Annotated in this window: 92 protein-coding genes and 2 pseudogenes; 63 read left to right on the forward strand and 31 right to left on the reverse strand. The window is 62.1% G+C overall.

The window, feature by feature from the left end; all coding sequences use genetic code 11:
- Positions 1 to 148: 148 nt before the first annotated feature.
- The 5 genes and pseudogenes from E8E95_RS14940 to E8E95_RS14960 form a co-directional block, all read left to right on the forward strand.
- On the forward strand, positions 149 to 1,633 hold the full coding sequence (locus E8E95_RS14940; protein WP_280351381.1) for an aldehyde dehydrogenase family protein: 1,485 nt from the start codon (positions 149 to 151) through the stop codon (positions 1,631 to 1,633).
- Positions 1,634 to 1,725: 92 nt separating this feature from the next.
- Positions 1,726 to 2,760, forward strand: coding sequence for a proline racemase family protein (locus E8E95_RS14945; RefSeq protein ID WP_280351383.1), 1,035 nt, complete (start codon positions 1,726 to 1,728; stop codon positions 2,758 to 2,760).
- 582 nt (positions 2,761 to 3,342) lie between these two features.
- Entirely contained in the window at positions 3,343 to 4,485 is a 1,143-nt protein-coding gene (locus E8E95_RS14950; RefSeq protein ID WP_280351385.1) for an SIR2 family protein, read from the forward strand.
- On the forward strand, positions 4,482 to 6,257 hold the full coding sequence (locus tag E8E95_RS14955) for an ATP-binding protein (RefSeq protein ID WP_280351387.1): 1,776 nt from the start codon (positions 4,482 to 4,484) through the stop codon (positions 6,255 to 6,257). Before E8E95_RS14950 ends, E8E95_RS14955 begins: the two co-directional genes overlap by 4 nt.
- 256 nt (positions 6,258 to 6,513) lie before the next feature.
- Positions 6,514 to 6,745, forward strand: a pseudogene (locus E8E95_RS14960) (LysE family transporter); the annotation flags it as partial.
- Between the two features lie 75 nt (positions 6,746 to 6,820).
- On the opposite strand, the gene glcC reads toward E8E95_RS14960, so the two are convergent.
- A complete protein-coding gene (glcC, locus tag E8E95_RS14965) occupies positions 6,821 to 7,594 on the reverse strand; it encodes a transcriptional regulator GlcC (RefSeq protein WP_280351389.1) in 774 nt (257 codons plus the stop codon).
- A gap of 232 nt (positions 7,595 to 7,826) precedes the next feature.
- On the opposite strand from glcC, the gene glcD reads away from it, so the two are divergent.
- From glcD to E8E95_RS14990, 5 genes are read left to right on the forward strand one after another with little or no spacing between them, the layout of a single operon-like run.
- Complete coding sequence (gene glcD / locus E8E95_RS14970) at positions 7,827 to 9,326, forward strand: glycolate oxidase subunit GlcD (protein ID WP_280351391.1); 1,500 nt, start codon at positions 7,827 to 7,829, stop codon at positions 9,324 to 9,326.
- Entirely contained in the window at positions 9,326 to 10,378 is a 1,053-nt protein-coding gene (glcE, locus tag E8E95_RS14975; protein ID WP_280351393.1) for a glycolate oxidase subunit GlcE, read from the forward strand. Before glcD ends, glcE begins: the two co-directional genes overlap by 1 nt.
- Before the next feature lie 8 nt (positions 10,379 to 10,386).
- Complete coding sequence (gene glcF / locus E8E95_RS14980) at positions 10,387 to 11,604, forward strand: glycolate oxidase subunit GlcF (RefSeq protein ID WP_280351395.1); 1,218 nt, start codon at positions 10,387 to 10,389, stop codon at positions 11,602 to 11,604.
- A 40-nt stretch (positions 11,605 to 11,644) separates the two neighbouring features.
- The gene (locus E8E95_RS14985; protein WP_280351397.1) at positions 11,645 to 12,046 is read left to right on the forward strand and encodes a heme-binding protein; all 402 of its coding nucleotides are present in this window, start codon (positions 11,645 to 11,647) and stop codon (positions 12,044 to 12,046) included.
- Between the two features lie 18 nt (positions 12,047 to 12,064).
- Positions 12,065 to 14,239, forward strand: coding sequence for a malate synthase G (locus tag E8E95_RS14990; protein WP_280351399.1), 2,175 nt, complete (start codon positions 12,065 to 12,067; stop codon positions 14,237 to 14,239).
- 734 nt (positions 14,240 to 14,973) lie between these two features.
- Here E8E95_RS14990 and E8E95_RS14995 read toward each other — a convergent pair.
- The 5 genes from E8E95_RS14995 to E8E95_RS15015 form a co-directional block, all read right to left on the reverse strand.
- Entirely contained in the window at positions 14,974 to 15,624 is a 651-nt protein-coding gene (locus tag E8E95_RS14995; RefSeq protein ID WP_280351401.1) for a hypothetical protein, read from the reverse strand.
- Complete coding sequence (locus E8E95_RS15000) at positions 15,611 to 18,916, reverse strand: hypothetical protein (protein ID WP_280351403.1); 3,306 nt, start codon at positions 18,914 to 18,916, stop codon at positions 15,611 to 15,613. Before E8E95_RS15000 ends, E8E95_RS14995 begins: the two co-directional genes overlap by 14 nt.
- A gap of 207 nt (positions 18,917 to 19,123) precedes the next feature.
- Positions 19,124 to 20,587 carry a hypothetical protein gene (locus E8E95_RS15005; RefSeq protein ID WP_280351405.1) on the reverse strand — a complete coding sequence of 488 codons (1,464 nt, stop codon included), beginning with the start codon at positions 20,585 to 20,587 and terminating at the stop codon, positions 19,124 to 19,126.
- A gap of 1,139 nt (positions 20,588 to 21,726) precedes the next feature.
- Positions 21,727 to 25,521 carry a hypothetical protein gene (locus E8E95_RS15010; protein ID WP_280351407.1) on the reverse strand — a complete coding sequence of 1,265 codons (3,795 nt, stop codon included), beginning with the start codon at positions 25,519 to 25,521 and terminating at the stop codon, positions 21,727 to 21,729.
- 177 nt (positions 25,522 to 25,698) lie between these two features.
- Entirely contained in the window at positions 25,699 to 26,475 is a 777-nt protein-coding gene (locus tag E8E95_RS15015) for a hypothetical protein (protein ID WP_280351409.1), read from the reverse strand.
- A gap of 702 nt (positions 26,476 to 27,177) precedes the next feature.
- On the opposite strand from E8E95_RS15015, the gene E8E95_RS15020 reads away from it, so the two are divergent.
- A complete protein-coding gene (locus tag E8E95_RS15020) occupies positions 27,178 to 27,312 on the forward strand; it encodes a hypothetical protein (protein ID WP_256873260.1) in 135 nt (44 codons plus the stop codon).
- A gap of 46 nt (positions 27,313 to 27,358) precedes the next feature.
- Here the strand turns inward: E8E95_RS15020 and E8E95_RS15025 are convergent, their stop codons facing one another.
- Positions 27,359 to 27,970, reverse strand: coding sequence for a LysE family transporter (locus E8E95_RS15025; RefSeq protein WP_280351412.1), 612 nt, complete (start codon positions 27,968 to 27,970; stop codon positions 27,359 to 27,361).
- 99 nt (positions 27,971 to 28,069) lie between these two features.
- On the opposite strand from E8E95_RS15025, the gene E8E95_RS15030 reads away from it, so the two are divergent.
- The 6 genes from E8E95_RS15030 (at position 28,070) to E8E95_RS15055 (ending at position 35,414) form a co-directional block, all read left to right on the forward strand.
- On the forward strand, positions 28,070 to 29,068 hold the full coding sequence (locus tag E8E95_RS15030; protein WP_280351414.1) for a helix-turn-helix domain-containing protein: 999 nt from the start codon (positions 28,070 to 28,072) through the stop codon (positions 29,066 to 29,068).
- Positions 29,069 to 29,190: 122 nt separating this feature from the next.
- Complete coding sequence (locus tag E8E95_RS15035) at positions 29,191 to 30,066, forward strand: LysR family transcriptional regulator (protein ID WP_280351416.1); 876 nt, start codon at positions 29,191 to 29,193, stop codon at positions 30,064 to 30,066.
- Positions 30,067 to 30,336: 270 nt separating this feature from the next.
- Positions 30,337 to 31,398 (forward strand): putative 2-aminoethylphosphonate ABC transporter ATP-binding protein, encoded by a 1,062-nt coding sequence (locus tag E8E95_RS15040; protein ID WP_280351418.1) that lies wholly within the window; start codon positions 30,337 to 30,339, stop codon positions 31,396 to 31,398.
- Between the two features lies 1 nt (position 31,399).
- Positions 31,400 to 33,121, forward strand: coding sequence for a putative 2-aminoethylphosphonate ABC transporter permease subunit (locus tag E8E95_RS15045; protein ID WP_280351420.1), 1,722 nt, complete (start codon positions 31,400 to 31,402; stop codon positions 33,119 to 33,121).
- 41 nt (positions 33,122 to 33,162) lie between these two features.
- Positions 33,163 to 34,182 (forward strand): putative 2-aminoethylphosphonate ABC transporter substrate-binding protein, encoded by a 1,020-nt coding sequence (locus E8E95_RS15050; RefSeq protein ID WP_280351422.1) that lies wholly within the window; start codon positions 33,163 to 33,165, stop codon positions 34,180 to 34,182.
- A 101-nt stretch (positions 34,183 to 34,283) separates the two neighbouring features.
- On the forward strand, positions 34,284 to 35,414 hold the full coding sequence (locus E8E95_RS15055) for a TIGR03364 family FAD-dependent oxidoreductase (protein ID WP_280351424.1): 1,131 nt from the start codon (positions 34,284 to 34,286) through the stop codon (positions 35,412 to 35,414).
- Positions 35,415 to 35,687: 273 nt separating this feature from the next.
- Here the strand turns inward: E8E95_RS15055 and E8E95_RS15060 are convergent, their stop codons facing one another.
- The 4 genes from E8E95_RS15060 to E8E95_RS15075 are packed head-to-tail and all read right to left on the reverse strand — an operon-like array spanning position 35,688 to position 39,295.
- Positions 35,688 to 36,767: an ABC transporter permease gene (locus tag E8E95_RS15060; protein ID WP_280351426.1), complete on the reverse strand. Its 1,080-nt coding sequence runs from the start codon at positions 36,765 to 36,767 to the stop codon at positions 35,688 to 35,690.
- Complete coding sequence (locus tag E8E95_RS15065; RefSeq protein ID WP_280351429.1) at positions 36,764 to 37,711, reverse strand: ABC transporter ATP-binding protein; 948 nt, start codon at positions 37,709 to 37,711, stop codon at positions 36,764 to 36,766. The genes E8E95_RS15060 and E8E95_RS15065 overlap by 4 nt, the downstream gene beginning before the upstream one ends.
- Positions 37,701 to 38,660 (reverse strand): biotin/lipoyl-binding protein, encoded by a 960-nt coding sequence (locus E8E95_RS15070; protein ID WP_280351431.1) that lies wholly within the window; start codon positions 38,658 to 38,660, stop codon positions 37,701 to 37,703. Before E8E95_RS15070 ends, E8E95_RS15065 begins: the two co-directional genes overlap by 11 nt.
- Positions 38,657 to 39,295: a TetR/AcrR family transcriptional regulator gene (locus E8E95_RS15075; RefSeq protein ID WP_280351433.1), complete on the reverse strand. Its 639-nt coding sequence runs from the start codon at positions 39,293 to 39,295 to the stop codon at positions 38,657 to 38,659. Before E8E95_RS15075 ends, E8E95_RS15070 begins: the two co-directional genes overlap by 4 nt.
- Before the next feature lie 128 nt (positions 39,296 to 39,423).
- Here E8E95_RS15075 and E8E95_RS15080 point away from each other — a divergent pair, with 128 nt between their 5' ends.
- Genes E8E95_RS15080 through E8E95_RS15090 form a run of 3 tightly spaced genes read left to right on the forward strand, consistent with a single transcriptional unit; the run spans position 39,424 to position 42,471 of the window.
- Positions 39,424 to 41,412 carry an FUSC family protein gene (locus E8E95_RS15080; protein ID WP_280351435.1) on the forward strand — a complete coding sequence of 663 codons (1,989 nt, stop codon included), beginning with the start codon at positions 39,424 to 39,426 and terminating at the stop codon, positions 41,410 to 41,412.
- A complete protein-coding gene (locus tag E8E95_RS15085; protein WP_280351437.1) occupies positions 41,399 to 41,605 on the forward strand; it encodes a DUF1656 domain-containing protein in 207 nt (68 codons plus the stop codon). The genes E8E95_RS15080 and E8E95_RS15085 overlap by 14 nt, the downstream gene beginning before the upstream one ends.
- Before the next feature lie 11 nt (positions 41,606 to 41,616).
- A complete protein-coding gene (locus E8E95_RS15090) occupies positions 41,617 to 42,471 on the forward strand; it encodes an HlyD family secretion protein (RefSeq protein ID WP_280351439.1) in 855 nt (284 codons plus the stop codon).
- 213 nt (positions 42,472 to 42,684) lie between these two features.
- Here E8E95_RS15090 and E8E95_RS15095 read toward each other — a convergent pair whose 3' ends face one another.
- The 3 genes from E8E95_RS15095 to E8E95_RS15105 form a co-directional block, all read right to left on the reverse strand.
- A complete protein-coding gene (locus E8E95_RS15095) occupies positions 42,685 to 43,155 on the reverse strand; it encodes a MaoC family dehydratase (RefSeq protein WP_179057645.1) in 471 nt (156 codons plus the stop codon).
- Positions 43,152 to 44,111: an alpha/beta hydrolase gene (locus tag E8E95_RS15100; protein WP_280351443.1), complete on the reverse strand. Its 960-nt coding sequence runs from the start codon at positions 44,109 to 44,111 to the stop codon at positions 43,152 to 43,154. The genes E8E95_RS15095 and E8E95_RS15100 overlap by 4 nt, the downstream gene beginning before the upstream one ends.
- A 64-nt stretch (positions 44,112 to 44,175) precedes the next feature.
- The gene (locus E8E95_RS15105) at positions 44,176 to 44,913 is read right to left on the reverse strand and encodes a transporter substrate-binding domain-containing protein (protein WP_280351445.1); all 738 of its coding nucleotides are present in this window, start codon (positions 44,911 to 44,913) and stop codon (positions 44,176 to 44,178) included.
- 184 nt (positions 44,914 to 45,097) lie between these two features.
- Here E8E95_RS15105 and fadD2 point away from each other — a divergent pair, with 184 nt between their 5' ends.
- From fadD2 to E8E95_RS15140, 7 genes are all read left to right on the forward strand, one after another.
- Positions 45,098 to 46,786 (forward strand): long-chain-fatty-acid--CoA ligase FadD2, encoded by a 1,689-nt coding sequence (gene fadD2 / locus E8E95_RS15110; protein ID WP_280351447.1) that lies wholly within the window; start codon positions 45,098 to 45,100, stop codon positions 46,784 to 46,786.
- A gap of 354 nt (positions 46,787 to 47,140) precedes the next feature.
- Positions 47,141 to 48,847 (forward strand): long-chain-fatty-acid--CoA ligase FadD1, encoded by a 1,707-nt coding sequence (gene fadD1, locus E8E95_RS15115; protein ID WP_280351449.1) that lies wholly within the window; start codon positions 47,141 to 47,143, stop codon positions 48,845 to 48,847.
- Positions 48,848 to 48,967: 120 nt separating this feature from the next.
- Positions 48,968 to 49,873, forward strand: coding sequence for a LysR family transcriptional regulator (locus E8E95_RS15120; RefSeq protein ID WP_280351451.1), 906 nt, complete (start codon positions 48,968 to 48,970; stop codon positions 49,871 to 49,873).
- 151 nt (positions 49,874 to 50,024) lie between these two features.
- Complete coding sequence (locus tag E8E95_RS15125; protein WP_280351453.1) at positions 50,025 to 51,557, forward strand: MFS transporter; 1,533 nt, start codon at positions 50,025 to 50,027, stop codon at positions 51,555 to 51,557.
- Between the two features lie 12 nt (positions 51,558 to 51,569).
- Positions 51,570 to 52,631, forward strand: a complete 1,062-nt coding sequence (locus E8E95_RS15130; RefSeq protein WP_280351455.1) for an HlyD family secretion protein — start codon at positions 51,570 to 51,572, stop codon at positions 52,629 to 52,631.
- 146 nt (positions 52,632 to 52,777) lie between these two features.
- The gene (gene hrpA / locus E8E95_RS15135; protein ID WP_280351457.1) at positions 52,778 to 56,782 is read left to right on the forward strand and encodes an ATP-dependent RNA helicase HrpA; all 4,005 of its coding nucleotides are present in this window, start codon (positions 52,778 to 52,780) and stop codon (positions 56,780 to 56,782) included.
- On the forward strand, positions 56,782 to 57,318 hold the full coding sequence (locus E8E95_RS15140; protein ID WP_280351459.1) for a DUF3087 domain-containing protein: 537 nt from the start codon (positions 56,782 to 56,784) through the stop codon (positions 57,316 to 57,318). The genes hrpA and E8E95_RS15140 overlap by 1 nt, the downstream gene beginning before the upstream one ends.
- Before the next feature lie 353 nt (positions 57,319 to 57,671).
- Here E8E95_RS15140 and E8E95_RS15145 read toward each other — a convergent pair whose 3' ends face one another.
- The gene (locus E8E95_RS15145) at positions 57,672 to 58,622 is read right to left on the reverse strand and encodes a LysR family transcriptional regulator (protein WP_280351461.1); all 951 of its coding nucleotides are present in this window, start codon (positions 58,620 to 58,622) and stop codon (positions 57,672 to 57,674) included.
- A gap of 178 nt (positions 58,623 to 58,800) precedes the next feature.
- Here E8E95_RS15145 and E8E95_RS15150 point away from each other — a divergent pair, with 178 nt between their 5' ends.
- The 5 genes from E8E95_RS15150 to E8E95_RS15170 all read left to right on the forward strand — a co-directional run bounded on the left by E8E95_RS15150 (position 58,801) and on the right by E8E95_RS15170 (position 64,090).
- Positions 58,801 to 60,309, forward strand: a complete 1,509-nt coding sequence (locus E8E95_RS15150; protein WP_280351463.1) for an efflux transporter outer membrane subunit — start codon at positions 58,801 to 58,803, stop codon at positions 60,307 to 60,309.
- Between the two features lie 9 nt (positions 60,310 to 60,318).
- The gene (locus tag E8E95_RS15155; protein WP_280351466.1) at positions 60,319 to 62,538 is read left to right on the forward strand and encodes an FUSC family protein; all 2,220 of its coding nucleotides are present in this window, start codon (positions 60,319 to 60,321) and stop codon (positions 62,536 to 62,538) included.
- Positions 62,528 to 62,728 carry a DUF1656 domain-containing protein gene (locus E8E95_RS15160; protein WP_077527090.1) on the forward strand — a complete coding sequence of 67 codons (201 nt, stop codon included), beginning with the start codon at positions 62,528 to 62,530 and terminating at the stop codon, positions 62,726 to 62,728. The genes E8E95_RS15155 and E8E95_RS15160 overlap by 11 nt, the downstream gene beginning before the upstream one ends.
- 7 nt (positions 62,729 to 62,735) lie before the next feature.
- Positions 62,736 to 63,647 carry an HlyD family secretion protein gene (locus E8E95_RS15165; RefSeq protein ID WP_280351469.1) on the forward strand — a complete coding sequence of 304 codons (912 nt, stop codon included), beginning with the start codon at positions 62,736 to 62,738 and terminating at the stop codon, positions 63,645 to 63,647.
- 179 nt (positions 63,648 to 63,826) lie between these two features.
- Positions 63,827 to 64,090 (forward strand): DUF2790 domain-containing protein, encoded by a 264-nt coding sequence (locus E8E95_RS15170; protein ID WP_280351471.1) that lies wholly within the window; start codon positions 63,827 to 63,829, stop codon positions 64,088 to 64,090.
- A 387-nt stretch (positions 64,091 to 64,477) separates the two neighbouring features.
- On the opposite strand, the gene E8E95_RS15175 is transcribed toward E8E95_RS15170, so the two are convergent.
- Positions 64,478 to 65,266: a helix-turn-helix transcriptional regulator gene (locus E8E95_RS15175; protein ID WP_280351473.1), complete on the reverse strand. Its 789-nt coding sequence runs from the start codon at positions 65,264 to 65,266 to the stop codon at positions 64,478 to 64,480.
- Between the two features lie 132 nt (positions 65,267 to 65,398).
- Here E8E95_RS15175 and E8E95_RS15180 point away from each other — a divergent pair, with 132 nt between their 5' ends.
- The 5 genes from E8E95_RS15180 to E8E95_RS15200 all read left to right on the forward strand — a co-directional run bounded on the left by E8E95_RS15180 (position 65,399) and on the right by E8E95_RS15200 (position 70,377).
- Entirely contained in the window at positions 65,399 to 66,214 is an 816-nt protein-coding gene (locus E8E95_RS15180; protein ID WP_280351475.1) for a carbon-nitrogen hydrolase family protein, read from the forward strand.
- Positions 66,215 to 66,286: 72 nt separating this feature from the next.
- The gene (locus E8E95_RS15185; protein WP_280351477.1) at positions 66,287 to 67,393 is read left to right on the forward strand and encodes a polyamine ABC transporter substrate-binding protein; all 1,107 of its coding nucleotides are present in this window, start codon (positions 66,287 to 66,289) and stop codon (positions 67,391 to 67,393) included.
- Between the two features lie 116 nt (positions 67,394 to 67,509).
- Positions 67,510 to 67,932, forward strand: coding sequence for a homoprotocatechuate degradation operon regulator HpaR (gene hpaR, locus E8E95_RS15190; protein ID WP_280351479.1), 423 nt, complete (start codon positions 67,510 to 67,512; stop codon positions 67,930 to 67,932).
- A 233-nt stretch (positions 67,933 to 68,165) separates the two neighbouring features.
- Positions 68,166 to 69,335 carry a p-hydroxyphenylacetate 3-hydroxylase oxygenase component gene (locus tag E8E95_RS15195; RefSeq protein ID WP_280351481.1) on the forward strand — a complete coding sequence of 390 codons (1,170 nt, stop codon included), beginning with the start codon at positions 68,166 to 68,168 and terminating at the stop codon, positions 69,333 to 69,335.
- Positions 69,336 to 69,438: 103 nt separating this feature from the next.
- Positions 69,439 to 70,377: a p-hydroxyphenylacetate 3-hydroxylase reductase component gene (locus E8E95_RS15200; RefSeq protein ID WP_280351483.1), complete on the forward strand. Its 939-nt coding sequence runs from the start codon at positions 69,439 to 69,441 to the stop codon at positions 70,375 to 70,377.
- A 255-nt stretch (positions 70,378 to 70,632) separates the two neighbouring features.
- Here E8E95_RS15200 and hpaI read toward each other — a convergent pair whose 3' ends face one another.
- From hpaI to E8E95_RS15240, 8 genes are all read right to left on the reverse strand, one after another.
- Positions 70,633 to 71,436: a 4-hydroxy-2-oxoheptanedioate aldolase gene (gene hpaI, locus E8E95_RS15205; RefSeq protein WP_280351486.1), complete on the reverse strand. Its 804-nt coding sequence runs from the start codon at positions 71,434 to 71,436 to the stop codon at positions 70,633 to 70,635.
- Positions 71,437 to 71,522: 86 nt separating this feature from the next.
- Complete coding sequence (hpaH, locus tag E8E95_RS15210; RefSeq protein WP_280351489.1) at positions 71,523 to 72,326, reverse strand: 2-oxo-hept-4-ene-1,7-dioate hydratase; 804 nt, start codon at positions 72,324 to 72,326, stop codon at positions 71,523 to 71,525.
- An 11-nt stretch (positions 72,327 to 72,337) separates the two neighbouring features.
- The gene (locus tag E8E95_RS15215; RefSeq protein ID WP_280351491.1) at positions 72,338 to 73,648 is read right to left on the reverse strand and encodes an MFS transporter; all 1,311 of its coding nucleotides are present in this window, start codon (positions 73,646 to 73,648) and stop codon (positions 72,338 to 72,340) included.
- A gap of 45 nt (positions 73,649 to 73,693) precedes the next feature.
- Entirely contained in the window at positions 73,694 to 74,086 is a 393-nt protein-coding gene (locus E8E95_RS15220; protein ID WP_280351493.1) for a 5-carboxymethyl-2-hydroxymuconate Delta-isomerase, read from the reverse strand.
- An 11-nt stretch (positions 74,087 to 74,097) separates the two neighbouring features.
- Positions 74,098 to 75,021 (reverse strand): 3,4-dihydroxyphenylacetate 2,3-dioxygenase, encoded by a 924-nt coding sequence (gene hpaD / locus E8E95_RS15225; RefSeq protein ID WP_280351495.1) that lies wholly within the window; start codon positions 75,019 to 75,021, stop codon positions 74,098 to 74,100.
- Between the two features lie 111 nt (positions 75,022 to 75,132).
- Positions 75,133 to 76,593, reverse strand: coding sequence for a 5-carboxymethyl-2-hydroxymuconate semialdehyde dehydrogenase (gene hpaE, locus E8E95_RS15230; RefSeq protein WP_280351744.1), 1,461 nt, complete (start codon positions 76,591 to 76,593; stop codon positions 75,133 to 75,135).
- 5 nt (positions 76,594 to 76,598) lie between these two features.
- The gene (locus tag E8E95_RS15235; RefSeq protein WP_280351497.1) at positions 76,599 to 77,387 is read right to left on the reverse strand and encodes a fumarylacetoacetate hydrolase family protein; all 789 of its coding nucleotides are present in this window, start codon (positions 77,385 to 77,387) and stop codon (positions 76,599 to 76,601) included.
- 10 nt (positions 77,388 to 77,397) lie between these two features.
- Positions 77,398 to 78,057, reverse strand: coding sequence for a fumarylacetoacetate hydrolase family protein (locus E8E95_RS15240; protein ID WP_280351499.1), 660 nt, complete (start codon positions 78,055 to 78,057; stop codon positions 77,398 to 77,400).
- 168 nt (positions 78,058 to 78,225) lie between these two features.
- On the opposite strand from E8E95_RS15240, the gene hpaA reads away from it, so the two are divergent.
- Positions 78,226 to 79,143 (forward strand): 4-hydroxyphenylacetate catabolism regulatory protein HpaA, encoded by a 918-nt coding sequence (gene hpaA / locus E8E95_RS15245; RefSeq protein WP_280351501.1) that lies wholly within the window; start codon positions 78,226 to 78,228, stop codon positions 79,141 to 79,143.
- Between the two features lie 69 nt (positions 79,144 to 79,212).
- On the opposite strand, the gene E8E95_RS15250 is transcribed toward hpaA, so the two are convergent.
- Positions 79,213 to 80,457, reverse strand: coding sequence for an MFS transporter (locus E8E95_RS15250; protein ID WP_280351503.1), 1,245 nt, complete (start codon positions 80,455 to 80,457; stop codon positions 79,213 to 79,215).
- A gap of 149 nt (positions 80,458 to 80,606) precedes the next feature.
- On the opposite strand from E8E95_RS15250, the gene E8E95_RS15255 reads away from it, so the two are divergent.
- Complete coding sequence (locus tag E8E95_RS15255) at positions 80,607 to 81,383, forward strand: SDR family oxidoreductase (RefSeq protein ID WP_280351746.1); 777 nt, start codon at positions 80,607 to 80,609, stop codon at positions 81,381 to 81,383.
- A gap of 71 nt (positions 81,384 to 81,454) precedes the next feature.
- Here E8E95_RS15255 and E8E95_RS15260 read toward each other — a convergent pair whose 3' ends face one another.
- Positions 81,455 to 82,792: an aspartate aminotransferase family protein gene (locus E8E95_RS15260; RefSeq protein WP_280351505.1), complete on the reverse strand. Its 1,338-nt coding sequence runs from the start codon at positions 82,790 to 82,792 to the stop codon at positions 81,455 to 81,457.
- Positions 82,793 to 83,032: 240 nt separating this feature from the next.
- Between E8E95_RS15260 and E8E95_RS15265 the strand changes: the two genes are divergently transcribed.
- The 4 genes from E8E95_RS15265 to feaR all read left to right on the forward strand — a co-directional run bounded on the left by E8E95_RS15265 (position 83,033) and on the right by feaR (position 87,811).
- A complete protein-coding gene (locus E8E95_RS15265) occupies positions 83,033 to 84,520 on the forward strand; it encodes an aldehyde dehydrogenase family protein (RefSeq protein ID WP_280351507.1) in 1,488 nt (495 codons plus the stop codon).
- 142 nt (positions 84,521 to 84,662) lie between these two features.
- Positions 84,663 to 86,162, forward strand: a complete 1,500-nt coding sequence (locus E8E95_RS15270; RefSeq protein ID WP_280351509.1) for an APC family permease — start codon at positions 84,663 to 84,665, stop codon at positions 86,160 to 86,162.
- Positions 86,143 to 86,721 carry a DUF3156 family protein gene (locus tag E8E95_RS15275; protein WP_280351511.1) on the forward strand — a complete coding sequence of 193 codons (579 nt, stop codon included), beginning with the start codon at positions 86,143 to 86,145 and terminating at the stop codon, positions 86,719 to 86,721. The genes E8E95_RS15270 and E8E95_RS15275 overlap by 20 nt, the downstream gene beginning before the upstream one ends.
- 139 nt (positions 86,722 to 86,860) lie before the next feature.
- Complete coding sequence (gene feaR / locus E8E95_RS15280) at positions 86,861 to 87,811, forward strand: transcriptional regulator FeaR (protein WP_280351513.1); 951 nt, start codon at positions 86,861 to 86,863, stop codon at positions 87,809 to 87,811.
- A 178-nt stretch (positions 87,812 to 87,989) separates the two neighbouring features.
- Here feaR and cra read toward each other — a convergent pair whose 3' ends face one another.
- Positions 87,990 to 88,979 (reverse strand): catabolite repressor/activator, encoded by a 990-nt coding sequence (cra, locus tag E8E95_RS15285; protein ID WP_280351515.1) that lies wholly within the window; start codon positions 88,977 to 88,979, stop codon positions 87,990 to 87,992.
- A gap of 200 nt (positions 88,980 to 89,179) precedes the next feature.
- On the opposite strand from cra, the gene ptsP reads away from it, so the two are divergent.
- Genes ptsP through E8E95_RS15300 form a run of 3 tightly spaced genes read left to right on the forward strand, consistent with a single transcriptional unit; the run spans position 89,180 to position 94,733 of the window.
- Complete coding sequence (gene ptsP, locus E8E95_RS15290) at positions 89,180 to 92,041, forward strand: phosphoenolpyruvate--protein phosphotransferase (protein WP_280351517.1); 2,862 nt, start codon at positions 89,180 to 89,182, stop codon at positions 92,039 to 92,041.
- Positions 92,041 to 92,997 carry a 1-phosphofructokinase gene (pfkB, locus tag E8E95_RS15295; protein WP_280351519.1) on the forward strand — a complete coding sequence of 319 codons (957 nt, stop codon included), beginning with the start codon at positions 92,041 to 92,043 and terminating at the stop codon, positions 92,995 to 92,997. The genes ptsP and pfkB overlap by 1 nt, the downstream gene beginning before the upstream one ends.
- Positions 92,994 to 94,733, forward strand: coding sequence for a PTS fructose-like transporter subunit IIB (locus E8E95_RS15300; RefSeq protein ID WP_280351521.1), 1,740 nt, complete (start codon positions 92,994 to 92,996; stop codon positions 94,731 to 94,733). Before pfkB ends, E8E95_RS15300 begins: the two co-directional genes overlap by 4 nt.
- A gap of 19 nt (positions 94,734 to 94,752) precedes the next feature.
- Here E8E95_RS15300 and E8E95_RS15305 read toward each other — a convergent pair whose 3' ends face one another.
- Both E8E95_RS15305 and E8E95_RS15310 read right to left on the reverse strand, forming a co-directional pair.
- Positions 94,753 to 95,073, reverse strand: a complete 321-nt coding sequence (locus E8E95_RS15305; RefSeq protein WP_280351523.1) for an antibiotic biosynthesis monooxygenase — start codon at positions 95,071 to 95,073, stop codon at positions 94,753 to 94,755.
- Positions 95,070 to 95,768, reverse strand: a complete 699-nt coding sequence (locus tag E8E95_RS15310; protein ID WP_280351526.1) for a hypothetical protein — start codon at positions 95,766 to 95,768, stop codon at positions 95,070 to 95,072. Before E8E95_RS15310 ends, E8E95_RS15305 begins: the two co-directional genes overlap by 4 nt.
- A 100-nt stretch (positions 95,769 to 95,868) precedes the next feature.
- Here E8E95_RS15310 and E8E95_RS15315 point away from each other — a divergent pair, with 100 nt between their 5' ends.
- From E8E95_RS15315 to E8E95_RS15340, 6 genes are all read left to right on the forward strand, one after another.
- Positions 95,869 to 96,762: a LysR family transcriptional regulator gene (locus E8E95_RS15315; RefSeq protein ID WP_280351527.1), complete on the forward strand. Its 894-nt coding sequence runs from the start codon at positions 95,869 to 95,871 to the stop codon at positions 96,760 to 96,762.
- Between the two features lie 62 nt (positions 96,763 to 96,824).
- Positions 96,825 to 97,355 (forward strand): SRPBCC family protein, encoded by a 531-nt coding sequence (locus tag E8E95_RS15320; protein WP_280351529.1) that lies wholly within the window; start codon positions 96,825 to 96,827, stop codon positions 97,353 to 97,355.
- 219 nt (positions 97,356 to 97,574) lie between these two features.
- Positions 97,575 to 97,952, forward strand: coding sequence for a YciI family protein (locus E8E95_RS15325; protein WP_077525726.1), 378 nt, complete (start codon positions 97,575 to 97,577; stop codon positions 97,950 to 97,952).
- A gap of 31 nt (positions 97,953 to 97,983) precedes the next feature.
- Positions 97,984 to 99,207, forward strand: a complete 1,224-nt coding sequence (locus tag E8E95_RS15330; RefSeq protein WP_280351748.1) for an RNA polymerase sigma factor — start codon at positions 97,984 to 97,986, stop codon at positions 99,205 to 99,207.
- Positions 99,208 to 99,324: 117 nt separating this feature from the next.
- Complete coding sequence (locus E8E95_RS15335) at positions 99,325 to 99,768, forward strand: nuclear transport factor 2 family protein (RefSeq protein WP_280351532.1); 444 nt, start codon at positions 99,325 to 99,327, stop codon at positions 99,766 to 99,768.
- A gap of 237 nt (positions 99,769 to 100,005) precedes the next feature.
- Positions 100,006 to 100,866 carry a LysR family transcriptional regulator gene (locus tag E8E95_RS15340; protein WP_280351534.1) on the forward strand — a complete coding sequence of 287 codons (861 nt, stop codon included), beginning with the start codon at positions 100,006 to 100,008 and terminating at the stop codon, positions 100,864 to 100,866.
- A gap of 97 nt (positions 100,867 to 100,963) precedes the next feature.
- Here the strand turns inward: E8E95_RS15340 and E8E95_RS15345 are convergent, their stop codons facing one another.
- Positions 100,964 to 102,130: a CBS domain-containing protein gene (locus E8E95_RS15345; protein ID WP_280351536.1), complete on the reverse strand. Its 1,167-nt coding sequence runs from the start codon at positions 102,128 to 102,130 to the stop codon at positions 100,964 to 100,966.
- A gap of 497 nt (positions 102,131 to 102,627) precedes the next feature.
- On the opposite strand from E8E95_RS15345, the gene E8E95_RS15350 reads away from it, so the two are divergent.
- The 10 genes and pseudogenes from E8E95_RS15350 to E8E95_RS15395 all read left to right on the forward strand — a co-directional run bounded on the left by E8E95_RS15350 (position 102,628) and on the right by E8E95_RS15395 (position 113,481).
- Positions 102,628 to 103,851, forward strand: a complete 1,224-nt coding sequence (locus tag E8E95_RS15350) for an SfnB family sulfur acquisition oxidoreductase (RefSeq protein ID WP_280351538.1) — start codon at positions 102,628 to 102,630, stop codon at positions 103,849 to 103,851.
- 10 nt (positions 103,852 to 103,861) lie between these two features.
- A complete protein-coding gene (locus E8E95_RS15355) occupies positions 103,862 to 105,235 on the forward strand; it encodes an LLM class flavin-dependent oxidoreductase (protein ID WP_280351540.1) in 1,374 nt (457 codons plus the stop codon).
- Entirely contained in the window at positions 105,232 to 105,897 is a 666-nt protein-coding gene (locus E8E95_RS15360; RefSeq protein ID WP_280351542.1) for a methionine ABC transporter permease, read from the forward strand. Before E8E95_RS15355 ends, E8E95_RS15360 begins: the two co-directional genes overlap by 4 nt.
- Before the next feature lie 94 nt (positions 105,898 to 105,991).
- Positions 105,992 to 106,762, forward strand: coding sequence for a MetQ/NlpA family ABC transporter substrate-binding protein (locus E8E95_RS15365; protein ID WP_280351544.1), 771 nt, complete (start codon positions 105,992 to 105,994; stop codon positions 106,760 to 106,762).
- 96 nt (positions 106,763 to 106,858) lie between these two features.
- On the forward strand, positions 106,859 to 108,094 hold the full coding sequence (locus E8E95_RS15370; RefSeq protein WP_280351546.1) for an SfnB family sulfur acquisition oxidoreductase: 1,236 nt from the start codon (positions 106,859 to 106,861) through the stop codon (positions 108,092 to 108,094).
- 10 nt (positions 108,095 to 108,104) lie between these two features.
- Positions 108,105 to 109,297: pseudogene (locus tag E8E95_RS15375) on the forward strand (SfnB family sulfur acquisition oxidoreductase).
- Positions 109,297 to 110,766, forward strand: coding sequence for an LLM class flavin-dependent oxidoreductase (locus E8E95_RS15380; RefSeq protein ID WP_280351548.1), 1,470 nt, complete (start codon positions 109,297 to 109,299; stop codon positions 110,764 to 110,766). Before E8E95_RS15375 ends, E8E95_RS15380 begins: the two are co-directional and overlap by 1 nt.
- A gap of 38 nt (positions 110,767 to 110,804) precedes the next feature.
- The gene (locus tag E8E95_RS15385; protein WP_280351551.1) at positions 110,805 to 111,602 is read left to right on the forward strand and encodes a MetQ/NlpA family ABC transporter substrate-binding protein; all 798 of its coding nucleotides are present in this window, start codon (positions 110,805 to 110,807) and stop codon (positions 111,600 to 111,602) included.
- A 162-nt stretch (positions 111,603 to 111,764) separates the two neighbouring features.
- Positions 111,765 to 112,844 carry an ATP-binding cassette domain-containing protein gene (locus E8E95_RS15390; RefSeq protein ID WP_280351553.1) on the forward strand — a complete coding sequence of 360 codons (1,080 nt, stop codon included), beginning with the start codon at positions 111,765 to 111,767 and terminating at the stop codon, positions 112,842 to 112,844.
- Complete coding sequence (locus E8E95_RS15395) at positions 112,828 to 113,481, forward strand: methionine ABC transporter permease (RefSeq protein ID WP_280351555.1); 654 nt, start codon at positions 112,828 to 112,830, stop codon at positions 113,479 to 113,481. Before E8E95_RS15390 ends, E8E95_RS15395 begins: the two co-directional genes overlap by 17 nt.
- A 144-nt stretch (positions 113,482 to 113,625) precedes the next feature.
- Here E8E95_RS15395 and E8E95_RS15400 read toward each other — a convergent pair whose 3' ends face one another.
- Positions 113,626 to 114,042, reverse strand: coding sequence for an anti-virulence regulator CigR family protein (locus E8E95_RS15400; RefSeq protein WP_280351557.1), 417 nt, complete (start codon positions 114,040 to 114,042; stop codon positions 113,626 to 113,628).
- 234 nt (positions 114,043 to 114,276) lie between these two features.
- On the opposite strand from E8E95_RS15400, the gene E8E95_RS15405 reads away from it, so the two are divergent.
- Positions 114,277 to 114,768, forward strand: a complete 492-nt coding sequence (locus E8E95_RS15405; RefSeq protein WP_280351559.1) for a hypothetical protein — start codon at positions 114,277 to 114,279, stop codon at positions 114,766 to 114,768.
- The last annotated feature ends 36 nt before the right edge of the window (positions 114,769 to 114,804 follow it).

The raw sequence follows: 114,804 nt of genomic DNA on the forward strand, positions 1-114,804 counted from the left end.
CAATGAGTGCTAGGTGCCTCCTCTTGACCGTCGAGCTTCCCGGATCTTCCGGCAGCCCGTCAGCCTGGCTTATTGGCGCTTGACAGCTCGTTTTTCGATCCTCAAATTGTAAACGTATACATTGCAGATCAACTGCGGGACCAACCTCATGACTAGAAGCTATCAGCATTGGATCAATGGCGCGGAACAGGCACCTTCCTCGGGCGCCTATATCGAGCGCACCTCTCCGGCTCACGGCGACCTGCTCGCCAAGTTTGCAGCGGGTACCGAGAAGGACGTCGATGGGGCCGTTGAGCACGCCCATCGCGTGCACACCTCCGGTGCCTGGTCCAACGTGCCGGCCTCCGAGCGCGCTCGCCTGCTAAACAAGTGGGCCGATCTGATCGAGCGTGATGCGGACCGTCTGGCGGTCATCGAAGCGGAAGAGGTGGGCAAGCCCATCGTCTATGCGAAGGGCGAAGTCCTCTGGTCGGCGGAGCTGACCCGTTTTGCTGCGTCCCTGGCCTGGCAGATTCCTGGCGAGGCTCACACCCACCTGGGTGAGAACAAGCTCGGCCTGGTCACTCGCGAGCCGCGTGGCGTCGTTGGCCTGATCGTGCCGTGGAACTTCCCCATGGTGTGCCTGTTCCAGAAGCTGCCCTATGCGCTGGCTGCCGGTTGCCCGGTGGTGATCAAACCCTCCGAGCTGACCTCCGGTACTGCTCTTGAAGTGGCCAAGCTGGCTGCCGAGGCCGGCCTGCCGGCGGGCATCATCAACATCGTCACCGGCAAGGGCTCGGTGGTTGGTGAGCGTCTGACTCGCCATCCGAACGTGTCGATGATTTCCTTCACTGGCTCCACCCGTGTGGGCAAGCAGATCGCTGCCACCGCTGCCCAGGACCTTACCCGCGTAGCCCTCGAACTGGGTGGCAAGGCCGCCAACGTGGTCTTTGCCGATGCGGATCTGGATGCTGCGCTCGACGGCGTGCTGTTCGGTGTAATCCTCAACCAGGGCGAAGAGTGTGTGGCTGGTACTCGACTGCTGATCGAGGAATCGGTGGCTGACGAGTTCGTCTCGCGACTGGTGGAGCGTGCGAAGAAGGTCGTGATCGGCCTGCCGCTGGACGAGAAAGTCCAGATCGGTGCCCTGATTCACGAGGGCCATTTGGAGAGCGTGCTGGAATACATCCGCATCGGCCAGGAAGAGGGCGCCACGCTGGCATACGGCGGCCAGCGTTTGACCGATGGCGAACTGGCCAAGGGCCTGTTCGTCGGTCCGACTATCTTCACCAATGTGAAGCCCAGCCATCGCATCTTCCGTGAGGAAATCTTTGCTCCGGTACTGGCGGTTACTACCTTCAAGACCGTGGAAGAAGCCATCGAGCTGGCCAACGATACCGAATATGGCCTGGGCAACGGTCTGTGGACCAAGGACGTGGACAAGGCGCTCAATGTGTCCCGCAAGCTCCAGAGCGGCACTGTGTTCGTCAACACCTACCTGGAGAGCGCGGCGCAGATGCCGTTCGGTGGTTACAAGCAGAGCGGTTACGGCCGCGAGAATGGCGTGGACGGGCTGCTCGAATTCATGGAGGTGAAGTCGACCTTCATCAAGCTCGGCGCGCGCACTCCGGTACTGCCCAACACCCTGGACTGAATGCCGAGCACCGGCGTCACGGATCATCGTGGCGCCGGTGTTGGCGCTGATCTGGTAGATACCCGTATTCACTTCAACCGACGAGTTGAGCCATGAATTTCAAGCGAATGATCAACGTTGTAGGCGTCCACGCAGCCGGTGAGCGGAATGACGTCATCACTGGTGGCGTTCTCGACGTCCCCGGCAACACCATCTTCGACAAGATGAAGTACCTCGAAACCCAGGCGGACGACATTCGCAAGCTGCTCCTCCAGGAGCCTCGTGGAAGTGTTACCCAGTGCGTCAACCTGGTGTTGCCTTCCTCCAACCCGGAAGCAGACGCCGGCTTCGTGATCATGGAGTCCGAGTTCTACCCGCCCATGTCCGGCACCAATACCATCTGCACCGTTACGGCGTTGCTGGAAACCGGCATGATCCCGATGCAGGAGCCCGTCACTCGTCTGACGCTGGAGGCCCCCGGCGGCCTGGTTCGTGTCGAAGCTCAGTGCAAGGACGGCAAGTGCGTCAGCGTCAAGTTTTCCAACGTGCCTTGTTTCGTCTTCGCACTGGACAAGTTCATCGAGGTTCCTGGCCTTGGTACCCTCAAGGTCGATGTCTCCTACGGCGGCATGATTTACGTGCTGGCCGATGCCCAAGCTCTGGGCTTCTCCATCACCCCGGATGAAGCCGCAGATCTGGTGAGCGTCGGTGAGACCATCAAGGCCGCAGCGGCCGAACAGGTGCCGGCTGTCCATCCGGAGAATCCGGAGATCCATACCATCAATCAGACCCTGTTCGCTGGCCCTGTGCGGGATGACCCCGAGGGCAAGCGTTCGCGCAATGGTGTGATTGTTTCCCCTGGCCGCCTTGATCGTTCGCCGTGCGGTACTGGCACCAGCGCCCGTCTCGCGGTGATGCATGCGCGCGGTCAGATCAAGCCGGGCGAGCGTTTGATCCATGAATCGATCATTGGCACCGAGTTCATCGGTGAGATTGCCGAGACGCTGACTATCGGTGATCGCCAGGGTATTCGCCCCAACATCACCGGCAGTGCCTGGATCACTGGTTTCCACCAGTACGTACTTGATCGCACTGATCCGTTCCCGACTGGATTCACCCTGAGTGATACCTGGCGTAAGAACAAATGAATCCTTGAATATCTGCGGCTCCCCATCGCCGCTGATGTGCCCCCAAAAAGGTGCTACTACCGTATTTGCCCATGCTTGCATGGGCTTTTTTTTTAGCTCCAACCCTCCAAGCGAAGGGTAGCCCGCACCAGTCGTTGTTCTTCTTGCTCAATCTTCTCGGCTGGGGCCCCCTGTGAAATTCCGTTGTGGATCGGTGGCGACCCTTCCTGATGGTTGCTATCGGCCATTAGCTACCCTTCATGACCGGCTGTGCCCGCCCCAAATCTACTGGTGAGAGCTAACAGAAAACGGCCATAAACAGCGTTTGTACGAAAGCCGGATCCTGCAACTCGCTGCTACCTATTGGAGCATCCCGAATCTCGTCCCGACCATTTGCCGCCATACGAACCTGGTGTCGACTATGAAAGGCGATAGTGTCATATGGCCTTGTTTTGTGTTCTTCCGCCCCTTAGGCTGCTTCTCATAGTGCGTTTTGCGATGCTGATGAAGACAAGGGAGTTGGTGACGAGAAAGCCTTGGCATGAACGAACAGCCATGCTGGATGCCACCTTCTATTATTAGGGAAAATAAAAAGGAGCAAGAATGCTTGAATCAATTGAGCCGATGGATGCATACAACAAGAACATTAATATATTGATTGGATCAGGCGCTTCAGCAGACTTGTTTCCAACCCTTGCGCTGGAAATAAAAAATGCCAAGGGCGAGAAAGAGACGATTGAAACGCTCGCTACCAAGTTTGAATATTGGCCTGAGAAGCGAACCGCCTTGTTCATGCACTATTATAATACGTGCATATTTCCAGTTCAGACTTTCACGCCCGGTGCTATCACTTCGAATGAAGGTAAGATAAATCTTGAAAATTATGAGATATTTCTGACTACGCTTTTGGGGCTGCTGGATAGGCGCAAGGATCTAAACCGAAAGATCAATGTTTTCACGACCAATTACGACGGATGCCTAGCCTACACTGCTGACAACATTCTCATGAAGGGGGCACATGATTTTGTGGTCAATGATGGTACATCTGGTTTCCACAGAAAACACTTGCACCCCAAGAACTTTAGTACCTTCCAGTGTCAGACCGGGATCTTCGAGAGAACCAACTACGGAATACCTCAGCTCAATATCATTCATCTCCATGGATCAGTCTACTGGTCAAAGAGTGGCGACAAGATTGAAGTTAAGTACGCCAACGACTTCAGTAGCCTACTGTCTAAGCAAGCTATTAGCAAGATCAACAAATTCTCTACCTTTCTTGGCACAAAAGGTGGCCTGAGCGCCCATATTCCATCTGTGCCGTTCAGTCGCAAGCAGATGGACAATTTCTGGCGCGAGTACAACAAGCTCCCCATCGTGAACCCCACTAAGTGGAAGTTCCACGAGACAGTATTTGAAGAGCACTACTATCAGATGCTCAGACTTTTGAGCTACGAACTTGAGAAGCCAAACTCCATACTCATCACCTTTGGCTTTTCGTTTGCCGATGAACACATTTTGAAGCTTGTCCAACGCTCCTTGTCAAACCCGCAGCTTCAAACGTTCATTTGTTGCTACAGTCACGGCAGCGCCGAGAGAACGAGGGAGGAATTCAAGCTCTGGAGAAATGTCAAGGTAATTGGGCCGCCTGATGGCGTGAAATTAGACTTCACCAACTTTAATAAGTACATCTTTTCGCTCAAACCCGAAAAGTATGAGCATCCGGTTGAAGTCGAGGATGAGCTATGAGCGTCGTCGTAGGTGAAGTAATTGCAGTCACCGGCATCCGAATCTCCCTTCGTATCTTTGAAGACTCCAGCCAGGAAACCATTTTCTATGATGGCGTGAAGTACAGAGGTGTTTCACTCAGAGAGCATCTATCCATCCAGCGCGGATTCATAGACATCGTCTGCCTTGTAGAAGGTGAGTACTTGGACGAGAAGAAGCTTGAGGCTGATGCAGAGAAAACACTGTACATCAGAAAAGTTGATGTTCGCCCCATTGGCTACATCGTGGATGACAAATTCTTTGAGGGCGTGAAGTACATGCCGATGATCAGGGACAAGGCATCCCTGCTCAGTGAGCCCATGGTGGGTAAAATCTATGGTGCCGAGGGTAAGACCAATTTTTCCATCGGTTCCATGCTCAAGGAAAATGTGCCCATCAACTTGCCGTGGGCACGCATCTTCAACAGCCATCTTGGGATTTTTGGGAATACGGGTAGCGGAAAGTCCAACACGCTGGCAAAACTATACACAAGCCTTTTTAATGAGAAACTCCAAGCCCTCAAGAATAAGAGTCAGTTTGTAATAATTGACTTCAATGGTGAATATACTGAAGGCCAGATCCTGCCTGCCAAAGACAAGAAAATAACTGTTCTAGATTCAAAGAAGGGTAAGCACAAGTTTAAGATAGAAGCTGTTCACTTCTGGGATGTTGAAACGCTCAGTCTGCTCTTTCAGGCCACAACCAATACCCAGCAACCATTCCTTCGTCGCGTGCTGTCTGGGAAAGAAAAATTCAAAGATGTGCCACTCAGTGAGTATGTTGCGAAAGTCTTTGAGAAGGCCTTCAGCACAGGTGAGGCCAAGTCAGATGCATTGGACCTGAGCCGGGAAATTGCCAAAATTATTGAATGCGGGCCCTTGCAGGGTCATTTAAAGGGCATCGTCTACTTCAACAAAGACAAGTTCTTCAGGCACAACAACGGCACCTATTACAACTCAAATGGTGCGGGGTTTGAGAATAACATCAAACCCATCATTGATGAGCATGTGAAGCTTGATGGAATCGACCAGTTCAACGAACTCATCTTGAGGTGTTATCTTCAGCTCTGTTCAGATGTCGTCTTTGGCTATGCCCAGTACGAGCACATCCAACCGGTACTTGCAAGAGCAAAATCATCCATCACGGCTCTTCGCAATGTTCTTGAAGTCGTGAATGTTCCACCGCCCCCACATCTCTTGCATGTCATTTCACTCAAAAGGTGCAAAAACGAAATCAAGAAAATCTTGCCGTTGCTCATCGCTAAGAATTTCTACACGAATCATAAAGACTCAGAGAGCCTGAAGAGTCCACCAAGCAGGACTCTTCACATCATCATCGACGAAGCTCACAACATCCTATCAGAGCAGTCCACGCGTGAGCATGAGATCTGGAAAGACTATCGGCTCGAACTGTTTGAAGAAATCATCAAAGAGGGGCGCAAGTACGGAGTCTATCTGACTCTCTCCAGTCAGCGACCAGCCGACATCTCGCCCACCATCGTTTCGCAGATTCACAATTTCTTCATCCACCGGTTGGTGAACGAACGCGACCTCATGCTCCTGGACAACACCATCAGCACATTGGATTCCAGTTCCAAGGCGCTGATTCCGACTCTTGCTAAAGGCTGCTGCGTGGTCACGGGGACGGCATTCGACCTACCCATGATCTTGAAGATCGATCCGCTGCTGAAGGAGCATCGGCCCAGCAGTGATGATGTGGACCTTGAAGAGCTTTGGGAATTGCCGTCCGCGTAGGAAGCCCATGAACACCGACCAAAAGGGGAACAGATTTATTTTCTCTGCTCTAGATGTCCGCTTCGGGTCGGTACCTGCCCGTCGTAACAAGCTAGAGTCGAACCAAAGCGGACAGGTTGCGATGGCCCGACCTAGCCATGGATGGAACCCATTCCTGAGGCATTGAGCCTGTGCCACCGTTCGCGCACATCGCGCTGAGTCCCCGAGTGCCAAGCCTGTTGCCGGCAATCCGAGTGCTTTTACCTTCTGTTCTAAGTTGTTGACTCTGACCACGTGACTCTATGCCGCGCTAGTGCTCAGAACAGCCACGGAGGAGGGAAAGCAGCAAGGTCCATGCGCCGCGCTTGGTATCAACGTCGGTTGTCTGTTCTGGGGCGCCGCCGTCGCTTTCGGCTTTGGGGCGTTGATCGCGGTGTTGGACAGGGCCTTCAACCTACTGAAGCACTACTGCGGCTGCCTACCTGGCCTGGCTAGGGGTGCACATGCTGTAGCGGCTTTACGCAGCGGAGATCACCCCAGTATTTGAGCCAACCACTTTCCCCGTTAGTCTGTGACGAGGCCTTTTAGCTCCAGCCCTCCAGGCGAAGGGTGGCTCGTACCAGTCGTTGTTCTTCCTGCTCAATCTCTTTGAGACTGTCACGAATGCCATGGATATGGTCACGGGCGGCGCGCTGGGCCTGCTCCGGAAGCCGCTCGATGACAGCGTGGTAGAGCCGCGAATGCTGGCGGTCCAGCTGCTTCAGGCTGAGCGGCCGGTGGTAGAGGTTGTTCACCGAGGCGAAAACCGAACTCAGCATCAAGTCGGTGAGCGATTGCAGCGTATGGACCAGGACCGGGTTGTGGGAAGCCTCGCAGATCGCCAGGTGGAATGCGTGGTCCAGCCTTGCGTGCTCCTGGGAGTCCAGTCCCTCCGGGCTCTGGTGGGCCGCGAGCATTTCCTCGTAACGTCGTGTGATCAGTATGAAGTCTGCGTCTGTTCCGCGTAGGGCGGCCAGCCGCGCCGATTCACCTTCAAGCAGAGCCCGTACTTCCAGCAGGTCGTAGAGCGTGCGGGGCTGCGAGCTGAACAGGTGCATCAAGGGGCTCGCATCCCGAGGTCCGGTCAGTTCGGCGACGAATGAGCCGCGTCCCTGGCTGGTCTCAATGATTCCGCGTCCGCGAAGCACCCGCAGGCCCTCGCGGAGGGCCGAGCGGGAGATACCCAGCTTGTCGCACAGGCGGCGCTCCGAGGGCAGTGCCTGCCCGGTCCTGAGCACGCCATCGACGATCAGTTGCTCAATGCGCTCAGCCACCACATCGGCTACCTGGCGGCGTTCACCGTCTTTCGTACTGGGCATTTCTTTCGTTCCAAACTGGTAGGACCAGTCAAAAAGTGAAAAACGAATACATCGTGGAATGCTCTACAGCATAGAAAAATGCTGGACTTTCCATAAGTCCAAAACCGTACTGCTCATCAAAAACTGGTCGGACCAGTGTGAGCCGCAATGGACGCTAGGGCAGGGCAGTTTGATGATGGCTCTTACCGACGGTCACCGCCGGCATCAAAACAACAAGACCAAAGAGCCTGCCATGAACATCCTCTACGACGAGCGCGTCGACGGCGTGCTGCCGAGAGTCGACAAAGCCGCGCTGCTGACCGAATTGCGTGAGTGTTTGCCGGATCTCGAAATCCTCCATCGCGAGGAGGACCTCTGCCCCTACGAATGCGACGGCCTTTCCGCTTACCGCACTACGCCCATGCTGGTTGTCTTGCCGGAGCGGGTCGAGCAGGTAGAGACCCTGCTCAAGCTCTGCCATGAACGTCGCGTACCTGTTGTGGCTCGTGGCGCTGGTACGGGCCTGTCCGGTGGGGCGCTTCCCTTGGAGCAAGGCATCCTGCTGGTGATGGCACGCTTCAACCGCATCCTCGAAATCAGTCCAGTCGGACGCTTCGCCCGGGTCCAGCCCGGTGTGCGCAACCTGGCTATCTCCCAGGCGGCGGCGCCCTTCGATCTCTATTACGCCCCGGACCCGTCTTCGCAGATTGCCTGTTCCATCGGCGGTAATGTCGCGGAGAACGCCGGTGGCGTGCATTGCCTGAAGTACGGCCTGACCGTGCACAACCTGCTCAAGGTGGACATCCTTACCGTCGAAGGCGAGCGCCTGACCCTGGGCTCCGATGCCCTAGACAGCCCCGGCTTCGACCTGCTGGCCCTGTTTACCGGCTCGGAAGGCATGCTCGGTGTGGTCACCGAAGTCACCGTCAAACTACTGCCCAAGCCCCAGGTGGCCAAGGTGCTGCTGGCGGCCTTCGACTCGGTGGAGAAGGCCGGCCGTGCGGTGGGCGACATCATCGCCGCCGGCATCATTCCAGGTGGTTTGGAGATGATGGACAACCTGGCCATTCGTGCCGCCGAGGACTTCATCCACGCCGGCTACCCGGTGGACGCCGAAGCTATCCTACTTTGCGAACTGGACGGGGTGGAGGCGGACGTCCACGACGACTGCGAACGGGTGCGCCAGGTGCTGGAATGTGCCGGTGCCACCGAGGTACGACAGGCCCGCGACGAGGCCGAGCGGGTGCGATTCTGGGCCGGACGCAAGAATGCCTTCCCGGCGGTGGGCCGAATCTCCCCGGACTACTACTGCATGGACGGCACCATTCCCCGTCGCGAATTGCCTGGCGTGCTGCGCGGTATCGCCGACCTCTCTGCCGAATACGGCCTGCGGGTAGCCAACGTGTTCCATGCCGGCGACGGCAACATGCACCCACTGATCCTCTTCGATGCCAACCAGCCAGGTGAGCTGGAGCGCGCCGAAGCCCTGGGCGGAAAGATCCTCGAACTCTGCGTGGCGGTGGGCGGCAGCATCACCGGCGAACACGGCGTAGGGCGCGAGAAGATCAACCAGATGTGCGCACAGTTCAACGCGGACGAGATCACGCTGTTTCACGCCGTGAAGGCGGCCTTCGACCCCACCGGATTGCTCAACCCCGGCAAGAACATCCCAACCCTGCATCGTTGCGCTGAGTTTGGCGCGATGCATGTGCACTTGGGGCAGCTGCCTTTCCCGGAACTGGAGCGCTTCTGATGAACCGCACATTTGACGCTAGCAGCCACCTAATCGAGCAGGTCCGCGCGGCACTTGCTGAAGGCAACGCCCTGCGCATCCGCGGTGGTGACAGCAAATCCCGCATCGGCAGGCAGGTGTCGGGCCTGGAACTGGATACCCGCGAGCACCGTGGAATCGTCAGTTACGACCCCACCGAGCTGGTGGTTACCGTGCGCACCGGTACGCCTCTGGCAGAGCTGGAACAGGTTCTGAATGAAAAGAATCAATGGTTGGCCTGTGAGCCGCCACACCTGGGTGCTAGCGCCACGGTGGGTGGCATGGTCGCTGCGGGATTGTCCGGTCCACGTCGGCCCTGGGCCGGATCAGTGCGCGACTTCGTTCTCGGCACCCGTGTCATCACCGGCCTGGGTAAGCACCTGCGCTTCGGCGGCGAAGTGATGAAAAACGTCGCCGGCTACGACCTTTCTCGGCTGATGGCTGGCAGCTTCGGCTGCCTGGGTGTACTGACCGAGGTCTCTCTCAAAGTGCTGCCGAAGCCCCGTGCTGTGGCCAGTCTGCGCCTTACGGTTGATCTGCCTGAAGCCCTGCGCAAATTGGCCGAGTGGGGCCAGCAACCGCTGCCCCTCAGCGCCGCCTGCCATGACGGCGAGGCCCTGCACCTGCGCCTGGAAGGCGGTGAAGGTTCGGTGGCCGCAGCCCGCGAGCGGCTGGGTTGCGAAACCGTCGAGCCCGACTTCTGGGAGGAACTCAAGGAGCAGTGCTTGCCGTTCTTCGATGACCCGCGTCTGCTCTGGCGGCTATCGCTGCCCAACGCCTGTCCGGCCCTGGATCTGCCCGGTACTCAGCTGGCGGATTGGGGCGGTGCCCAGCGTTGGTTGAAATCCGATGCGTCCGCCGAGGAGATCCGCGCCATCGCTCAAAAGGCCGGAGGACACGCCATCTGTTTCGACGGTGGTGAAAGTCCCTTCCATCCGTTACCGGAGCCGCTGCTGCGCTACCACCGCCAGCTCAAGGCACAACTGGACCCGCAGGGGATATTCAACCCCGGGCGTATGTACGCGGAAGTCTGAGGCGACCCATGCAAACCCATTTGAGCGAACAAGCGCGCGCCCTGCCGCGCGGTGAAGAAGCCGAAGCCATCCTGCGGAGCTGTGTGCACTGTGGCTTCTGCAATGCGACTTGTCCCACCTACCAGTTGTTGGGTGACGAGCTGGACGGGCCACGTGGGCGTATCTACCTGATGAAGCAGGTACTGGAGGGCCATGAACCCAGTGCCAGTACCTTGCAGCATCTGGACCGCTGCCTGACCTGCCGCAACTGCGAAACCACCTGTCCCTCCGGCGTGCAGTATCACAACCTCCTGGATATCGGCCGCGCTGTGGTCGAAGAGCAGGTGCCGCGTTCTCTCGGTGAACGCGTGCTTCGCGGCGGGCTGCGCACCGTCGTACCCCACGCAGGGCTGTTCAAGGCATTGGTGAAGGCCGGCAATGCCTTCCGCCCGCTGCTGCCGGAGACTCTCAAGGCCAAGCTGCCGCGCGAGATTCGTCCTGCACGACCACGCCCCAGCCTACGGCATGACTGTCGTGTACTGATGCTTGAAGGGTGCGTGCAGCCAGGGCTGTCGCCCAATACCAATGCCGCCGCCGCGCGGGTGCTGGACCGTCTGGGGATCAGTGTGGTTCCGGCCCGTGAGGCCGGCTGCTGCGGTGCAGTGGATTACCACCTCAATGCCCAGGAGGCCGGTCTGGACCGGGCCCGGCGCAATATCGACGCCTGGTGGCCAGCCATCGAAGCTGGCGCCAAGGCCATAGTCCAAACCGCCAGTGGTTGCGGAGCCTTCGTCAAGGATTATGGCCACCTGCTGATGCACGACCCGGATTACGCAGCGCGCGCGCAGCGGGTCAGTTCGCTGGCCAAGGATTTGGTGGAAGTACTTCGTGATGCGCCGTTGGAAAGTCTTGGCATCCGAACTGATCTACGCCTGGCCTTCCACTGCCCATGCACTCTGCAACACGCCCAGAAGCTTGGTGGAGCTGTGGAAGGTGTGCTGACCCGCCTCGGGTTCCATCTCACCTCAGTACCTGACTCACACCTGTGCTGTGGCTCTGCCGGCAGCTATTCGATCACCCAGCCAGAGCTGTCGCGGCAGCTGCGCGACAACAAGCTCAATGCTCTGGAAAGCGGTCAGCCTCAAGTGATCGCCACCGCCAACATCGGTTGTCAGACCCATCTCGACGGCGCCGGCCGGACGCCAGTGAGGCACTGGATCGAACTGGTGGATGAGGCTCTTGGCTAGGTCGCCAAATTCAAACTCAATGAGTAATCGAGGACATCCCATGCACACCAAAACCGTGCTCAGCCAGAGCGACGTTACCCGCATCCTTGCCGCCGCTCGTGCCGAGGCCCAAAACCATCAATGGAATGTGGCTATCGCCGTGGTGGATGACGGTGGCCATCCGCTGGCTCTGGAGCGCCTCGATGGCTGCGCTCCCATCGGCGCCTACATCGCCACTGAGAAGGCGCGGACCGCGGCGCTTGGCCGACGTGAGTCCAAGGGCTACGAGGACATGGTCAACGGTGGGCGCAATGCGTTCCTTTCCGCACCACTGCTCACGTCCCTGGAAGGAGGTGTGCCGGTGCTGGTGGATGGGCAGGTGGTAGGAGCTGTCGGCGTATCCGGTGTGAAGTCCGATCAGGATGCCCAAATCGCCCGCGCTGGCGCCGAATGCCTGGCCTGAATTGGAACGGAGAATGTCATGACTAACTTCATTGCTCGTCATCGCCTGTACGTTGCCGCTGAACTGGTCGCCTTCATCGATCAGGAGGCGTTGCCCGGTACTGGGGTCGACTCAACTGCCTTTTGGCTGGGGTTCGATGCGCTGGTCCATGATCTTGCTCCCAAGAATCGGGCCCTCCTGGCTGAGCGAGATCGATTGCAGACTGAGCTGGATACTTGGCATCGCGCGAACCCAGGTCCAATTCGTGACATGGCCGCGTACCGCGCTTTCCTGGGAGATATCGGCTACGTGGTACCGCAGCCGGAACGCGTACAGGTAAGCACGGCCAATGTTGACTCTGAACTGGCCGAGCAGGCGGGCCCGCAATTGGTGGTGCCGGTGTCCAACTCGCGCTATGCGCTCAACGCTGCCAATGCGCGTTGGGGGTCGCTGTACGACGCGCTCTACGGTACCGATGTTATTCCCGAGACTGACGGCGCCGAGAAGGGTAGTGGCTATAACCCAGTGCGCGGTTCCCGGGTAATCGCATTCGCCCGCGCTTTCCTCGACCAAGCGGCACCGTTAGCTGAGGGTTCCCATGCAGAAGCAACCGGCTATCGAGTCCAGGGCGGACGCTTGCTTGTCAGTCAGGGAGAGCGCCAGACCGGACTACGTGAGCCTGATCAGTTCCTCGGCTACCAGGGCACTGCCGAATCTCCGAGCACCATCCTGCTGAAGAATCATGGCCTGCATTTCGAAATTCAGATCGATCACAGCCATCCTATCGGTCAGACCGACGCTGCTGGCGTGAAGGATGTGGTTTTGGAAGCGGCCCTCAGCACCATCATGGACTGCGAGGACTCGGTAGCGGCAGTGGATGCAGCCGACAAGGTACAGGTCTACCGCAATTGGTTGGGCCTGATGAAGGGCGACCTGGTCGAGGAGGTCAGCAAGGGTGGGAAGACCTTCACGCGAAGCCTCAGTCCCGACCGCCGTTACATAGCTGCCAATGGCTCCGAACTGCTGCTGCCGGGGCGCTCCTTGATGTTCGTACGCAACGTCGGTCACCTGATGACGAACCCAGCCATTCGCGATAGTGACGGCCACGAGATTCCCGAAGGCATCCTGGACGCGGTACTGACAACTCTGGCTTCACTGCACGATCAGAAGACTCGCCGGAACTCGCGGCGTGGCTCCATCTACATCGTCAAACCGAAGATGCATGGTCCCCTCGAAGTCGCTTTTGCTGACGAACTCTTCGGTCGCGTGGAAGACTTGCTGGGCCTTCAGCGTCACACCCTGAAGATGGGGATCATGGACGAGGAACGGCGCACCAGCGTCAACCTCCAGGCCTGTATTGGTGCCGCTTCCGCCCGGGTTGCCTTCATCAACACTGGCTTCCTCGACCGTACTGGTGATGAGATGCACAGCGCCATGGAAGCGGGGCCGATGCTGCGCAAGGGCGATATGAAGTCCACAACCTGGATCCAGGCTTATGAACGCAACAACGTGTTGGTCGGCCTGGCGAGCGGACTGCGTGGGCGGGCGCAGATCGGCAAGGGGATGTGGGCGATGCCGGATCTCATGGCAGCCATGTTGGAGCAAAAGATCGCCCATCCCAAGGCAGGGGCAAACACCGCCTGGGTGCCGTCCCCGACCGCTGCAACCTTGCATGCTTTGCATTACCACCAGGTAGATGTGCAAACGGTACAGCGTGAGTTGGAGCAGGTCGATCTCGCCGCTGAGCGAGAGAGATTGTTGAATGGCCTGCTCACCGTCCCGGTCACGGAAAAGCCTGATTGGAATGCGGAGGCGATACGAGAGGAGTTGGAAAACAACGCCCAGGGACTGCTCGGCTATGTGGTGCGGTGGGTGGAGCAGGGCATTGGTTGCTCCAAGGTGCCGGACATCCATGATGTGGGCCTGATGGAAGACCGTGCCACGCTGCGTATCTCCAGTCAGCACATGGCTAACTGGCTGCGTCATGGCGTGGTCAGTCGAGAGCAGGTGTTGGAGGTGCTGCAACGCATGGCCAAGGTGGTGGACCAGCAGAATGCCAGTGATCCCGAATACCGACCCATGGCCCCCGACTTCGAGCGGTCAACCGCCTTCCAGGCGGCCTGTGCACTGGTCTTTGAAGGTTGCACGCAGCCCAGCGGCTATACCGAACCACTGCTGCATCGATTCCGTCTGGAGTTCAAAAGGTCCAACTAAATTAGAGCAGTTTGCAGACCGTGCTGGCTGGTCAGCTTGCTGAGCAGCCAGCACGAGCATTCGTCACAGCATGCAGCCGAAGTCAGCTTCTCCAGGCTATGCAAAAACGAGTGAACTTGTTTTTCCTCTACTGATAGCTGGATCCAGTGCCCGACCCGATAGACGGCTGGCCAATTGATAATCGACGTACTGGCGAGAAGCAAAGTAAACGATTACATTGAATGGTGACCGTTCCGTGCAACCACGGTCTGCCAGACATGCCTGCCCATGAGGAATCACTCGATGAAAGCCTTTACCAGAATGGCACGCACAAATGCACCGCTCCGTTGGCTCGGCCGTGCAGTAAGCTTGTTTTTGCATCTGACCCATACGCCATCCTCTGCCCGCCTGACAAACACCTATCCAAAGGACAGTTCACGCTCCAGCATCGGGCGCCGTCTAAGCCAGTGCCGCATTCCCGCGCACCCCGCAATCAGCTGAATCGTTCTGGCGAGGCCAACCTCTGCAACGGAGTTGATCCACTCAGAAAAACTGCATGAGCGCCTGAGTCGTCACTCGTGGCTCGACTCAGCAGGTAGTAGCCGATGGCAGCAATTGAGGGTGGTCTGTCCTGGAACTGGTGGACAGATAGTAAAGAGCTACTGCTCTCATAGCGCTGCTCAGACTGGTCTGGCTGCGACCGCTACTGGCGATGAGCAGGTAATGACAGAATTGCTTAAACATTCAGTTTCTACTTAGTTGTCGACTGCCTTGTAACGCTCTTCGCACCAATTCAAATAGTTCCTGAACTGAGCATGATTGATCACGATGCTTTCGGTAACCGTGTCCTCAACAAGGTTGCCTTCCTCGTCAATTTGCAAAAAAGCGTGATCCCGGCTAATCAGTGCTTTCATCATAAGATACGCGACATCAAGTTCTGATCGGTAACTATCCAGTCGCGTGTCGGATGGATTGGTGAATCTATCAAGCTCTATTCTTAGCTTGTTGTTGGTGTGTTCGAGTTCATTGATTCGGTTACGCATTGTAAGTAAGTCACATCTCGCCTTGTGTAACGCTTTTCTTGCGTCATCAAGTGGCTTGGCTACTCGTCTGGGATCCATTAACTCATCGAGCTTTACCCGGTACTCTGCGCGCCTGAGTAGCGCCGTATAGGTGCAGGGGCGTGAGGGCTTCGGTTTACCCATTAGTCCGGCCGAAGCGCACTTCTCCTCCTTAATCTTTTGCTCCAAAATTGTAATTTGTTTGGCTAAATATTTTGCGAGATCGGAAATGCATTTGTGCTGGGTGTTGCCTGCCTTGTATTCAAGTATGCAGTGTTCTAATACCTCTTGCCTATTGGATATTCGTGAAGCCTGCCAATTTGATAAATTGTCAGGGCCGCTCATCTGGATTCACCAGCATTTGGAGTGAGTTTGGCGATCTGAGATCAAGTAGAGTTTCACGCCACTCATCATTGTCGAGGTTGCACAGCCTAACAAGTTCGCCAAAGTCGAATGTCTTATCGTCGTCTAACTCTCGAATTCTTTCAGCAAGCTGTAACGAGAGGGATACGGAACTAGGGGGAACCAATGTCTCAAGATATTTGTTGTCGCGGGCAAGAAAGAAACGCCACATTTTCTCCATTTTTCTCTGGAAAAGTGGAGTTGTGTAATATGGAAGTGTGATAACCTGGTCTAATCTGAGTCTAAAGTCAGAGGAGGAGCCACTGTCAACTTCAGCTCTATCAATTTGTTCGAAGACAGTCTTGATATCCTTCGTAAGAAACTCTTTATCGTTGTGGTTGCCCGGATCTGAAATCATCATCCATAGAGTTTCTGAAACTATTGCCCAGCCAGAAAGGTCTACAGCAAGATCTTTAAGCTCTTCGTTAATGTCTAACTTTTCGGTTTCATTGAGTAAGTTTGCATGCTCAATCACTTGTCTTTTTCTCAGTTCTATGCTGTCTCTGAGTTCATCCTTAATCGCTTCAATTCGGAGGATATGATGAACGGAGAAAATCGCGTAAGGGCATAGAGAACATTTCCTTAGCCCCTTGAACATTGCCGATATTTCTTTCGGGCACTGAAATCCAAATGGGCAAAGGTGTGTTGAGCAAGCCTTTAGGCCTTTTCCTGAATCGCGCGCAATTATCTGAAGTCCATCAACTTCAATTCTGGAGTTTAGCGATTGATCTCCAACAGTTGATAAGCCTAGCTTCGAGACTGCGACATTTATTTTTCGCTTGTCGGAGAAGTCTTTTAGCGTCTTTAGAATTTGGTTCGAGTCCAGTAGGTTTCGAGAAACTTCCATCATAGGCTGGAAAGCTGGTTCAAGGTTATTCAGTGCGCCTTGAAGTTTGCTTCGTATCGCTGGTCCTCCCTTGTTGTAGAGTCTAATTACAGACCCTGATTGCCCCGTCAGGAGTCCCAAGTACTCTTCGCCAAGAATATGAGAGAACTCTGTTACAAAGGTGGCCCTAGCCCCGTGTGGGGTTACAAATGCTCTAAAATTAACTGGGCTATACTTAACCCCCTTACTAATCTCTATTTCCTTTATGCCATAAGTAAAGTCTTTTTCCTCCCATGCCTCCCACGAGTAGCTTTGCTCTGAATCGGCGGGTGTGGGAACGTAGGCAGTTAGTCGAAGGTTGGCATTGAAAGCCCCATTAAACCAATATTGAAAGCTAAATATCAGCCACGCCCAATGTTGCGCATAGGCGGTATCGCAGTATGGCGCGCCAGTTTTCGTATCGGAAGCAAACAAACAGAGGATGTCTGGATATCTAGGCCGCTTTTGATTGGCGAATTTCAATCTTTTAGCGTATGCAGTGAAATTGAACTCTTTAATCATTCGAATTCGCCAGTTGTTCTGACGGTCTAGGAGTAGAATGACTTTATTTAGAACCCAAATTGCTAGGCCTTCGGGGTGTACTTTGTCTGTGTTTATATAGAGTCGATTAAGATGGCTTGGCTTCATCCAGTTTCGATTTACTTTTTTGGAGTAAAGCGAGGCATCCAACCATTGAAGTCCCTGTGTTCTTATTCCTGTTTCAAGTTGGCAAAGAGCCATCCTGATTGAAGCGGGATTAAATAAAAACATTTCGTTGTGTTCAATGATGCTAAGGCATTGAAGACTTATAAAATTGATCGGGTAGTAATGGCTGTCAATGCGTACACATGGTACGTAGCCATACTCAGCAAGACTAAGCATTTTGGACTTCTTGTTATTCCTGGCTTCACTAATACCTTCGGCAAACAAAGGATCCAGTTCGGCGTATTGACAAAACACCTCTAGGCTTTGAACGAACTCTAAGAGAATTGGAAAAATTTCGCTATTAAAAACATTTTTGGTTACTTCAGAGTATTTTCTTGTGCTAGGTAGACTTTGAATCGGGTTGTGGAAGGGGGGAAGATCTTTAGGTTGAAATTGCTCTACATGATCAAAAAAAATTCGAATATTTGAGAGGTTGTGATAATTTTCTTTGATTTCTATAAGATTTATATATTCAACAAAAGAAAGTGGCCTTCCTTCCGTGTTTAGTTCCCTTGAGTCATAGTGCGCTATTTCGAAGTCTGCGGGGGATTCAGGGAACTTGAAAACTGCACCAGGGTTGTCAAATATCCAACGTGGTAAGTATAGAAATAAATAGGAATTTAGAAGGCAAACTGGTCTTTGTAATCTGGTCTCATCGCCGTACTTCTTACGCTCATAGAACTCTCTTTGAACTTTTCCCCAGGAGTAAAGGGAATCCATGTATGAAAACTTTATATGGGTTAGATATTCCCTGATCTCGGCTCGCTGAAGGAATTCGAAATTAATCTTTGTGAGCGTTATGTTCTGATCCGAACGAATGGCTTTGATAAATTTCTCCGCATTCTTAGTCGTTTCATGTCTTTGTATGAGATATTGTCGGACGTCGTTTGGTAGTAGCTTAAATGCCTCATTAAGGTTCTCGTGGATCTCATGGGTTGTAAATGAGAGTTCGCCAGGAAAATTGGAAAGAAGATACTCAATTAGTTGTAGTACTGGTAGTGGAGAGATGATTTCTCCATTTAATTCTGTTATCTTCCCGGAAACATAGCGCCAATATTTCAGGTCGGCTTGAGTGATATCAGAGATATTGAACCAACTGGAAGCTAGACTCATTTTGAAGCTTAATGTAAATAATCTTCTTGCCCTCTCCGCATGATAATTACGCTCTTTCCCATCTCTCCCAGTTGTGCCTACTTTATCCATTGCTCGAAGGGCATGCTCAAGTCTGGTATAGCAAGAAATCTCGTCTGGGAGGTCGTCTAACCATTTAACAACCGGGCGATTGAATTTATAGGGTAGTACTGCTGCGCCGAATCTATGTAAGTAGAGTAAGGTTATTCTTGAGCCTCTTTTCAGGGCTTCATAGTTTGGCTCGTACAGGTTACAGCCCACGCATTCCGAGAGTAATTTAACGCCTCTTTCCGAGTCCGGAAATGCCTTGCTCATGGATATTATTTCTATTGCATCAGCTATCTTTTCATAGTTTCTTTCTGTGACTTCTAGTCGGCTAAATATAAAGTTAATCTCTTGGCAACACTTAATGTCTCTTCTTATAAAGGATTCCTGTTGGTGGATTAGGCTGACGAGCTGGATTGATTTATGAAGGGCGATCCTGAGTTGGTCTCCTTTCTTAATATATATGACTTTGTTTGATGTGTTTATCATCTTGGAAAGTCTGCTGGAGTTTATTGCTGTAATTTGCTAGCTCGGTTTCTTGTTAACAGTTTCTCCTTGGGGGTAATCGTTTATGTGTTGGTGATGCCATTTTTGTTGTGTTTTGTGTGTCTTAATATAAATTTTCTTGCGGGCATGATTGCTGCTCTACATGTCATGCAGGGTAAGAGTTTATTTAACTTGTGGTGTATTGAGAAATTAAACTCGCATCTGCTCAGGTTGTTCATCTTGTTTCTCCAAATATTCTGCGATCTCTCTTCTGAGTTCTGCTATCCTGTCCTCGTGAAAACCAATGCGGAATTCTTGAAGAGATTTTATGGAGTCAAAATCATAAAAATTCATTCCGATTGTTAATTTCTCCTCTAGTCGTTCTCGATCAATCGCTCCGTACTTTCGGACACTACGTTCACTTGTGTGGCCTGTAAGCATCATTAGCTCATGATCTGTTAGGCCGTATCCATGCGTGTGCTTAAAGAAATTTTTGAAGTAGTAGCAATAGCTATGACGTAGGCTATGTAGTCCGAGTTTGCGTATCTGTTGAAAGTAAACTGGTGGGAGTATGCGTTCAGCTACTTTCTGGAAAGGTTGAAGTACCGCTGAACCATAGTTCTGCAAGTACAGCGGGGAGCCGTCTGATGCCTGGAATAAAAAATTGTGATCGATGCAGGGGTTGTATTCTGCTTTCCAGTATTTATCTAGGTTGTACCAGAACATTGTGCCATATGGCTCTAGCATTAATGTGTGAGGGATCGCCCTACCTTTGTATTCAAGTTTGTTGAACTGCTGCTGTGTTATTCCGCTGTACGCCGAAGAGAAATTTTTCCGGGAAGTTGGTTCGATTATAAAAACCTTTCCAGTCTCTGGTTTCGCATCTTCAACAAGTAGTTCATCGCCTTCACTCTCGCGAATTCCCGTAGCAGCACAGAGAGACCACAGGGTAGCCTCTCGATAAGTCGGGGCATTCTGGATTAATTCGCAGATGTACTGGAATGGAAAGAATTTGTGCTTGTCTAACGGCTCGTCTTCATCTCCGAAATTGGTAGGGACATGAGTGAGCAGGTTCGCCTGTCTCCTTTTCGGTCCTCCAGATAGTACTGCTGATATTCCCGAGTTTCTCTCTAGTGCTGCTTTTTCTTTAGATTTTAAGTCAATTTGCAGTGTTTTATATATTGCAAGGTCTTGTATGCTCTCTTGAATATTTCTCGATGCTCCATAGACTCTCTGTTGGCTTTCTAGTGTCTGAATGTGCTTGCTGCTGCACAGAATGAGTTTTTTTACCGGTGCGTGGTACTGAGAGGCAGATTTTGGGGTGACAATGTTGCGTGGCTTGATTCTGAAGATTTCTCTAGTGTCATAGCTGTATGCCTTTTCGCCCCAAGTTAAATAGTCGTAGTAATCATCGCATAGCAAAGCGATGGCTTCTGCACTTCTGCTACCTTTGACTTGGCAGCCGACTTCCACATAGTCAAGAAATTGCGCCCCTTGAAGTTCGTAAAATTTTCTCGTGTTGTTCGGGTACATTTCCTTGATTAAGTTATTTGAGAAAACGGTGAATACAGGGTATTCCTCCCCTTTATAGGCGCCAGACTTCCATATCAGGGAATGGCAGTCGTGTCCCCGATGGATCCTGGGCTCAAGGCGAAAGTTGATTAATTCGTTCATGTCGTTCTTATAGGCGCATATTTTCGCTCAAGCAAGCGAGCGTCTTAGGGGATCTCGAAGATAAGATCGGCGCAGGAAGTCTGGTCGTGTGTGGTGCACTTATTGCATCGTGCGATATATTTTTTCTTATTATAGTTTTTGCTATTTTTTGTCCGGCGAGAAAGTTCTTTAGGATCTATATGTTGTAGAACTTTTGTTTGGTTCAATTTTTTTGTTTTGTTCTATTGTGGCTTCATATAAACAAAATGTTTCTATTCCTATTTGTGGCGATAGGTTCTAAGGCTTAGTGCTAACACGTATGTAAGTTTCGTCCATAGCTGCCCCAGATGACTTCTGATCCTGGGAGCTTTTCCGGGGCACCCAAGAATCCTGCCTTCGCCTTTGGAGCGCTGTAAGTCCGTCTGGCTCGGCTTACCCGAACCGATGGAAAGGGGATTGGTGAGCTACAGAGGAGGAGAGGCCATAGCCTGACCAGGAATCTGGCCACGGGGGCAGAGACGCAGATTGGTTTCTGTCCCCGCTGTAGCAGAAAAGCCACCGCGTTCCATCCGCCCGATGGGGAAGGGCGTGCGATAGCCTTTTGTCCTTTTGCGGAACACTTTCAGGGTAAGCGCGGTGTGCTTGGGCAAGTACGAGGGTGATAGACGGCAGGGAGAGGAAGCCGTCAGGACGGTGAGCACTCGCGTCGTGACGGCACGGTGTTTCCGCAAAGGATGTGGCGGTCGAGTTGCCGTAGCTTCCGACGTTATCTGGCAGCTCGAGCGGGCGGCGAGTTCGCGTTCAGTAAGGCTGAAGTGTTTTTGCTCGATCTTCATCAGCCTGTTGAATCACGGAAGACCTTTTCGTTTTCCCCTGCCGAGTCGGAGCGTCCGGACAGGGCCATGGTGATGATGGACGCAATTAACGCGCGAAGGAGGGAACCGTACGTCCAGTCGTGAGCCGGTGTCGCCGCATTGGGGAATCCGAGTAGAGATGATGAGCCTCGCCGCCGCAACTCGCATTGACGAGTTGTGAACGACAACCTGAACCACGTTGCTTAACGGATAAGCGCCTAAAAGAAGGAAGGGCGTGACCGCGCCCCCTCCTTTGAGGTATCCATCATAATGGATTGCACTAAACCGAATTAATACGCAATGCAACTACAATGCTTTCAAATTGCTAGTCTTCACAAAGGCTTTGAGAGCGCCTTTTTGCTCTGTTATTGAACTGACATAGCTCGCGTCTTGAAGGGCATAAACTAAGTCTCTATTGACGTCTGTTGAGGCTACTGTGAAATGACGCTTAGCCGACGCTAAATCCAAATAGCCTGGTTCGCTTAAACATTCGATTAATGATTTTACAATCGGCCAGATGTAGAGCTTCTTCTTGACGAGGACAGTCAATAGTTTTTTTCTGGTTTCATCATGGGGGAGCGTTGTAAGAATTGCGCGGATCGTATTGGCGTCGACTACGGGAATGTTAATTCCGCTATCAGTGAGAATCTTTGCGGCTTCAACTGAGAGCAATGCGTTGTCTATATAGGAACTTTCCGGTTGCTTTGACCACATTATGGCCTTGGCGGCGAGGGGGACTTTGGGGGATTTGGATATGGTAATTAATGATTTCGTATTTAGCTGATGGTAGTCGATGTGCTCTTCAGCTCCGCTCCAGGTAGAGCAAAGATAGTCACCCAAAAGATTAGGTACCTTACTTAGAATGTGCGCGTGTGTAGCCTGGCTGTAGACTAAATGGTCTGTAGCAAGGATTGTCTCCCATCTTCTTTCGGAGACATTAAGTCGATGCAGAATATCATCATCAAGCGGGAGGTCGTTTGCTAGTATTTTAAATGTACTTTCATCTATATCTTCATCGGAGCTGAGCGAGAAAGCTAAATCGCTAGGGAAGTCGTCTATATTAAATATTGCATTCACAATACCCGATGCAATGTTCGGACTCGATAAGTACGCCCTCAATTCATTCCCGATAGGGTCTTCCTGATATTCACCCGTGTGTTCTTCTTTTCTGTAAGTGTAGTACGTGAGCAGCGTTGCCCATGACGGTTGTACACGGGCCGATTCAATAACTGCTGACCAGACCTCTTCGGGGATTTTTCCCAAGCTCGGCACGATGGCGCTGGTGTGCGACAGAAGATCCTCTATCGTTTCTGGGCTTTCCGATCCAAAGGTCAATAGCTTGCAAAAGCTCTCTTCTGTTTCATTCAAGTTAGTTATCTGCTTAAGCAATTCGTCAACGAAATCTGTAGGCGAAAAAAGTATTAACTCGTCCAATCCATCAATCGAGAGTGAAGAAAGATAGCTGTATGAAACAGGCGATACTGTTGAATTCGGGTTGTCTTGAAAAGTTCTAGCTATCAGTCGGATTGTGTGCAGATTAAGTTCAATATGCTTTTCTCGGATTAGTTTTGATAGGGTGTCCTTGGACGCTTCTTTTAGATTTCTAAACTTAACTGGAGGTTTCTTGAGCCAGATTACGCCTGGGAAATGGCTGTCAAGAGTTTCTACAAATAACGAGACATTTTCAAGTTCTTCTATGATGGAACGTATGGTGGTTTTGTTATTGCCGGAAAGCTGCTTAAGGTTGTCGGCTGACAGTGTCCTGATAATTTCTATCAACAGTTTCTGCTTTAGCTCCGTGCTGGAAAATTTTCCCTCCGCTAGGAGTTTCAGGAAACACGCTGGGCTGTAGTTAAATATCTCCTTTATGGTTAAGCCTGTATGACTAGAACCGAATGAGTGTTCCAAGAGGTTTTGTAATCTTTCGATGTGCTGCTCTGCATTTGAGAAGATCGATTCTAGGTATTCACTAGGCTGATAGGGCAGCGCTGGCTTATGAAGTGTTAGTACCACGATCAGTTCGTGCAACAGGCCCTGTCCGTTTTTGAGATCGTTGGGTGAAAGTTTCTCTAGCACCTTCTTGGGATTGTGAATGAGGACACCAACCGCCGGTGATAAGCCTTCTCTGAGTGCGATAATTAAGTTCTTGTCATCGTATGTGAGGGAACCTGGGTAAAAGTACCCGATGTAGTCATTGTAGTCTGTGTCAAGGAATCCAGACTTCAATAGATAATTGATTATCCCCATTTTCTTGTCAGCGAAGTGAGCGGTGATTTGATCGTTTAGCTCAATTGTCTTAATGGCTTCTCGAAATGGTAGTGTTCTACATTGTGTTTGCATTGACAGAATTTCAGAAAGCCTTTCTTCTAGAGGGGTAGTCCAACTCTGGATTAACCTCTCTTGTTCTTCGTAGGGCGGGTCAATAGATGCAAGTAATGCTTTAGATTTTATGCTTTGACTGACTTGTGGGTGGTTGTAGTGACCATTATAGGTGACCGCTCTGATGTCGGCGTTAGGGTTGTGAATGGGTTGAAATGTGCCGTCGGCTGAGAATTGGGTTGCTGTCAGATCGCCGCTGTTGTTAATGCGCAGGAATAATGGGGGTTGCCCTTGCGTATTGCAGAGTTCGAAAGCTTTGTGCCATAGCAGTACGCGTAGCTCTTGTATGGATCCAGCGATTAATTCCTTCCGTTGCTGGAGGTCTTTTACGATGGCGTCGGATTGCTGCTGCAAATTGCTTTCGATATCTCTCTTCCAGCCTTCATAAAGCTCAAAAGCCTTATAGATATATCCCTCTTTCTTTATGAGGGCGGTGTATTCGGCTGGGTATAGATTCTTAATGACTATGGCCGAAAAAAGCTTGGACATAGACAGGTCAACTGTGCCCATCAAGGATGCGGCGTACATGTCGAACTCGTTCACGATGTTTATGACAAGCCGCATGTCGTCGACGTAATAGGAAACGGCCTCAAGTAGGCCAAGATCGACGCAGTCTGCGAGGTTGCTTTCACCAGCCCTTCGTTCGTGCAGCAACTGGATAAATTTTTCGCGAGAGTTTTCGGAGTTTATGATCGGGATGATAGGAATTATTAGGTCAAAGAATTTGGTTCGTTGCTTTGATGAAAATAATTCGTCCCTAATGGCGTAGACGAAAAAGATTGGCCGAATGACTTGCGGAGATCGATTTATAATGAAGTTTATTTCTCTAAGCCTGAAGAATATGTTCTGATCTTCGAAACGGTCGAGGTCTTCGATGAAGACGATGTCGATGTTGCTCCTCTCAAAGCAGTACATCAGTTCGTCAATGTGCTTATGAAGGACAGAAGAGTGGTGGACGGACTCAGGCAATCCCCCCTTTATCGTCCAGCCGTCGGCATTAAGATTGCTGATCGCTTTTATTAAGTGATAGAGGAAATATAAACAGGAAAGTATGAGGGCTGGAAATGCTACCCAGTTGGGTATGTGTACTAGTTGTTCGTTGAGCCACGTAGAGTCAGTAGCGCTCAGTGGAAGGTTCTTAGCGTTATAGAGCCTCAATATTGCGATGGTCGCAATGGCAAGGATAAAGAAATTTCTAATAGCCTTAAGCGGAGATAGGTCGTAGATTCTTTTAAGACGTGATTTTGGCAGTTTTCGAGCCGAAACAGAATATAGCAATTGCTGGACTATGGTCTCTTCAATGCGGTCTGCTGTCTTATCGTCTAAGGCTTCATTGTCATCAGTGCAATTTGACAGGTCGAATGTAGCCAGAGAAACGTAGGCATAACTGTGCTGAGGGTTTCGATGTTCGAAGGTTTTTATGAAGCTACTTTTTCCTGCACCGTAATCGCCAGTGATCGCAATATTGCGTACTTGAGGGTCTTTTAACGCTGCCAGCAGTTCGTGTTCGTACCGTAGCGTCCGGGAGTCAGCAGAAATCGCAGGAGTGAGGGGGATGAAAGTATTTTGGCTTGAACTTGTAGTCCAGTATTCAGCAACAGCGGCGACGCCACTCTTTATCGCGCAGATTCCTCTTTTTAGAGGCTTTAGAACCGGATCTATGTATTTGAGCTTGATAGTTTGAGAGAGCTTTTGGTGGAGCGATAATTGAGATCCCTTCATTTAATCCTACCAGCACCAGGGGGATGTCGGCTGTAGGCGCCTGGGTGCCCACAGCAAAAACGTTCCGCCTCATGGTAGTGGCCATTTGGTGTCGCTTCAACCCCGGGTGTTTTCAAGTCATTGAAGGAGTAGGTAGATCGAGCGTGTGTGGTATTTCTGAAGGCAGAAAAACCCAGGTTAAAAGTCAGTTGTTGAGGCCAAGATCTCCAAGATCAGATCAGGGATTGTATCTTTTCGATGCTGTGAGGCGGCTCCGATTAATGCCCATATCAATCCCTCCTCTCTGGACGTATTTAAGATTCTTTCGACGATGTATCCGGGGGGGTAAAATTCGTGATTTAGTGCTTTGTATTTAGCTAATCCTTCATTGCGCAAGTTGTAGTCAGGCTCTAGTTGTGAGTTTGATTTTCTGGGCTTTAAGTAGAAGTCGAAGTTTTCGGTATAGCAATATGAAAGACGCTCTAGGAGGCTCAATCCTGCATATATATCCCACTCGTTTTCAAGTGGTAAATTGTTTCTCAGGGGTTCAATTAGGGCGTGGCTTGATCTAACTAGGTGATTTGCAGGTGAAATGAAGCGCAATGCTAGGAATTTTTCAAATCCCTTGTGTTTGTTGGCTTTGGAAATTGATTGTACAAGGAGGTCTTCGCTTCCGGTTCCTTCTGTGAGGTACTCATAGTAGTGTCTGTGAAGTGTGGCCATTGATGAGGGGTCATGCAATTTCAAGATCTCATTTCCAGTCTCAAGATAGTCTAAGAAAAACGCTAGTCGCTCAGTGTATTGGCCAATATTCTTTGGGCGAACTATTGAGTTTAGGATCACTAATTTTGTGAATAATTCAAAAACCAGATTTGACACTTGGCAATCTTCGTGGTTTTTCCAGTGTAGGGAGAGGCAGGCTCGTCCATGGAAAGTTGAATTTTTCAAGATGAAATTTCTTAGTCGCATAGTCATTTGATGGCCTCCTGTATGCTCATCGAATGACATTTAGTCGGGATGTGGTGGTTCGTCAATATGCCGATGTAAGGTTTGAGTTTTACATAATTATTGCATTATTATGTGGTTGAGTAGTTGTGTTGCTCTGCGTTTTGTATTGATGTGGTGATTAGGAGTTTTGTCGTGGTGGCAATTAAATTTGAGACCTCTAAATACGCCGCGCCTGGGGGGAAATTGTGATATTTGCTCGATTGAATAGAATGGGGATATCTCAGTTCAACGCATTTTTTCCATTTTGTGCGAATGACCTATTGGCGATATCAGAATTTTTGCCGCTTCAACGTTAGCCCAAAGCGCCTCACGCTCGCTGTCAACGATTCAGGTCCAATTCGCGACGACCTCGTGTCCAGCCAATATTACTCGGCGACTGGGTGTCGGTTTTGTCGGGGCTGTGGGGAGGTTGGATGGCTGAAGCGTGGGATTGGCGTTTTTCCTTCTCATAGGAGTCCAATACTCCTACTAGAATCTTTCATATAATCAGCAATATACGACGCACCAAAGCATTAATCTGGAGATAATGGTTCGAACCCACTCTGGGACGCCATATTTCCCGTCTGATCCTCCCCTCACGACCGTTCGACCGCTGGCCACCTGCGCTTGCGACCTCCTGTGCACCACGCTTGACTGAATGATGGGGGCTCACCTTACGGGAGAACTCAGATGCTCAGACGCTTGCTCCCCTTGGTCATGGTGGCGCTGTTCATTGCGATCAGTGGCTCGTCCTGCAACGGTGGTGGTGATGGTGGCGGAGGTTCGCAGCAAAGCGAGCCCATGGGCGGTAGTGGAGGTTACTGATGCGAACGAGCCCCGCCTGGTGCGGGGCTTTTTCGTCGTTGCGCCATCAGCGCGTCAGCGGCAGGGCTGCGCCGACCAATGCGAACAGCGTGCCGCAGCCGCGATTGAAACCCTTGCCGCCACGCTCCAGCCAGGGGCGGACCCTGAACGCAAGGCGTGCCAACAGATACTCCACCAGGAATTCCGTTGCGGCGAAGGTCGCCGCCATCACCACGAATTGGGCAACCAGCGAACGCTGCAGGTCGATGAACTGCGGCAGGAAGGCCCCGTAGAAGAGCAGCACCTTGGGGTTGGCAATGGCGGACAGGAAGCCCTGGCGGAACAGGCTGGAGGCCGGGGGCGTAGCCGCGCCGGTCAGGGGATTCAGGCGAAGCGGCGGCGATCTCCAGAGCTGGATGCCCAGCCAAACCAGATAGGCACCGCCCACCCACTTGAGCACCGTAAGCGCGGCTGACGAGGCTTCCAGCAGGGCGCCCAGCCCGAACATCGCCAGGGCGATCAGCAGGCTGAAGCCGGTAACCCCGCCCACGATGGTGAACAGCGTCCGCTTCGCCCCATGCCGCGCCCCGTGGGTCAGGGCGAGCAGGCTGTTCGGCCCGGGGGTGAGCGAAAGGCCGATGGTGGCGATGAAGTAGATCAGCCAGGTATCCGGAGCCATCTGTCAGTCCTCGTGAAAACCTGTAGCCAGTCTAGGGGCGGCGAGTGGTTGCATGAGGTATTTTCTGGACATCCTTTGTTAGTTTCTGGACATGCCGTCATGCACGCAGATGCCAGCCCACCCGATGTTCGATTTCTGCTGTTGCCGCTTCCCGAGTTCAGCCTGCTGCCATTCGGTGGCTTCCTGGACAAGCTGCGTTTCACCGGTGACGACGAAGACTACAGTCGGCAACGCTACTGCAGCTGGACGATTCTCGGCCTCGAACACGGGCACGTAGTGTCCAGCAGTGGGGCGGCCGTCCAGGTGGATGCCAGCCCGGAGCAGGTCGCGCTGGCCGACTACGACTACCTGGTCGTGTTCGGTGGGCGCCGTGCCGGCGCCACTGAGGCCCTCGCCCCCCTTTACCGTCCGCTCCTGCGCAAGGCCGCCGCGCAGGGCGTGAAGCTGGTGTGCATCGATAACGCGTGTTTCCTCTTCGCTGCCTGCGGCCTGCTGACCGGCCACAAGGTGGTGGTGCACTGGCGGCATGAAGCCGAGTTCCGCGCCTCCTATCCAAGCATTCCGCTACAGCGCGAGAGGCTCTACTGCCTCGACGGCAATCGCATTTCCTGTGCAGGCGGTGCTGCGGCTATCGACCTGGCGGTGGAGCTACTGTCTCGAGCCTGTGGCCGAACCAAGGCGCTCAAGGGCCTGGCCGACATGCTGGTGGATGAAAGCCGAAGCAGCGAACACCTGCTGCGCTCACGAGAGGCCGCGACGGTTCACGGGCGGCACGTCGATCGCGCCATCGCGCTGATGCGGCAATGGATGGCTTCCTCAACCGGTGCAGAAGTGCTGTCGGAAGTGGTGGGCGTCAGTCGCCGTCAGTTGGATCGATTGTTCCAGGCCAGCCACGGCGTGACGGTAAAGGCCTACTGGACCGAGATGCGCCTGAACCATGCGAAATGGCGGCTGCTGAATTCCGATCACAGCCTGGCGCTGATCGCCGACGAGATCGGCGCAGCGGATACCAGCCATCTGGCCAGGTTGTTTCGCACGCGCTTCGGCATCTCACCTGCCGCTTTCCGCCTGCAGGAAAGGGCACGGGGGGACGCGTAGGCGAGTAGGAGCGCGTCCAGCATCGCGAATGAATTCGCTCCCACAGGTTTCCTCCGCCACTGTGCAGCTCACCCGGCCACGGGCAGAATGCCCGCACTTCCCCGTTCCGAGGTTCCTTCGCCATGCTCAGTGCTGAGCTCAAGGCCTTCTACATGGTTGCCCGCCTGGGCAGCATCACCCAGGCAGCGAAGAAGCTCGGCCTCAGCCAGCCGACAGTCACCACCCAGATCCGCAACCTGGAAGGCCAATACGGCGTCGAGCTGTTCCATCGGGGCGGTCGTCGCCTGACGGTGAGCGAGGAAGGGGCGAAGCTGCTGCCCATGGTCAAGGTGCTGCTGCAGCAGGAAGCCGACATCGAATTCTTCCTGCGCAACTGTGGACAGATGCAAGGCACCCTGCGCATCGGCGCCACCGCGCCGTACTACATCCTCGATCTGGTGCGCACCTTCCGCGAACGCTTTCCGCAGATCGATGTTTCCCTGGATATCGGCAATTCCCAGCAGGTGATCGAGGCACTGGAGGAATACCGCGTTGATCTGGCCGCGTCCTCGCAGAAACTGGACGACGCCCGCCTGGTGCGCATGGTGCTGGGCAGCGACCCGCTGGTGTTGGCCGTGCATCGTGAGCACCCCCTGGCGCGCCGCAAGTCGGTGAGCCTGCCGGACCTCAAGGGCCATTGCCTGTTGATGCGCGAGCCCGGCTCCACCACCCGCCAGCTCACCGAGGACATGCTCAAGGACGCCGGTATCGCCATCGGCCCGCTGCTGGAAATCGGCAGCCGCGAATCCATCCGCGAGGCGGTGATCCGCAACCTCGGCATCAGCATCATCGCCCGCCATGAAGTGCCGGATAACCCGGAGCTGCGGGTTATCGAACTCAAGGGCGCGCCGCAGATAGACGAGTACCTCTATTGCCTCAAGGAGCGGCGCCAGGCACGGCTGCCGGCGGCGTTCCTGGCGGTGGCGCGGGATACCCTCTCCCCCAGCCCCTCTCCCTGAAGGGCGAGGGGGGACTCGCGCCTGACGACCCGGAAGTCAGCCGGCCGCTCCGGTGTTCATCTGGGCGACCAGGGCAATAGCGGCACGGATCAACTCCCCTCTCCTCTTCAGGGAGAGGGGGCGGGGGAGAGGGCTGCCCTATCCCAAATCCGCCAATGACACTATCGGCGTAATTTGCCCAAACGCCATCTGGCGTTCGTAATGCCTCCCTAGCATCAACCTCGTCGAGTCGTGTCCCTGTGCACGCCAACTGCTTAACGAGGTACCGCCATGAACCCAGCCGATCACCACGCCACCCATATGCGGGTGCGAGATATCCACAAGCGCTTCGGCCATTTCACCGCCCTGGGCGGTGTGTCCCTGGATATCGCCGAAGGCGAACTGGTGTGCCTGCTGGGCCCGTCCGGTTGTGGCAAGACCACGCTGCTGCGCTGCATCGCCGGCCTGGAACAGCAGGACAGCGGCACGCTCCACATCGGCTCGCGGGATATTTCGCGCCTGCCGCCCCAGGCCCGTGACTACGGCATCCTGTTCCAGTCCTATGCGCTGTTCCCCAACCTGACAGTGGAACAGAACATCGCCTACGGCCTGTCCGGCAGCAGCCGTGATCAAGTGCGTGCCCGGGTTGCCGAGATGCTGGAGCTGGTGGGTCTCGCCGGCAGCGAGAAGAAGTTCCCCGGCCAGCTCTCCGGCGGCCAGCAGCAGCGCGTGGCCCTGGCCCGTGCCCTGGCTCCCGCACCGTCGCTGCTGCTGCTGGACGAGCCGATGTCGGCGCTGGACGCCCGCGTCCGCGAGCATCTGTGCACCGAGCTGCGCCAGCTGCAGAAGCGCCTCGGTATCACCACGCTGATGGTGACCCACAACCAGGACGAGGCCATGCTGATGGCCGACCGCATCGCGGTGATGAACCAGGGCCGCGTCGAGCAATACGGCTCGCCCCAGGACATCTACCGCCAGCCGGCGACGCCCTTCGTTGCCGAGTTCGTCGGCCAGGGCAATTGGCTTCCCTTCGACTCGCGCTTCAATGGTCATGCCCGAGTCGGCGCCCTCGACCTGCGCCTCCCTGAGACCGCTGGAAGTGCCGCCAGCGGCCGCCTGTTCTGCCGCCCTGAAGCCATCGCCATCAACCCCTCCGAGCAGCAGGACAATCGCTTCCGTGCCCAGGTGCGGGAGATCACCTTCCTTGGTAACCGTTGCCGCATGAGCTTCGAGCTGGAGCAACTGCCGGGCCATTCGCTGCTGGCCGAGCTGGACCCTGAAAGCCTTCCGCGCCTCGGTACTCCGGATATCTGGGTGGCCCTGCCGTCCCGCAGCCTGCAGGTGTTCGCCTGAGATGGAAGCCGTGATCAAGCTGGATAACGTTCCGGCCAAGGGCGCTGCGCGGGGTGACCTCGGCGACCGTCTCTTCGTGACCGGGGGCAAGTACCTGTTCCTCGGCCTGCTGATCCTCGCGGTATTGCTGCCGCTGCTGGCGATCTTCTGGCGCGGTTTCAGTGGTGAAGCGGGGCAGGGTGGCGGCTTCGTCGCAGCCCGCGAGCTGTTCGCCAGCGCCAACTTCCACTGGCTGCTGGGCAACAGCCTGAAGGTATCCCTGAGCGTCGCCGCCATCGTGGTGCCCACCGCCTACCTGTTCGCCTATGCGCTGCAACGCACCCTGATTCCGGCCAAGGGCCTGTGGCGGGGGATCTCCCTGCTGCCGCTGCTGGCGCCGTCGATGTTGCCGGGCATTGCGCTGATCTACCTGTTCGGCAACCAGGGCCTGCTGCGCGACTGGCTGCCGGACAACATCTACGGCTTCTGGGGCATCGTCCTGGGCGAAGCCATCTACACCTTCCCCCATGCGCTGATGGTGCTGCTCTCGGCGCTGTCGATGGCCGATGCGCGCCTGTTCGACGCCGCCGCCAGCATGGGCGCCGGCCCCTGGAAGGCCTTCCGCAGCATCACCTGGCCGGCCACCCGCCAGGCTGTGTTCGCGGCCTTCTGCCTGGTGTTCACCCTGACCATCACCGACTTCGGCGTGCCTGTGGTCGTCGGTGGCGACTACCAGGTGCTGGCGCTGGAAGCCTACAAGGCGGTGGTCGGCCAGCAGCAGTTCGGCCGGGGCGCCCTGATCGGCATGGTGCTGCTGTTGCCCGCGCTGCTCAGCTTCGGCGTCGATGCCTGGCTGCGCCGCCGCCAGGGCGACGCCATGAGCGGTCGCGCCCAGGTCTTCCACCCGGCACCGTCGAAGGTCCGCGATGCCTGCTTCCTGGCGCTGGTGTTGGTGGTCTGCGCGATTCTCCTGCTGGTGCTGGGCATGGCGGTGTATTCGTCGCTGGTGAAGTTCTGGCCCTACAACCTGTCGCTGTCGCTGCGTCACTACGCCTTCGAGGAAACCGCGGGCGGCGGCTGGCTGGCCTACCGCAACAGCCTGACCCTGGCCACCTGCACGGCCATCTTCGGCAGCGCGCTGATCTTCACCGGCGCCTACCTGATGGAGAAGACCCGTGGCCAGCGGTGGCTGAACCAGGCACTGCGCCTGCTCAGCTTCGTGCCCATGGCGGTGCCCGGCCTCGTGCTCGGCCTTGGCTACGTGTTCTTCTTCAACCTGCCAGGCAACCCGCTGCATGCGCTCTACGGCAGCATGACCCTGCTGGTGATCTGCTCCGTCGCCCATTTCCTGACCACCGCGCAGATGACCGCCACCACCGCGTTGCGCCAACTCGATGGCGAGTTCGAGGCCGCCGCGCTGTCGCTCAAGGCGCCGCTCTGGCGCCACTACCTGCGGGTGACGGTGCCGATCTGCCTGCCGGCGCTGCTGGACATCATTCGCTACCTGTTCGTGTCGGCCATGACCACCGTGTCCGCCGCCATCTTCCTCTACAGCCCCGACAGCATCCTCGCCGCCGTGGCCGTACTGAACATGGATGACGCCGGCAACGTCGGCGGCGCGGCTGCCATGTCCACCTTGATCCTGCTCACCTCGGCTGGCGTGTCCCTGCTGCTGGCCTGGGCCTCGCGCGGTCTGCTGCGCCGGTCCCAGGCCTGGCGCCAAGGTGCGCCGGCTACCCCCTGAACAACCACAAACCGCAAGCCAACCCCGACAAGGAGCTTTCCATGTTCAAACGCCTCGCCCTCGCCGCCGCCGTTGTGGCCGGCTTCAGCCTCCAGGCCCAGGCCGCCACCGAGCTGACCGTGTACACAGCCCTGGAAGCCGAACAGCTGTCGGCCTACAAGAAGGCCTTCGAAGCGCAGAACCCGGACATCGAGATCAAGTGGGTGCGTGATTCCACCGGCATCATCACCGCCAAGCTGCTGGCCGAGAAAGATCGCCCGCAAGCCGACGCCGTGTGGGGTCTGGCCGCTTCCAGCCTGGCCATCCTTGATGCGCAGGGCATGCTGGAGAAGTACGCTCCCAAGCACCTGGACACCATCGGCGCCAACTACCGCGACGCCGCCAACCCGCCGGCCTGGGTGGGCATGGACGTGTGGGCCGCGACCATCTGCTTCAACACCGTGGAAGCCGAGAAGCAGGGCTTGGCCAAGCCCAACAGCTGGGAAGACCTGACCAAGCCTGAGTACAAGGGCAAGATCGTGATGCCGAACCCGGCGTCCTCCGGTACCGGCTTCCTTGACGTGAGCGCCTGGCTGCAGACCTTCGGCGAGAAGCAGGGCTGGACCTACATGGACGGCCTGCACCAGAACATTGGCCAGTACGTCCATTCCGGCTCCAAGCCGTGCAAGCTGGCCGCCGCCGGCGAGTTCCCCATCGGCATCTCCTTCGAATACCCGGCCGTGCAGCTGAAGCGCCAGGGCGCACCGCTGGACATCGTCCTGCCGAAAGAAGGCCTGGGCTGGGAAATCGAAGCCACCGGCATCGTGAAAGGCACCGATCAGCTTGAAGCGGCGAAGAAGCTCGCCGACTTCTCCGCCAGCCCGGCGGCCATGGAGCTGTACAAGGAAAACTTCGCCGTGCTCGCCGCCCCCGGCGTCGCCAAGCCGCAGACCGAACTGCCGGCCGACTACGAGCAGCGCCTGATCAAGAACGACTTCGCCTGGGCCTCGCAGAACCGCGACCAGATCCTGGCCGAGTGGCGCAAGCGCTACGACGGCAAGTCCGAGAAGCTGCCGCAGTAACCCGAAGTATCAGCCCGCTCCCTTGCTCTTTTCCCCCTCTCCCTCTGGGAGAGGGCCGGGGTGAGGGAGAAGGGGCGGCACTGTTTTCCAAGGAGTCACTCATGCCCCTGCAAGACACCGATATCGCCATCGTCGGCGCCGGCATCCTCGGCCTTTCCCACGCTTACGCCGCTGCCCGTCGCGGCCTGCGCGTCAGCGTTTTCGAGCGCAGCGCCACGCCGCTGGGTGCGTCGGTGCGCAACTTCGGCCAAGCGCTGGTCACCGGCCAACCGCCGGGCCCCATGCATGCGCTGGCCCGCGCCAGCCGCGAAATCTGGGCGGGCTGGGCCGAGGCCGCCGGTTTCGACATCCGCCGCAACGGCTCCCTGCTGTTCGCCCGCACCCGCGCCGAAGAGGAGCTGCTGGAAGCCTTCTGCGAAGTGCGTGCCCCCGAGCACGGCTACCATGGCGAACTGCTGCGCGGCGAACGCCTGCACGACCTCTACCAGGGCCAGTTCAGCCACCACCGCGCCGCGCTTTTGGGGCTGGATGACCAGCAGATCTATTCCCGCGAGGCCATTCCCGCGCTGGTGGAATACCTGCGCCGCGAGCATGGCGTCCAGTTCCATTTCTCCACCCTGGTGCGCGATGTCGAACCGGGGCTTATCCACAGCACCAAAGGCAGCTGCCGCGCAGAGCAGATCGTCATCTGCTCGGGGCATGACTACCAGACTCTCCTGGCCGAACACATCGCTCCGCTGCAACCCCAGGTGTGCCGTCTGCAGATGCTGCGCGTACGCCCGGAGCGCGACTTCGGTCTGAAACAGGCGGTGCTCACGGGACTCTCCTGCGTGCACTACGGCGCCTTCGCCGACCTGCCGGAGGCCGAGGCCATCCGCGAACAGATCCAGAGCGAGCAGCCGGAGCTGGAGGAAAACGGCATCCACCTGCTGGTCAGCCCGACGCCTTATGGCGAGCTGATCGTCGGCGATTCCCATCACTACGGCAGCGATGCCTCGCCCTTCAACGCCGAGGCGGTGGACGACATCATGCTGGCGCTGGCCGAGCACACCCTGGGCACCCGCCTGACGGTGGTGGAGCGCTGGCAGGGCGTCTACGGCGCCCGTGGCCCCGGCCCCTTCTCGGTGCTCAAGGCCGCTCCCGGCGTGACGGCGGTGCTGATGCACAGCGGTGTGGGCATGAGCATCGGCCCGGCGCTGGGCGAGCGGACCATGGCGGCGCTGTTGGCCTGAGCACCCTGCGGGGTCGAAAGAATCCCTGTGGGGGCGATTTCAATCGCAAAGCAGGCCGAAGGCCTGCCCTGCGGGTTCCTAGGGGGCAGCTTCGCTGCCCTTAGCGAATGAATTCGCCCCCACATTGGATTCGCAGCCCCAGTTGCAATTGAATTTTGTAGGAGCGATTTCAATCGCGATGCAGACCGCAGGGCTGCCCGGCGGGGCCGCGTTGCGGCCATTCGCGAATGAAATCGCTCCCACAAAAAAGAGTGCGGGCTCCGGCGCTTCACCTCAATCCAACCGCTTGTGAACCCGCATCACCGCGACGGTGAGCATCACCAGCGTGAACACCATCAGCACCACCAGTTCCAGCCAGAGGTCGGTTAGGCCTGCGCCGCGCAGCATGATGCCGCGGGTCAGGCGCAGGAAGTGGGTCAGCGGCAGGATTTCCGCTATCCACTGCGCGGCCACGGGCATGCCGGCGAAGGGGAACATGAAGCCAGAGAGCAGGATCTGCGGCAGGAAGGTGAAGAAGGCCATCTGCATTGCCTGGAACTGGCTGCGCGCCAGGGTGGAGATGAACACGCCCAGGGTCAGGCTGGCGAAGATGAACACCAGGGACGCCCCGTAGAGCTCCAGCAGCGAACCGCGCACCGGCACCTCGAACAGCCACAACCCCACCAGCAGGATCACCGTCACCTGCACCAGGCCGATGCCGACGAAGGGCAGCACCTTGCCCAGGGTCAGCTCCCAGGGAGATAGCGGTGTGGTGATCAGCAGCTCCATGTTGCCGCGCTCCCGCTCGCGCACCAGGGCGATGGCGGTGAACAGCACCATGGTCATGGTCAGGATCACGCCGATCAGTCCCGGCACCGTGTTCAGTGGCGCCAGGCGTTCCGGGTTGTAGAAGTTCACCACCTGCACGCCGGTCAGGCTCGGCCAGCCGGGCAGCGGGTATGCGGCCAGCTGCCGCGCCGAGGCCTGCACGACCTGGTCGGAGCCGTCCACCACCAGCTGCAGGGGCGGGCGGTCCTTGCGTTGCAGGCGTGCCTCGAAGTCCGGCGGCACCACCAGGGCGGCGCTGATGCTGCCTTCGCGCAACAGCTCGTCCAGTTCCTGCGGCGTGGCGAGCTGGTAGCGGAAGTCCAGCACCTGGCTGGCCCCGAGCTCGGCGACCACTTCGCGGGAGCGAGCGGTGTCAGCCTGGTCCAGCACGGCGGCGTGCAGGCCGCGCACATCCATGTTGATGGCGTAGCCGAAGAGCACCAGTTGCATGACCGGGATGCCGACAATCATGGCGAAGGTCAGGCGGTCGCGGCGCAGCTGGCGGAGTTCCTTGAGGACAATGGCCCCCAGGCGGCGCAGATTCATGACGAGGCTCCGGCCCGCTGCAGCGGGCGGTGTGTGACGGCGACGAAGACGTCTTCGAGGTTGGCGTCGGTGGACTTCACCTCGGCCTCGACACCTTGTTCGGCCAGGCGCCGGGCGATGCGATCGTGGGCATCATCGACAGCGCTGAGCACGCGCAGCGTGGCGCCGATCTGGGCCATGGCGATGACTTCCTCCGCGCCTTGCAGGGCGCGCTGGGCCTGACGCGGCTGGGCGCATTCCACCAGCAGCGGACGGCCGGGCAGGGCCGCCATCAGCTCGGCGGGGCTGCCGTCGGCCACCAGACGGCCGGCATCGAGGATACCCAGGCGGGTGCAGCGCTCGGCTTCGTCCATGTAGTGGGTGGAGACCAGCAGGGTGGTGCCGGCTTCGGCCAGTTCGAACAGCGAATCCCAGAATTCCCGGCGCGACTGCGGGTCCACGGCGCTGGTGGGTTCGTCGAGCAGCAGCAGGTCGGGCTTGTGCAGCACCGCGCCTGCCAGTGCCAGGCGCTGTTTCTGGCCGCCGCTCATGGTGCCGGCGAGCTGCTTGCGGCGATCCGCAAGCCAATAGCGCTCCAGCAATTCGTCGATGCGCTGGCGGGCTTCGCGGCGGTCCAGGCCCTGGACGGTGGCGAGGAACTCCAGGTTCTCGCCCACCGTCAGGTCTTCGTACAGGGAGAACTTCTGGGTCATGTAGCCGATGCGGCGTTTCAGTTCCTCGGCGTCCTGGGGAATGCGGCAGCCCAGCACTTCGATCTCGCCCGCGCTGGGTAGCAGCAGGCCGCAGAGCATGCGGATGGTGGTGGACTTGCCGCAGCCGTTGGGGCCGAGGAATCCGAATACCTCGGCGCGGTTGACGTGCAGGTTCAGCCCATCGACGGCGGTGAGTAGGCCGAAGCGCTTGGTCAGGCCGCTTGCGCGAATGACCGCGTCATCACTGCTCATGGCTCACTCGTTCCGCTTGCACCGGCAGGCCGGCGGGCAGCTTGCGCGCAGCCTCGCCTTGCAGCACCAGTTCGGCGCGGTACACCAGGCGACTGGCATCGTCGCCGGTCAGGGCGAAGTAAGGGGTGAAGCTGGATTCGCTGGCGATGCTGCGCACGGTGGCATCGAAGGGTTCGACCACGCCTTCAACCTTCACCTTCAGGGAATCGCCGATGGCGATGTTCGGCCGCACGGAGGCCGGCACGTAAACCCGCGCGTAAGGCGCATCGCCCACCAGCAGGCTGACCAGCTCGGCGTTCAGCGGCGGTTGGTCGCCCGGTTTGAAGGGCAGCGCATCGACCCGGCCGTCGCGGGGGGCGCGAAGGCTGAGGTGCTCGCGGGTCACCTGCAACTGCGCATGCCGACCCTGGGCGGCGTGGAGCAGGGCGGTGGCCTGTTCGATCTGTTCCGGGCGCGTGCCGTTGGTGAGTTCGCGCAACTGGGCGTCGGCATTTTTCACTGCGGCGTTGGCCTGGTCGCGGGCGGCGCGGGCGCGGTCCAGCTCGGCAATGGCGACCTGGCGACGCTGATAGAGGGCGGCGATACGCTGGAAGTTGCGCTCGGCATCGGTCGCTTCAGCGCGATTGCGAGTGAGGGTGGCGCGAGCGGCGTCCATGGTCTCGCTGCGGGCACCGTTGCTGAGTTCGTCGAGCCGCGCCTGCGCCTGGGCGACGTCGCCTTGCACTTCTTTAAGGCGCGCATCGAGGCGGCGCGGGTCCAGTTCCAGCAGCAGTTGGCCCTGCTGCACCTGATCGCCTTCGGCCACACGCCAGGCAAGGATGGTTTCCGAGGCTTCGGCGGGCAGCCCGATACGGTCCCATTCAAGGGTGCCGAGTAGCGGCTGTTGCGCGGGGTCTTCGCAGCCACTGAGCAGGGCGAATGCCAGCAGGCAGGGAAGCAGGCGTTTCATGGCTTCACCTCCAGGCCGCGTTCGAGCAGGGCCATGATGTGTTTCACCATGGCTTCGTCGCCCAGCTCCGGCGTGGCGAAGATGCCGCGCCAGATCTGCCCGGCGGCATAGGGCAGCATCACCAGGCCGACCAGGGAAACCACCAGCAGGCGTGGGTCGATCTCGGGGTTGAGGCGTCCTCCGGCCTGCGCTGCGGCGAAGCGCTGGGCCAACAGCAAGGGAACCATCGGGGCGAAGCGGGATGTGAGCATTTCGCGCAGCGCGCCGCCTTCGCAGAGCACTTCACGGACCCAGAGCGGCGGCAGCCAGGGGTTCCGGCTGAGGTTGGCGCTCATGCCGCGAACGAAGGCGCCGACCAGCTCCAGCGGATCGTCACCGACTTGTTGCAGGCGTTCGCCCATGCCCTGGAACAGGGGCAGCAGACGTTCCTCGACCATGGCCTCCACCAGGCGCTCCTTGTTGCCGAAGTAGTAATTCACCAGTGCGGGCGTCACACCGGCTTGCTGGGCAATGCTGCGCAGGCTGGCGGCGTGCACGCCGATATGGGCGAAGGCTTCGGTAGCGGCGTCCAGCAGGCGTTCGCGCTGGAGCTGGGAATCGCCTGTGGGGCGGCCGGGGGAACGGGGGCGGGTCACGGTAAGCATCTCCGGACGGGTAAGGATGGTTTATTTAAATATGCATTTAATTAATTAACAACGAGCAGCCGACGAACGCGAAATGCGGGCTATCTTCAATTTCTACGGATCAGCTTTGGACCCAGCCCGTGCGCGACGCCCTGCGTGCTTTCCTGGCGCCTGACATTCCGGCGCTGCAATTCGCGATCAAGACCTTGCTGGGAGGCGGCATCGCCCTCTGGTGCGCCTTTCGCTTCGACCTCCAGCAACCGCAATGGGCGTTGATGACGGCATTCATCGTGGCCCAGCCGCTGTCCGGGATGGTGGTGCAGAAGGGCCTGGCGCGGCTGCTCGGCACACTCGTGGGCACGGTGATGTCGGTGACCATCGTCGGTCTCTTCGCGCAGACGCCCTGGCTGTTCCTGCTGGCCCTGGCGACCTGGCTGGGTATTTGTACCGCCGCCTCTACCATGCTGCGCAGTGCCTGGTCCTATTCCTTCGTGCTGGCTGGTTACACGGTCGCCATCATTGGCCTGCCTGCCATCGCTCACCCGCTGGCGGTGTTCGACCAGGCCGTGGCGCGCTCCACGGAGATCTGCCTCGGTATCCTCTGCGCCACGCTCACCAGCGCACTGCTCTGGCCGCAGCGGGTGGAGCGCCAGTTGGCCCGCCAGGCGCGGGATGCCTGGCAATGCGGCATTCAGGCGTCGATCTCCGCCTTGAAGGGCGAGCAGCAGGAGCGCCAGGGGCTGCTTGGTGTGCTGGGGCGCATCGTGGCGGTGGATGCGCAGCGCGAGCACGCCTGGTTCGAAGGCAATCTGGGGCGCCAACGTGCGCTGGCGCTGCAGGTGCTCAGTCGCGACCTGCTCAGTCTGTTGCGCCTGGCGCGCGGCGTGGCGCGCCAGTGGCGCCAGCTGGGGGAGGACGAAGCCGAAGGGCTGCGGCCCTGGAGGGAGGAAGTGGAGCAGACCCTGGCTGAACCCGATGTGGCGCGCCTGGATGCGTTGCGCGATCGGCTGCTGCTGGCGTCCGAAGACGAGGCCCTGTCCACCGTCCAGCAATACTGCCTAGGGCGCATGGCGGTGGTGATGCGCCAGGCCTCGGAGGCGGTCGATGCCATGCATGCGGTGGAGCGGGGCGAAGCGCCGGAAGATGCACCGCAGCCCTTGTCCGCGCACCGCGACGCGCCAACAGCCGCCATCTACGGCCTGCGCAGCGCCCTGGCTTTCCTCGGTCTGTCGGCCTTCTGGCTGGCCACCGCCTGGACTGCGGCAGTGGGCGCGCTGACCCTGACCTGCGTGATCTGCGGCCTGTTCGCCAGCCGTGAGAATGCCGAGCAGATCGGCATGATGTTCCTGCGTGGAATCCTCTATGCGCTGCCCGTGGCCTTTGTGGTCGGCCAACTGTTCCTGCCTCAGCTCAGCGGTTTCGCGATGCTCTGCATGGCCCTCGGCGTGCCGCTGTTCTTCGGTGCGCTGGGCATGGCCAAACCTGCGCTGGGCGCCACGGCCACCTCGTTCTGCCTGCATTTCATCGTGCTCTGCGCGCCGCAGAACCTCATGCGCTTCGATGTCGGGCTGTTCTTCAACGAGGCGATTTCCATGCTCCTCGGCGTGGGCTTCGCGGTGTGCGCGTTCCGCCTCATTCCCCTGCGCAATCCCGTATGGCACGGCCGCCGTCTGCTCAAGGCGAGCCTGAACGATCTGGCGCGACTGACCAGCGTGCGCCTGGCTGGCGCGGAGAACTGGTTCGGCGGGCGCATGGCGGATCGCCTGCTGCAATTGGCGCGGCTCTACCCGGTGCTGCCGGAACAGAGTCGCAGTCGCTGGGACGATGGCATCGCCAGTCTGGATGTGGGCGACGAGTTGCTGCACCTGAGGCGTTGCCTGGCCGCAGCCGACAGGCCGCTGGGCGCATCGGAGGACCGCTTCCTGCGGCAGCTGGAGCGTGTGGTGCTGCAGGGACCGGCGCCCGGCCGCGCCCAGGCCCTCGACGAGCCGGTCGAGGATTTGCTGAAGGCCCTGCGGGGTGCCGGACGGACCATCGACCGTCGCCTCGCCCAGGCGGCACTGTTGCAACTGCAGCAGAGTTGGCGGCAATGGTGTGAACAACAGGAGGCGAGCCATGGGCTTGCGTGAATGGTCCTTTGGCGGTGTTCTGCTCAGCCCCTTTCTGCTTTATGCGCTGCTGGCACTGCTGGTGACTGGCGCGCTGCGGGTGGGCCTGGCACGAGCCGGGCTGGCGCGCTGGATCTGGCACGAAGCGCTGTTCGACTGTGCCCTGTATGTGTGTGTGCTGGCGGCGCTGGTCGCGCTGACCGGGCACTGGTGAAGGAGATGACGATGCGTTCCACGCTGCGTGTACTGGTAACCCTTGCCCTGGTCGTGGTGGCCATCGTGGCCGGCTACGGCCTCTGGCAGCACTACATGCTCGCTCCCTGGACTCGCGACGCGCGGGTGCGCGCAGACGTGGTGGTGATATCGCCCGACGTGTCCGGCTGGGTGATGGAGCTGAAGGTGCAGGACAACCAGCAGGTCAAGGCCGGCGACCTGCTCCTGAGTATCGACCGTGAGCGTTACCAGGCCGCCCTGGAAAAGGCCCGCGCGGTGGCCGAGACCCGCCAGCATCAACTGCGCTTGCATGAACATGAGGCGTCCCGCCGTGTGCATCTCGGGCCGCAGGCCATCAGCGCGGAGCTGCGCGAGAACGCATTGATCACCGCAGAAGTGGCGCGCGCCGAATTCCGCGAAGCCCAGGCGGAGGTGAAGGTGGCCGAAATCAACCTCGCGCGCAGCGAATTGCGGGCACCGCGCAATGGCCAGGTGACCAACCTGCGCCTGGCCCAGGGCAACTATGTCGGAGCAGGGCAGCCGGTGATGGCGCTGGTGGACGACGGCTCCTTCTACGTCCAGGCCTATTTCGAGGAGACCAAGCTGCCGCGCATCAAGGTCGGTGCACCGGTGGAGGTCTGGCTGATGAGCGCGGGCGAGCCGCTGACCGGCAAGGTGGAAAGCATCAGCCGCGGCATCACCGACCGCAATGCCATTCCCGATACCCAGTTGCTGGCCAATGTCGAACCCACTTTCAACTGGGTTCGCCTGGCGCAGCGGATTCCGGTGCGGATCAAGCTGGACAAGGTCCCGGACGACGTGACCCTGAGTGCTGGGATGACGGCGAGTGTGACGGTGGCGGAGTAGGGCGGGGTCGATTCGTTGGGCCTCGTTCCTCGGACCAACCTACGGCAGGACTGCGTCCTGCTTGGCGAATGAATTCGCCCCCACAGGAAAAGCGGACGACTACGCGGCTGGCACAAACTGCCCCCTCTCCCTTTGGGAGAGGGTTGGGGAGAGGGCAGAAGAGTGCCCACAAAAAAGCCCGGACTCATCCGGGCTTTTTTGTGTCCAGCGCAATCAGCCGATGGTGATCGGCGGCAGTTCCGGCAGTTCCACCGAGAGCTGCTGCTTGGGTGCCAGCACTTCGGCTTCGCCGTCCACGACCTGGTCGGTGTTCTGGTTGAACACGCGGGTGGCGATGCGTACGCGGTTCTTCGGCAGTTTCTCGAGGATTTCCAGCTCCACGGTCAGGGTGTCGCCCAGTTTCACCGGGCGGGTGAACTTGAGTTGCTGGCCGAGGTAGATGCTGCCCGGGCCAGGCATTTCGCAGGCGATGGCGGCGCTGATCAGGGCGCCGGTGAACATGCCGTGGGCGATGCGCTCCTTGAACATGGTGCCGGCGGCGTACTCAGCGTCCAGGTGCACCGGGTTGCGGTCGCCGGAGACGGCGGCGAACAGCTGGACATGACGCTCTTCCACGGTGGTGGAGAAGGTGGCTTTCTGGCCGACTTCCAGGGCGTCGTAGGTGAAGTTGGTTACCTGGCTCATGCGGTCTCCTTGGCTTGCGTTGGGTGGTGCCGACTGTGGGCAAGGGCGCGCTCCAGCCAGTCGATCAAGTCTTTGGTCACCTCGTCGCGATTGCTCTCGTTAAGCAGCTCATGACGGGCGTCGGGGTAGATGTTCAGCTGCACGTCCCTGATGCCGGCCCGGCGCAATGCCGCGGCAAGTTCCTGCAGGCGCCGGCCTTCGCTGACCGGGTCGCGTTCGCCACCGATCACCAGCAGCGGCAGGTCGGGGTCGATCTGTGCCAGGTGTTTCGGTGGGGTGATGCTCTGAAGCCCGCCGAGCAGGTCGAGCCACAACTGGTTGGTGCAACGGAAACCGCAGAGCGGGTCCGTGACGTACTTGTCCACTTCCGCCGGGTCGCGGCTGAGCCAGTCGAAGGCTGTACGGTTGGGCTTGAAGGCCTTGTTGAAGGAGCCGAAGGAGAGGAACTCGATCAGCGCGCTACGGCCTTCCTTGCCCCGGCGCCAGCGCTCGAAGCGGGCGATCAGGGCTGCCACCCTGTACAGCGCGACGGGCTGGTAGTTGGAACCGGAGAGGATGGCGCCCTGCAGGCTGCAGCTGTGCTGCATCAGGTAGGACTGGCCGATGTAGCTGCCCATGCTGTGGCCGAGGAAGAAGATCGGCGCGTGCGGGTGCTGCTGGCGAATGTGGTGATTGAGGCTGGCCAGGTCGCCGATGACCTTGTGCCAGCCGTCTTCCGCTGCGTACTGGCCGAGGACGCCATGCTCGGCGCTGCGGCCATGGCCGCGTTGGTCGAGGGCATAGAGCTCGAAGCCGACGGCTGTCAGGGCCGCACCCAGGCGGGCATAGCGGCCACCGTGTTCGGCCATGCCGTGAGACAGCATAACCACGGCCCTGGGCGGGCTTTCGCCGGACCAGTGGTTGACGTACAGGGGCGTGCTATCGCTCGCGTCGAGCCAAAAGGCGTCGTGGCGCATGGCCGATCCTTATGCCGGGGATTCGGCGCATTGTGCACGGGCGCGAAGGTGGCGCAAAGCCTGCTCAGTTGGGCGCGACGTTATGGCGTTCGAGAATTCGCGTGTACTCGCCGCTGGCCAACAGGTCCCTGAGGCCGCGCTCGTAGACTTGCGCCCAGTCCGGCTGACCGGGGTGCGGCGCGGTGAAGCCCGCCAGCAGGGGAATGCGCTCCAGCGCTGGCGGCTGCCATTGCAGCTTGCCGCGCAGGTGGTCGTCCGTGGCGACCAGGTACTGGCCCACGACGCGCTCCAGCAGTACCAGGTCGAAACGCCGGGCATCCAGCTTGCGCAGGTTGGAGATGTCGTCCACTGCCTCTTCAGCGCGGAATCCCGAGCGCAGCACGCTGGCCGGATAGCCATAGCCCCTGACCACGCCCACCTTGCGTCCCTTGAGCTCGGACAGGTTCTTGAAATCGACCGGCGTGTCCGTGCGTACGAAGAAACCCAGCTCGCTGTAGAACAGCGGGCGCGAGGCATGCAGGTTCTCCTCCACGACTTCACGCGGCCAGAGGGCCAGGGCGCCCTGGTAATGGCCGCTGTGCAGGGCGGCGCGCACACGCGCCCAGGGCATGAAGTCCACCTGGACCTTGTAGCCCTGGGTGGCGAAGGCTCGCGTGGTGAGCTCGATGATGCTGCCGCCTTGCGGCAGGGACTGCGAGCAGTAAGGCGGATATTCCAGGGTGGCAAGACGGAGGTCGGCCCGGACGCCAAAGCTGAGGGACAGGCAGGACAGCAGCGCCCACAGGGCCAGAGGGAAACGCATGGGTGATAGGTATTCCAGATGTCATGTTCTGTTCAGATGCTAGGCGAATCTAACTGGACTATCGGCAAGATTCACGTGGTCAATGACACTCCGTCGCATATTTGCGCTGCGCCCGGGAGCTGCTAAGTTCCGGGCAGCCCCGCAGTGCGGGCCAGACTATTTCAGGGCTACGAGGATAAGAACAATGCAACCTGATTTCTGGAGCGACAAACGCCCGGCCGGCGTGCCCAACCAAATCGATCTGGCTGCGTACAAGTCGGTCATCGAGGTATTCGAGCGATCCTGCAAGAAGTTCGCTGACCGCCCGGCCTTCAGCAACCTGGGCGTGACCCTGACCTATGCCGAGCTGGACCGCCTGTCCGCGGCCTTCGCTGCTTATCTCCAGAAGAACACCGACCTTGTGCCCGGCGACCGCATCGCCGTGCAGATGCCCAACGTCCTGCAATACCCGATCGCCGTGTTCGGCGCGCTGCGCGCCGGCCTCATCGTGGTCAACACCAACCCGCTCTACACCGCCCGCGAGATGCGTCACCAGTTCAAGGACGCCGGGGTGCGCGCGCTGGTCTACATCAACCTGTTCGGCAAGCTGGTCGAAGAGGTGTTGCCTGACACCGAGATCGAATACCTGATCGAGGCGCGCATGGGCGACATGCTGCCGAGCCTGAAGGGTTGGCTGGTCAACACCGTCGTGAAGAAGCTGAAGAAGATGGTCCCCGACTATCACCTGCCCCAGGCCGTGTCCTTCAAGGATGCGCTGAAGCAGGGACAGGGCCATGGGCTGAAACCGGTGCGGGTCGGCCTGGACGACATCGCCGTGCTGCAATACACCGGCGGTACCACTGGTGTGGCCAAGGGCGCGATGCTGACCCACGGCAACCTGGTGGCCAACATGCAGCAGGTGGACGCCTGCCTGTCGCAGCTCGGCCCGGACGGCGCGCCGCTGATGAAGCAGGGCCAGGAAATCATGATCGCGCCGCTGCCGCTGTACCACATCTATGCCTTCACCGCGAACTGCATGTGCATGATGGTCAACGGCAACCACAACATCCTGATCACCAACCCGCGCGACATCGGCGGCTTCATCAAGGAGCTGAAGAAGTGGCGCTTCTCCGCGCTGCTGGGCCTGAACACCCTGTTCGTCGCGCTGATGGATCACCCCGAGTTTAAGCACCTCGACTTCTCCAACCTCAAGGTCACCAACTCCGGCGGCACCGCCCTGGTCAAGGCCACCGCCGAGCGCTGGCAGGCCTTGACCGGTTGTTCGGTGGTCGAGGGTTACGGCCTGACCGAAACTTCCCCCGTGGCCAGCACCAACCCCTACGGCAACCAGGCTCGTCTGGGAACCGTAGGCATTCCGGTGCCGGGCACGGCGTTCAAGACCATCGACGATGCCGGCAATGAACTGCCCCTGGGCGAACGTGGCGAGCTGTGCATCAAGGGCCCGCAGGTGATGAAGGGCTACTGGCAGCGCCCCGAGGCCAGTGCCGAGGTGCTCGATGCCGAAGGCTGGCTGAAGACCGGCGACATCGCGGTGATCGATCCGGACGGCTATGTACGCATCGTCGACCGCAAGAAGGACCTGATCATCGTGTCCGGCTTCAACGTCTATCCGAACGAGATCGAGGATGTGGTGATGGCCCACCCGAAGGTAGCCAACTGCGCGGCCATCGGCGTGCCGGACGACAAGTCCGGGGAAGCGGTGAAGCTCTTCGTGGTGCCGCGTGAGGGCGGCGTCAGCGTCGAGGAGCTGAAGGCCTACTGCAAGGAAAACTTCACCGGCTACAAGGTGCCCAAGCACATCGTGCTGAAAGAGGCCCTGCCGATGACGCCGGTGGGCAAGATCCTGCGTCGCGAACTGCGCGATATCGCCTGACCGAAAGGGCAGGGCGGGTCCTCCGTCCTGCCCTCGCTCCGCCCGCTCCACCTTCCCCCGCTTTTCTGGCGGACAGCTTGTCCGACAGTCCGATCCCTTCCTTGAGAACCCGTGAAAGCCCCGAAATACGCCGTTTGTCGGCGGATTAGAGTTCGGACTCCAAATATGACCAGTTGCACCGCTTTGGGTCACTTTTGTGACTGGTAAGGGCTGGTTTGGTGCTGGTGGGCCTCTGGCAAAGCTGATAATCTCGGCGCGTTTTTTTGCCCGGACGGGCGCACAATCGCACAGAACACAACAAACAACTGTCCCTCGAGGACAGTGAAATCAGCTGTTGCTTAGGAGTGGGCCTCCATGACCGAAAACTTCTGGAAGGACAAATATCCAGCGGGTGTTCCTGCCGAGATCAATGCCGACCAATACCCCAACGTCCAGGCGGTATTGAAGCAGTCCTGCCAACGCTTTGCCGACAAGCCCGCATTCAGCAACCTGGGCAAGACCCTCACCTACGGTGAGCTCTACGAACTTTCCGGCGCCTTCGCCGCCTACCTGCAGAATCACACCGACCTCAAGCCCGGCGACCGCATCGCCGTGCAGCTGCCGAACATCCTGCAGTACCCGGTCGTCGTTTTCGGCGCCATGCGTGCCGGCCTGATCGTGGTCAACACCAACCCGCTGTACACCGCGCGGGAAATGGAGCACCAGTTCAACGACTCCGGCGCGAAAGCCCTGATCTGCCTGGCCAACATGGCCCACCTGGCCGAAGAAGTACTGCCCAAGACCGGCGTGAAGCATGTCGTCGTCACTGAAGTCGGCGACCTGCTGCCGACCTTCAAGCGCCTGCTGGTCAACGCCGTGATCAAGCACGTGAAGAAGATGGTGCCGCCGTTCAGCCTGCCAAAGGCGGTCAAGCTCAACGATGCCCTGGCCAAGGGCCGTGGCCGTGCCGTCAATGAAGCCAGCCCACAGGGCAGCGACATCGCCGTGCTGCAATACACCGGTGGCACCACCGGCGTGGCCAAGGGCGCGATGCTGACCCACCGCAACCTGATCGCCAACATGCTGCAGTGCAAGGCTCTGATGGGCGCCAACCTGAACGACGGTTGCGAGATCCTCATCACCCCGCTGCCGCTCTATCACATCTACGCCTTTACCTTCCATTGCATGGCGATGATGCTGACCGGCAACCACAACATCCTCATTTCCAACCCGCGCGACCTGCCGGCCATGACCAAGGAGCTGTCGAAGTACAAGTTCACTGGTTTCGTCGGCCTGAACACCCTCTTCGTTGCCCTGTGCAACAACGAGGGCTTCCGCAACCTGGACTTCTCCGCACTGAAGCTGACCCTGTCCGGCGGCATGGCCCTGCAACTGGCCACTGCCGAGCGCTGGAAGCAGGTCACCGGTTGCGCCATCAGCGAAGGCTACGGCATGACCGAGACCAGCCCGGTGGTATCGGTGAATCCCTTCCAGAGCATCCAGATCGGCACCATTGGCATTCCGGTGCCCTCCACCCAGTGCAAGGTGGTGGACGACGAGGGCAACGACGTTGGCCTGGGCGCGCCCGGCGAACTGTGCGTGAAAGGCCCGCAGGTGATGAAGGGCTACTGGCAGCGCCAGGAAGCCACCGACGAAATCCTCGATGCTGAAGGCTGGCTGAAGACCGGCGACGTTGCAGTGATCCAGGACGACGGCTTCATGCGCATCGTCGACCGCAAGAAGGACATGATCCTGGTGTCCGGCTTCAACGTGTACCCGAACGAACTGGAAGACGTGCTGGCGACCCTGCCGGGCGTGCTGCAGTGCGCCGCCATCGGTGTACCGGACGAAAAATCCGGTGAGGCGATCAAGATGTTCGTGGTGGCCAAGCCTGGCGTCAGCCTCACCAAGGAACAGGTGATGGAGCACATGCGCAGCAACGTGACCGGCTACAAGGTGCCGCGCGCCATCGAGTTCCGCGATGCGCTGCCGACCACCAACGTCGGCAAGATCCTGCGTCGCGAACTGCGTGACGAAGAGCTGAAGAAGCTCAAGGCGAAGCAGGAGAAGGCCCAGGCCTGATCCCCATCGCTTCCCGACAAGGCCCCGCAATCGCGGGGCCTTGTCGTTCATGGCGTCCCATCGACGGCATTCAGGCCGGTCGCTACAGTGGCGATCTTCCCTTTCGCCCTGGAGCCGGCGATGTCATTGCCCGACCTCAATCTGCTGGTGGCCCTGGATGTCCTGCTCGACGAGGGCAGCGTGGCGGGTGCCGCGCGGCGCATGCACTTGAGTGCGCCGGCCATGAGCCGCACGCTGGCGCGCATTCGCGATGCGGTGGGCGACCCGATCCTGGTGCGTGCCGGGCGCGGTCTGGTGCCGACGCCGCGCGCACTGGAACTGCGTGAACAGGTGCGCGAGCTGGTCGAGCAGGCCAGCGGCCTGTTCCATTCCCGCGATGTGGACCTGTCGAGCCTGACGCGTCAGTTCAACGTGCGCACCAACGACATCTTCATGGTCTGCTATGGCGGCCGACTGTTCGAACTGATGCGCCAGGAAGCACCGGGTGCGGTGCTGCGCTTCGTTCCGGAAATCGATGGCGACGACGATGCCATGCGCGCCGGGCGCATCGACCTGATCGTCGGTGCTTCCGACAAGCTGACGCCGGAGATCAAGTCCCAGGGCCTGTTCGAATGCCGTTTCAATGGCCTGGTGCGCCAGGGGCATCCGATCTTCGAGGCGCCCATCACCCCGGAGCGCTTCGCCGTCTTCGACCAGATCAGCGTCTCGCGCCGGGGGCTGACGCGCGGGCCCATCGACCAGGCGCTCGCCGATCTGGGGCTTACACGCCGGGTAGGGCTGATTTCCCCGAGCTTTTTCTCGGCGGTGCTGGCGCTGCACGATTCCGATCTGATCCTCCCCATGCCCGACCCGGTGATTTCCGTGTGTGAGCGGCTCGGCCTGCCACTGCGCTCGTTCGCGATTCCGTTGCCACTGGAACAGGTGCGCGTGCGGCAGTCCTGGCATCCGCGCTTCGACAACGACTCCGCCCATCGCTGGCTGCGTCGCCTGATCAAACGCTGCTGCGAAGAGGGCCTGCGCGGCTAGCGGGGATACGTGCGTATAACGCACTGATTCATTCGCATAATTGCAGTTATCGGCATGGCAGGCGCACAAATAGACTCAGTCTCGTGCCCGCAATCCGGTAACTCCTCATGTTCGTTTTCTTCACTTCCCGCGCTGGCGAAAAGGCGTTTCGATGAACGCCTCCCTGGCTTTGCCGCTTCCGGTCGCCGGCCCGGTGGCGGCGCCTGTCGCGACTCCCTTCACCCTGCGGCTGGTCGTCGGAATGCTCGGCGTTCTGCTGGCCGTGCTGGTATCCGGCTTCAATGAAAACGTGATCAAGGTGGCGCTGGCGGATATCCGGGGCGCCATGGGCATCGGTCGTGACGAAGGCACCTGGCTGGTGGCGCTCTATGCGGCGCCCTCGGTCTGCGCCATGGCCTTCGCGCCCTGGTTCGCGGTGACCTTGTCCCTGCGCCGCTTCACCCTCTGGGCCATTGCCGCCTTCATGCTGCTCGGGCTGTTGAGCCCGCTGGCGCCGAACCTGCAGAGCCTGCTGTGGCTGCGTGGCCTGCAGGGGCTTGCAGGGGGCGCCTTGCCGCCAATCCTGATGACCGTGGCGCTGCGCTTTCTCCCCGCCAACATCAAGATCTACGGCCTCGCCGGCTACGCCCTCACCGCGACCTTCGGCCCCAGCCTGGGTACGCCGCTGGCCGCGTACTGGGTGGAGTTCGTCGGTTGGCGCTGGGCCTTCTGGCAGATCCTTCCCACCAGCCTGCTGGCCATGGCCGCCGTGGCCTGGGGACTGCCACAGGACCCGTTGCGCCTGGAGCGTTTCCGCCAGTTCAACTGGCTGGGCCTGGCGCTCGGCTTCCCCGCGCTGTTCATGCTCGTGGTTGGCCTGGTGCAGGGCGAGCGGCTGGACTGGTTCGAGTCGTCGCTGATCCGCGCGCTGCTCGGTGGCGGCAGCGTGTTGCTGGTGCTGTTCCTGCTCAACGAGTGGAAGCACCCGCTGCCGTTCTTCAAGCTGCAACTGCTCAAGCTGCGCAACCTCAGCTTCGCCCTGTTCACCTTGGCTGGCGTCCTATTTGTGCTGCTGGCGGCCGTGGTGATTTCCTCCAGCTACCTGGCCCAGGTGCAGGGCTACCGTCCGTTGCAGACCGCACCGGTGATGCTGGTGGTGGCCTTGCCGCAATTGCTGGCACTGCCCCTGGTGGCGGCCCTGTGCAACCTGCGCTGGGTCGACTGCCGCTGGGTGCTCGCCTGCGGCCTGGCCATGCTCGCCTGTTCCTGCTGGCTGGGTTCGCAGCTGACCTCGGCCTGGATTCGCGACGATTTCTACCTGGTGCAGGCGCTGCAGATATTCGGCCAGCCGATGGCCGTATTGCCACTGCTGATGCTGTCCACCGGCAGCATCAAGCCCACCGACGGGCCCTTCGCGTCGGCCTGGTTCAACACCATCAAGGGGTTCGCCGCCGTGCTGGCAGGCGGCGTGCTGGAAGCGCTCGCCACCCTGCGCCTGCATCTTCACTCGACGCAACTGGTCGACCGCCTGGGCAACAACCCTCTGGTGGACGGCGGCGTCGAACTGGCCCGCCGGCTGCACCTCCAGGCCGTGGTGCTGACATCCGCCGACCTCTACCTCTGCATGTCCGCCGTGGCGGTCGCGCTGATCCTCATCATCCCCTTCGTGCCCACGCGCATCTATCCGCCGCGCGCCCCGACCTGACCGGAGTCGACCATGAACCAACCCCGCACCTTCAAACCCGTTATCCCGGCCGCCTTGCTGGTAGGCGTCGGCCTGCTGGCCTGGGGCTCCTGGCACCTGCTGGGTGAAAGCGCCGACCAGTACACCAATGACGCCTTCGTCCATGCCGATTTCACCCTGGCGGCGCCGAAGGTCCCCGGCTTCATCCGCGAAGTGCTGGTGGAAGACAACCAGATGGTGAAGGCCGGACAGCTGCTCGCCCGCATCGATGACCGCGACTACCGCGCCGCCCTGGAAGGCGCGCGCGCACGAGTCGCCAGTGCCCAGGCCCAGCTGGAAAATGCCGGGGCCACGCTGGAGCGGCAGGATTCGGTGATCGAACAGGCCCAGGCCACGCTGGAGGCGGACCGCGCCGAGCGTGTCTTCGCCCAGCATGAGCTGGAGCGCTACCAGAAACTGGTTGGCCGTGGAGCGGGCACCCTGCAGGCCGCGCAGCAGGCCCGCAGCCGGTACGACAGCGTCGTGGCGCGCCAGGCCGAACATAGCGCCGCGCTGCTCGCCACGCGCAAGCAGACCGACATACTCAAGGCTGAACGCGATGCCGCGCAGGCCGCCTTGGGCAGCGCCCAGGCGGCATTGCGCCAGGCCGAGCTGGACCTTTCCCACACCGAACTCAAGGCGCCCATCGATGGCATGGTGGGCCGTCGCGCCGTACGCGTCGGTGCCTTCGTCAAGCCCGGCGATGCGCTGCTGGCGGTGGTGCCGCTGGAGCACGCCTATGTGGTGGCCAACTTCCAGGAAACCCAGCTCACCCACGTGCGTCCGGGTCAGGAGGTGCAGATCGCGGTGGACACCTTCCCCGGTGAATCCCTGCGCGGGCGTGTGGAAAGCATTGCGCCGGCCACCGGCGTGACCTTCGCCGCCATCGCGCCGGACAACGCCACCGGCAACTTCACCAAGGTGGTGCAGCGCATCCCGGTGAAAGTCGTGCTGGATGCCGGCCAGCCCCTGCTCGGCCAGCTCCGGGTGGGCATGTCGGTGGAGGCGAGCATCGATACGCGCAGCGAGCCGCAGGCCGTCGCCGAGGTGAATTGATACACCCCTGTAGGAGCGAGCTTGCTCGCGAAGCTTCTGCGCTCACCCTTTCGCGAGCAAGCTCGCTCCTACACAGACGCCAGCCTGCTGGGAAATCTGCGACAATTCCGCCCTTGCCGAAAACGACAGCAGAATCAGCGGAACCGATGAGCGAGCAATCCCCCAGCGCCGAACAACTCCTGAAACGCATCGACCAGGCCATGGGCGCAGACCGCCATCGCCTGCGCCGACAGCTCCACGAGCTGCGCAAACATCCGGACGACGCCAAGCTGGCGCAGTGGGTCGAGCGCTTCCAGGCCTCCATCGCGCGCGTCGAGGCGCGGCGTGCCAGCGTGCCAGCGATGCGTTACGACGACGCCCTGCCCATTGCCGCCAAGCGCGACGAGATCAAGGCGGCGCTGGAAAAGCACCAGGTGCTGGTGATTGCCGGTGAAACCGGCTCGGGCAAGACCACCCAGTTGCCGAAGATCTGCCTGGAGATCGGCCGTGGTACCCACGGCCTGATCGGCCACACCCAGCCGCGCCGGCTGGCGGCACGCAGCGTGGCGACACGCGTGGCGGAAGAGATCGGCAGCCCGTTGGGCGAGTTGGTGGGCTACCAGGTGCGCTTCGAGGACCAGTCCAACGAGCGCAGCCTGATCAAACTGATGACCGACGGCATCCTGCTGGCCGAAACCCAGCACGACCGCTTCCTCGAGCGCTACGACACGATCATCGTCGACGAGGCTCACGAGCGCAGCCTGAACATCGACTTCCTCCTCGGCTACCTCAAGACCCTGCTGCCGCGCCGCCCCGACCTCAAGCTGATCATCACCTCGGCCACCATCGACCTGGAGCGCTTCTCGAAGCATTTCGGCGAAGCGCCGATCATCGAGGTCTCCGGCCGTACCTACCCGGTGGACACCTGGTACCGGCCGCTGGCCGCCGAGGTGGACGAAGACGGCGAAGCGCTGTTCGACGACCTGTCCGTGGACCAGGGCATCCTCCGCGCTCTGGACGAGATCACCGCCCATGAACGCGAAGTGGGCAAGCGCCCCGGCGACGTGCTGGTGTTCCTCCCCGGCGAGCGGGAAATCCGCGACTGCGCCGACGTGCTGCGCAAGGCCAACCTCAAGCACACCGAGGTGCTGCCGCTCTACGCGCGCCTGACGCCCGCCGAGCAGCAGAAGATTTTTGCCCCCATGCCGGGCCGCAAGATCGTGCTCTCCACCAACGTCGCGGAAACCTCGCTGACGGTGCCGGGCATCCGCTATGTGATCGACAGCGGCACCGCGCGTATCAGCCGCTACAGCTACCGCGCCAAGGTCCAGCGCCTGCCGGTGGAAGCGGTGTCCCAGGCCAGCGCCAACCAGCGCAAGGGCCGTTGTGGCCGGGTCGAGCCGGGCATCTGCGTGCGCCTCTACAGCGAGGAGGACTTCATCTCCCGCCCGGCCTTCACCGACCCGGAGATCCTGCGCACCAACCTCGCGGCGGTGATCCTGCAGATGCTCCACCTGCGCCTGGGCGACATCGAGGCCTTCCCCTTCATCGAGCCGCCGGATGGCAAGGCGATCAAGGACGGATTCACCCTGTTGCAGGAGCTCTCGGCGGTGAACCGCGAGAGCCAGCTCACGCCCATCGGCCGCCAGCTGGCGCGCCTTCCCATCGACCCGCGCCTGGGCCGCATGGTGCTGGAAGGCGCTCGCCAGGGCAGCCTGGACGAAGTGCTGGTGATCACGGCTGCGCTGTCGGTGCAGGACCCGCGCGAGCGTCCCATTGAGCGCCAGCAGGCCGCCGACCAGGCTCACGCCCAATGGAAGGATGTGGACTCCGATTTCGCTGCGCTGATCAACCTCTGGCGCGGCTTCGAGGAACAGCGCCAGGCCCTGGGCTCCAACGCCTTGCGTAGCTGGTGCCGGAAGAACTTCCTCAACTACCTGCGCTTGCGCGAATGGCGCGACGCCCACCGCCAACTGGTGCTGATCTGCCGCGAGCTGAAGCTCTTCCCCCAAGCCGGTAAGAGCCAGCTTGCTGGCGAACCTGGCAAGACGCCGAAGGATTCCGCCGTTCGCCAGCAAGCTGGCTCCCACAAGGGTGAAACTCCCGAACGCAGCATCGATTACGCCAAGGTGCACAAGGCGATCCTCTGCGGCCTGCTGAGCCAGATCGGCCAGAAGACCGAAGACGGCGACTATCTCGGTGCCCGCCAGCGGCGCTTCTGGATTCACCCCGGCACCGCCATCGCGAAGAAACGTCCGCAGTGGATCATGGCCGCCGAACTGGTGGAAACCACCAAGCTGTTCGCGCGCATGGTGGCGAAGATCGAACCGGACTGGCTGGAGCCCCTGGCCGGCCACCTGGTGAAGAAGAATCACCTGGAGCCCCATTGGGAGAAGCGCCGCGGGCAGGTCGTGGCCTTCGAACAGATCACCCTCTACGGCCTGATCATCGTTGGTCGCCGTGCGGTGCACTACGGCCCGGTGGACCCGGAAGTCTCCCGTGAGCTGTTCATCCGCGAAGGTCTGGTGCGGGGCGAAATCCACAGCAAGGCGAAGTGCCTGACGGCCAACCGCCAGCTGCTGGAACGGCTCGACGAACTGGAAGCCAAGGCACGCCGGCGCGACATCCTGGCCGACGAGGAAACCCTCTTCGCCTACTACGCGGCGCGCCTGCCGGCAGACATCTACCAGACCGCCAGCTTCGAGAGCTGGTACGAGCGGGAGCGGGCGAAGGACCCGAACCTGCTGATCATGCGCGAGGAAGACGTGCTGGCCCGCGAAGCCAGCGAAGTCACCGCCGCGCAGTACCCGGACAAACTGCGCCTGGGCGAGCTGGAGCTGCCGCTGTCCTATCACTTCGAGCCCGGTCACGTTCGCGACGGCGTGACCCTGCGCGTACCCGCGCCGCTGCTGCCGCAGCTGCCGCCGGATCGCCTTGAATGGCTGGTGCCGGGCCTGCTGGAAACCAAGTGCGTGGCCCTGGTGCGCAACCTGCCCAAGGCCATCCGCAAGAACTTCGTGCCGGTGCCGGACTTCGTGAAAGCCGCCCTGTCCAAGCTGGTGTTCGCCCAGGGCTCGTTGCCGGAAGCGCTCGGCCGCGAATTGCAGCGCATGACCGGCGCCCGCGTGCCGGAGGAAGCCTGGGTCGAGGCGGCTGCCCAGCTGGAAGGCCATTTGAAGATGAACCTGGAAGTGGTGGATGCCCGCGGCAAGTTCCTCGGCGAAGGCCGCGACCTGGTCGAGATCACCGCGCGCTTTGCCGAAGCCAGCCAGGCCGCCCTGGCCATTCCGCAGGCGCAGAAGGAACAGAAACCGGTGGAGGCCAAGGGCTTCGCCCAGGTCGCGGAAAAGACCCAGCAAAAGGTCGCCGGCCTGTCCATGACGGTGTACCCGGCACTGGTGGAGGAGGGCGGCACCGTCAAGGAAAGCCGCTTCCCGACCCAGGCCGAAGCCGAGTGGCAACATCGCCGTGCCCTGCAGCGCCTGCTGCTGCAGCAGCTGGGCGAAAGCGCCAAGTTCCTCCGTGGCAAGCTGCCGGGCCTCACTGACCTCGGCCTGCTGTACCGCGACATGGGCCGCGTCGACGCGCTGGTGGAGGACATCCTCCTGGCCAGCCTGGACAGCTGCATCCTCGATGGCGAAGCCAGCCTGCCCCGCGACGGCGCGGCCCTGGCCTCGCTCGCCGAGAAGAAACGCGGCGCCTGGGCCGAACACGCCGAGCGCCTGGCGCGCCTGACCCTGGAAATCCTCAAGCTCTGGCATGCCCTGCAGAAACGCTTCAAGGGCCGGATCGACCTGGCCCAGGCGGTGGCGCTCAACGACATCAAGGCGCAGCTGGGCAACCTCGTCTATCCAGGCTTTGTCCGCGAAACCCCTGCGGAATGGCTGAAGGAACTGCCGCGTTACCTCAAGGCCATCGAGCAGCGTTTCGACAAGATCGCCGCACAGTTGCAACGCGACCGCGTCTGGTCCGGCGAGCTGGCCGGCTACTGGGAGCAATACCAGGCCCGCCTGGCCAAGCATGCCCAGGAGGGCAAGCGCGATCCGGAACTGGTGCTCTACCGCTGGATGCTGGAGGAGTACCGCGTCTCTCTGTTCGCCCAGCAACTCGGCACGAAGATGCCCGTATCCGACAAACGCATGAACAAGCAGTGGAGCCAAGTGGAAGCCTGATGAGCGAATCCTTCGAAATCCGCCCCATGAGCCCCGAGCTCTACCGGAGTCAGACCCGCCGCAGCACCCTGATCATCGCGGTGCTGTTCATCGCCCTGGCGCTGCTGCTGTCCACCTTCTGCGTGCAGCTGTTCGGTACGCCAGGCGGCGACAACTTCCGCTGGAACCTGATCGGCGTCCTCGCCGGTCTGGCGCTCACCATCGCAATGGTGCGCCTCCAGTTCTGGTCACGTCCCTGGATGGCGCCCGCCGTCTACGGTTGGCGGCTCAAGCGCAACCTGATGCGCGTCACCAATGTCATGCACAAGGTCAAGGCAGGGGTGGCGGCGGGCGATCCGGCGGCGATGAAACTGCTGCGCTTCTACCACCTGGGCCTGACCCAGATGCACCAGCTGGACGGCAACAGCGCCGACCTCAGCCACCATGTGCATGAGATCGACCAGCACCGCGAGGCGATGGAGGCACAGGGGCTGGAAGTGGAGCAGAACCGCCTCGATCCAGCTTGGCTGGAGGCGGTGAAGGGTTACGGCAAGTAGTGCTGCCTCAGCCGCAGGCCCGTTTGAGCTTCAGACTGGTGTGTGCCTTGCCGGCGCGAGTCACCCCTCGCCCGCGTGCGGGAGAGGGGCCGGGGGAGAGGGAAGTTGTGCCGCGCCTAGACTCCCAAGGGCAGCTCTTCGATCTGCTTGGCGAATGAATTCGCCCCCACAGGGCCCATGCCAGGGCAAGGTGGCGCCGGCGCGAGTCACCCCTCGCCCTCTGGGGTGAAGAGGCACGCTTTCGGAAGCACCGCTTCCGGTGCCGATGAACGACTGAGCGCGAAGCGATCAGGCTGGGGCGCAGAGCGGGGGCCGGGGGTGAGGGAGGGCAGGCTCGCGCGAAAGCCAGGCTGCTAACGCGTACCCAACCTCAAGCTGTACTCCGCCACGGCCTTCTCATCCGCCTCAACCCGCTCCGGCAGGAACTCCCGAAGGAATTCGACCCAGGTACGGATCTTCGCATCGAGGAACTGCCGCGATGGGTAGAGCGCGTAGATGCCGAGGGGGAAGAGACTGTGGTTGGGCAGTACGCGCACCAGGCTGCCGTCCTTCAAGCCGCTGATGGCTGAGTACACCGGCACCACGCCAACCCCTATCCCTGCCTTGATGGCTTCGGTCATCGCATCGGCCGTATTCACCTGGAACGGCGTCTGGTTGACGCTGACCATCTCCTGCCCGTCCGGGCCTTCGAACAGCCACTTGTCCAGGGACATCACGTTGTTCACCAGGCGCAGGCAGCGGTGTTTCGACAGTTCCGACGGCATACGCGGCGCCCCGTGTTTCTCGATGTAGCCGGGGGAGGCGCAGAGCACGCTGTAGGTGGTGCCGAGCTGCTTGGAGATGAACCCCGAATCCGGCAGCTCCTGGGCGATCACCACGGAGATGTCGTAGCCCTCGTCGAGAATATCGGTGGTGCGGTTGGCCAGGGTCAGGTCGAAGCTCACGTCCGGGTACTTCTCGCTGTACCCGGCGATGGCCTTGATCAGGTAGTGCTGGCCGATGCCGGTCATGGCATGCACCTTCAGGTTGCCCACCGGCCGTGCGTGGGCCTCGCTGGCCTCGGCCTCGGCTTCCTCGATGTAGCCGAGGATCTGCTCGCAGCGCAGCAGGTAGCGCTGACCGGCTTCGGTCAGGGCGATGCGACGGGTGGTGCGATGCAGCAGGCGCGTGCGCAGGTGGGTTTCGAGGGTGGCGACGGCGCGGGAGATGTACGAGGTGGTGAGGTCCATGCGCTGGGCAGCGGCGGTGAAGCTGCCAGTCTCCGCCACACAGACGAAGGCGCGCATGTTGAAAAGGATGTCCATGGAGGGTCCTGGCCCGGAAGGGAGGCAAATTTTGTCACGAAGTATGTCCTGAGATTATGGCTGATTCAGTACACAATCCTTCATCTATCCGTCGCCTTATCCTTGGCTCCGCCCAGTTCTAGAATCGCCGCCGTTCCAGGCATCAGCCCTGGTTATCCAGCATGCAGGATATGCCGCAGTGCACCGCAATCCTTGGCCCGGCGTCGCCCGCGCCAGTCTGTTCGCCGCCGTTTCGCTCCTCTCCGCTTGTATCGATAGTCAGGGCATAGCCCCTCAGGCTGAGCGCCTGGACGCATCCCAACTTGACCCAGGCTCGGCCATTCGCCGCGCCGAACATGACGCCGCCTGGCCCAGTGCCCAATGGTGGCGCGCGTATGGCGACCCGCAGCTGGACGCCTGGATGGCGGAGGCGATTGCCGGCAGTCCCAGCCTGGCCATTGCCGCCGCCCGGGTGCGCAAGGCCCGCGCCCTGGCTGGCGTGGTGGAGTCCGCCGAGCAGCCCCAGGTCAATCTCGACGCCAATGTGCAGCGCAAGCGCTGGCCGCAGGACAACTTCTACGGCCCTGGCGATCTCGCCCGCACCACCAGCTGGAACAACGCCAGCCTGCTCGGCTTCTCCTACGACCTCGATCTCTGGGGACGCGAGCGTAGCCGCAGCCATCAGGCGATGGACGAGGTCCGTGTGGCGGTGGCGGAGGCCCGTCTGGCGGCGCTGGAGCTCCAGGGCAACCTGATGCGCAGCTACATCCACCTGACGCTGTTGCATGCGCAGATGGACATTGCCCGGGCCACCCTTGCACAGCAGGAACAAATCCTGCGGCTGGCCGAACAGCGCCTGCGCGACGGCATCGGCACGCGCCTGGAAGTCAGTCGTGCCGAAGCGCCGTTGCCGGAAAGCCACCGGCAGATCGATGCCCTGGACGAATCCATCACCCTGGCTCGCAACCAGCTTGCCGCCCTGGCCGGCAAGGGACCGGGGGAGGGCGAGCGCCTGCAGCGGCCGATGCTCGACCTGCAAAAGCTGCCCGGCCTGCCCGCGCAATTGCCGCTGGAACTGCTCGGCCGTCGCCCGGACCTGGTCGCCAGCCGCTGGCAGGTGGCAGCCCAGGCGCGCGGTATCGAGGTCGCCAAGGCGGGCTTCTATCCCAACGTCAACCTGCTGGGCGGTATCGGCACCAATGCCACACAGGGCGGCGTCCTGGACTTCCTGCGCTACGACAAGCTCACCTACAACCTCGGGCCTGCCCTCAGCCTGCCGGTATTCGATGGCGGGCTGCGCCGTGGTCAGCTCGGGGCTGCCGCTGCCGAATACGACGTTGCGGTGGAGCAATACAACCAGACCTTGATCAGCGCGCTACAACAGGTAGCCGATGCCCTGGTGCGCATCAAGTCGCTGCACCAGCAGCAGGCACTCGCCGCCGAAGCGGTGGCGGCCGCGCAGAAGACCTGTGACCTCGCGCTGCTGGCCCAGCAGCGCGGCCTCACCGGTTTCGACGCCGTGCTGGAAACCCAACCCGTGCTGTTCCAGCGCCAGCTCCAGCAACAGCTGGTGCGCGCGGCCTTGCTCGGTGCCCAGACAGATCTGCTGCTGGCGCTCGGTGGTGGTGTGCTGCCCGAGCCCTCCGGCCCCGCCGACGCCAGCCTGGCGCCGCAGGAACCACGCCTGCGTTTTCTCCCCAAGCCCTGAGGACCCGACATGGTTCGAACCTTCAACCGCGCGCTGGTCGAGTGGGCGCGCAGTGACGGCCTGACCTGGGCCTTCATCTTCAAGGCCCTGCTCACCGCTTTCCTCGCCCTCTGGCTGGCCTATCGGCTGGAGCTGCCGCAGCCGGGCACGGTACTGGTGACGGTGTTCATCGTCATGCAACCGCAGAGCGGGCAGGTCCTGGCCAAGAGCTTCTACCGCATCATCGGCACCCTGTTGGGACTGGCCGTGATGGTGGCGCTGATCGCCCTGTTCAATCAGGAGCGGGTGCTGTTCATGCTCTGCCTGGCCATCTGGATCGGCCTGTGTACGGCTGGCGCCGCGCGCTACCGGGATTTCCGCGGCTATGCCTGCGTGCTGGCGGGCTACACGGCGGTGATGATCGGCCTGCCGGCCACGAGCCACCCCGACGATGCCTTCATGCTCGCCCTCTGGCGCGTGCTGGAGATCAGCCTGGGCATTCTCTGCACTGGCCTGGTCAACGGCCTGATCCTGCCGCAGAGCACCAGCACCGACCTGCGCAACACGCTGCACGGACGTTTCCGCGACTTCGCCGCCTTCGCCTGCGAAGGCCTGGCCGGTGGCCTCGATACCGCGCGTTTCGATGCCAGCAACGCGCGCTTTGCGGCCGCCGCCGTGAACCTGGAGAACATGCGCAACGCCACCGCCTTCGAAGACCCGCACATGCGCATGCGCAGCGGACGCCTGGCGCGGTTGAACAACGAGTTCATGGTGCTCTCTACGCGTTTCCACGGTCTTCACCAGTTGCTGCGCCGTCTCACTGTAGGAGCGAGCTCTGCTCGCGAAGGCTCCGAGCCGACGGAATTCGCCAGCAGAGTTGGCTCCTACGGGGGCGCGGTGCTGGAGGCGTTGCAGCCGTGCCTTGCGGAAGTCTCTCGGTTGCTCGCGCCGCTGCGTGATCGCCTCAGCAGCGAGGCCGACGCGGCGCAGCTCGCCATCCGCCTGGAGGCCTGCAAGCAGGAACTGATGCAATTGATCCGCAGCGGCCGCGCGCAGCTCGCCATGCAACACCCCAGCGAAGCCCAGAGCCTGGATTACGACACCGCTGCCGAGCTGCTCTATCGCTTTGCAGACGATCTGCACAGCTATGCCCAGACCCACGCCTCGCTACTCGACGACCATCACGCCCGCGAGCAGTGGAAGGAGAGTTTCCGGCCCCGTGCGAACGCGGTAGCCGCTGCCGTGGCGGGCCTGCGCAGCAGCCTGTTGATCCTGCTGCTCGGCGCCTTCTGGATGGCCACGGCCTGGCCCAGTGGCGGCACTTTCGCGATGACCATCGGCATGGTTTCGGCGCTGGCATCGTCCTCCTCCAGCCCCCGGCGTCTTTCGCTGCAACTTACCCTGGGGGCTACCGCCGGCGCTTGCCTGGGTATCTTCATGACCTTCCGGGTCCTGCCGGCAATCGACGGTTTCGCGCTGCTCTGCTGTGCCCTGGCACCGGTGGTCGCGCTGGGTGCCTACCTGCTGGCGCGGCCACAACTGGCGGGTGCCGGCCTCGGCCTGCTGATCTGGTTCAGCATGAACTCCATGCCGGCCAACCAGGCGCTATTCGACCCGCACCGGGTGCTCAACGAGTACCTGGCATCGGTGCTGTCCATGGCCCTGGCAACTGTGGCCGCCGCCGTGCTCCTGCCGCCCAACCGGCCCTGGCTGTGGCGGCGCCTGGAGCGCGACCTGCGCATGTGTGTCGTGAGTGCCGTGAGCGGACGAATGAAGGGACTGGTGTCCGGTTTCGAGAGCGGCACCCGCGACTTGCTGAACCAGGCCTACCTGTATTCCGCCGGTCGCCCGGACGTGCAGCGCCAGTTGCTGCGCTGGATGTTCCTGGTTCAGGAAGTGGGGCATGCGGTGATCGAAATGCGCCTGGAGCAGGCGCGCCTGCCGGCACTGTCCTGCTATGCCGAATCCATGCCCTGGCGCAACGCTATCCGTGCCATGGGCCGGGCGCTGATCCGGCTGTTCATCCAGCCTTCGGAAACCAATCGACAGCGCGCCCTGCTCGCCGTGGAGCAGGCCATCGACAGCGTGCGCAGCACCGCCGAGCCCTGCGCGCCGCAGTTCGAAACCTCGCCCCTGCGCCGTTTGCAGAGCTACCTGCACTTCATCCGCACCTCGTTGCTGGACCCGCAGAATCCATTGGGTGGCGATACCGCGAGTGCACACCTGCAAGGAGTCGCCCATGCCGCGTGAAATCGCCCTGCACGGCGTTTATCTGCCGAGCCTGACCGTGCTGTTCCTGGTGGCGTTCCTGCTCGGTTGGGCGCTGGACCGCCTGTTCGCCTGGTGCGGCCTCTACCGCCACGCCTGGCACCCGGCGCTGCTGCGCGTCGGTCTGTTCACCTGCCTGTATGGCGCCCTGGCGCTGACCATCTACCGTTGAGGCTCTCATGTCCCTGAAACGAATCATCAGTGTCGGCGCGACCCTGCTCATCCTCGCGCTGGCGGTCGTGCTGGTGCGCACCCTCTGGCAGCACTACATGGACTCGCCCTGGACCCGCGACGGCCGCGTGCGCGCCGACGTGATCAACATCGCCCCGGACGTGGCCGGCCTGGTGTTGGAAGTAGCGGTACGCGACAACCAGAAGGTGGAAGCGGGCGACCTGCTATTGCGCATCGACCCGGCCCACTACGCCGTGGCGGTGGAGCAGGCCGAAGCCCTGGTGGCGGCCCGCAAGGCAGCCCTGGCGATGCGCAAGGTCAACGCCGACCGCCGCGCCGACATGGACGACCTGGTGGTCTCCCGCGAGAGCCGCGAAGACGCCGGCCACCTGGCCGCCGCGGCCCTGGCCGAATACCACGAGGCCGTCTCCGCCCTGGAGGCCGCGAAACTCGATCTGGCGCGCACTGAAGTCCGCGCGCCGGTGGCCGGCCATATCACCAACCTCAACGTCTACAAGGGTGACTACGCCGAGCGCGGCGAGGCCAGCATGGCCTTGGTGGACGAGCAGTCCTTCTACGTGAACGGCTACTTCGAAGAAACCCGCCTGCCACACATCAAGGTCGGCGATCTTGCCGAACTCAGGCTGATGAGCGGCGAGCGCCTCACCGGGCGTGTGGACAGCATCGCCCGGGGCATCTACGACCGCGACAACCCGGAAAGCCGTGAACTGATCGCCGACGTGAACCCCACTTTCAACTGGGTACGCCTGGCCCAGCGAGTGCCGGTGCGCATCCATCTCGACGAAGTGCCGGAAGGCGTGCTGCTGGCCGCCGGGATGACTTGCACCGTGGTGATCGGGGAGAAGGGCGCCAGGCCGGAAACTTCCGGTTGGCTGGACGGATTGTTGTTCGGCCAGTAAAAAGTCCTTGTTGTATTCGGCGCTGTTTGTGAAGTTTCCCGACCCTTAAAATTATCCCGCCTCCCACGATGAGGCACTTGCTGCCGTAAACATCACCGCAAGGTGTTGCGCTGTACCTTCGACCAGTTCGTGGAGAGCTGGTCGAAGTTTCAAACTCCAAGCACTCGGGAAACAATCCAATGAAAACTCTTGCCTTGCTGGCGCTTGCCGGCATGCCTGCCTTCGCCTTGGCTGCAGAGCCGGTGGAATCTGCGGTCGCCGGGGAGCCCGTAATCGAGCAGTATCACTATGGAATGGAACTTGATATCGCCAAGGTTATTTCTCGAAGTGAAGTACCCGATGTCTGTGGCGTAGTTCCGGCTTATATGACCTACGAAGATCACCAGGGCAAAGTTCATCGCCTGGAATATGTAGTTTTCGGTCAGGGTTGCGGTAACGGTTGATTGGCGGGAAGTAATTGTTCAAACCGATTTAACGGGTTGTAGTTTGTAGGATGGGTGGAGCTTGCGATACCCATCAATTCAGTAGCGATGGGTTTCGTTCCTCTACCCATCCTACGAACTGCCAAGTTTCAGGCAGCTGGCTGCGTCAGGTTGGTTTATCCCTCTCCGGCGCGAGTCACCCCTCGCCCTCTGGGGTGAAGAGGCACGCTTTCGGAAGCACCGCTTCCGGTGCCGATGAGCGCCTGAGCGCGAAGCGATCAGGCCGGGGCGCAGAGCGGGGGCCGGGGGAGAGGATTGCGTCAGTTCGTAGGATGGGTGGAGCTTGCGATACCCATCAATTCAGTCGCGATGGGTTTCGTTCCTCTACCCATCTTACGAATGAAGGCTTCACCCCTCCTGAGCCTCCAGGAACAGTCGGAACAACTCCGACTGCGACTTGATCCCCAGCTTGCTGTAGATGTGCTTGCGGTGGACCTTCACCGTTTCGGCGGAGATGTCCAGCTTGCGTGCGATCTCCTTGCTCGAGCAGCCGCTCAGCATCAAGCGTCCCACCTCCAGTTCGCGGGCGGTGAGGGCGTTTTCCACCTTCTGCCCGGCGGCTTCCAGTTGCGCCTGCCAGGCCGGAGCGGGTGGCGGCGGGCTGGCCATCAGCTCCTGCTCGAAGGTCAGGCGCTGGCGCATCAGGCCGGCGACCCAGGGCTGGATCAGGCCGAGCAAGGCGATCTGCTCCGGGCTGAAGCGTTGGCGTGAACCCAGCGAAAGACAGAGCGTCCTGCCGCCCTCCAGCGGCACATTCAGCTGCACTTCATCGGCTACCACATTGAGGCGGAAATAGCGCTGGTAGTAATCCGTCTGCTCGAAGCATTCCGGCGCCACCTCGCCCAAGCGGAACAGGCCGGCGGCGTTGTTTTCGCGGCTGGCGATGTAGAAGGGATCGAGCTGGTAGAGCCCGCGCAGGTAGTCCTGGAAGAGGGGATCGGGCCCGCCATCAGCGCCGGGGCACTCGGCGAATACCTGCGGTCGACCGTCGCTGAAGAGCAGCACCACCCAGCTGTCGAAGGGCAGGTATTGCTCCAGCAGGCGCACCAGGGCCAGCCAGAATCCGGGACGGTCGAGCTGTTCGATCAGCCGGCCGACGGACTGGTGCCAGGCGATGTCCTGCAAGGTCAGACTCATGTTCGCTACCCCCGATGGGTTACCACGCTTGCGTAATTACTCCTGGCCGGGGCGAGCCCCATACTCCGGGCATGCCAGGGCGAGTGGCGAGCATTGTGACGCTTGCCCGCCCGCTGACAAGAAGGAGCATCCATGAAGGTAGAACTCGTCCAACTCGCCGGTCGTGACGGCGACACCGCCTACAACCTCGAACGCACCCTGGAGGCCATTGCCGCGTGCGCACCAGAAACCGAGCTGGTGGTGTTTCCGGAAACCCAACTGATGGGTTTTCCGAATGCCGATAATGTCGCGGCTGTAGCCGAACCCCGGGATGGCCCCAGTCTCAAAGCCGTGCAGCGTGCCGCCCGCGAGAAGGATGTCGCGGTGCTGGTCGGGTTGCTCGAACGGGCCGATGGCACCGTCTACAACACCTCGGCACTGGTGACGCCCGACGGCGTGGCACTGCATTACCGCAAGACCCATCTCTGGCCGTCCGAGCGCGGACTGATCACGCCCGGCGACCGCTACGCAACGGCCCTGTGGAAGGGCGTGCGCATCGGCATCCTGATCTGCTACGACATCGAGCTACCCGAGACCGCACGGGCACTGGCACAGCTGGGCGCCGAGCTGATCCTGGTCACCAACGGCAACATGGACCCATACGGCCCCGTGCACCGCACTGCGATCATGGCCCGCGCCCAGGAAAACCAGGCCTTCGCGCTGATGGTGAACCGGGTGGGAGAGGGCGATGACGACCTGGTCTTCGCAGGCGGAAGCGCCGCGGTCGATCCCTTCGGCCGCCTGATCTTCGAGGCCGGCCGCGAGCCCTGCCGGCAGGTGGTCGAGCTGGATTTTCGACTGCTGCAGGAAGCCCGGGCCGAGTACCAATACCTCTCCGACCGCCGCCTGATCCTCCCCGGCGAACGCATCGAGCACGCCGACGGACGCCGCGAACTGCTGATTCCCTGAGTCGAACCGCCCCTGCCCATTTCCCCAACGGGGGCGGACTGCAACCGCGCCCGGTCCACCTGGAGCACCCTGATGAAGCCAACCCGCACCCTGACGTTCGCCCTGGCCTCGATCCTTGCCGTGGGTCTCGGCCAGGCTCAGGCAGAGACGCCTGAGCAGCGCGTCCATGTCTACAACTGGTATGACTACATCGGTCCGGATGTGGTGAAGAACTTCAGCCGCGAGACCGGCATCAAGACCGTCTACGACGTGTTCGACAGCAGCGAGATGATGGAAGGCAAGCTGATGACCGGCGGCAGCGGCTACGACGTGGTTGTGGCCACCAACAGCACGCTGCCCAACCTCATCAAGGCCGGTGTGTTGCAGCCACTGGATCACGACAAGCTGCCGAACTGGTCCCATCTCGACCCGGAAATCCTCGCCAAGCTGCAGGCCAACGATGCGGATAATCGCTATGCCGCGCCCTACCTCTGGGGCACCACCGGTATCGGCTACAATGCGGACAAAGTGAAGGCCATCCTTGGCGATGGCGCCCCGGTCGACTCCTGGGACCTGGTGCTCAAGCAAGAGAACCTCGAGAAGCTCAGCCAGTGCGGTGTCGCCATGATCGACGCACCGGGCGAGATCATCCCGATCGCCCTGAACTACCTCGGCCTGCCGCCCCACAGCACGCGCAAGGAGGACTACGCGAAGGCGGAAGAACTGCTGGTCAGGCTCAAGCCGCATATCGCCTATTTCAACTCGTCGAAGTTCATCACCGACCTGGCCAATGGCGATATCTGCGTGGTGGTGGGTTGGGCCGGCGGTGTCTACGAGGCTCAGCAATCGGCGAAGAACGCCGGCTCCCAGGTGCGCCTCGAATACAGCATCCCGCGAGAGGGTGCGCCAGTCTGGTTCGAGAACCTGGTCCTGCTCAAGGATGCCCAGCACCCGCAGGAAGGGCTCACCTTCATCAACTACATGATGCGGCCGGACGTGATCGCCGATACCTCCAACTACCTGGGCTACCCCAACGCCAACAAGGCCGCCGACACCCTGGTCACCCAGGCGCTGCACGACAACCCGATGGTCTATCCGCCACGGGACGTGATGGACAAGCTGTTCACGCTCGAGCCACTGGCGCAGAAGCTGGAACGTGTCCGGACCCGCGTCTGGAGCAAGGTCAAATCGGGGTCCTGATGGGGCAGGCTGTGGGGGCTTCCACCAAGGTGTTCGCTCCCTTCGTCTTGCTGGAGCTGCGCGGGTACGGCTACTTTCGTTAAAATCTTCACGATAAATCCTGGACCCGAGCCAACATGCCCCAACCCCGCCCCTCCCTGACCCTGACCCTGCTCCAGGCCCGCGAAGCGGCCATGAGCTTCTTCCGTCCGTTGCTCAACCAGCACGATTTGACCGAGCAGCAATGGCGGGTTATTCGCCTGCTGCGCCAGCACGGCGAACTGGAGAGTTACCAGCTGGCGGACCTCGCCTGCATCCTCAAGCCGAGCATGACGGGCGTGCTGGCGCGCCTTGAGCGCGATGGCGTGGTGGTACGCCGCAAGGCTCCGCAAGACCAGCGCCGCGTGCTGGTAAATCTGACCGGGAAGGGCCACCAGTGCTTCCTCTCCATGAGCGAGGGCATGGAAGCCAACTACCAGAAGATCCAGGAGCAGTTCGGCGAGGACAAGCTCAAGCAATTGATCGAGCTGCTCAACGAGCTGAAGCAGATCAAACCCTGATAGGGCACGCCGCGAGCCGGGTCCTATGCCGGAAACGCAACGTTTCCGGCGCGCCATGAAAAGTGCAATCGAGAGACCGTAACGTCCATTCTTGACGTTTGCCCCCCGTCCCATAATCGCCCTGCACCCACTTGGGTTACCCGTTTCAGGCTCCGGCTTCCCGTGCCTTTGTGCATCGAGATGAGCCATCTGCCTGGCCTTTTCCAAGTACTAACAATAAGCAGGGCCTCGACATGAAAAAGCCAAACTCCCTTCTCGACGACCTCAAGGCCATCCTCCCGGCCATTGCTGCCAATGCCTCGAAAGCCGAGCAGTTGCGCCAGGTGCCGGAGGAGAACATCGCCATGCTCAAGGGCATCGGCATGCACCGCGCGCTGCAACCGAAGAAGTACGGCGGCATGGAAATCTCCCTGCCGGAGTTCGCCGATTGCGTGGTTGCCCTGGCCGGCGCCTGCGCCAGCACCGCCTGGGCTTTCAGCCTGTTGTGCACCCACAGTCATCAGCTGGCGATGTTCTCTGCACGCCTGCAGGAGGAGATCTGGGGCGAGGACTCCAATGCCACCGCCAGCAGCTCTATCGCACCGTTCGGCAAGGTCGAGGAAGTCGAGGGTGGGGTTCTGTTCAGCGGCGAGATGGGCTGGAGCAGTGGTAGCGACCATGCCGAATGGGCCATCGTCGGATGCCGGCGCAAGAACGCCGACGGCGAACTGGTCTACTGCTTCGCGGTGCTGCCTCGCAGCGACTACGAGATTCGTGATGACTGGTACGCCGCGGGCATGAAGGGCAGCGGCACCAAGACGTTGATCATCAAGGACGCCTTCGTCCCGAACCATCGCATCCAGGCCGCCAAGGACATGATGGAGGGGCGCTCGGACGGCTTCGGCCTGTACCCGGATAGCAAGATCTTTTACACCCCTTATCGCCCCTACTTCGCCAGCGGCTTCGCGGCCATCAGCCTCGGTATCGCCGAGCGCATGCTGGAGGCCTACAAGGAGAAGACGAAGAACCGCGTGCGCGCCTACACCGGCGCGAACGTGGGCACTGCCACCCCGGCGCTGATGCGCCTGGCCGAGTCCACCCACCAGGTAGCCGCCGCCCGCGCCTTCCTGGAAAAGACCTGGCAGGAGCATGCCGAACATGGCGAGCGCCACCAGTACCCCAGCCGCGAAACCCTGGCCTTCTGGCGCACCAACCAGGCCTACGCCGTGAAGATGTGCATCCAGGCTGTGGACCGTCTGTTCGAGGCGGCCGGTGGCACCAGTTGGCTCGAGAACAACGAGATGCAGCGTCTGTTCCGTGATTCCCACATGACCGGCGCCCACGCCTACACCGACTACGACGTCTGCGCGCAGATCCTCGGTCGCGAGCTGATGGGCCTGGAGCCTGATCCCTCGATGGTTTGATCCTCCGGGCTTCATCGCTCACCTGCGTGCCGGGCGGCCCTGCGTCGCCCAATCAGAACAATCGCGCGTCCGCCCTTCGGAGGTGGTCGCCAGGAGCTGCGCCATGTCCTCTCAAGAAACCCTCTTCGATTCCCGTGCCTTCCGCCGCGCCCTGGGCAACTTCGCCACCGGGGTCACGGTGATGACCGCCACTGCGCCCGATGGCACCCGTGTGGGCGTCACCGCCAACAGCTTCAACTCGGTGTCGCTGGAGCCGCCGCTGATCCTCTGGAGCATCGACAAGCGCTCCAGCAGCCTGGCGGTGTTCGAGCGAGCCAGCCACTTCGCGGTGAACATCCTCGCGGCCGACCAGATCGACCTGTCCAATCAGTTCGCTCGTCCCCGGGACGACAAGTTCGAGGGCGTTGCCGTGGAGTCCGGCATCGGTGGCGCGCCGCTGTTGCCCGATTGTGCGGCACGCTTCGAATGTGAAATGCACCAGCACGTGGAAGGTGGCGATCACTGGATTCTCATCGGCAAGGTGGTGCGTTTCGACGACTTCGGTCGTTCGCCGCTGCTCTACCACCAGGGCGCCTACTCCATGGTCCTGCCGCACACCCGCATGACGCAGAAGGCCAAGGGCCAGCCGGCTTCGAGCGCCTTTCAGGGGCGCCTGTCCCATAACCTCTACTACCTGATGACCCAGGCGGTACGTGGTTACCAGTCCGATTACCAGCCCAAGCAGCTGTCCACCGGCCTGCGCACCAGTGAAGCGCGCATGCTGATGGTGCTGGAGAACGATGCAGGCCTCGGCTTGTGCGATCTGCAACGTGAGGTGGCGATGCCCATGCGCGAAATCGAGGAGGCCGTGGCCATCCTCAAACGCAAGGGCATGGTGGCCGACGCGGAGGATCGTTACGTGCTGACCCCCGCGGGCGTGGAGCAGGCTGACGCGCTCTGGCGCATTGCTCGAGAACAACAGGAGAAGGTGTTCGCTCAGTTCGGCGAGGAGCAGGTGGAAACCTTCAAGCAGATGCTCAAGGCGGTGATTGCGTTGGGCTGATCGAGCTCGAGTGCAGAGCAAATGGCGCCCAAGGGGCGCCATTTTTTTGTAGGTTGTGGCTGAGCTTTGCGAAGCCCAACGAACCACGGCGCGTCTGGACGTTGGGCTTCGTTCCTCAGCACCAACCTACGGCAGGACTGTGTCCTGCTTGGCGAATGAATTCGCCCCTACAGGGATTTCCAGGCGGCAGGTGTTTGAGCGGCGGACACAAAAAAGCCGGCTCAAGGAGCCGGCTTCTTCAATTACCTGGGGCAATCAATACACCCCGCCACCCCCACTCACCGGAGTGGCCGTTCCCTTGAATGCACCTGCCAGGCTCTGCAACCCACGCATCAGCACCGTGGTATCCACGCCAACGGCGACGAAAGCGGCGCCCAGTTCGATGTAGCGACGCGCCAGGGTCTGGTCGGCGGAGAGGATGCCGGCGGCCTTGCCGGCAGCGCGGATGCGGGCGATGGCATCTTCGATAGCGGCCTGGACTTCCGGGTGGCCGGGGTTGCCGCGATGGCCCATGGCGGCGGAGAGATCGGCCGGTCCGATGAAGACGCCGTCAACACCTTCCACGGCGGCGATCACGTCCAGGTTGGCCAGGCCTTCGAGGTTCTCGATCTGCACCAACAGGCACATCTGCTCGTCAGCCTGGTCGAGGTAGCCGGGGATGCTGTTCCAGCGCGAGGCACGGGCCAGGGCGCTGCCGACACCGCGGATGCCAAAGGGCGGATAGCGCATGGCACGGACCAGCTCGGCAGCCTGTTCGGCCGACTCCACCATGGGCACCAGCAAGGTCTGGGCGCCAATGTCCAGCAGTTGCTTGATCAGCACCGCGTCACCGATGGGCGGGCGGATGATCGGCTGGGACGGGTAGGGTGCAATGGCCTGCAATTGGGCCAGCAGGGTGCGCAGATCGTTGGGCGCGTGCTCGCCGTCGAGCAGCAGCCAGTCGAAGCCGGCATTGGCCGCCAGCTCCGCGCAATAGGCATCGGCAAGGCCGAGCCAGAGGCCGATCTGCGGCTGGCCGGATTGCAGGCGCTGTTTGAAGTGGTTGATCGGCAGGTCCATGGAGGACTCCTTGGCAGGCATTGAATGTAGGAGCCAGCTCTGCTGGCGAAGCGCTTCGCGAGCAAGCTCGCTCCTACAGGGGCGCGTCAGACGAAGCGGCAGGCGATGCAGCCCAACTGGTCGTAGTCGACGTGGAAGGTGTCGCCGGGGTTTGCCGCCACAGGACGAGTGAAGGAGCCGCCGAGAATGATCTGGCCGGCTTCCAGGGTGACGTCGTAGGGCGCCAGCTTGTTGGCCAGCCACGCCACTCCCTTGGCCGGATGGTTGAGTACGGCAGCAGACACACCGGATTCCTCGATCACGCCATTGCGGTAGAGGATGGCCGGCACGCGGCGCAGATCGATATCTGTCGGGCGCACGGCGCGGCCGCCCATCACCACGCCGGCGTTGGCGGCGTTGTCGGAAATGGTGTCGAACACCTTGCGTGTCACTTTGGTATCGGGGTCCACCTGCTGGATGCGGGCGTCGATGATCTCCAGCGCGGGAATCACCCACTCGGTGGCATCCAGCACGTCGAAAACCGTGCAGTTCGGGCCGCGTAGGGGCTTGCCGAGGATGAAGGCCAGTTCCACTTCCACGCGCGGGACGATGAAACGCTCGAACGGGATGTCGCTGCCTTCCTCGAACAGCATGTCGTCCAGCAGCGCGCCGTAATCCGGCTCGGTGATATTGGACGACACCTGCATGGCCCGGGAGGTCAGGCCGATCTTGTGGCCGACCAGCTTGCGGCCGTCACGGATCTTCTGGGCGACCCAGGCGCGCTGGATGGCATAGGCGTCGTCGATGCTGATGGACGGGTAATCGAGGGAGAACTGACGCACCTGTTCGCGGGAACGCTCGGCGGCGTCGAGACGGGCGGCGGCCTGTTGGATCAGAGTAGGGTCGAGCATGACGGGGTTCTCTAACGAGGATTGACGAGTTCGGCGGGCGTGCGAAGCACCAGCGCGGCGCCGAGGGCGATGAATACGGCCAGGACGAACAGCGCGAGGCTGGCGCTCTGGGTGGTGTCACGCATCCAGCCGATCAGGTAGGGCGCGAGAAAAGCGGCAACGCTGCCGAAGGAGCTGATCAGACCGATCCCGGCAGCCTGGGTGCGGAAAGAGAGGAAGGCGGGTGGCAACTGCCAGAACATCGGCAGGGCGGCGCTGGCACCCATGCCGGCGATGATCAGTCCAAGCAGGACGGGGACGGTGCTGCCGGGTAACAGCCCGCTGATGGCAATGCCGGCAGCGCACATCAACAGCGGAACGCACAGGTGCCAGCGGCGTTCGCGGTGACGGTCAGAGGAACGACCGCAGGCCAGCATGAAGCAAACACCTGCCACATAGGGGATGGCGCTGAGCAGTCCAACCTGGCTGTCCCGGGCGATGCCGGTGCCGTGGATCAGGGTGGGCATCCAGAAGGCCAGGGTATTCACCGCCAGCATTACCGCGAAGTAGATCGCCACCAGGAGCCACACCCAGCGATCGCGCAAGATCCCGGCGAAGGAGGTGATGGGCTTGCGCTGCTCCTCGATCGCCATGTCCTCCCGCAAGCAGCGCTTCTGCTCGTCGCTCAACCATGCAACTGCATCAAAGCGCTCCGGCAGGTTGAACCATACAACCAGGCCAAGAAGGATCACGGGGGAACCTTCCAGCAGGAACATCCACTGCCAACCGCGCAGGCCCAGGTGGTCGTGGAAACCTTCGAGTATTGCGCCAGACAGCGGCCCGCCTATCACCCCGGCCATGGGCACGGCGATGGCGAACAGGGCGGTGATCTGGGCGCGGCGACGTGCCGGATACCAGCGGTTGAGGTACACCAGAATGCCGGGGAAGAAGCCGGCCTCGGCCACGCCAAGAAGGAAGCGCAGTACGTAGAAACCGGTGGCGTCCTGGATCAGGAACATGCCGCTGGATAGAAAGCCCCAGACCACCATCAGGAAAGCGATCCAGCGGCGTGGGCCGACCCGTTCCAGGGCCAGATTGCTGGGCACGCCAAACAGGGCGTAGGCAATGAAGAACAGACCGGCGCCGAGGCCGTAGACGGTGTCGCTGAACTGCAGGTCAGCGCTCAGCTGCATCTTGGCGAAGCCGATATTGATACGGTCGAGGTGGGCGAACAGGTAGCACACCAGCAGCAGAGGCATCAGCCGCCAGGTGACGGCGCGATGGGTCGCGTCGCGGATGGCGTGTTCGGTGCCAGCAGGGCAAACGGAATCGATTGTGCTCATGGTCTTGTACTTTTTCTGAATGAGAGCGGGGGAGGTGGGGCGGCTTCAGCCGCCCTGGCCCCTCAGGAATGCATGCACGTTGTTGAGCTTGTAATTGAGCTCGGCATCCACCTCGGTCATCTCGAAGGAGAGGGCCAGCAAACGGCGCGCCTGGAGTCCGGCGAAGTGCTGGGTGATCGTCTCGAACAGCTCGTCGGCCACCTGGCGGCGGGTCTCCAGGTCACGGCCGGCACCGACCTTCAGGGTCATGTGGGCGAACGCGTAGTCGTGCTTGCCGTCCGCCATGCGCCAGGTATCCAGGCGCATGGCACGGCTGCGGATGCCCCCGAGGGGAAAGACCCCCGAGGCGCCCAGGCAGGCGTGGACCTTCTCGAAGAGGCCCGGCAGGTCAGCCTCGGCCTCGATGTTGTGGGTGTATTCGACGATGAAGTGCGGCATGGCGCTGCCCCTCAGAGACGGCTGGTGGAGGCGATGCCGGCCGGGTTCGACGCCTGGGCGGCGGGAATGGCGGAACCGTCCTGCGGGGTGACCGGAAACACGGCGTTGATCTGGCCGGTGCCGGAGGAGCCAAAGTAGGGGGTGACGACTTCGGCCTTGCCGTCGTACTTCGACCAGCCCAGTGCGCCCAGCAGCATGGCGGTGTCGTGCATGAAACCTTCGCCGTGGCCCTTCACCGCGTACTCCGGGAGCATGGCGCAGAAGTCTTCCCAGTCGCCGTCTTCCCACATCTGCACCACGCGGTGGTCCAGGGTTTCCAGGAAGGGGCTCCACACTTTCGTGGCGAACTCGGGCGCCTGGCCGTTCTGGGCGAAACGATGGGACAGCGACCCGCTGGCGAGGAAGGCGACAGTGCCGTCGTAGTGTTCTTCCACAGCCTTGCGCATGGCCCAGCCGAGACGGGCGCTGTCGTTCAGGTAGTGGGAGGTGCACAGCGCCGACACGGAGACCACCTTGAAGTGGCGGTCGGTGTTCATGTAGCGCATGGGGACCAGGGTGCCGTACTCCGGCGCCAGGGTAGTGGCGTCGTGGGCCATGGTCTCCACGCCGAAACGGTTGCATTCCTCGGCCAGCAAGCGGCCCAGCTCGGGGTTACCCGGGAAGCCGTACTCCATGTTGGCGATGAAGTGCGGCAGCTCGTTGCTGGTGTAAAGGCCTTCGAAGTTCGACGCGCAGTTGATGTGGTAGTTGGCGTTGACCAGCCAATGGGTGTCGAACACGACGATGGTGTCGACGTTCAGCTCGCGGCAGCGGCGGCTGATCTCGATGTGTCCATCGATGGCGGCCTGGCGGAAGCCCTGGCGCGGGCCCGGCAGCTCGGACAGGTACATGGACGGAACGTGGGTGATCTTGGCAGCCAGAGCAAGTTTGCCCATGACGGTAACTCCTCGTGTCGTTCCCCGCTTGGGGAACCTTGTTATCGGGTCGGTTGCACGCCGGCACGGGGAGGGGAGTCGGACTCCCCTCTTTATGGATTAGCCGTTATCTCACAGGCCCCAGCGCGGGATGTGGTGGTTGCCCATGGAAATGCACACGTTCTTGATCTCGGCGAACACCTCGAAGCTGTATTGACCGCCTTCGCGGCCGGTGCCCGAGCCCTTCACACCGCCGAACGGCTGACGCAGGTCGCGTACGTTCTGGCTGTTGATGAAGACCATGCCGGCTTCGATGCCACGGGCCAGGCGGTGGGCCTTGCCGATGTCCTGGGTCCAGATGTAGGAGGCCAGGCCGTACTCGGTGTCGTTGGCCAGGCGCAGGGCTTCGGCTTCGTCCTTGAACTTCATCAGGCAGACCACCGGGCCGAAGATTTCTTCCTGGGCGATGCGCATGCGGTTATCCACATTGGCGAACACCGTGGGCTGGATGAACTGCCCTTTGGACAGGTGCGCAGGGAGGTTGGCTGGGCGTTCCAGACCGCCGGCCAGCAGGGTGGCGCCTTCCTCGATGCCGATACGGATGTAGCCGGTGACCTTGTCGTAGTGGGCCTGGGTAATCATCGAACCGACCTGGGTTTTCGGGTCCTGCGGATCACCCACGATCAGGCGTTTGGCACGGGCGGCGAATTCGGCGACGAACTGGTCGTAGACGCTCTCCTGGATGAAGATCCGGCTGCCGGCGGTGCAGCGCTCGCCATTCAGGGAGAAGATGGTGAACAGCGCGGCGTCCAGCGCGCGGTCGAGGTCGGCGTCGTCGAAGATCAGTACCGGCGACTTGCCGCCCAACTCCATGGAGTATTTCTTCAGACCGGCAGTCTGCATGATCTTGCGACCGGTGGCGGTGCCGCCGGTGAACGAAATTGCGCGCACGTCAGGGTGACGGACCAGGGCGTCGCCGGCGGTGGCGCCGTACCCCTGCACCACGTTCAGCACGCCTTTGGGGATGCCGGCTTCCAGGGCCAGACGGCCCAGTTCGTTGGCGGTCAGCGGCGACAGCTCGCTCATCTTCAGTACCGCGGTGTTGCCCAGGGCCAGGCAGGGTGCGGTCTTCCAGGTGGCGGTCATGAACGGCACGTTCCACGGCGACACCAGCCCGCACACGCCTACCGGCTGGTACAGGGTGTAGTTGAGCATCTGGTCGTCCACCGGATAGCTGTGGCCATCCATGCGGGTGCAGACCTCGGCGAAGAACTCGAAGTTGTGCGAAGCACGGGGGATCAGCACGTTCTTTGTCTGGTGGATCGGCAGGCCGGTGTCCAGGGTTTCCAGCTCGGCCAGGTGCGGTACGTTCTGGTCGATCAGTTCACCCAGCTTGCGCATCAGCTTCGCGCGCTCTTTCGCCGGGGTATTGGCCCACTTGGGGAAGGCTTCCTTGGCGGCGGCCACGGCGGCGGCGATTTCTTCAGCGCCACCGCTGGCGACTTCACCGATGGCGTCCATGGTGGCCGGGTTGTAGTTGACGAAAGTCTCTTTGCTTTCGACTTCCTGGCCGTTGATCCAGTGCTTGATCATGCTGCTCATGCCTCTTGTTGCTTGCGGGCGAAGCCTTTGCTTTCGAAGAAATCGGCTTCGCTGACGATTCGGTTGACCAGTCGACCTACGCCCTCCACTTCCACCACCACTTCATCGCCCGGCACCACGTCGGCCAGGCCCTCCGGCGTGCCGGTGGCGATCATGTCGCCCGGTTGCAGGGTCATGAAGCTGGAGAAGTATTCGATCAGGTACGGGATGTCGAAAATCATGTCCGCGGTGGTGCCTTCCTGCTTCAGCTCGCCGTTCACCCAGGTGCGCAGCTTCAGCTTCATCGGGTCGGCCACATCGGCGGCGTCGACGATCCACGGGCCGACCGGGGTGGTGGCGTCGCGGTTCTTCACCCGCAGGTTGGGGCGGTAGTAGTTCTCGAGAAAATCGCGGATGGCGTAGTCGTTGCAGACCGTGTAGCCGGCCAGGTAGGCGAGGGCGTCTTCGCGTTTCACGTTGCGCGCCGGCTTGCCGATCACCGCCACCAGTTCGCACTCGTAGTGCATGTAGGCGACGTTGTCCGGGCGCCAGGTGACCTGGTTGTGGCCGGTGTAGGTGCCTGGCGACTTGATGAAGGCCAGCGGCTCGGTGGGGGCCTTGAAGGCCAGCTCGGCGGCGTGGTCGGCGTAGTTCAGCCCCAGGGCGAACATGTTGCCGGTGGCCGGTGGCAGCCACTGGACCTGGTCCTCGGCCAGCAGGCGGCCATCGGCGAAGCGGACGGCGTTGCCTTCTTCTACGGTTACGGCGTGGACGTCGCCCTGGTAACGGATGCGTGCGTGTTTCATCTCGGGCTCCTTATTCCGCAACCACGGTGTTGGCGAGTCGGCCGAGGCCGGTGATTTCCACTTCCACGAGGTCACCGGGCTGCACGTCTACGCGGCCTTCCGGGGTGCCGGTGATCAGCACGTCGCCCTCGTGCAGGGTCATGAATTCACTGATTTCCTCGATCAGCTGAGGGATGCCGCGCACCAGGTTGGCGGTGCTGTTCTCCTGACGCAGTTCGCCATTGACGAAAAGCTTGAGGGTCAGCGCGTGCGGGTCCTGCACGTCGGCAGCGGGTACGAGTTCCGGACCGATGGGGCAGAAGCCGTCGCGGCACTTGGCCTTGACCGCCGGGCGGTAGTAGCTCTCTTCCGGCAGGCTGAATTCGTTGACGATCACATAGCCGGCCACATGGGCCAGGGCGTCGGCGGCGTTTACGCGGCTGGCGCTCTTGCCAATCACTACGCCGAGCGCCGGGCCCGGCTGCAGGCGCTCGACGCCTTGCGGGTAGACCACCGGCTGTCCGTGGCCATTGCGGGTGTTCGGAGTCTTGATGAACAGCACCGGCTTGACCGGCGGCTTCTGGTAGGGCAACTGCTGGAATTCCTCCAGACGGCTTTCCAACAGGCCCCGGTAGTTCAGCGCAACGCCGAACAGGGTACCGGTGGCGACGTGGTCGAGTGCAGGGCGCATGGTCCTCTCCTGTGGATAAAAAGCGGGTGTTGCCGTGACAGGAACATCACCCGTAACGAGGATTTCGTTAATGTGTTAACGTTATATTTAACATGTTAATGATCGTCAAGCCTTGCGTCTTCACCTTCCGTCATCGAAGGTGTGCGAAGGCAACGGAGAAAGGTCGCCATGGCAGAGCGCCAGCCCATTCCCAACATCAACATCGGCCAGGTCTACGACCAGCGGTACGCCGATGCCGAAGTGCACTACGAGGCCCTGGGCAAGCTCGCGGACTTCTTCGGCCGCAACATGCCGGTGCATCGCCACGACCGTTTCTTCCAGGTGCACTACGTGAAGAGTGGTGCGGTTCGGGTCTATCTCGACGAGCAGCAATACCGCCAGGAGGGGCCGCTGTTCTTCCTCACGCCACCGACCATTCCCCATGCCTTCGTCACCGAGCAGGACGCCGACGGCCACGTACTCACGGTTCGCCAACAGTTGGTCTGGCCTTTGCTGGAGGCTGAACAGGGGCTGGCCGATAGCGCGCAGATTGCGCCCGTATGCGTGGCCTTTTCGGAGCTGGGGCAGGAGTACGGCGAGGAGGTGCAGCGTCTCGACCTGCTGTTCGACCAGCTGCGCAGCGAGTTCACCGCCAGCCGGCCGGGGCGCGAGGCCAGCCTGTCAGCGCTGACGCGGTTGATCTTCATCAGCCTGTTGCGCCTCTCGGCCCGTTCGCTCAAGGCGCAGCCGGCGCGGCATGAAGACTTGCAGGTGTTCCACCGTTTCAATGGATTGATCGAGGCGCACTACCGCGAGCACTGGTCCCTTGGGCAGTACGCGGAGCAGATGGGGGTCACGGAGGCGCGTCTGAACGACATCTGCCGACGCATCGCTGACCTGCCTTCCAAGCGCCTGATCCACGACCGGGTGATGCAGGAGGCCAAACGCCTCCTGCTGTTCACCGGCAGCTCGGCCAACGAGATCTGCTACCTCCTGGGCTTCCGGGATCCGGCCTACTTCAGTCGCTTCTTCGCCCGTAACGCGGGCATGACCCCCGGCGAATACCGCCAGCGCAAGGCCGAAGACAAGGAAGAGGCCTGGCGCTGAAACACACTATTGGCTGAGCTGCATCCCACCCAGGGCGTCCGTCGTCATCCTCGAGGCGAAGCACGGGCGTCAGCTGTCCTCTTTCACGTTGGCAATCTCCCGTCCCAACTGCCGTTGGCGCGGCGACAGCCAGACGCAATAGCCGAGCAGCAGGATCCCGGCGACGGCCATGGCCCAGGGCGCGCCAAGATGCTCGGCCAGCACGCCTACCAGCAGGCAGCCAATGGCGTCGAATCCGAAGCGCGTCGAGGTATAGAGCGATACCACGCGGCCACGCAGGTGCTCAGGGGCGAGGCTCTGTAGGAGGATGTTGGTGCCGACGTTGCAGTTGGTGATGGCAAAGCCCAGCAGTGCCATGGCCAGCAGCGAGATCAATAGATGTTCGCTCAGGGCGAAGGCCAGCAGGCTGGCGCCACCGGCCATGGCGCAAACCATGATGGTGTTTGCCAGCCCCGCAAGCGCATGGCGATTGGCGAGGAACAGTGTACCGAGCAACGAACCGAGCCCGGCCGCGCCCCAGAGCCAGCCGAGGGTGCGCGCATCGCCGGCGAAGATGTCCTTGGCGAATACCGGCAGCAGCACGGCGTAGCTCGATGCGGTGAGGTTGACGACCAGCACGCTGAGCATCATCAGGCGAATGGTCGGCCGTCCAGCAACATACGCCAGCCCTTCGCGGAAGACGTCTCCGGTGGACCCGGTTGCACGAGGTGTCGGCGCCATGCGGATGATCAGGAGTCCGACGGTCAGGCCAACGTAGGAGAGCGCATTGAGGGCGAAGCAGGCGGCTTCGCTGGTAACTCCCAGCAGCAGTCCGGCCAGGGGCGGGCCAATGAAGCGCGAGCTGTTGAAGAGCATCGCGTTCAATGCCAGGGCGTTCGGCAGGTCCTGCTTGCCGCTGACGAACTGGCTCAGCAGCGATTGCCGCAGCGGTGTGTCGAAGGCATTGAGTACCCCCAGTAGCGCGGCCATCGCGACGATCAGCACGGGGCCGATGTTGCCGGTCACGGTCAAGAGGGCAAGACCGCTGGCCTGGAGACCGAGTAGGCCCTGGACCCCGATCAGCAGGCGGCGCTTGTCGTGCCGGTCAATCCAGGCGCCAGCCAGCGGCCCCACCAGTAGTTGCGGCACTAGCGCCGCGAACGTCGTGATTCCCAGCAGCGCTGCGGAGCCGGTCAGGCGGTAGATCAACCACGCAAGTGCCACCTGCTGCAGCCAGCTGCCCAGGGTGGAAATCGCCTGGCCGGCGAAATACAGACGGAAGTTGGGGTGGCGCAGAGCGCGGATGGCGGTGGGCCAGGAGCGGGAGTCAGGCATTGGGAAAGGAAGGGAAGGCGGCAATAGATGAAAGTTAATATATTAATTTATTCCGCTGCATAACGGTGGAACAGGGGAATCTCAACCGGAAGGAGACGCCGACTGGACTACGCTGGTCTGATCGTCTCCATGCAAACGAGGTGTACGCCATGCACTTAGCAAGACCCCGGCTGCTCGACAAGGTGGCCGTCATCAGTGGTGGTGCGGGTGGCTGTGGAGAAGCCGCCAGTCGTTTGTTCGCGGCCGAAGGTGCCAGGGTGGTGATCATCGACCGCAATGGTGATGCCGCCGAGGATCTCGCCCGACAGATCAAGGCTACCGGTGGCGAAGCGATCGGCATCGGCGCCGATGTTTCGAAGGCAGACCAGGTGAAGGCGGCAGTGGCGCAGGCGGAGGCGGCCTTCGGCGGCGCCGATGTACTGTTCAATCACGCGGGCACCCTGATCGTGAAGCCGTTTCTCGATGTGGAAGAAGACGAGTGGGACTGGCTGATGGCGGTCAACGTCAAGAGCATGTACTTGATGACGCGCGCCGTGCTGCCGCAAATGCTTGCCAAGGGGAAGGGCAGCATCGTTTGCACTTCGTCCATTTCCGCCGAGTACGCCACCCCGGGTGAGGTGGTCTACAACGCCACCAAAGGTGCTTGCCAGATGTTTGCCAGGGCCATCGCCGTGGAGTTCCGCGACCGCGGTATCCGCTGCAATGCGGTGGCGCCGGGGTTCATCCGCACGGCTCATGGTGTTCGTGAAATGAAGGAGCTGCAGGCCATGGGCGTGGATGCCAGCGAAGCGGCCATTTCATTGCAGCAGGGGCGCCTGTGCGAACCGGAAGAGGTTGCCCGGGCGGCCTTGTTCCTGGCATCGGACGAGGCGTCCTTTGTCAGCGGCGCGCATCTCTTTGTGGATAACTGCTTCTCCTCCGTCTGAAGCCCGGCAGAAGCAAGCCTGTAGACTCCCGACAGGATACGGAGCGCGGCATTCCGCGCTCCGTATCGAGCTTAGCGGTGAGCTTCCTGGAACCCTATGGCCAGCGCGTTGACGATGGTATCGAGCTGCTCCTGTTCGATCACCAGCGGCGGGGACAGGATGATTTTGGTACCCACCGGACGAACCATTACGCCGTTGGCGCGGGCGATTTCGGCAACGCGGTTGGCATAGCCGCCCATGGGATCGATGGGCTCGCGCGTGGTCTTGTCGCTTACCAGGTCCAGCGCCACCATCAGGCCTTTGCCACGCACTTCGCCTACGGCGGCGAAGCGCTCGGTGAAGGAGGCCAGGCTTCTGAGCAGGTAATCGCCCTGCTTTGCCGCGTTGGCCGGCAGGTTTTCCTTCTCGACGATGTCCAGGTTGGCCAGGCCCGCCGCGCAGGCCACCGGATGGCCCGAGTAGGTGTAGCCGTGCATGATCGCGCCGGTGAAGTTGCCGTTGTTGGCGAAGGCCTGCTCGATGCGCTCGTTGACCACCGTGGCACCTAGCGGGATGTAGCCGGAAGAGATGCCTTTGGCCAGGCACATGATGTCGGGCTTCACGCCCCACAGGCGGCTGCCGAACATGGAGCCGGAGCGGCCGAAGCCGGTGACGATCTCGTCGGCGATCAGCAGCACGCCGTACTTGTCGCAGACCTTGCGGATCAGCGGCCAGTAGTTCTCCGGCGGCACGATCACCCCGCCTGCGCCCTGGATCGGTTCGGCGATGAAGGCGGCGACGGTGTCCGGGCTCTGGAACTGGATTTCACGTTCCAGCAGGTCGGCGCAGATTTGCCCCAGTTCCTCCGGGTCCTGGCTGTAGGGGTTGCGGTAGAGCCAGGGCGTGTCGACATGGAAGCAGCCCGGCAGCAGCGGTTCGTAGTTGCGGCGGAATACGGTATTGCCGTTTACCGAGGCACCACCGAAGTGGGTGCCGTGGTAGCCCTGGCGCAGCGAGATGAACTTGGTGCGGTCGGCCTGCCCCTGCAGCTTCCAGTACTGGCGGGCCAGTTTGAGGGCGGTCTCCACCGCATCCGAGCCGCCGGAGCTGAAGGCCACGCGGCGCATGCCTTCGGGTTCCAGCATGCCGATCACTTTCGCGGCCAGTTCCTCGGCGCGCGGGTGGCTGATGCCGTCGAACACCTGGAAGTACTCCAGTTCATCCAGCTGGGCGGTGATGGCAGCCTTGATCTCCTTGCGGCCGTGGCCGACGTTGACGTTCCACAGCCCCGCCACGCCGTCCACCAGGCGATTGCCCTTGTCATCGAAGACGAAGCAACCCTCGCCACGGAGGATGCGGATGGGCTCGCGCTGCTTCATTTCGTTGGGGTGCAGCATGGGGTGCCAGAAGGCGTTGTCGCGGGTATTCATGAAAATTCTCCTCTAGGGCAGCGGTGCAAGCTGCGTGGCTGCATTTGTGCCTCAAGGCGCCACCGAATACTTGCACGTGCCTGCCAGCGGGCTTGCCTTTTCCTGCCAGCGCGCCTGGCAGCCATTGGCAAGTTCGGCGGCAGCCAGGATCAAGATCGCGCCGCGGGCTCGGCGCACAGTGCCTCTCGACTATCCGAGATACCCGGCCGCCGCAGCGGCCGAGCGAGAAGAGGAACCGAGATGAGCATTGCCCTTGACCCCCGCGTGGTTGCCTTTGTCCAGGCCCACCACGGCCTGTTGATCGACGGCCAGTCGCGCCCGGCGCTGTCCGGCACCGAGATGCCGGTACACAACCCTGCGACCGGTGAGGAGCTGGCGCGCGTGGCGGTGGCCGGCAAGGCCGACGTGGATCTCGCGGTGGCAGCCGCGCGGCGCGCCTTCGAGGGAAGCTGGGCGGCCCAGCGTCCTGCAGATCGCGAACGCCTGCTGCTGAAACTCGCCGACCTGCTGGAAGCCCACGGCGAAGAACTGGCGCAGCTGGAGACCCTCAACAATGGCAAGTCCATCAACCTGTCGCGCGCCGTCGAAGTCGGCGCCGGGGTGGAGTACACCCGCTACATGGCAGGTTGGGCTACCAAGATCGAAGGCAAGAGCCTGGATGTCTCGATAGCCGCCATTCCCGGTGGCAAGTACCGCGCTTACACGGTGCCGGAGCCGGTGGGTGTAGTCGGCGCCATCGTGCCCTGGAACTTCCCGCTGATGATGGCCCTGTGGAAGATCGTTCCGGCCCTGGCCTGCGGCTGCACCGTGGTGCTCAAGCCCGCCGACGAAACCCCGCTTACCGCCCTGCGCTTGGGCCAGTTGTGCCTGGAGGCGGGCATTCCTGCCGGCGTGGTGAATATCGTCACGGGTGTGGGCGCCGAAGCGGGTGCCGCCCTGGCGGCCCATCCCGGGATCGACAAGCTGGCATTCACCGGCTCTACCCCGGTGGGCAAGATGATCGGCCACGCGGCGGTTGAGAACATGACGCGCTTCACCCTGGAACTGGGCGGCAAGTCGCCGGTAATCGTGCTCGACGACACCGCGCTCGACACCGCCGCCGCTGGGGCCGCCGGCGCCATCTTCTTCAACCAGGGCCAGGTCTGCGCCGCAGGTTCGCGCCTCTATGTACAACGCAAATGCTTCGACCAGGTGCTGGAGCGCCTGCACGGAATCGCTGGCTCCCTGAGCATCGGCCCGGGGCTGGACCCGAGCGCGCAGATCAACCCGCTGATCTCCGCCAAACAGCAGCACCGGGTACTGGGAATGATCGACAGTGGCCGCGCCCAGGGTGCGAGCGTCATTTGCGGCGGCGAAGCACACGGCGAACGGGGTTTCTTCGTCAAACCGACGGTGATCGCCAACGTGCGCCCGGACATGCAGGTGGTGCGCGAGGAGATTTTCGGCCCGGTGCTGGTCGCCACCGCCTTCGACGAGATCGATGAAGTGGTGCCGTTGGCCAACGACTCTCCCTACGGCCTGGCCGCCAGCATCTGGTCCAACGACCTGAAACAGGTGATGGGCCTGATTCCTCGACTGAAGGCGGGCACCGTTTGGGTCAACGCCCACAACCTGCTGGACCCGTCCATGCCCTTCGGTGGCTTCAAGCAGTCCGGCATCGGCCGTGAGATGGGGCATGCCGCCATCGAAGCCTTCACCGAGAGCAAGTCGGTCTGCATCGCCTACTGAAAGCCCTGACAGGTGCGCGCCCATACGGGTGACGTGCCGAAGACCTTTCGCCCATCGCGGCGAGCCGGGCCCTTGTGGAGCCCGGCCCTTTACATGCCTTGAGCCCTAACAACGACAACATTCGCTTTCGAGGTTCACCACCATGTCCATCAACGCAAGACTCACCGCACACCTGGATCGCGGCACGGTGGGATTCCCCACCGCACTCGCCAGCACCATCGGACTGATCATGGCGAGCCCGGTGATCCTCACCGCCACCATGGGCTTCGGCATCGGTGGCAGCGCCTTCGCCGTAGCCATGCTGATCGCAGCCGTGATGATGCTGGCGCAATCCACCACCTTCGCCGAGGCGGCATCGATCCTGCCCACCAGCGGTTCGGTGTACGACTATATCTCTTGCGGCATGGGGCGCTTCTTCGCCATCACCGGCACCATTTCCGCCTACCTGCTCGTGCATGTGTTCGCCGGCACCGCCGAGACCATCCTCTCGGGGATCATGGCCCTGGTGAACTTCGAACACCTCAACACCCTGGCCGAATCCGCCGGTGGTTCCTGGCTGCTGGGCGTCGCCTTCGTGATCACTTTCGGCATCCTCAACGCCTTTGGCATCAGTGTGTTCAGCAAGGCGGAGGTCATTCTCACCTTCGGCATGTGGACGACGCTGATGATCTTCGGCGTGGCCGGACTCCTGGCCGCGCCCAAGGTCGAGCTGGACGGCTGGTTCGGGGCCTCGCTGATCGGCACCGACCTGACCACCATCCTGTCCCTGGTGGGCATGGCGATGTTCATGTTCGTCGGCTGCGAGTTCGTCACTCCACTGGCTCCGGAAATACGCCGTTCGGCCTGGACCCTGCCACGCGCCATGGCCCTGGGCCTGCTGGGTGTGGCGTCCTGCATGTTCATCTACGGCGCGGCCATGAAACGCCAGGTGGAAAACGTACTGCTGGATGAAGCGAGCGGCGTGCATCTGCTGGATACGCCGATGGCCATTCCCCAGTTCGCGCAGGCAGTGATGGGCGATATCGGGCCAATCTGGCTGGGCATTGGCTTCCTGTTCGCCGGTGCCGCCACCATCAACACATTGATGGCCGGTCTGCCGCGCATCATGTACGGCATGGCGGTCGATGGCGCTCTGCCCAAGGTCTTCACCTATCTGCATCCGCGCTTCAAGACCCCATTGCTGTGCATCGCCGTGGCGGCTGCGATTCCCTGCCTTCACGCCTGGTGGCTAGGGGGCAATACCGATGACATCTTCAACCTGGTACTGGCCGCGGTCTGTGCCTGGAGCACCGCCTACCTGCTGGTGACCCTGTCGGTGGTGATGCTGCGCATCCGTCGCCCGGACCTGCCGCGTGCCTATCGCTCGCCCTGGTTCCCGCTGCCGCAAATCGTCTCCAGCGTCGGCATTCTCATCGGCCTCTGGTACATCACGCCTCCGGGCATGAACCCCCGTGACGTCTACATTCCCTTTGCTGTGATGCTCGGCCTTACCGCCGCTTACGCACTGTTCTGGACGCTGGTCGTGCAGAAGGTCAATCCGTTCCGTCCGGTGCCGGTGGAAGAAGTGCTGGAGAAGGAGTTCAGCCAGGAACCCGTTGTCCACGCCGTGGAGCATTTCAGCCATGTTTCCAAGCCTGTCTGAGTACTGGCGGCGGCAGCCCTCCGGCTACCGGCCCGGGGCGACGTTGCTGAAGGTGATACAGGACCTCCAATGCCTGCGCGCCGAAGCGCTGGAGGGCGCGGTCATGCGCTTCTCCAGCGATGACGGGGGGCTGGTGTTCGACGTTCGTGAAGTGGTCCAGGCGCAGTTCCTCATGCACCTGGTGCTCACCGAGTTCGTACTGCAGGTCCCCTCGACGGGAGCCGGCCAGGTGCGAATCGAACTGAACCACCGTGGTGCGGTTCGCCGCCAGGGAATCGCCTGCAAGGTGCGCGCAGGTGATGCGCAGGCCCTGAGCGGGCTGCTGGCCCACCTACGCGGCGACCCGGCATTACTGGCGGCGCTGATGCCGCTGGATTTCAAGCGGCTGCTGATCGAACGGGAAGGGCGGTGCTGGACGGTCCGCCTGGAGCATATCGGCGCTAGCGAGGTGGTCAACCGCATGCCTGGCTTCCGTCGTTATATCCGCCTCGTTCCTGAACAGCGGCAATGCCTGCTGCAGGCGCTGCATGCGTTCAAGGACGTTCTCGGCAAATCCTGAAAGAACTGGACGGGTACACCTCTTGATTGGGCGTTAACGATCTGTTTGAGCCCGGCAGCATCCTTGCCGGAAAAATAGATAACATGTTAATAATGTCGCCATAACAACAATGTGGCGTCAGCCGATCTGGAGGTTCCCGATGGTTGCCCAAGCTGTCCGCTCCCATGATTTCGAGTCCTGGCTCCGTTCCCTGCAAGGCGTCTGCGGCCGTTTCGAGTCGCGCCCGGCACTCAGTCATGGCCTGTTCATCGGTGAGATCTCCCGTCAGGACCTTTCGGGCCTGGAAGTGGCGCAGATTCGCACCAATGCCGGAATGATCAGCCGGCAACGCACCTCCATCGATCACGACGACGACCGCCACTGTTTTCTGATCGTCCAGCGCAGCGGGCGGGCCCAGTTACGCCAGAACGACGAAAGCATCGAGCTCGCCCCCGGCGAGATGGCGCTGATGGATTCGGCGCGCGGCTGCGAGATCCTGCCCCATGGCCTGATCGAGCATGCCTCCTTCCATCTGTCTCGCGAGGACGTCTGCCGGCACATGCCAGACGGGCGACCGAAATTCGGCAAGCTTTCCCAGCACTGCGCCAGTGGACGCGTGCTGCGGACCCTGGTGGAGCAGATATGCGGCGGCGAACTGGACAATTACGCCGCACTGGAGGAGGGCGAAGCCCTGCAGCAAGCACTTATTGCCCTGCTGGCGCCCACTTTGCGCCAGCAGCCAGGACAAACCGCCAGTGAACTGGATGGTTGCCACAATGCCGGTCTGCGCAGCATGGCCCAGCAATTGATCGACCAGTCCCTGTCAGAACCTGGACTGACGCCGCTGTCGCTGGCCAGGCAGTTGAATATCTCTGTACGCCAGCTCTACCGGCTCTTCGAGGATCAAGGCGACAGCGTCTGCCGGTTCATCCAGCGTGCCCGCCTGAAACGCAGCGCTGCCGACCTCGCCAACCCCCGTCTGCGTAGCGAGTCCATCACCGACATTGCGTTCCGTTGGGGCTTTACCGATTCGGCGCATTTCAGCCGGACCTTCAAGAAACACTTCGAGCAGTCGCCACGGGATTATCGCGCCAGCGCATTCAGCGGCTGAGGGCGTAGGTTTGTAGGAGCGGGCTTGCCCGCGAAGCTCTTCCGGCGACGTTTTCGCGAGCAAGCTCGCTCCTACAGGGCGATCCGCTGCTTCAACCTCCGAGCTGGCGATCTGGGGGGTTGTAGGAGCGGGCTTGCCCGCGAAGCTCTTGGCGACGTTTTCGCGAGCAAGCTCGCTCCTACAGGGCGATCCGCTGCTTCAACTTCCGCGCCACACCACGCACCCCCGGCTCGTAAATCTCCCGCTCGACCGCGTCCACCGCGAGCGCGAGCACCTGTTCGGCGATCAGCTCGTGCTGCTGGTACATGGAGTTCACCGGTAGCGGCAGGAAGTCCAGCAACTGGGTATCGCCGAAGGTGCCGACGCGCATTCGTTCGGGCCAGTCGCCGTGTTCGCGCAGGGCATCCAGCACCCCCGCGAGCAGAACGTAGGCGGTGGTGATCAGCACATCGGGCAGCTCGCCGCGTTGCAGCAGGTCGGCCATCAGACGCTGGCCGCACTCGCGGCTGAAGTCCTCGCCCTGGAGTTCCAGCACGTCGCACTTGAGCCCTTTCAAGGCCTCATGAAAACCCGCGCTGCGTTCGGCACTGATGGGCAGCTCCGGCCGTGCGCCGAGCAGGGCGACGCGCCGAGGGGACGGGTTCAGCAGGCTGCGGGTGAGTTGCAGGCTGGCCTGGCGGTCGTCGCTGACCACCGCGCAGAAACGCCGTGGGTTGCGGACCCGGTCGACGGCGATCACCGGCAGGCCTTCGGCCAGCAGTTGCTCCAGGCTGTTGTCGTCCGGCGGCAGGCAGCTGGCGACTATCAGCGCATCGCAGCGTCGTGCGCGGAACAGCTTGAGCAGCTGCCGTTCGCTGTCCGGCTCGTCGTCGGAGCTGGCGATCAGCAACTGATAGCCCCGCGCCCGCGCGCCCTGTTCGAGCAGCTTGGCGAGTCGCGCGTAGCTGGGGTTTTCCAGGTCCGGAAGGATGAAACCCAGGGTACGTGTCTGCCGGCTGCGCAGGCCGGCGGCCTGGGGATTGGGCTTGAAACCATGCTCGTCCACCACCGCCTGTACGCGTTCCACGGTGGCTGGGCTGATGCGCTTCTGCTCCGCCTTGCCGTTGATCACGTAGCTGGCGGTGGTCACCGAAACGCCGGCCAGGCGGGCGATATCGCTGAGTTTCAAGTTCACGACTCCTGTTATGCGGATGTGTTTCATCGGGCGGGCTTCAAGAACCGAAGATTATCGAGTAACGTGCCAGCTCAGTTTAGTGAAACGATTCAGCAAGCGTTCTGTCTACGCTTTAACCGACGCAACCGACGTTCGGTGACGCTGCTGATGGCTGACAACGATAAGAAGGGCGCAAGGCCCGGAGAGGTGATGCGATGCTCGAACTGACCGCAGGGCAGATTTCCATGGGCCTGGTCGCGGCGGACAAGGCGTGTGCGTTGCGCATGTTGGCCGAGCGGCTCGAGGGCGATGGCCTGGTAGCGGCGGGGTACCTTGCCGGTCTGGAGGCTCGCGAAACCCAAGGCTCCACGTTCCTCGGCCAGGGCATCGCCATTCCCCATGGCACACCGCAAACCCGCGAGTTGGTATTCAACACCGGCGTGCGCCTGATGCAGTTCCCCGAGGGTGTCGACTGGGGCGGAGGGCAGATCGTGTACCTCGCCATCGGCATCGCCGCCAAATCCGATGAACACCTGCGCCTCCTGCAGATCCTCACCCGTGCCCTGGGTGAAGCCGACCTCGGCAGCGAACTGCGCCAGGCGCAAACGCCGGAAGACATCCTCAAGCTGCTACAGGGCGCTCCCCAGGAGCTGGCGCTGGACGATCAGTTGATCGGCCTTGGCCTGGCGGTGGATGACTATGACGAGCTGGTGCTGCAAGCCGCGCGCCTCCTGCGCCGGGCCGAATGCGTGGAGGGTGGCTTTGCCGCCGCCTTGCTGCAGGGCGAACCGCTGCCGTTGGGCGATGGGCTGTGGTGGCTAAACAGCGACCAGGCGGTGCAACGCCCCGGCCTGGCGTATCTGACGCCGGACAAGCCCCTGCGCCATCTCGACCAGCCCCTCAACGGCCTGTTCTGCCTGGCCAGCCTGGGAGACGCCCACCTGGCCCTGCTGGAGCGTCTCTGTGCGCTGTTGATAGATGGGCGTGGCCGCGAGCTCGCCCGCGCCACTCAACGTCGCGCCGTACTCGAGGCACTGGGCGGAGAGGTCCAGCCCGACTGGCCCAGCGTGCGCCTGCCACTGCCCAACGCCCACGGCTTGCACGCGCGGCCGGCCAAGGAGCTGGCGCAACTGGCCAAGACCTTCGAGGGCGAGATTCGCCTGCGGCTCGCCGACAGCGTCACGGCTGCCGTGTCCGCCAAGAGCCTGAGCAAGCTCCTGGGCCTGGGTATTCGCCGTGGTCAGATCATCGAAATCATCGCCGAACCGGCTATCGCCGACGCTGCCTTGCCGGCGTTGAAAGCCGCCATCGAACAGGGCCTGGGCGAAGAGGTCGAGCCCTTGCCGGTCAGCGTCCAAGTCATGCAGGAAGACGAGCCGACGGCACCCTCCATCGTCGCCCCGGCGCCCGGCAGCCAGCTTCAGGCGGTACCGGCTGCGCCTGGCATCGCCGTGGGTCCTGCGCACATCCATCGGCAGCAGGAATTCGACTATCCGCTGCGCGGCGAGTCCCCCGGCGTCGAGCGTGAGCGCTTGCAACAGGCCATCGACCACGTGCGCGGCGAGATCGAGGCGCTGGTGCTGCGCAGCGAGGCGAAAGCCATCCGCGAAATCTTCATCACCCACCTGGAAATGCTCACCGACCCGGAACTGGGCGACGAGGTGGACGCCCGCCTGAAACAGGGTGAAAGCGCGGCCGCTGCCTGGTTGGCGGTGGTGGAAGGCGCCGCCGCCCAGCAGGAAAGCCTGCACGATGCGCTGCTGGCCGAGCGTGCCGCGGATCTGCGAGATATCGGCCGACGCGTCCTGGCCCAGCTCTGCGGCGTGGAGGAGGCTCCCGAGCCGGAAGAGCCCTACATCCTGGTGATGGACGAAATGGCCCCGTCCGACGTGGCGCGCCTGGACCGCGACCGCGTTGCCGGCATTCTCACCGCCCGTGGTGGCGCCACCTCCCACAGCGCCATCGTCGCTCGTGCCCTGGGTATTCCCGCGCTGGTGGGGGCCGGGGCGGGCGTGCTGCTGCTGGAACCGCTGACACCGCTGCTGCTGGACGGCCAGCGCGGACGGCTGGTGGTGGCGCCCGATGCCGATCAACTGCAACGTGCCTGCCAGGAACAGGAAGGCCGGCAGCGCCGTCTGCAACTGGCCGATGCCGACAAGCTGGAACCTGCCCTGACCCGCGACGGCCATCGGGTGGAAATCTGCGCCAACCTGGGCGACTGCGCGGGTGCCGCCAAGGCGGTGGCGCAAGGTGCGGAAGGCGTCGGCCTGTTGCGTACCGAATTCATCTTCATGGCTCACCCTCAGGCACCGGATCTGGCGACCCAGGAAGCGGAGTATCGTCGGGTGTTCGACGCACTCGACGGCCGTCCGCTGGTGGCCCGCACGCTGGATGTCGGGGGTGACAAGCCCTTGCCTTACTGGCCCGTCGCGGAAGAGGAAAACCCCTTCCTCGGTGTGCGCGGCGTGCGCCTGACCCTGCAGCGCCCGAAGCTGATGGAAACCCAGGTGCGCGCGCTGATGCGTGCGAGCGAAGGGCGGCCGTTGCGCATCATGTTCCCCATGGTCGGCACCGTCGAAGAGTGGCGCCAGGCCCGCGACATGGCGCTCAAAGTGGCCGCGGAGATTCCCCAGGCCGACCTCCAACTGGGGATCATGGTGGAAGTGCCTTCTGCGGCCCTGATCGCACCCGTCCTGGCTCGCGAGGTGGACTTCTTCAGCATCGGCACCAACGACCTGACTCAGTACTGCCTGGCCATCGACCGGGGCCACCCGACGCTGTCTGCCCAGGCCGATGGCCTGCACCCGGCCGTGCTGCAACTGATCGCCTTCACCGTGCGCGCAGCCCATGCCCAGGGTAAATGGGTGGGCGTCTGCGGCGAGCTGGCCGGCGACCCGCTGGCGGTCCCGTTGCTGGTGGGGCTGGGCGTGGATGAGCTGAGCCTGTCCGCCAGCGGCATCGCCGAGGTCAAGGCGCGGGTGCGCGAGTTCAACCTGAGCGCCGCCCGTGAGCTGGCCGAAAGCGCACTGGACCTGGAAAGCGCAGCGGCTGTGCGCGAACTGGCGGAGCGTTTCTGATGGCCCGCATTCTGACCATTACCCTGAACCCCGCGCTGGACCTGACCCTGCGCCTCGACCGCCTGGATCCCGGCGAGGTGAACCGCAGCCTGGCGCAGGCGAGCCATGCCGCCGGCAAGGGGGTGAACGTGGCGCAGGTGCTCGCAGACCTCGGCCACAGCCTGACCGTTTCCGGCTTTCTCGGTGCGGACAACGCCGAGGCTTTCGAGGCGTTGTTTGCACGGCGCGGTTTCGTCGACGCCTTCATCCGGGTGGCGGGGGAAACCCGCAGCAACATCAAGCTGGCGGAAGCCGATGGGCGCATCACCGACATCAACGGACCGGGCCCCATGGTGGACGCTACCGCCCAGACCGCGCTGCTGTCGCGGCTGGATGCCCTTGCGCCGGGATATGACCTGGCAGTGGTGGCCGGCAGCCTGCCCCGAGGCGTGGCGCCGGCTTTTCTTGCCGAGCTGATCACCCGGCTCAAGGGCCATGGCTTGAAAGTGGCGCTGGACTCCAGTGGAGAGGCCCTGCGCGCCGGCCTGCTCGCGGTGCCCTGGCTGATCAAGCCGAACACCGATGAGCTGGGCGAATGCTGCGGCCGGTCGCTGGCCGGTGTCAGTGCGCAGCGCGAGGAAGCCGCCCGGCTACAGGCATTGGGGATCGAACAGGTCGTCATCTCCCAAGGGGCCGACGGCGTGAACTGGTTCGGTCCCGGACTCGCCCTGCATGCCCAGCCGCCAAGGGTCCGCGTGGCCAGCACCGTGGGTGCCGGTGATTCCCTGTTGGCCGGCATGGTTCACGGTCTGCTCAGCGGCTGGCCGGCAGCCCGCACCCTGCGCCATGCCACTGCCATCGCCGCCCAGGCGGTGACCCAGGTGGGCTTCGGCATCAGCGATGCCGCGCAACTGCAACAGCTCGAAGTCGCCGTAGAAGTCCGGCCGCTGGAAGAACAACAAGAGGTGTCTCGATGAAACTCGCCATAGTCACTGCCTGCCCCAATGGCAGGGTCACCAGCGTGCTTTGTGCGCGCCTGCTTGATGCCGCCGCGCAGCGCCTGGGCTGGAGCACCAGCGTCGAGATCGTGGACCCGCAGCACCCGGAGAGCCAGCTGTCCGCTGCCACCCTTGAAGCCGCCGACTGGGTGCTGGTGGTCAAGAGCGGGGAGCTGGACCTGACTCGCTTCGCCGGAAAGCGCCTGTTCATCGCCAGCCCCGCCGAGGCCCTGCGTGATAGCGAGTCCTTCCTTCTGCGCGCCGCCGTCGATGCCCGGGAACAGCAAGCCAAAGCACCAGTCGCCGCCGTCGCTTCCCGACCGCGTATCGTTGCCGTCACTGCCTGCCCGACCGGGGTGGCGCACACCTTCATGGCGGCCGAGGCGTTGAAGCAGTCCGCCACGCGCCTGGGCATCGATCTCCAGGTGGAAACCCAGGGCTCGGTAGGCGCTCGTGATCCGCTGACGCCTGAAGCCATTGCCGCCGCCGATGCGGTGCTGCTGGCCACCGACATCGAGGTGGACACCGCCCGTTTCGCCGGCAAGAAAGTCTTTCGCTGCGGCACCGGGGTTGCTCTCAAGCAATCCGAAGCCACCCTCAAGCGCGCCCTCAGCGAAGGAAAGGTGCTGGATGCCAAGATGGGTGCAGACACCCAGGCGGGCAAGGCTAAGGCCGAACCCAAGGGCGCCTACAAGCACCTGCTCACAGGGGTGTCCTACATGCTGCCGATGGTGGTGGCGGGCGGCCTGCTGATCGCCCTGTCCTTCGTCTTCGGTATCGAGGCATTCAAGGAGGAGGGCACCCTCGCCGCTGCACTGATGCAGATCGGCGGCGAGGCGGCGTTCAAACTGATGGTGCCGCTCCTCGCCGGCTACATCGCCTATTCCATCGCCGACCGTCCGGGCCTGGCACCGGGCATGATCGGCGGCCTGCTCGCCAGTACCCTCGGCGCCGGTTTCATCGGCGGCATAGTCGCGGGTTTTCTCGCCGGCTATTCGGCACGGGCGATCAATCGCCACCTGAACCTGCCGCAGAGTGTCGAGGCGCTCAAACCGATCCTGATCATCCCGCTGCTTTCCAGCCTGTTTACCGGCCTGGTGATGATCTACGTAGTGGGCAAGCCAGTGGCGGGCATGCTCGCCAGCCTCACTCACTTCCTCGACAACATGGGCACGTCCAACGCCATCCTCCTCGGCCTGCTGCTGGGCGGGATGATGTGCGTCGACCTCGGTGGCCCGATCAACAAGGCCGCCTATGCATTCTCCGTGGGGCTGCTGGCCTCGCAGAGCTACGCGCCGATGGCCGCCACCATGGCCGCCGGCATGGTCCCGCCCATCGGCATGGGCATCGCCACCCTGCTGATGCGCCGCAAGTTCGCGCAAGGGGAACGCGAAGCTGGCAAAGCGGCGCTGGTGCTCGGTCTGTGCTTCATCTCCGAAGGCGCCATTCCGTTCGCCGCCAAGGACCCGCTGCGGGTGATTCCGGCCAGCATCGTCGGCGGTGCACTGACCGGCGCGCTGTCCATGTATTTCGGCTGCAAGCTGATGGCGCCTCATGGTGGCCTGTTCGTGCTGCTGATCCCCAATGCCATCAACCACGCGCTGCTCTACCTGCTGGCAATAGTCGCTGGCAGCCTGGTGACAGGGGTGATCTACGCGCTGCTCAAGCGCGATGCCGAGCAAGAGTTGGTGCTGGAGTCGCCGCGCGCAGCCTGACCACCGTCAGGCACCGCGCTCAGACCTTGCCGTACTCCCGCTCGACGTGGGCCACGCGGGTGCGGAATGCGCGGTACCACTCTTCGCGTCCGCGTCGCTGCGCTTCCCGGTGTTCGGCCTGCATGCGCCAGTTGCGGATGTCGTCCTCGCTGCGCCAGTAGGACACCGTTATCCCCAGCCCGTCGGCGCCGCGTGCGGACTCCACGCCGAGGAAACCGGGTTGGTCGCCCGCCAGTTCCAGCATGCGCTCGGCGGTGGCGGCATAGTCCTGCTCGGTCTCACTGCGCAACGAGGTGAAGATCACCGCGTAGTAGGGTGGTTCCGGCGTCGAAGCAATCATCGCGCGTGCTCCTGGCAGGCATTGACGAAGGCGTGCACCAGCGGTGGCAGGCGGCCGATCAGCGCGGCGCGTTCCGGCTGGAACAGGGTGGCGATGAAGAAGGGATGGCCGTCCAGCTCCACGGCCCGTACCGCGCCGGCGGCGTCGGTGGCCGCGACCTTCAGGGGGCCTCGGGTCAGTTGCTCGCCGAAGGCGGGGTTCAGGCCGTAGCCGCAGAAGTAACCCTCGAAGGTTTCCCGGGCGCCGTAGGCCGCCGCCAGGCGCGATTCGGCTCGCAGCTCCACCCGCTCCAGGGTTTCCCGCAGGGCACAGGGCAGGGGGCTGATGACTGTGCGGGCGGCATCCGGATGGCTTTCGGCATGCTCGGCGTCGGCCCAGCCCAGGACGTTGCGCGCGTGCTCCAGCAGGGCGTACTGGAAGCCGCCGCAGGTGCCGAGAAAGGGCAGGGCATTGCATCGCGCGTGGTTAATAGCCATCAGCACCGCATCGGTGTCGCGATAGGGACTGCCGGGCACGCACCAGAGGCCGTCGAAATCGTCGAGATTGTGTTCACCGAGGCGCTCGGTCGCCAGCCAGATGCCTTCCACGGCGCGGCCGGAGGCGCGCGCGGCAAGTTCCAGAGCGTGAGGATTGGCCCGGTGCGCGGTGATGCTGTCGTCCCTGTCGCCGATCAGGCCGATGCGCAGTTGCTTCATCTCTGTCCTCCGTTTCCGGGCGCGGTTTGCGCCCGCACCGACCGACTATATAGTTGCGCAGAAGCAATCAATATTGGCGATTTGGCAAGGTGGGATTGCAGTGACGCAATACAAGATCGACCACGCCGACCTGGCACTGGTCCTCGCATTGGTCCGTGGCGGGACCCTGGCGCGGGCCGCCGAGCAGCTCAAGGTGGATGTCTCCACGGTCTTCCGCGCGCTGCGGCGCCTGGAGCAGGCACTGGGTAGCGTCCTGTTCGAGAAAAGCCGCGCCGGTTACCTGCCGAACGCGACGGCGCAATTGCTGGCACAGCAGGCCGAGCTGGCGGAGAAAGCGCTTGAAGCGGCGCGTCTGGGCCTGGAGCAGGGCCGCGAGGCCGTCAGCGGGACCTTGCGACTGACCTGCACCGACGCCGTCCTCCATGGCCTGTTGTTGCCCGCCCTGGCCCACTTCATGCCGGGGTATCCGGCGCTGGAACTGGAGCTGACCACCTCCAATGACTTCGCCAACCTCAGCCGCCGCGACGCCGACATCGCCCTGCGCCTGACCACAGCTCCGCCCGGTCATCTCGTGGGCCGCTGCCTGGGCCCGGTGCCCTACGTGCTCTGCGCGGCTGACGCTTATCTGGCGCGCTCGTCCGAGCGTGACCCGGCGCGCATGGCTTGGATCGCCCCCGACGACTTCCTGCCCAACCATCCCAGCCTGGTCTGGCGCCGCCAGCACTATCCCGACGTGCAGCCGATGCATCGCTGCAACAGCATGCTGTCGGTGGCGCACCTGGTGCGCGCCGGCCTCGGCGTGGCGGCGCTGCCGGAATACCTGGTGAATGGCGAAGCGGGGTTGCAGGTCCTCGAGGGCGATCTGCCCGGCTGCACCAGTGCGCTTTGGCTGCTGACCCGGCCGGACTGCCGTGCGCTGCGCTCGGTGATCACCCTGTTCGAGGAATTGGGACGTCATATTCGGCTTCCGGGCACCGCCGCGCAGAGCGGCTAACCTTGTTCTGGCAATGCTGCCCAAGTGCCAGTCCACCTGCCTGCAAGCCCCGGGAGGGCGCCATGATCAAAGCCATACTCGCGATCATCGTTATTGCGATACTCGGCGTGCTGGGGTACGCCGCGATCAGCCCGGATCATTTCCGCATCGAACGCACGACCACCATCGCGGCGCCGCCGGAAAAGGTCTTCCCGCTGATCAACGACCTGCACCAATGGAAGGCCTGGTCGCCCTGGGAAAAGCTCGATCCGGCACTCAAGCGCAGCTACAGCGGGCCGAAAGAAGGCGTCGGCGCCGCCTATGCCTGGCAGGGCAACAACGAAGTGGGCACCGGGCGCATGGAGATCACCCAGAGCGAGCCGGCCTCGAAGGTAGAGATCAAGCTGGACTTCCAGATGCCCTTCGAAGCCCACAACACCGCCGAGTTCAACCTCCAGCCGCAGAATGGCGGCAGCACCCAGGTCACCTGGGCCATGTATGGGCCGTCCCCCTATACCCACCGCTTGATGCAGGTTTTTTTCGACATGGATGACATGGTCGGCAGCAAGTTCGACCAGGGCCTGGTGAACCTCAAGGCCGCCGCCGAGAAATAACCTGAAACGGACCGCTCGGCCCCCGGGCGGGCCGGGCGAGCAGGGGGCGCTATCCTGATCCTCTCCTTGTGGGAGCGAATTCATTCGCGAATGAGTTCGCTCCCACAAGGCACGGTCAATCCTGACGAAGAACGGAATTTTCCATAGGCCCTGTCGATTCCTGCCACGGCCAAACGACCAATGGGTGTCAGTACCCCGCAGCCACCCGAGGAACCCATCATGAAATACCTGTGCCTGATCTATATCGAAGAAGCCAAGTTGGCCACCCTGACCGATGCCGACTACCAGGCCATCGCCGGTGAGTGCGTGGAATACACCGAACAACTCGCCGCCAGCGGCCATTACCTGGCGTCCAACGCGCTGGAGTCGGTGCGTACCGCCACTACTTTGCGCCTGCAGGGCGGTCGCGTGTCGATGACCGACGGCCCCTTCGCGGAAACCAAGGAGCAGCTCGGCGGCTTCTACCTGATCGAGGCGCGCGACCTCAACGAAGCGCTGCAGATCGCGGCGAAAATCCCACCGGCACGCCTGGGCTGCATCGAGGTGCGGCCGGTGCGCGAGCCTGAGGTTCGGCCGACCCTGGGTGCGGTCTCCTGATGCAACGGGGGGCCTGATGGAAGAGGCCGAACTGCGCCAGCGGGTCGAGGCGATCTATCGCAGCGACTCGCGTCGCGTCCTCGCCACGCTGATCCGGCTGCTGGGGGACTTCGACCTGGCTGAGGAAGCCCTGCACGACGCCTTCATCGCCGCCGTGCAGCAGTGGCCGCGGGACGGCATCCCGGCCAATCCGCGCGCCTGGCTGGTGTCGGCCGGCCGCTTCAAGGCCATCGACGGGCTGCGCCGGCGCGTCCGTTTCGACGCGTCCAAGCGCCATCTGCTGGCTGAACTGGAAGAGGCCGCCAGCGAGTTCGAGGAGGGCGAGGATGTGGAGGACGACCGCCTGCGGCTGATCTTCACCTGCTGCCACCCGGCGTTGCCCGCCGACGCCCAGGTGCCGTTGACCCTGCGCGAAGTCTGCGACCTGAAAACCGAAGAAATCGCCCACGCCTTCCTGAGTACGCCGTCCACCATCGCCCAGCGCATCGTCCGTGCCAAGGCGAAGATCCGCGACGCGCGCATTCCCTACCAGGTGCCGTCGCTCGCCGAGTTGCCGGAGCGGCTGGATAACGTCCTGCGGGTCATCTACCTGGTGTTCAACGAGGGTTATTCGGCCTCTTCCGGCGACTCCCTGACCCGTACCGATCTATCGGCCGAAGCCATTCGCCTGGCGCGACTGCTGCTGGAGCTGCTGCCGGACCCGGAAGTGATGGGGCTGCTGGCGCTGATGCTGCTGCACGACTCGCGCCGCACCGCACGCACCACCGACGATGGCGACCTGATCCTGCTGGATCAGCAGGACCGTTCCCGGTGGGACCGGGCGCAGATCGCGGAAGGCCTCGCCCTGGTGACGCAGGCCCTGGCCAGCCGGCGCGTCGGCGTCTATGTGCTGCAGGCCGCGATCAGCGCCGTGCATGCCCAGGCGGCGAGTGCCGAGCAGACTGACTGGGGGCAGATCGTCGGCCTCTACGATGTGCTGCAACGGCTGGTCCAGTCGCCGGTGGTGGCCCTCAATCGCGCGGTGGCCATCGCCATGCGCGATGGCCCCGAAGCGGGACTGGCGGAAGTGGATGCCCTGCTCGATGCCGGCGAACTCGGCGATTACCACCTGGCGCATACCACCCGCGCCGATTTCTGCCGTCGTCTCGGGCGCAAGACCGAGGCACGTGCGGCGTACCAGAGCGCACTGGCGCTGGTACGCCAGGAACCCGAGCGGCGCTTCATCGAGGGGCGCCTGCGTGAATTGGAGGAATGACGGCACCGTTCGTCGATCCCGGCGAAGGCGGTGTCGAAGCCGGACAGCGGCCCACGACTAAGGGTGAACCCACGGCATGCCGCCGACGGAACCCCTTCCGGAACCAGGAGACACACCATGAGCAGTGAAACCCTCAAGGCCACCGCAGAACTGGAAGTCCACGAAGTCTTCAACCAGTGGCTGAAGGCCGCCCGCGCCAAGAATGTGGACGCCATCCTGGCCTGCTATGCGGATGATGTGATCGCCTATGACGCGATCCTCAAATTGCAGTTCAAGGGCCTGGATGCCTACGGCCAGCATTGGCGCTACTGCATGGAAATGTGCGCCGGCGATGGCATCTTCGAACCGGCCGACCCGACCATTCAGGCCGACACCAACGTCGCCTTCCTGCACTGCCTGGTACGTTGCGGCGGCGAACAGGATGGCGAGGTGAAGACCAGCTGGATGCGCGGCACCCAGTGCTACGTCAAGCGCGGCGGGCAGTGGAAGATCGTCCACGAGCACTTCTCCGCGCCCTTCGACATGGAAAGCGGCAACGCCCTGTTCGATCTTCAACCCTGACCCTGGAAGCGGTCGCCGCCCGTAGGGTGGGCTTCAGCCCACCTCCGGAGGTCAGCGTGGGCTAAAGCCCACCCTACGACTCCAGCCACGGACCGGGACACGTAGGAGCGAGCTTGCTCGCGAACAGTCCGCGCACGATCTTTCGCGAGCAAGAACTCGGCGTCCCCCTCGCTCCTGCACACGACACGTCGCGCCAGCCGGTAAACTCGGTCAACCTTTCAGCACCTGAGCACATTCATGGATATCGACCTGGCGCGCACTTTCCTCGAGATCGTCCGTACCGGCAGTTTCGTCGCGGCGGCCGAGCGCTTGCACGTCACCCAGACCACCATCACCGCGCGGGTGCATAACCTCGAACAACAGCTGGATTGCCGGCTCTTCGTGCGCAATCGAGCGGGCGCGCGGCTGACTGCAGACGGTGAGGTGTTCGTCGCCTACGCCAACCAGCTGGTGCAGACCTGGGAAGCGGCCCGACGCGACCTACCGCTGCCCGAAGGCTATCGCGACGTACTCAACCTGGGCGGCGAAGTGAGCCTGTGCAGCCCGTTGGTGCTCAGTTGGGTGATCCGCCTGCGCGAGCGCATGCCATCCCACGCGGTACGTGCGGAAGTCGGCGAAGCGGGTCATCTGCAGCAGCAATTGCAGCGCGGTCTGCTGGATGCCGCGCTGGTCTATCGCCCGGACTACTGGCCAGGCCTGCAGGTGGAATTGTTGCTGGAGGAGAAGCTGGTCCAGGTGCGTTCGGCGACCAATCCCGAGCCCTACATCTACAACGACTGGGGCCCTGAATTTCGCCAGCGCCACGATGCCGCGATGCCCGAAAAGGCCAGCGCCGTGCTGTCCACCAACCTGGGGCCGCTGGCGCTGCACTACATCCTTCAGTGCGGTGGTTCCGGTTACTTCCGCGCCCGCGTGGTGCAAGGGCACCTGGACAACGGCGAGCTGGAACGGGTGGAGAAGGCACCGGAATTCACTTATCCCACCTACCTCGTCTACTCCCGCGAAAAGGATTCCCCTGCTTTGCGCCAGGCCATCGACCTGCTGCGCGAAGTCGTGAGCGAAGACATCGATTGGTCCCGGCGCTGGGACCCGATCTGAGAGCGAATCGTAGGATGGGTAGAGGTACGAAACCCATCATTACGGCGGCGATGGGTTTCGCTGCGCTCTACCGCATCCTACAGGTGCCCAGCCGTACTCAACTCGCCAGCTGAAACACGGGCTGCTGGTGCAGGTCCTGTAGCCAGTTGCGGTAGAGCGCGGCGATCAGGTCGCTCTGGCTGACGATGCCCACCACGCGGCCACTGTCGTCCAGCACCGGCAGGCAGTGCAGGCCCTGGTCGGACAGCAGCGACACCAGTTCCACCACCGGCGTGTCCACGGTCACGCAGCGTACCGGGCGGCTCATCAGCCGCGACACCGGTGCCTCGCGACGGGCGCGGAAGCGCTCGGCGAGGCTGCGCGGTGCGGCGCTGGCCGCGTGGCCGAGCAGGTCGGAGAGGGTCAGGATGCCCACCAGCTGCTGCTTGTCGTCCAGCACCGGAAGGGCTTTCAGATGATGCTGGTCGAGCAGGCGCCAGGCCTCGCTGACCGGTGCCTGGGGGCCGATGGTGCGCAGGTCGCGGGACATGATCTGCGCCGCCCGCAGGTCGCCCATGGTGCGACGCAACGCATGTTTCTCGGTGAGCTGGAGCAGGCGCTGGAGGTCATCGCGGGTCACGTCGACGAAGCTGCCGAACTCGGCCAGCGCGCGGTCCAGGTCAACTTCGGCGATTCCGTTGCGCTCCCCCGGCAAGGGATCGGCGGTCAGGTGTGGGCCGCTGGCAGGATGCGCCACTTTGCGCGGGTAGGGGACTCCGCTGAGGTTGTTGAAGAGCAGTGCGGTGTTCACCAGTACCACTGAACCCAGCAGTACCGGCAACAACAGATGCCAGCCGAGCGCAGAAAAGACCGGTCCACCGAGCGCAGCCCCCAGAGCGATGGCGCAGCTGGGCGGATGCAGGCAACGCAGGGCCTGCATGCTGACCAGGGCCAGGCCGAAGGCGGTTGCGGCGGTGGCCAATGGGGGCAGGCCCCAGTGGCTGACCAGCAAGCCGATGGCTGCCGCCAGCACATTGCCGGCGACCACCGGCCAGGGCTGGGCAACCGGGCTGGAGGTGACGGCGAACAGCAGCAGCGCAGAGGCGGAGAACGGTGCGATCAGGCGCAAGGCCAGGTCGGTACCGTATAGCTGGCTGCACACCAGCGCGGCGAGGAAAACGGCGATGCAGCCGCCAATGGCGGCGCGCAGCCACTCCCGTGGCGGGGCGTTACTGGCGTCCGGCAGCAGACGCTGCAGCCAGAGACGCAGAGGGTTCTGGGGCATGGGCATGACACTGGGCAGTTGATAAAGGGAGAGGCGGAGGCGCTGTACGGAAAGTGCCGATACCGGACGGCTTTTCGTACAGGCCCCTGGTCCTCTCAATCCCACTGGGGTGGGAGCTCCATCCTTGGATATGGAAATTTTTTCTCTCGCGCACGGTTCCTCGGGAGCCTGCTTGCGCAGGCCGGTCCGGGCCGGGCGTCGGGGATGGGGGCATGCTAAGGGGCGGAAAAATAGAAGGCTAATGAATGTTATTGCTCGTACGGTGCAAAAAAAATGCACTAAAGCGCTGGGGATGATCAACCTGTCTTTTCCTGCTTCAGGTGTTGCTCCAGCAACACCTGACCAGCAAGTTGCCTGCTTAATTCAGGCTCGTCTGTTGATGAAAAATATTAAGCAATTGATTTATAAGGAAAAACAAAACTGGCACGGGTGCTGCTTTATCCCTCTGCAAGCAAGGTCGCGACTGTTCGCGGCGAAACAGCAGTGCAGAGAGCCCCATGTCGCAATCCCCGATTTCCGCCCAGTACTCCATCGGTATCCCCGACGCCCAGATCATCCGTAGCGATGCCCAGGCCATCGAGGTGGCCCATCGCGTCGCAGCCTTCCTGCTGGAGGGGGACGCCGAGCGCGACCGCACCCGCCAGGTCCCATCAGAAGTGGTGGACGTGTTTTCCAATAGCGGCCTCTGGGGCATCACGGTGCCCAAGGTGTTCGGCGGCGCCGAGGTGAGCTACGCCACCCTGGCGGAAGTGATCGCCATTATCTCGGCCGCCGACGCCTCCCTCGGACAGATTCCGCAGAACCACTATTGCCTGCTGGAAGACATCCGCCTGCAAGGCACCTATGACCAGAAGCGCTTCTTCTTCGGCCTGGCGCTGAAGGGCAACCGCTTCGCCAATGCGCTGTCGGAAACCGGCGGCAAGAACGTGCAGGACATCCAGACCCGCATCCGCCGTGAAGGTGACGCCCATGTCATCAACGGTCGCAAGGGCTACTGCACCGGCTCGCTCTACGCCCATTGGCTGGCGGTGCTGGCCGTGGACGAGGACGACAAGGCCCAACTGGCCTTCGTTCCCCGTGGCAGCGAAGGGCTGGTGATCGTCGACGACTGGTCCAGCATCGGCCAACGCAACACCTCCAGCGGCACGGTGCTGGCCGAGGACCTGCGCGTCCCGGCGACGAACCTGTTCCCCACCTACCGTTCCTACGAGAGTCCGACCCTGGCCGGCCCGTTCGCCCAGATCACCACTGCGGCCATCGATGCCGGGATCGCCCGTGCGGCCCTGCGAGACACCATCGCCTTCGTCCGTGACCACGCCCGCCCCTGGATCGATGCCGGAGTGGAGAAGGCCAGCGAGGACCCACTGACCATCATCCAGGTGGGCAACCTGGGGATTCGCCTGGAGGCCGCCGAAGCTTTGCTGGAACGTGCCGGCAAGGTGATGGACGCCGCCCGCCCGGCGCCGGATGAGGACAATGTGGCCGCCGCTTCGGTCGCCGTGGCCAAGGCCAAGGTGCTGACCACCGAAATCGCCATCGAAGCCTCCAACAAGCTGTTCGAACTGGGCGGCACCCGCTCCACGCTGGCGCGCCACAACCACGATCGTCACTGGCGCAATGCCCGCGTGCACACGCTGCACGACCCTGTGCGCTGGAAGTACCACGTGGTCGGCAACTGGCTGCTCAACGGCGTGAAGCCGCCGCGTCACGACTGGTCCTGAGGCGCGCGACATGAGCAAGCAGATCCGCCTCAACGCCTTTGCCATGAACGCCGTGGGCCATCTGTCCCCCGGCCTCTGGCGCCACCCGCGCGACCAGGCGCGGCGCTACACCGATATCCACTACTGGATCGACCTGGCGCAAACCCTGGAGCGCGGCAAGATCGACGGCCTGTTCCTCGCCGACGTGCTGGGCGTCTACGACGTCTACCAGGGCGGCCCGGAGCAGGCCCTGCGCAATGCCGCCCAGGTGCCGGTAAACGACCCGCTGCTGCTGGTGCCGGCCATGGCCGCCGCCACCCGGCACCTGGGTTTCGGCGTCACCGCTTCGGTGTCCTTCGAGCATCCGTACCCATTCGCCCGGCGCATGAGCACGCTGGACCACCTCACCGGTGGCCGCGCCGGCTGGAACATCGTCACCTCCTACCTGGAGAGCGGCGCGCGCAACATCGGTCTCAAGCAGCAGCTCAACCATGAGCAGCGCTACGCCTTGGCAGGGGAATACCTGGAGGTCTGCTACAAGCTCTGGGAGGCCAGCTGGGACGAGGACGCAGTGGTCGCCGACGTGGAAAGCGGCGTCTATGCGGACCCGGCGAAGGTGCACCCCATCGCCCATGAGGGCGCGCACTTCCAGGTGCCCGGCTTCCACCTCAGCGAGCCATCGCCGCAGCGCACTCCGGTGCTCTACCAGGCCGGCGCTTCCAATCGGGGCAAGGCCTTCGCCGCCGCCAATGCCGAGTGCGTGTTCGTCGCCGCGCCCACCCGCCACATCCTGCGCAACCAGGTGACCGACTTGCGCCGTCAGGCCGAGTTGGCCGGGCGCAAGGGCAGCGACATCAAGGTGTTCAACCAGCTCACGGTCATCGTCGCGCCCACTGATGCCGAGGCCCAGGCGAAATGGCGCGAGTACCGCGAGTTCGCCAGCCATGACGGCGCCCTGACGCTGATGTCCGGCTGGACCGGCATCGACTTTGGCCAGTACGCGCCGGACCAGGTACTGCGTCAGGTCGAGAGCAACGCGATCCAGTCGGCGGTGGATGCCTTCACCGCGGCGGACCCGAGCCGTACCTGGACCACCGCCGAGATCGCCGACTACTGCGCCCTGGGTGGCGACGGCCCGCTGCTGGTGGGGTCGCCGAAAAGCGTGGCTGATGAGCTGCAGGCCTGGGTGGAAGAGACCGACGTGGACGGTTTCAACCTGTCCAGCATCGTCGCGCCGGAAACCTTCGTGGATATCGTTGACCTGCTGGTGCCCGAGCTACAGGCCCGCGGTCTGTTCAAGCGCGACTACGAAGACGGCAGCCTGCGCCACAAGCTGTTCGGCCAGGGCGACCGCCTCGCTGAGCCGCACCCGGCCGCACGACTACGGGGGAGGGCGGGGCGATGAACGAACTACTCGCCAACCTCGACTGGGTGGAGATCGGCCAGGCCTGCCTCGACACGCTGACCATGCTAGCGCTGGCGCTCGGCTTCACCGTGCTGCTGGGCCTGCCGCTGGGCGTGCTGCTGTACCTCACCGGCAAGAAGCAAATGCATGAGAAGCCGGGTTTCTACCGCTTCGCCTCGGCGCTGGTGAACATGCTGCGTTCGCTGCCTTTCATCATCCTGCTGATCGTGATGATCCCGCTGACCACGCTGCTCACCGGCACCTCCCTCGGTGTTGCCGGAGCTATTCCGCCACTGGTGGCCGGCTGCACGCCGTTCTTCGCGCGGCTGGTGGAAACCGCCCTGCGCGAAGTGGATCGCGGCCTGGTGGAGGCTACCCAGGCGATGGGTGCCAGCACCTGGCAGATCATCTGGCACACCTTGCTGCCGGAAGCCCGCACCGGGCTGATCGCCGCCGTGACCGTCACCGCCATCGTGCTGGTGGATTACACCGCCATGGCCGGCGTCATTGGTGGCGGCGGTCTGGGCGACCTGGCCATCCGCTTCGGCTACCAGCGTTTCCAGACCGACGTGATGGTGGTCACCGTGGCCCTGCTGGTCCTGCTGGTGCAGGCCCTGCAGATGAGCGGCGACCGCCTGGTGATCCGCTACAGCCGCCGCTGAATTCCCGCCGCAGGGCAGCCGGCATCCGCTGCCCAATCCCGGCCTCACGTCTACCCCACGACGGCCAACCCATTACTGCCCAGGAGCATTTGCAATGAAAAAAGCCATCGCCATTCTGGCCGCCGTCGTCGCCTTCTCTGCCCAAGCCGGCGAGAAACTGGTGGTCGGCGCCACGCCGGTTCCCCACGCGGAAATCCTCGAGTTCATCAAACCCACCCTGGCCAAGGAAGGCGTGGACCTGGACATCAAGGTCTTCACCGACTTCATCCAGCCCAACGTGCAGCTGGCCGAGAAGAACCTCGACGCCAACTATTACCAGTACCGGCCTTTCCTCGATGAGTTCAACAAGAGTCGCCACACCAACCTGGTGCCGGTGGTGGGCATCCACATCGAGCCCTTCGGCGCCTACTCCACCAAGATCAAGAAACTCGACGAGCTGAAGGACGGCGCCTCCGTCGCCATCCCCAACGACCCGGTGAACACCGGTCGCGCCCTGGTGCTGCTGCACGAGGCTGGCCTGATCAAGCTCAAGGACCCGAGCAACACCCTGGCCATCCAGCGCGACATCGCCGAGAACCCGAAGAAGCTGAAGATCCGTGAACTGGAAGGCGCCCTGCTGGCCCGTTCCGTGAGCCAGGTGGACCTGGCTTTCGTCTTCGCCAACTACGCCCTGGAAGCCGGCATCGACACCAACAGCGCGCTGATTGTCGAGAAGGGCAAGGACCTCTATGCCGAGTTCCTCGTCGCCCGTCCGGACAACCTCCAGGACCCGGGCCTGCAGAAGCTGGCCAAGGCCCTGAACTCGCCGGAAGTCCGCCAGTTCATCGTCACCCGCTACAAGGGCCAGATCGCCCCGGCGTTCTGATTCCCCAGCCTCGCGCCGCTTGCCTCCCCTCGCCCTTCAGGGAGAGGGGCCGGGGGAGAGGGCCGGGCGCAACTCTGCAATCGAAGGCCACACCGCATGACAAACGAAACCGCACACCACGCATTTCGTGATGAAGCTCCGCCGTTACTCCCGGCTGCGCTGATCGAAAACGACGCACAGGCCCTGCAAGCCGCTCATGAGGTGGCGAAGCTGGCCAGGGAACAGGCTGCACAACGGGACCGCGACCGCCTGCTGCCCTGGCGCGAGCTGGAGCTTTTCACTCGCCTGGGGTTGGGGGGCATCCGCATTCCGCGCGCCTACGGCGGGGCCGAAGTGTCCTACGTCACCCTCGCCGAGGTATTCCGCATTATCTGCGCCGCCGACCCGGCACTGGGGCAGATTCCACAGAACCAGTTCGGCCTGCTCAGCGTGGTCGAGAACGTCGGTAACGAGGAGCAGAAGCGCAAGGTCTTCGCCGGCATTCTCGCGGGGCGCCGCCTGGCCAATGCGGGCCCGGAGCGCAATACGAAACACACGCTGGAGATCAAGGCCCGCATCACCCGCAGCGACGACGGCCTGAAGGTCAGCGGGGAGAAGTTCTATTCCACCGGCGCGCTGTTCGCCCATTGGGTGGCGGTCAAGGCCATCGACGATAACGGCGTCGGCGTGCTTGGTCTGGTGGAGCGCGGCGTACCGGGATTGCGCATCGTCGACGACTGGTCCGGCTTCGGCCAGCGCACCACTGCCAGCGGTACGGTGTTGCTGGACCGGGCACCGGTCGCCGACGACCTGGTTTTCCACAACAGCCGCCTGGCCGAGGTGCCAAGCATCCAGGGCGCGCTGTCGCAATTGATCCAGGCCGCCATCGATGCCGGTATTGCGGAAGCGGCCATCGACGACGCCATCGCCTTCATCCGCGAACGTTCGCGTCCTTGGGTGGATGCCGGCGTCGAGCGAGCCAGCGAAGAGCTCTACACCATCGCCGAGATCGGTCGTTTGAAGGTCGAGCTGAATGCGGCCATTGCTCTGCTGGAGCGCGCCGGCCAGGTACTGGACGAAGTGGCCGCGGCCCCCATCGATGACGAGTCTGCCGCTCGCGCCTCTATCGCGGTAGCCGAAGCCAAAGTCCTGACCACCGAGGTATCGCTGCTCGCCAGCGAGAAGCTCTTCGAGCTGGCCGGCAGCCGTGCCAGCCTCGCCGAGTTCAACCTCGACCGCCATTGGCGCAACGCCCGCGTCCACACCCTGCACGACCCGGTGCGCTGGAAGGTCCAGGCCGTTGGTGCCTGGCATCTCAATGGCGCCAGGCCGGCCCGCCATTCCTGGATTTGAGGAGTTCTCCATGACTTTGCCGCAACCCGCACCGGTGGCCAGTGTCGCCATCATCCGCGACGATGCCGAAGCCCTCGACGTGGCCCGCCGTATCGCCGCCGAGTTCAAGCCCGGCGCCGCCGCACGCGACCGTGACCGGCGCCTGCCCCATGAGGAACTCGACGTCTTCACCCGCTCTGGTCTCTGGGGCATCAGCGTGCCGCGCGAATACGGTGGTGCCGGCGTCTCGCGGGTCACCCTGGCCCGCGTCATCGCCATCATCAGCGCCGCGGATGCGTCCCTCGGACAGATTCCGCAGAACCATTTCTACGCCCTGGAAGTGCTCCGCGTGAATGGCAGCAAGACCCAGCAACGGCGGTTGTTCGCCGCGGCACTGGCAGGCCAGCGCTTCGGCAACGCCCTGGCGGAGATCGGTACGCGCACTGCCAATGACCGCAATACCCGGTTGATCCGAGAAGGTGCGGGATACCGCATCAATGGCCGCAAGTTTTACTGCACCGGTGCCCTCTACGCCGACCGGGTGCCCACCCTGGTGGTGGGTACCTGGCCTTCGTCCCGCGCAATGCGCCCGGTCTGACGGTGATCGATGACTGGTCCGGCTTCGGCCAGCGCACCACCGGCAGCGGCTCGGTGGTGTTCGAGAACGTGCCGGTGCGCACCGAGGACCTGGTGTCCTTCCAGGACGCCTTCGAGCGGCCGACGACCGTCGGCCCCTTCGCGCAGATCCTGCACGCGGCCATCGATGCCGGCATTGCCCGCGCCGCTTATGAGGACGCCCTGGAGTTCGTGCGGACCCGTTCGCGGCCGTGGATCGACTCGGGTGTGGACAAGGCCAGCGACGATCCGCTGACCATCCAGGAATTCGGCCGCCTGGCGATCCGCCTGCACGCTGCCGAGGCCATCCTCGACCGTGCCGGCCGCCTGCTGGATGCCGCCACCGCGCAGCCGAACGCCGACAGCGTGGCGGCTGCGTCCATCGGCGTGGCCGAAGCCCGTGCGCTGACCACCGAGGTGTCGCTTGCCGCTGGCAGCAAGCTGTTCGAGCTGTCCGGCACCCGCGCCAGCCTCGCCGAGCACAACCTCGACCGCCACTGGCGCAATGCCCGCGTGCACACGCTGCACGACCCGGTGCGCTGGAAGTACCACGCGGTGGGCAACTTCTACCTCAACGACAAGCTGCCACCGCGCCGGGGGACGATCTGATGGCGCGCAAGCAGATCCTCCTCAACGCCTTCAACATGAACTGCGTCGGGCACATCAACCACGGACTCTGGACCCACCCGCGCGACCGCTCGGCCGAGTACCGCAAGCTCTCCTACTGGACCGAGCTGGCGCAGTTGCTGGAGCGCGGCCTGTTCGATGGCCTGTTCCTGGCGGATATCGTCGGGGTCTACGACGTCTACCAGGGCAATGTGGACCTGACCCTGAAGGAGAGCATCCAGCTTCCGGTCAACGACCCACTGCTGCTGGTTTCCGCCATGGCCGGGGTGACTCGTCACCTGGGCTTCGGCCTCACCGCCAACCTGAGCTATGACGCGCCGTACCTGTTCGCCCGACGCCTGTCGACACTGGACCACCTCACGGATGGCCGGGTCGGCTGGAACATCGTCACCGGCTACCTGGAAAGCGCCGCCCGCGCCATGGGGCTGACGCAGCAGGTGGAACACGACCGCCGCTACGACCAGGCCGACGAGTACCTGGAGGTGCTCTACAAACTCTGGGAAGGCAGTTGGGAAGAGGGCGCGGTGATCAATGACCGCCAGCGCCGCATCTATGCCCAGCCGGAGAAGGTGCACAAGGTTCGTCACCAGGGTGAGTTCTTCAATGTGGAGGGCTACCACCTTTGCGAGCCCTCGCCGCAGCGCACGCCGGTGCTGTTCCAGGCCGGCGCCTCGACACGCGGTCTGCGCTTTGCCGGCGAGCACGCCGAGTGCGTGTTCATCGGCGGCAACAACAAAGCCGCCACCCGCGCCCAGGTCGACAAGGTGCGCGCCGCCGCCCAGGCCGCCGGCCGCGATCCGCAGGCGGTGAAGGTATTCATGGGCATCAGCGTGATTGTCGCGCCGACGCAAGCCCAAGCGCGCGCCAAGCATGCCGAGTACCTGTCCCACGCCAGCGCCGAGGCGGGCGTGGCACATTTCGCCAGCTCCACGGGTATCGACTTTTCCCGCTTCGAGCTGGACGAGCCGATTCCCTATGTGAAAACCAACGCCATCGAATCCGCCGCCAGCAAGCTCAAGGACAACAGCCTGACCCGCCGCCAATTGCTGGAACAGCACGCCCTGGGCGGGCGCTACATCCTGCTGGTGGGCTCGCCCACGCAGGTGGCCGACGAGCTGCTGGCCTGGATCGACGAGACCGGCCTCGACGGCTTCAACCTCACCCGCATCGTCACCCCGGAAAGCTACGCGGACTTCATCGACCTGGTGGTGCCGGAGCTTCAGGCGCGCGGCGCGTACAAGACGGCGTATGCCGAAGGCACCTTGCGACGGAAGTTGTTTGGCGTGGGCGACCGGCTGCCGGCAGACCACAAGGGCGTCCGTTTCGCCCGTGCTGCTCCTGCTTTTCCTGTGGGGGCGAATTCATTCGCTATGCAGGCCGAAGGCCTGTCCCTCAGCAATTCAGGGAGCGCTGCGCGCTCCTCAGCGAATGAATTCGCCCCCACAAGGTAATTGCCAACCTATTCCCCCGTTACTCAAGGACTAAAGACATGCCCAAACACCTCCTCAAAACCCTCACCCTCGGCCTGCTCCTGGCCTCCGGTATCACCCACGCCACCGACTCCAAGGTCCTCAAGGTCGGCACCACCGCTGCCTTCGCCCCGCCCCTGGAAGTGGCGGTGGAAGAGGCCGCGAAGAAAGGCCTGAAAGTGGAACTGGTGGAATTCACCGACTGGAACTCGCCGAACATCACCCTGGCTGCCGGCGACATCGACGTGAACTACTTCCAGCACACGCCATTCCTGGAAAACGCCAAGAAGGAAGGCGGCTTTGCCCTCAAGCCCTTCGCGCCCGGCGTGATCAACAACGTCGGTCTGTACTCGAAGAAGTACAAGGCCATCGCCGACTTGCCGGAAGGCGCCAAGGTGGCCATCGCCAATGACCCCATCAATGGCGGGCGCGGCCTGCAACTGCTGCAGAAGGCCGGGCTGCTGAAGCTCAAGGATGGCGTCGGCTACAAGGCGACCCTGGACGACATCGTCGAGAACCCGAAAAAGATCGACATCATCGAGCTGGAGGCCGTGCAACTGGTGCGCGCCCTGGATGACGTCGACCTGGCCCAGGGCTACCCGCACTACATCCGCCTGGCCGGCACCCTCGATGCCAACAGCGCCCTGCTGTTCGATGGCATCGAGAACAAGGAATACATCATCCAGTTCGTCACCCGCGCCGATTACCAGGACGACGGCCGCCTGGGCGAGTTCGTGGACATCTACCAGCACTCGCCGCAGGTGCGCGCTGCGCTGGATAAGGCACACGGCAAGCTTTACCAGCCGGGCTGGGAATAAGCAGGAGGAGCCCGCTTTTTGTGGGGGCGATTTCAATCGCTAAGCGAACCGCAGGTTCGCCCTTGGGATTGCCAGGGGGCAGCTGCGCTGTCCATCGCGAATGAATTCGTCCCCACAGAAGAGCAATCGGCTCCCCATCTATACGGAACAGAGAGGCCCTAAATGGTCAGTTTCAACCGCAACATCAGCCTGGACCTGTCGCATATCCGCCTGCAGGGACTGGGCAAGGCCTATCAGGGCAGCAAGGGGCCGGTGCAGGCGCTGCAAGGCATCGACCTGGAAATCCGTCGGGGTGAAGTGTTCGGCATCATCGGCCGCAGCGGCGCGGGCAAGTCGTCGCTGATTCGCACCCTCAATCGCCTGGAAAAGCCCACCAGCGGCCAGGTGGTGATCGACGAAGACGACATCGGCCAGTTCGACGAGAAGCAGCTTGTGCTGCTGCGTCGCCGCGTCGGCATGATCTTCCAGCACTTCAACCTGATGTCGGCCAAGACCGTCTGGCAGAACGTTGTCCTGCCGCTGAAAGTCGCCGGCGTGCCCAAGGCCGATATCGAGCGCAAGGTCAGCGAGCTGCTGGAGCTGGTGGGACTCGCGGACAAGCGCGATGCCTACCCGGCACAACTCTCGGGGGGGCAGAAGCAGCGCGTCGGCATTGCCCGTGCGCTGGTGCATCAGCCGGAAATCCTGCTGTGCGACGAAGCCACCTCGGCACTGGACCCGGAAAGCACCCAGGCCATCCTTGCCCTGCTGCGCGATATCAACAAGCGCCTGGGCCTGACCATCGTTCTGATCACCCACGAGATGGCGGTGATCCGTGAAATCTGCGACCGCGTGGTGGTGCTGGAGCGTGGCCAGGTGGTGGAGCATGGCGAAGTCTGGCGCGTGTTCGGCGACCCCCAGCACGACGTGACCCGCACCCTGTTGGGTACCCTGCGCCACGACCTGCCGGAGGACCTGCTGGCGCGGCTGCTCAGCCAGCCTGCCGACGGCGCGAACGAACTGCTGCTGGACCTGCATTTCACTGGCGCCAGTGGCCGCGAGCCGGACCTGTTGGCCATCGCCCAGGCTCTGGGTACGCGGGTGAGCCTGGTGCATGGCGGCATCGACCGCATCCAGGGACGCGCCCAGGGCCATCTGCTGCTCAGCGCTACGCTGGCGGGACAGGGCGGGCTGGACCTGCTGGAACGGGCGCGGCCCCTGGCGGACAAGGCGGAGGTGCTCGGCTATGTCGCCCATGCTTGACCGGCTGCTGCAGGGCATCCTCGACACCTTGCTGATGATCGGCGCTTCCTCGCTGATCGTGCTCCTGGTGGGAATTCCCCTGGCCCTGGTGCTGGTCACCACCGGTCCTGGCGGCATCTTCGAAGCCCGCACGCTGAACCGCACGCTGGGTAGCGTGGTGAACGTGCTGCGTTCGATCCCGTTTCTGATCCTGATGGTGGCGCTGATTCCCTTCACTCGCCTGATCGTCGGCACCAGCTACGGGGTATGGGCCGCGGTGGTGCCGCTGACCATCGCCGCCACGCCGTTCTTCGCGCGCATTGCCGAAGTCAGCCTGCGCGAGGTGGATTTCGGCCTGGTGGAGGCGGCCCAGGCGATGGGCTGCCAACGGCATCACATCATCTGGAACGTGCTGTTGCCGGAAGCGCGGCCGGGCATCGTTGGCGGCTTCACCATTACCCTGGTGACCATGATCAACTCGTCCGCCATGGCCGGTGCCATTGGGGCCGGTGGGCTGGGCGATCTGGCCTACCGCTACGGTTACCAGCGCTTCGACACGCAGATCATGCTGACGGTGATCATCCTGCTGGTGGTGCTGGTGACCCTGATCCAGTTTGGCGGGGATCGTTTGGCGCGGTTGTTGAACAAGCGGGCGTAGGCCGCGCATCCGGAATCCCAAAGCGCTTTTGTAGGGCCGCTATGCGGCCCTTCGCGAATGAATTCGCTCCCACACAAACAACGAGCAGTAGGGTGGGCTTCAGCCCACCCTACGAGAGACTCCTGCAGAGGAGGGGGAAGGCCATCAATCCATCACGTCTTGCAGCACTTCGTAGATGATCCCGGTGGCCACCGCGACCAGGATCAGGTCGGTGCCGGCGCGGACCCAGTCGTAACCCTCGTAGTGGGGCAGGCGGTTGACGAGTCGACCATCCAGTTTCTTGGCGATCCCCGGGGGCAGTGGCTTGCCGCGTGCCAGGTTTTTCTGGATACCCGGCGGCAGGGCCTGGGCCGGACCCCAGTAGTCGCGATTGTCGTCGAGGATGATGCGAATACCGCCGATATCCACCTGTGGGCCACCGGACCAATTGCTGCCTTGCGAAGAACTCGAACTGCCCTTGTCGTGCCCCTTGCCTTTCCCCGAGTCCGCGAGCAGGGCAGGCGAGCCGGTGATCAGGGCAAGGCTGGTCAGGGTGGCGATGAGAGTGCGGGTTCTGGTCATTTCCGTGGCCTCCATGAAGGACATTTCCCTGTGACGATGGACTGCGAAAGCAGGGGTGAGTGCCGCAACTATTGCAGAAAATCCGCTTCTGCGAGCTGCCGGAAACATGAACCGGTTCAAAGCGCGTAAACCCTTTGCCCCATGGGCGTCTCCACTTGTCGTCCGGCGTTGAACCGGCGCACCTCTTCGAAGTCTCACGGCATACCGTGAAAGAAAGCCCGTGGAGGCTCCAAATTGATCAATAAGAAAACCCTGTTGGCCGCGGCCACCTGTGCGATGGTCCTTGCGGCGGGTACGGTGCTGCCCGGCGGCGCATCCCTGATCGACTCCGCCTATGCCCGTGGCAATGGCGGCGGTAATGGGGGCGGCAATGGGGGTGGCAACGGCGGTGGACACGGTGGTGGTCATGGCGGCGGCTTTGGCGGCGGCGTTGGTGGCGGTCATGCCGGCAGCCACGACGGCAAGGGTAACGGTTACGGCAAGAGCGCCGACCACACGGGCAAGGCTACCCGCAATGGTGAGGACAAGGGCAACCGCTACGGCAGCCTGCGCAATGACGACAACGGCCACGGCTATGCGACGTCCGCCGTGGCCCGTGACAAGGACAGTCGCGGCCTGGCCAACGCACGTGCCGTGTCCGAGACTACGCCGGGCGACCACAACGCCCACGGACGTGATCGGGCTGAAGCCTCTTCGAGCAAGAACGACGGCAAGAGCCATCGCTAGGCAAGAGCCATCGCCAGAAATGAAAAGGGGCAACCA

It is taken from the genome of Pseudomonas sp. BN414 (genome assembly GCF_029871275.1).
GTDB lineage: Bacteria > Pseudomonadota > Gammaproteobacteria > Pseudomonadales > Pseudomonadaceae > Metapseudomonas > Metapseudomonas resinovorans_C.

Excerpts from the sequence above, each read along its gene's own strand:
- E8E95_RS14940 (WP_280351381.1), top strand. The coding sequence starts at position 149 with ATGACTAGAAGCTATCAGCATTGGATCAATGGCGCGGAACAGGCACCT.
- E8E95_RS14945 (WP_280351383.1), top strand. The coding sequence starts at position 1,726 with ATGAATTTCAAGCGAATGATCAACGTTGTAGGCGTCCACGCAGCCGGT.
- E8E95_RS14950 (WP_280351385.1), top strand. The coding sequence starts at position 3,343 with ATGCTTGAATCAATTGAGCCGATGGATGCATACAACAAGAACATTAAT.
- E8E95_RS14955 (WP_280351387.1), top strand. The coding sequence starts at position 4,482 with ATGAGCGTCGTCGTAGGTGAAGTAATTGCAGTCACCGGCATCCGAATC.
- glcC (WP_280351389.1), bottom strand. The coding sequence starts at position 7,594 with ATGCCCAGTACGAAAGACGGTGAACGCCGCCAGGTAGCCGATGTGGTG.
- glcD (WP_280351391.1), top strand. The coding sequence starts at position 7,827 with ATGAACATCCTCTACGACGAGCGCGTCGACGGCGTGCTGCCGAGAGTC.
- glcE (WP_280351393.1), top strand. The coding sequence starts at position 9,326 with ATGAACCGCACATTTGACGCTAGCAGCCACCTAATCGAGCAGGTCCGC.
- glcF (WP_280351395.1), top strand. The coding sequence starts at position 10,387 with ATGCAAACCCATTTGAGCGAACAAGCGCGCGCCCTGCCGCGCGGTGAA.
- E8E95_RS14985 (WP_280351397.1), top strand. The coding sequence starts at position 11,645 with ATGCACACCAAAACCGTGCTCAGCCAGAGCGACGTTACCCGCATCCTT.
- E8E95_RS14990 (WP_280351399.1), top strand. The coding sequence starts at position 12,065 with ATGACTAACTTCATTGCTCGTCATCGCCTGTACGTTGCCGCTGAACTG.
- E8E95_RS14995 (WP_280351401.1), bottom strand. The coding sequence starts at position 15,624 with ATGAGCGGCCCTGACAATTTATCAAATTGGCAGGCTTCACGAATATCC.
- E8E95_RS15000 (WP_280351403.1), bottom strand. The coding sequence starts at position 18,916 with ATGATAAACACATCAAACAAAGTCATATATATTAAGAAAGGAGACCAA.
- E8E95_RS15005 (WP_280351405.1), bottom strand. The coding sequence starts at position 20,587 with ATGAACGAATTAATCAACTTTCGCCTTGAGCCCAGGATCCATCGGGGA.
- E8E95_RS15010 (WP_280351407.1), bottom strand. The coding sequence starts at position 25,521 with ATGAAGGGATCTCAATTATCGCTCCACCAAAAGCTCTCTCAAACTATC.
- E8E95_RS15015 (WP_280351409.1), bottom strand. The coding sequence starts at position 26,475 with ATGACTATGCGACTAAGAAATTTCATCTTGAAAAATTCAACTTTCCAT.
- E8E95_RS15020 (WP_256873260.1), top strand. The coding sequence starts at position 27,178 with ATGCTCAGACGCTTGCTCCCCTTGGTCATGGTGGCGCTGTTCATTGCG.
- E8E95_RS15025 (WP_280351412.1), bottom strand. The coding sequence starts at position 27,970 with ATGGCTCCGGATACCTGGCTGATCTACTTCATCGCCACCATCGGCCTT.
- E8E95_RS15030 (WP_280351414.1), top strand. The coding sequence starts at position 28,070 with ATGCACGCAGATGCCAGCCCACCCGATGTTCGATTTCTGCTGTTGCCG.
- E8E95_RS15035 (WP_280351416.1), top strand. The coding sequence starts at position 29,191 with ATGCTCAGTGCTGAGCTCAAGGCCTTCTACATGGTTGCCCGCCTGGGC.
- E8E95_RS15040 (WP_280351418.1), top strand. The coding sequence starts at position 30,337 with ATGAACCCAGCCGATCACCACGCCACCCATATGCGGGTGCGAGATATC.
- E8E95_RS15045 (WP_280351420.1), top strand. The coding sequence starts at position 31,400 with ATGGAAGCCGTGATCAAGCTGGATAACGTTCCGGCCAAGGGCGCTGCG.
- E8E95_RS15050 (WP_280351422.1), top strand. The coding sequence starts at position 33,163 with ATGTTCAAACGCCTCGCCCTCGCCGCCGCCGTTGTGGCCGGCTTCAGC.
- E8E95_RS15055 (WP_280351424.1), top strand. The coding sequence starts at position 34,284 with ATGCCCCTGCAAGACACCGATATCGCCATCGTCGGCGCCGGCATCCTC.
- E8E95_RS15060 (WP_280351426.1), bottom strand. The coding sequence starts at position 36,767 with ATGAATCTGCGCCGCCTGGGGGCCATTGTCCTCAAGGAACTCCGCCAG.
- E8E95_RS15065 (WP_280351429.1), bottom strand. The coding sequence starts at position 37,711 with ATGAGCAGTGATGACGCGGTCATTCGCGCAAGCGGCCTGACCAAGCGC.
- E8E95_RS15070 (WP_280351431.1), bottom strand. The coding sequence starts at position 38,660 with ATGAAACGCCTGCTTCCCTGCCTGCTGGCATTCGCCCTGCTCAGTGGC.
- E8E95_RS15085 (WP_280351437.1), top strand. The coding sequence starts at position 41,399 with ATGGGCTTGCGTGAATGGTCCTTTGGCGGTGTTCTGCTCAGCCCCTTT.
- E8E95_RS15090 (WP_280351439.1), top strand. The coding sequence starts at position 41,617 with ATGCGTTCCACGCTGCGTGTACTGGTAACCCTTGCCCTGGTCGTGGTG.
- E8E95_RS15095 (WP_179057645.1), bottom strand. The coding sequence starts at position 43,155 with ATGAGCCAGGTAACCAACTTCACCTACGACGCCCTGGAAGTCGGCCAG.
- E8E95_RS15100 (WP_280351443.1), bottom strand. The coding sequence starts at position 44,111 with ATGCGCCACGACGCCTTTTGGCTCGACGCGAGCGATAGCACGCCCCTG.
- E8E95_RS15105 (WP_280351445.1), bottom strand. The coding sequence starts at position 44,913 with ATGCGTTTCCCTCTGGCCCTGTGGGCGCTGCTGTCCTGCCTGTCCCTC.
- fadD2 (WP_280351447.1), top strand. The coding sequence starts at position 45,098 with ATGCAACCTGATTTCTGGAGCGACAAACGCCCGGCCGGCGTGCCCAAC.
- fadD1 (WP_280351449.1), top strand. The coding sequence starts at position 47,141 with ATGACCGAAAACTTCTGGAAGGACAAATATCCAGCGGGTGTTCCTGCC.
- E8E95_RS15120 (WP_280351451.1), top strand. The coding sequence starts at position 48,968 with ATGTCATTGCCCGACCTCAATCTGCTGGTGGCCCTGGATGTCCTGCTC.
- E8E95_RS15125 (WP_280351453.1), top strand. The coding sequence starts at position 50,025 with ATGAACGCCTCCCTGGCTTTGCCGCTTCCGGTCGCCGGCCCGGTGGCG.
- E8E95_RS15130 (WP_280351455.1), top strand. The coding sequence starts at position 51,570 with ATGAACCAACCCCGCACCTTCAAACCCGTTATCCCGGCCGCCTTGCTG.
- hrpA (WP_280351457.1), top strand. The coding sequence starts at position 52,778 with ATGAGCGAGCAATCCCCCAGCGCCGAACAACTCCTGAAACGCATCGAC.
- E8E95_RS15140 (WP_280351459.1), top strand. The coding sequence starts at position 56,782 with ATGAGCGAATCCTTCGAAATCCGCCCCATGAGCCCCGAGCTCTACCGG.
- E8E95_RS15145 (WP_280351461.1), bottom strand. The coding sequence starts at position 58,622 with ATGGACATCCTTTTCAACATGCGCGCCTTCGTCTGTGTGGCGGAGACT.
- E8E95_RS15155 (WP_280351466.1), top strand. The coding sequence starts at position 60,319 with ATGGTTCGAACCTTCAACCGCGCGCTGGTCGAGTGGGCGCGCAGTGAC.
- E8E95_RS15160 (WP_077527090.1), top strand. The coding sequence starts at position 62,528 with ATGCCGCGTGAAATCGCCCTGCACGGCGTTTATCTGCCGAGCCTGACC.
- E8E95_RS15165 (WP_280351469.1), top strand. The coding sequence starts at position 62,736 with ATGTCCCTGAAACGAATCATCAGTGTCGGCGCGACCCTGCTCATCCTC.
- E8E95_RS15170 (WP_280351471.1), top strand. The coding sequence starts at position 63,827 with ATGAAAACTCTTGCCTTGCTGGCGCTTGCCGGCATGCCTGCCTTCGCC.
- E8E95_RS15175 (WP_280351473.1), bottom strand. The coding sequence starts at position 65,266 with ATGAGTCTGACCTTGCAGGACATCGCCTGGCACCAGTCCGTCGGCCGG.
- E8E95_RS15180 (WP_280351475.1), top strand. The coding sequence starts at position 65,399 with ATGAAGGTAGAACTCGTCCAACTCGCCGGTCGTGACGGCGACACCGCC.
- E8E95_RS15185 (WP_280351477.1), top strand. The coding sequence starts at position 66,287 with ATGAAGCCAACCCGCACCCTGACGTTCGCCCTGGCCTCGATCCTTGCC.
- hpaR (WP_280351479.1), top strand. The coding sequence starts at position 67,510 with ATGCCCCAACCCCGCCCCTCCCTGACCCTGACCCTGCTCCAGGCCCGC.
- E8E95_RS15195 (WP_280351481.1), top strand. The coding sequence starts at position 68,166 with ATGAAAAAGCCAAACTCCCTTCTCGACGACCTCAAGGCCATCCTCCCG.
- E8E95_RS15200 (WP_280351483.1), top strand. The coding sequence starts at position 69,439 with ATGTCCTCTCAAGAAACCCTCTTCGATTCCCGTGCCTTCCGCCGCGCC.
- hpaI (WP_280351486.1), bottom strand. The coding sequence starts at position 71,436 with ATGGACCTGCCGATCAACCACTTCAAACAGCGCCTGCAATCCGGCCAG.
- hpaH (WP_280351489.1), bottom strand. The coding sequence starts at position 72,326 with ATGCTCGACCCTACTCTGATCCAACAGGCCGCCGCCCGTCTCGACGCC.
- E8E95_RS15215 (WP_280351491.1), bottom strand. The coding sequence starts at position 73,648 with ATGAGCACAATCGATTCCGTTTGCCCTGCTGGCACCGAACACGCCATC.
- E8E95_RS15220 (WP_280351493.1), bottom strand. The coding sequence starts at position 74,086 with ATGCCGCACTTCATCGTCGAATACACCCACAACATCGAGGCCGAGGCT.
- hpaD (WP_280351495.1), bottom strand. The coding sequence starts at position 75,021 with ATGGGCAAACTTGCTCTGGCTGCCAAGATCACCCACGTTCCGTCCATG.
- hpaE (WP_280351744.1), bottom strand. The coding sequence starts at position 76,593 with ATGATCAAGCACTGGATCAACGGCCAGGAAGTCGAAAGCAAAGAGACT.
- E8E95_RS15235 (WP_280351497.1), bottom strand. The coding sequence starts at position 77,387 with ATGAAACACGCACGCATCCGTTACCAGGGCGACGTCCACGCCGTAACC.
- E8E95_RS15240 (WP_280351499.1), bottom strand. The coding sequence starts at position 78,057 with ATGCGCCCTGCACTCGACCACGTCGCCACCGGTACCCTGTTCGGCGTT.
- hpaA (WP_280351501.1), top strand. The coding sequence starts at position 78,226 with ATGGCAGAGCGCCAGCCCATTCCCAACATCAACATCGGCCAGGTCTAC.
- E8E95_RS15250 (WP_280351503.1), bottom strand. The coding sequence starts at position 80,457 with ATGCCTGACTCCCGCTCCTGGCCCACCGCCATCCGCGCTCTGCGCCAC.
- E8E95_RS15255 (WP_280351746.1), top strand. The coding sequence starts at position 80,607 with ATGCACTTAGCAAGACCCCGGCTGCTCGACAAGGTGGCCGTCATCAGT.
- E8E95_RS15260 (WP_280351505.1), bottom strand. The coding sequence starts at position 82,792 with ATGAATACCCGCGACAACGCCTTCTGGCACCCCATGCTGCACCCCAAC.
- E8E95_RS15265 (WP_280351507.1), top strand. The coding sequence starts at position 83,033 with ATGAGCATTGCCCTTGACCCCCGCGTGGTTGCCTTTGTCCAGGCCCAC.
- E8E95_RS15270 (WP_280351509.1), top strand. The coding sequence starts at position 84,663 with ATGTCCATCAACGCAAGACTCACCGCACACCTGGATCGCGGCACGGTG.
- E8E95_RS15275 (WP_280351511.1), top strand. The coding sequence starts at position 86,143 with ATGTTTCCAAGCCTGTCTGAGTACTGGCGGCGGCAGCCCTCCGGCTAC.
- feaR (WP_280351513.1), top strand. The coding sequence starts at position 86,861 with ATGGTTGCCCAAGCTGTCCGCTCCCATGATTTCGAGTCCTGGCTCCGT.
- ptsP (WP_280351517.1), top strand. The coding sequence starts at position 89,180 with ATGCTCGAACTGACCGCAGGGCAGATTTCCATGGGCCTGGTCGCGGCG.
- pfkB (WP_280351519.1), top strand. The coding sequence starts at position 92,041 with ATGGCCCGCATTCTGACCATTACCCTGAACCCCGCGCTGGACCTGACC.
- E8E95_RS15300 (WP_280351521.1), top strand. The coding sequence starts at position 92,994 with ATGAAACTCGCCATAGTCACTGCCTGCCCCAATGGCAGGGTCACCAGC.
- E8E95_RS15305 (WP_280351523.1), bottom strand. The coding sequence starts at position 95,073 with ATGATTGCTTCGACGCCGGAACCACCCTACTACGCGGTGATCTTCACC.
- E8E95_RS15310 (WP_280351526.1), bottom strand. The coding sequence starts at position 95,768 with ATGAAGCAACTGCGCATCGGCCTGATCGGCGACAGGGACGACAGCATC.
- E8E95_RS15320 (WP_280351529.1), top strand. The coding sequence starts at position 96,825 with ATGATCAAAGCCATACTCGCGATCATCGTTATTGCGATACTCGGCGTG.
- E8E95_RS15325 (WP_077525726.1), top strand. The coding sequence starts at position 97,575 with ATGAAATACCTGTGCCTGATCTATATCGAAGAAGCCAAGTTGGCCACC.
- E8E95_RS15335 (WP_280351532.1), top strand. The coding sequence starts at position 99,325 with ATGAGCAGTGAAACCCTCAAGGCCACCGCAGAACTGGAAGTCCACGAA.
- E8E95_RS15340 (WP_280351534.1), top strand. The coding sequence starts at position 100,006 with ATGGATATCGACCTGGCGCGCACTTTCCTCGAGATCGTCCGTACCGGC.
- E8E95_RS15345 (WP_280351536.1), bottom strand. The coding sequence starts at position 102,130 with ATGCCCCAGAACCCTCTGCGTCTCTGGCTGCAGCGTCTGCTGCCGGAC.
- E8E95_RS15350 (WP_280351538.1), top strand. The coding sequence starts at position 102,628 with ATGTCGCAATCCCCGATTTCCGCCCAGTACTCCATCGGTATCCCCGAC.
- E8E95_RS15355 (WP_280351540.1), top strand. The coding sequence starts at position 103,862 with ATGAGCAAGCAGATCCGCCTCAACGCCTTTGCCATGAACGCCGTGGGC.
- E8E95_RS15360 (WP_280351542.1), top strand. The coding sequence starts at position 105,232 with ATGAACGAACTACTCGCCAACCTCGACTGGGTGGAGATCGGCCAGGCC.
- E8E95_RS15365 (WP_280351544.1), top strand. The coding sequence starts at position 105,992 with ATGAAAAAAGCCATCGCCATTCTGGCCGCCGTCGTCGCCTTCTCTGCC.
- E8E95_RS15370 (WP_280351546.1), top strand. The coding sequence starts at position 106,859 with ATGACAAACGAAACCGCACACCACGCATTTCGTGATGAAGCTCCGCCG.
- E8E95_RS15380 (WP_280351548.1), top strand. The coding sequence starts at position 109,297 with ATGGCGCGCAAGCAGATCCTCCTCAACGCCTTCAACATGAACTGCGTC.
- E8E95_RS15385 (WP_280351551.1), top strand. The coding sequence starts at position 110,805 with ATGCCCAAACACCTCCTCAAAACCCTCACCCTCGGCCTGCTCCTGGCC.
- E8E95_RS15390 (WP_280351553.1), top strand. The coding sequence starts at position 111,765 with ATGGTCAGTTTCAACCGCAACATCAGCCTGGACCTGTCGCATATCCGC.
- E8E95_RS15395 (WP_280351555.1), top strand. The coding sequence starts at position 112,828 with ATGTCGCCCATGCTTGACCGGCTGCTGCAGGGCATCCTCGACACCTTG.
- E8E95_RS15400 (WP_280351557.1), bottom strand. The coding sequence starts at position 114,042 with ATGACCAGAACCCGCACTCTCATCGCCACCCTGACCAGCCTTGCCCTG.